The sequence below is a fragment of the Brevibacillus humidisoli genome (assembly GCF_020923435.1).
Classification (GTDB): domain Bacteria; phylum Bacillota; class Bacilli; order Brevibacillales; family Brevibacillaceae; genus Brevibacillus_E; species Brevibacillus_E humidisoli.
This window is the reverse complement of the sequence record NZ_CP087263.1, coordinates 1,897,526-2,012,868: the sequence shown is the minus strand read 5'-3', so window position 1 is coordinate 2,012,868 and position 115,343 is coordinate 1,897,526. Positions and strand designations below refer to the sequence as shown.

Genomic DNA, 115,343 nt, shown 5'->3' with positions numbered 1-115,343 from the left:
CCGCTCGTTTGGCTTGCTTGGCGCCTACTCTTTTGATAATATGTTCTTTGGTGTGAGACCACTTTTGAATACATAGTTGTGATGGAGGCAGGAATGGAAAAGACATTTATCATGGTAAAACCGGACGGGGTTCAACGGAACCTGGTCGGCGAGATTGTATCCCGTTTCGAAGCAAAAGGATTTACCCTCGTGGCGGCAAAACTGATGCAGGTAAGCCGCGAATTGGCCGAGCAGCATTACGCCGAGCACAAAGAACGTCCGTTTTTCGGTGAACTGGTGGACTTTATCACTTCCGGCCCTGTATTTGCTATGGTATGGCAAGGAGAGAACGTGATCAGTACGGCTCGCAACATGATGGGTAAAACCAACCCTGCTGATGCGGCTCCTGGCACGATCCGCGGCGACTTTGCCGTCTCCGTGGGCATGAACGTGATCCACGGATCGGATTCTCCGGAAAGCGCTGAGCGCGAAATGGGATTGTGGTTTTCTAAAGAAGAGATCCTCAGTTACGAGAAAACAACCCAACGCTGGATTTAAAACCGGAGAAAACGGGAAAAGACTCCATGCACGGAGTCTTTTTTCGTAGATTCCGGACAGTCATCCACTGTTTTCGACGAGGAGGATTTTGAGATGGAAGACCGCGATTTTATGCAGTTCGTCACCCAAATCAAGCAAAGAACCGGCATTGACCTCACCCTGTATAAAGAAGCGCAGATGAAACGTCGACTCACTTCACTGCGGACCAAACGAGGGTTTTCCACTTTTACTGCATACTTTGATGCGATCTGCCAGGATCGTGCGCTATTTGATGAATTCCTCGACCGGGTGACAATCAACGTGTCAGAATTTTTTCGCAATCCGGGAAGGTGGGAGGTGTTGGAGCAGAAGATCTTGCTCCGTCTCAGCTACACCTCGCGAAAACTGAAGTGCTGGAGTGCGGCTTGTTCGACGGGAGAGGAACCGTATACCTTGGCGTTGGTTTTAAAACGACGCAACCTGCTTGCGGGCAGTTCCATCCTGGCAACGGATATCGATGAAGGGGCAATCGCAAAGGCAAAGCAAGGGGTGTACACTGAACGTTCTTTGCAGGATTGTCCGCGCGATCTGCTGAGTGAATACTTTGTCAAAGAAGCGGAGACCTATCGACTCTCCCCTGAGATCAAGAAAACAGTCACCTTTCAAAAGCAAAACCTGCTGGCCGATCCGTTTGATACAGGTTATGATTTGATTATCTGCCGCAACGTGATGATCTACTTTACGGAACAGGCCAAACATGAACTGTATCAGAAGTTTAGTCAAGCTCTTCGTCCGGGAGGAGTCCTGTTCGTCGGCAGCACGGAACAAATCTTTCAACCACAACAGTATCAGCTTGAGACGGAAGACACCTTTTTCTATCGAAAAAAAGAAGCATAGGAAGAAAAACGTGTATATACCTCCAAGAATTTTCCAAAAATAAATAAGGAGAATCCAATAGGGAGGTACTACATGGAGAAGCAAAAAGTAATTGAAGCATATCGACGTGGTTTAATTACGCTGCAGGAATGTGGGCAAATTCTCGGGGCGGACAAGTCACAGCTGGACGAACTGGTTACCATTGAGCATGTCCGCCGTTCGGTACCAACCAAACCGTATGTAGTAGCAGATAACCTGTGATCAGTCATGACAGATGCTTCTCTTGGCGAGAAGCTTTTGTTTTGTGGTTTTCTTCCCTCGGTGGGTGTGATATGATAACGCATAAAAGTGGTAAAGGGTAGGAGGAGAAGAGAGAGAATGAGATACTTGACTGCTGGGGAGTCACATGGCCCCCAACTGACAGCGATAATCGAAGGAGTGCCAAGCAACCTGGCGATCTCCGTTGAGCAAATAAACGAGCAGCTGGCACGCCGTCAAAAAGGGTACGGCCGAGGACGGCGCATGCAGATTGAAACGGACAGGGTCTCCATCCTATCCGGCGTGCGTCATGGTTTGACGACAGGAGCGCCGATCACGCTGGTTGTGGAGAACAAAGACTGGACCCATTGGCAAAAGATTATGAGCGTTGAACCAGTCGAAGAGGGAGAAGAGCGGCGTCGTGTATCCCGTCCGCGTCCCGGACACGCTGACTTAAACGGAGCCATCAAATACCACCAGCGCGACATGCGGAATATCTTGGAGCGGTCCAGTGCGCGGGAAACAGCAGTAAGGGTTGCAGTGGGAGGCGTTGCGCGGCAACTGCTTGCTGCCTTTGGGATCAAAGTGGCGGGGCAGGTGCTGCAGATCGGGGAGGTTCAGGCTGAACGCATCGAGCTGCCGATTGACGAGTTGATCGAACAGACAGAGGCTTCGCCTGTACGCTGTCTGGACAAGCAAGCGGAGATGAAAATGATGGCTGCAATCGATAAGGCCAAGGAAGAGGGAGATTCTCTCGGTGGCATTGTCGAAGTGATGGTGGAAGGTGTTCCGGTCGGCCTTGGGAGTCACGTACAGTGGGATCGCAAACTGGATGCTCGTCTCGCTCAGGCTGTTATGAGCATTCAGGCGTTCAAAGGTGTGGAGATCGGGATTGGCTTTGAGGCTGCCGGCCGCCCCGGTTCACAGGTTCACGACGAAATCGCTTGGTCTGAAGAACGTGGTTACCACCGTAAGACAAACCGCGCAGGTGGCTTGGAAGGCGGGATGACAACCGGCATGCCAATCCTCGTGCGTGGTGTGATGAAGCCGATTCCTACCCTGTACAAGCCGCTGCAAAGTGTGGATATCGACACCAAGGAGGCCTTCTCCGCCAGCATCGAACGCTCGGACAGTTGCGCCGTGCCAGCTGCCAGTGTCGTGGCGGAAGCGGTAGTCGCTTGGGAAATCGCCCGTGCCATGTGCGAGAAGTTTCCGAGCGATTCACTAGATGACATGTTGGAGAATGTCAATCAATACCGGGCTTACGCGGAGCGATTCTAATGGAACGAAAAACCTTGCACGTTCAGTTGGCAGAGCGTTCGTATCCGATCCATATCGGCCCCGCACTGTTGGCAGAACTGCCGGCGCTGCTGAGGGCTGCCGGCGCGGTTGACGCGGGGAAGTTGTTCATCCTGACGGATGAGAACGTCGCCCCGTTGTATCTGGAGCGTCTCAAGCGGAATCTGGAGGCGGATGGTTTTGCTGTCGCCGCATGTATCGTAGAGGCGGGAGAGCAGGCGAAGCGGCTTGCCGTCTACGAACAGGTGATGACGGAGGCGATTGAGGCAGGACTTGATAGAAAATCACTGCTGATCGCGCTTGGCGGAGGTGTGATCGGTGATCTTGGAGGGTTTGTCGCCGCCACCTTTATGCGGGGGATCTCGTTTGTACAAGTTCCGACAACGCTATTGGCCCACGACAGTTCCGTCGGGGGCAAGGTGGCCATCAATCATCCGCTGGGCAAGAACCTGATTGGTGCTTTCCACCAGCCCATGCTGGTTGTGTACGATACGGATACACTGCGCAGTTTGCCAAAGCGGGAGGTTGCTGCCGGATTTGCGGAAGTGATCAAACACGGTCTGATCTCTGATGAGCGTTTCGTCGGTTGGTTGGAGCAACATGCTGAGCAGCTCAAGTCGCTTGATCCCGAGTACGTCGGAGAGGCGATCAAGCGTGGCTGCGCAGTGAAAGCGGAAGTGGTCTCAGCAGATGAACGGGAACAGGGGCTGAGAGCCACACTTAATCTAGGACATACGTTTGGCCATGCCTTTGAAGCCTTGCTCGACTATGGAACCTTGAATCACGGCGAGGCGATTGCAATCGGGATGGGGCTGGCTGCGGACGTAGCCGAGCGGATGGGCCTGGCTCCTGAGGGAACAGCGAAGCGAACCAGACAACTGCTGCAGCGCTTTGAATTGCCTGTGGCATGGCCGCAGCAGCTAACGCCGGAAGCCGTGCTTGAGGTGATGCGGCGTGACAAAAAAAGTGTCGGCGGCAAGCTTGTCCTCATCCTGCCGCGGGCGATCGGCCGCGTGGAGATCGTCAAAGAGATCGAGGAAAGCTTGGTACTTCAAGTGATGAACAAGGCACAGGAGGAGCAGACAGGATGATGGTACGCGGGATAAGAGGAGCAATAACGGTAGAGAAAAATGGGGCGGAGGAGATCATCTCGGCGACAGAGGAGTTGCTAGCCGAGATGATCCGGCTCAATCAGGTTTCCGCCGGAGACGTGGCCAGTGTACTGATCACGACAACCGAAGATCTGGATGCTGCTTTTCCAGCTAAAGCAGCGCGCTCGTTTGAGGGGTGGACGTACGTTCCACTGATGTGTGCGCGGGAAATCCCGGTGCCGGGCAGCCTGCCACGCTGTATTCGCGTCATGATGCACGTCAATACGACACGCAGTCAGCGAGAGGTGGAGCATGTTTTCCTGCGGGATGCGGTTCGGTTGAGACCGGACTTGGCCAATAGGTAGTTGACATTTTGGACCGGTTGCTATAAAGTGTTAACCAAGTTGAGGCGCAATGGTTGCGCGAGAGGATAGCATAAGAATCGTTGGAATGTTTGAATGGTTGTGTAAGATTGTCTAGTTGAGATGAGATGAGTGAAGTTGAGGAGAGAAGAGTGGAGCCAGGATGATCGCGTGTGAAACGACCGATCCAGGACTCTTCCTGGATCTTTTTTATTTTCTCTCCGCTGCTTCCTCTTCTACGAAAAGAAGAGGTGATTCCCCGTGTTTCAACCCTCCCTGGAGGACGTACAACGACTTGCTCCGTCGTATACGCTGATTCCTGTCAGGACGACCCTTTTGGCCGACCAGGAGACCCCGATTCGGCTCTATCAGAAATTTCGCAGCGACGATTCCTTTTTGCTGGAGAGTGTGGAAGGAGGCGCTCGTTGGGCCCGCTTTTCGTTTATTGGGCTGCGGCCGTTTCTAAAAATCGAAGCAAAAGATGATCAGATCTCGATTTACGGACGGGATGGCATGCGTGAGCAGTGCCAGGGCAATCCGGTCTGGAAGCTCAGAGAGTACATGGATCGCTACAAAAGTCCAAGTCTGCCTCAGTTCCCGCGGTTGACAGGTGGGGCAGTTGGTTTTTTCGGCTACAACACGCTGCGCTATTTTGAAGAGCTTCCGGCACACCGCGAGGAACATCTGCAGGTGCCCGATCTGCGTTTTTTGTTCGTTGATGAGCTGCTGGTATTTGACCATCTCAAACAGGAAATCCAACTGATTGTCAATCTGCACATCGACAAAGACGACACGCCCGACCTCATTGCCCGCAAATACGATCAGGCGTGTGATCGACTGCAGCAGTTGGCTGCACAGGCAGCAGGTGATCTGCCGGCAAGGGAAACAGGGAAACAGGCGGATGTCGCAGAGCGGCGGACGCGTCAGGAAATGGTGCCGAACATGCCGCGATCCCGGTACGAAGAGATCGTTCGCCGGGCAAAAGAGTACATCGCTGCCGGAGACATCTTTCAGGTGGTGCTGTCGCAGCGTTTCTCAGTCGAAACCACAGTAGATCCGTTCGCCGTATACCGGGTGCTTCGCACGCTTAACCCATCCCCGTACATGTATTATCTCCAGTACGAAAATGAGACCTTGGTCGGGGCATCACCTGAACTGTTGGTTCGGGTAGAGGATGGAAAAGTAGAGATGCGGCCGATCGCGGGAACACGCAAACGAGGCGCTACCGCAGAAGAGGATGTCGCGATGGCAGAAGAGCTGCTCGCGGATCCGAAAGAACGGGCAGAGCATTACATGCTGCTCGACCTAGGCCGCAATGATGTCGGGCGGGTGTCATCTTATGGGTCGGTGAACGTCGATGAACAAATGGTGATCGAACAGTACTCCCATGTGATGCACCTCGTATCTCACGTATCAGGACAGCTTCGAGCAGATCTTCATCCGTTTGACGCCCTGCTGTCCGCGTTTCCTGCTGGTACCGTCTCAGGAGCGCCAAAGCTGCGGGCGATGGAGATCATTGCTGAGCTGGAGCCGGATGCCCGGCATACTTACGCCGGAGCAATCGGCTATCTCAGCTTCACAGGCAATCTAGACAGCTGTATCACGATACGCACGATCTTGTTTAAGGAGAACCAGGCGTATATCCAGGCAGGAGCAGGCATCGTCGCTGATTCTGTCCCTGAACTGGAGTATCGGGAGACGATCAACAAAGCAGCCGCTCTGATGCAAGCTCTGGAGAAGGCGGAGCAGCTGTTTTCCCAAGCGGAGGTGAAAGCATGATCACAGCAGCACTAGAGAAAATCATACGCAAAGAAGATCTGGATCGTGCCACAGCTCGTGAGGCAATGGGGGCGATCATGGATGGAAAAGCAACAGACGCCCAGATTGGGGCCTTTTTGGCAGCGCTGAGGGCAAAAGGAGAGCAAGTGGAGGAAATTATCGGGTTTGCCCAGGCGATGCGGGAAAGAGCGGCTGCTGTGCCGCTTGAGGCTGACGAGTTGGTCGATACCTGTGGTACCGGAGGGGATGGCAGCCATACGTTTAATATCTCCACGGCGGCGGCGATTGTAGCGGCAAGCGGCGGTGTCAAAATCGCCAAGCACGGCAATCGCGCTGTATCTAGCAGAAGCGGCAGCGCCGACGTACTGGAAGCGTTGGAGATCCCAATCTCGCTCACCCCGGAGGAAGCCGCTTCCTGTCTAAAACAGACCAATCTCTGCTTTTTGTTCGCCCCGTTATACCATCAGGCGATGAAGCACGCTGCCGGTCCTCGCCGGGAGCTTGCCATTCGTACCGTATTCAACCTGCTTGGTCCGCTTACGAATCCGGCTGGAGCCAGCCGTCAGTTGATGGGGATCTATGATCGGACGTTGTTGCGGACGGTTGCTGAAGTACTGCGTGAGCTAGGCGTCGAGCGCGCTTTGGTCGTGGCTGGTCAAGACGGACTGGATGAACTAACCGTAACCGGAAAGTCTGATGTGGTTGAACTGCGGGACGGTCAAATTACACAGTTGGAAATCGCACCGGAACAGTTTGGTTTGGGACGTTTCCGCAGTGAGCAGTTGATGGGCGGGGATGCAGCGGAAAACGCCAGGATTATCGAGGGCATCTTTACCGGGAACAGCGGTGCCGCCCGGGACATCGTACTGCTCAATGCCGGGGCGATTCTCTATCTCACTGATCGGGCGGACTCGATTGCGGATGGAGTAACACTGGCTGCAGAATTGGTAGACAGCGGCGAGGTCAGCCGGAAATTACAGCAGATTCGAGAGGTAGCAGGAGGGATCGCGCATGCTTCGTAAGATTGTCGAGACCAAACAGGAGGAAGTCGCCCGACTGAAAGCGGCCACCACCCAGCAGAAACTGCTTAGTCGGCTTGAGTCAGCCCCGGAACCTCGTCCATTTCGCCGTTCCTTGCTGGAGAGTACGAGGCCGGTCAGCGTGATTGCCGAGGTGAAGAAAGCGTCTCCCTCCAAGGGTGTGATCCGAGCCGATTTCGATCCGCTGACGATTGCCAGCAGGTACACCGCGGCTTCTGTCGAAGCGATATCCGTTCTTACTGACGAGACGTACTTCCAGGGGAGTCTTGCCTATCTGGAGCAGATCACCCAGTTGACAGGGGTACCCGTGCTTCGAAAAGACTTTCTGATTGACGAATGGCAGCTTATTCAGTCGCGTGCACACGGAGCCGACTGCATCCTCTTGATTGCCGCGATCCTGGATAGGGAGCAACTGCACCATTTTTCCCAGATGGCGAGACAGTTAGGTATGGATACATTAATTGAGGTGCACAACCGCGAAGAACTTGAGCTCGTTCTGGACACGGTACACCCTGCACTTCTTGGTATCAACAACCGTAATCTGCATACTTTTGAAACCAATCTGTCCACCACAGCGGAATTGATGCCGCTTATCCCGCAAGGAATCCCGGTTGTGAGCGAAAGCGGGGTCTCCCAGCCGGAAGATATCGCTTTTCTGCAGCAGATAGGGGTTCGGGCTGTTTTGGTTGGCGAACATTTTATGAGACAGAAGGATATTACGCAGGCTGTGCAGCGTTTGGTTGGAGAGAGAGCGCCTGACCCGCTCGGATCGTTCCTATGACGTGTGTCAAAATTTGTGGGGTGCGCGATGCGGAGACGCTGCGGCTGCTTTCCGAACAGAACGTTGACTATGTTGGCTTTGTATTTGCCGAAAGCCGTCGACGGGTCTCCCCTCAGCAGGTTGGAGAGATGTTGAGACAAGTTCCGGATCATCCCCCTGCCGTCGGCGTATTTGTCAATCCGACGCGAGAAGAGCTGGACAACGTGTTCGAGCATGCCCTGCTGCAGGTGATACAACTGCACGGTCGAGAGTCGCCTGACGATTGTGTAAGGGTGCGAGATCGATATCATACCGCTGTGTGGAAGGCAATCAGTGTCAAGGACGGGGAGCAGTTGGCGGCAGAAGTGGACCGCTATCGTTCGTGTGTCGATGCGTTCTTGTTTGACACATACGACAAAGTGCTAGCCGGAGGAACGGGTCGTCGGTTTTCCTGGGAGCGGATTCCGGAGTTGGCTGAGTTGGCCGGAAGTGTTCCGTTCTTTGTCGCAGGGGGAATAGACAGCGTCAACGTCGGGAGACTGCTGGACGCCTACGGTCCGCAGGCGATTGACATCTCCAGTGGCGTGGAAACAGATGGCGTGAAAGATCACAATAAGATACAAACATTTCTGGAAAGGGTGAGAGAGCATGACCAAGATGACGGCAGCCAATCAGACGGTGCCTGACGAAAAAGGGAGATTTGGCTCGTTCGGTGGACGATATGTGCCGGAGACACTGATGAATGCGCTAAACGAACTGGAAGAGGCATTTGAGGAAGCACGCAGAGACCCTCAGTTTCTGGCCCAATTGAACCATCTATTTTCGTATTATAGCGGCAGGCCCACACCGCTCTATTATGCGCAGCGGCTGTCCGAGACGTTGGGGGGTGCCCAGATTTACCTGAAGCGAGAGGATCTGAACCATACCGGCGCGCACAAGCTGAACAATGCGTTGGGGCAAGGGTTGTTGGCCAAACGGCTTGGCAAGAAGGCGATCATCGCTGAAACAGGCGCCGGCCAGCACGGTGTTGCGAGCGCAACGGTAGCCGCCAAGCTTGGTCTCTCCTGCAAAGTGTTTATGGGAGAGGAAGACATCAAGCGGCAGGAGCTTAACGTGTTTCGGATGAAACTGTTGGGCGCCGAGGTCATCCCTGCTACTTCAGGTACACGCACATTGAAGGATGCGACCAATGAGGCGATCCGCTACTGGGTGTCCCACGTGGAGGAAGCCTTTTACGTCATCGGTTCGGTTATAGGGCCTCATCCATACCCATACATGGTACGAGAATTCCAAAAAATCATCGGGGAGGAAACCAAGGAACAGGCAATGGACCAAATCGGCCGTATGCCTGACGAAGTGATCGCCTGCGTCGGCGGCGGCAGCAACGCGATGGGGATGTTTTATCCGTTTATCGGAGAAAACGTGAGGCTGCGCGGTGTAGAGGCGGCAGGTCATGGGATCGATACCAAGAAGCACTCCGCTAAATTGACCCTGGGAACCCCGGGCGTGATCCATGGGACGCTAACCTATCTGCTGCAGGATGAATACGGCCAAGTCCAGGAAGCGCACTCCATTTCCGCAGGATTGGACTATCCTGGTGTCGGGCCGGAACACGCCTACCTGAAAGAGATTGGCCGTGTCACGTATACGGCTGTTACAGATGAAGAAGCATTGGCCGCTCTGCAGCTGCTCAGCGAGACGGAAGGTATCATTCCTGCTCTGGAGAGTGCCCACGCGTTGGCCGATGCGATCAAAATTGCCCCGGATATGAGCAGCGATAAGGTGATCGTGGTCTGTCTGTCCGGGCGCGGGGACAAGGATGTTGCGGCAATTCAGAAGTATCTGCAGCCAAAGAAGGGAGAGGAGCAGCGATGATAGGGGTTGAGAATCGTATCGACCGTCTCTTTGCCAAACAACGACAAAAACATTTCATCCCATTCATCACTGTTGGCGATCCGTCCCTGGACGTCTCCTTCCGGTTGGTTCAGGCGTTGGTGGAAGCTGGAGCGTCACTGATTGAACTGGGAGTGCCTTATTCCGATCCACTGGCTGATGGACCGACCATTCAGCGCGCTTCTCTGCGATCGTTGGCGGCGAAGACGAGCATTCGCGACGTGGTCCAGTTTGTCGGACGTTTGCGTCAGGCTGGGATTGAGATCCCGCTTGTGCTGTTCAGCTACTACAATCCCGTCATGCAGTATGGCATTGAACAGTTTTTTGCCGATATGCGGGAGCAGGGCGCTGACGGCATTGTAATTCCCGATTTGCCGGTGGAGGAGAACGAACCTGTTGTTGAGGCGGCAAAGGCCCACGGCCTGCATGTGATCTCGCTGGTTGCTCCAACCTCGGAGCAGCGAATTGCCATGATCGGTCAGCAGGCCAGCGGATTTCTATACTGTGTCTCCTCGCTCGGCGTTACCGGGGCAAGGGTCTCTTTGCGGGAAGACTTGGCTCAGTTTCTGGCCAGCGTTCGGGCCAACACAACCGTTCCGATCGCTGTCGGTTTTGGCATCTCTACTCCGGAGCAGGTAAGGCAGGTAGCAGATCATGCGGACGGAGTCATCGTCGGGAGTGCGATCGTGCAAGAGATCGAGCGGAATCTGTCGCTTCTCACGGACGATAAGCAGCAGGCGGAAGGAATCGCCAACATAAAAACGTTTGTACAAAGCTTGGTCTCTGCGTTAAAATAACAGGAAAAACCTGTTTGGAGTGATTCATACATGATTCCGAAGCAGCGCATCCTCGACGTGCCGATCTACCAGCCCGGCAAGCCAATCGATGAGGTGAAGCGTGAACTGGGACTAACCGAAGTAATCAAGCTGGCTTCCAACGAAAATCCTTTTGGGTGCTCTCCCAAGGTAAAAGAAGCATTGGCAGCCGAATTGAATACATTGGCCGTCTATCCCGACGGAGGCAGCATGCAACTGCGCGAAGAATTGGCAGCCTTTTTGCAAGTCGATCCCAGTCAGCTGATATTCGGGAACGGCTCTGACGAGATCGTGCTGATGATCTCACGGGCCTACCTCAGCGAAGGAACCAATACGGTGATGGCCACACCTACGTTTTCGCAGTATCGTTCCAATGCCAAGATTGAAGGGGCGGAATTGATTGAAGTGCCGCTAAAAGACGGGGTTCACGACCTGGATGCGATGGCGGAAGCGATCAACAGTCAGACACGCGTGGTCTGGGTTTGCAATCCGAACAACCCTTCCGGTACGATTGTGACGGAATCGGAATTGTTGGCATTTCTGGATAAAGTACCGCGCGATGTGCTGGTAGTGATGGACGAGGCATATTACGAGTATGTGGTTGCCGAGGATTATCCGCAGACCATTCCGCTGCTTGACAAATATCCCAATCTTATTATTTTGCGTACTTTTTCCAAAATCTACGGTCTTGCTGCACTGCGGATCGGGTACGGAGTTGCTCATGCGAATATCGTAGGACATCTGAATCACGTGCGCGAACCGTTTAATACAAGTTCATTGGCACAAGCAGCCGCTCGAACAGCGCTGACAGACCAGGAATTCGTCCGCAGCTGTCGCGAGCAAAACCGGATCAACCTGAAGCGGATGACTGACAAGTTTGACGAACTGGGATTGGACTACTTCCCGACGCAGACCAACTTCGTCCTCGTCAACATGAAGGAGGACTCGGATGTCGTATTCCGCAAACTGCTGGCACAGGGCTTGATCGTCCGCTCCGGAAACGCACTTGGTTTTCCAGGCTACCAGCGCATTACGGTGGGTACGGCGGAACAGAACGATAAGCTGTTGACTGCAGTGGAAACAGTCGTACGGGAAGCTCTCAAACAGTAGAGAGATGCCGGCAGAAGCCGGCATCTTTTGCGCATCTGCGGCGCCGTTTTGGACACGCTGGCAAATGGAGTGAAAAGAGAAAGGGAAGTGGAGATGAAAACGACAATTGCTGTGTTGGGGGTCGGGCTGATTGGTGGATCGCTCTCCTTGGCATTAAAGTCCAACTCCGACCATCGCTTGATTGGTTTTGACGTACGGGAGGACTATCTCGACAAAGCGTTGACCAGAGGGATTATCCACGCTGGTACAACCGACCTGCAGACTGCCGTACGGGAAGCGGATTTTATTTTTTTGGCTGCTCCGGTGCAACAACTCTATCCTCTGATTGACCATCTCGCAGAGCTGCAACTCAAAGCGGGTGCGATCGTCAGTGACGTGGGCAGCACGAAGCAGAAAATCGTGCAGTATGGCAAGCGGCTGTCGGAGAAACAGATTACGTTCATTGGCGGACACCCGATGGCTGGTTCTCACAAATCGGGGGTGGAAGCGGCAAACGAACGATTGTTCGAGAACGCGTACTACGTATTGACGCCAACAGATGATGCAGCACAAGCCGACGTGGATCGCTTGAGCAGCGTACTTGCCGCAACCCGGGCAAAAGTGATTGTTCTCGATCCGGTCGAACACGATCGGATCGTTGGTGCCGTGAGTCACTTCCCGCACATTATCGCCGCCGCATTGGTCAACCAGGTGAGCGGTTTCAATGAGACAAACAGCTGGTACCAGCGACTGGCCGCAGGCGGGTTTCGCGACATCACCCGGATCGCATCCAGTAATCCGCAGCTCTGGCGTGATATTCTCCTGAACAACCGGGAGCATCTGCTGGAGATTTCCCGAAACTGGCGGGATGGTCTTGATCAGGTGATGCACTTGGTGGCACAGGAAGATGCGCAAGGGATTGAACAGTTTTTCAGCTCGGCTCGCGATTTTCGTGAGCAGCTCCCTGAGCGGCGCAAGGGAGCGATGGAACCGCTCTACGATCTATACCTGGATATTCCCGACCATCCCGGTGAGATTGGGAGGATCACCACACTGCTCGGTGCCAAACAAATCAGCATCACTAACATTCGCATCATGGAAAATCGCGAGGACATCATGGGTGTGCTCAGGATCACCTTTCGCAGCCAAGAAGAGTTGGAAAAAGGAGAAGAACTGCTGCGCTATTTCGATTACAACGTGTACCGCAGAGACTAGCAAAAGGAGTGGGAGTTGTGTTGCGCGTCACTAAAGCAGACAAAATAGAAGGAACGGTACGTGTTCCGGGAGACAAATCGATTTCCCATCGGGCCGTGATGTTTGGTTCGCTTGCGGAGGGGAAAACGACGATCAGCGGCTTTTTGCCGGGAGCCGATTGTCTGAGTACGATCGACTGTTTTCGCCGGATGGGTATTACTATCGAACAGCAGGGGGATCAGGTCACCGTTTACGGCAAGGGCTGGTACGGTCTCAAAGAGCCAGACCAGCGACTGGATGTAGGCAACTCTGGAACGACCATCCGACTGATGACCGGGATTATGGCTACACAGCCGTTTCACTCGGTGTTGGAAGGTGATGAATCGATTGCCAAGCGACCCATGCGTCGTGTCGTGGGACCGCTTCGCGAAATGGGAGCAAAGATCGACGGGCGTCAGAACGGGGAATATACGCCGCTTGCCATCCGCGGCGGCAAGCTGAACGGCATATCCTACCGTTCGCCGGTTGCCAGTGCACAGGTGAAATCGGCGATCCTGTTGGCTGGACTGCAAGCCGACGGAACGACCAGTGTCGAAGAACCGCACCTATCGCGTGATCACACTGAGCGAATGCTCAAAGCCTTTGGGATTGATGTCCGTCATGAGGGAAGCCGGGTATCTGTCAGCGGTGGACAAACGTTAAAAGGTCGAGATATCTTTGTACCCGGCGACATTTCCTCTGCTGCTTTTCTGATCGCCGCAGTGATGATGGTGCCGGACAGTTCATTGGTAATCGAACAGGTAGGGATCAACCCGACCCGAACGGGGATTATCGATGCGGTTCAGGCGATGGGGGGGCGGCTGGAAATTGTCAACGAACGTCTGATCAATGAAGAGCCGGTCGCAGACCTGCACGTATTTCACTCAGAACTGAGAGGAACCGTGATCGAAGGAGACCTGATTCCGCGTTTGATCGACGAGATTCCGGTTATCGCGGTTATGGCTGCGCAAGCCAACGGACGGACGGTGATCCGTGACGCTCAAGAGCTTAAAGTAAAAGAGACGGATCGCATCGCTACCGTTGCTTCTCAGCTAGCCAAGTTTGGCGCCTCCGTCACGCCGACCGAGGATGGATTGGTGATCGAGGGAGGCAAATCGCTGGTCGGTGCCGAGATCGACAGCATGGGGGATCATCGGATCGGCATGGCCATGGCGATAGCCGGACTTGCAGCGGAGGGCGAGACGACCATCGCCAACGCGGAAGCGATCAACGTATCCTTTCCCGGATTTGCCGAAACGTTGGAGCGGATCACACGCTAAGGGTATTCTTTGCCAAATCCTCGCCCGGCAGGACGGAACTGCCGGGCGGGCCCTTCTGGATGATCGGGAACTGGATGTATCTCGAATAGATTACTTAGTTTTAAAAAAAAAAATCATATAAAATCCGTAAAAATGGTTTGACAAGCGCTTACATTTGAATATAATTAAAACTACAGTATGGTTTCTCTCCACTCCTATCCAAATATATGAAGCACGTATGTGCTGCCGCCGTTTGTATGCGCTTACAATAGCGCAGCGGCGGTCTTTTTTTTGTATAATAAAGCAGACTGATTGCCTTTTCCGACTCGGTTATGTCCCTAGCGAAGATTTTTTGAAGAAAGGATGAAGTAAAGCAATGGAACAACTGCAATCGCTCCTCAAGCGTTTGGATGGCAGAGGCTACAAAGCATATAAGGAAATCCACGGCACATATCGCGGACAGTGGTTTCAACTGCTGATCGATCACGTTCAGGCCGATCCGTTTGCCGCTCCATCTCGGATCCGCTTCACAATGAAAAGAGATCCTGAACGAATTGGCGATGATTGTCTGCAGTCTCCGTGGAGGAGGGTTGCCTCGGAAGATTATCTGGCCAGAGAGGTGGCAGCGGCCATCCGAAAGGCAGCCCCACGTAGAGAAGGGATGGGAAAAAGCGGACTGATCGCAATCGATGCACCCGGTCAGGAAGTCCTGCAACGGACAGCAGTGAAGATTACGGAGCAGACCATTGAGGTCCGCCTGTCGGTCGGACTGCCGGCGGCCGGTCGGACGATTCTCGGTCATGCTGCTGCCCAATTGCTTACTCAATCGGTGCCGTCCATCGTCAAACAAGCGATCTTTGAGATGGATCAAAAACAAATGCTTTACCACCTGCAGTTGGCCGATCAGCAGCAAGCGATCCGCCAATATTTGCGTGAACGGGGGTGGGTCTCCTTCGTGGCAAACGGTTCGATCCTGCCGAGAGAGTCTGGCGTCAGCAACCGCCCGCTGCGCAGCGACCGGGTCATACCGTTTCAGTCGCCGGCCTCACTGGAAGTGGAAGTGCCAATACCTCACCAGCAGGAGCCGCTCCGAGGCATGGCCATTCCGGCAGGCATCACCCTGATTGTAGGTGGGGGATATCATGGCAAGAGCACGCTGCTAAAAGCAATCGAAAGAGGAGTGTACAACCACATTCCGGGCGATGGACGGGAGTATGTATTGACCGATCAGGCGGCCGTACGAATCAGAGCGGAAGACGGACGAAACATTGAGGGAGTGGACATCTCGCCCTTTATCCAAAATCTCCCTTTTGGTCAAAACACAGAACGGTTCTCCACACAGGATGCCAGCGGCAGCACCTCGCAGGCGGCCAACATTATCGAGGCGATGGAGTTGGGATGCAAGCTGCTCTTGATCGATGAAGACACCAGTGCCAACAACTTCATGATGCGTGACGCGAAAATGCAAAGGCTGGTCCAAAAAGAGAAAGAGCCGATTACGCCATTTATAGATAGAGCAAGACAGCTGTATGAACAGCACGGGGTGTCAACGATATTGGTCTTGGGTGGCTCGGGCGACTACTTTGGTATCGCAGATCGAGTGATCATGATGGATGAGTACAAGGCAATCGACGTAACAGGTGAGGCCAAGGCGATCGCTCGCGAAAACGATGACAGGAAGCGGGAGGGCGGTTCCGACTTTGGCCAGCTTACGCCACGTGTGCCGCTTCCTGGCAGTTTTCCGTTGGACCGCCGTGGCCGCGACAGAGTGGATGCCAAGGGGAGAGAGACGATCCTGTTGGGCGATCAACGCATTGATTTATCTGCGGTCGAGCAGTTGGTCGATCAGAGTCAGACGTACGCTATCGCTGAAATGCTGAGGCATATCGCCTCCCGCGCAGATGGCCGCATGACACTCGCCCAACTGATTGGACAGTTGTTTGATCAGATTGAAGCAGACGGTCTCGAATCGATTTCCCGTTATGTGGGCCGTCACCCCGGAGACCTGGCACTGCCGCGCAGGTTTGAAGTGGCCGCAGCTATAAATCGTCTGCGCAGCTTGCACGTAACCTCATAGAGACATACCCATTCAGACGCCCACCGGATGTGCTCCGTCTGGTAGATGTTTTATCAGTTGCAGTCATCTTTTCCCCCTTGGCACATATGCTCGTACTACGAGCATTCAGCATCTCACCGTGCAAGGGGGTACAAGCTGTGGCAGGTCAAACCATCATCATCCGGGGTGGGACACTCGTAACGGCCTATCGAATGGTGCAGGCCGACTTATGGATCGAAGATGGAGTCATTCGCCGAATCGGCAAAGAGACGTTGCAGATTCGCAGAACCGGCAATGGCCGACAATTGAAGATTTTTGACGCAACCGGATACTACGTGCTTCCCGGCCTGATTCTCCTCTCCCGACTGTCGCCATCCGAACTGCAGCGGTCCGTATGGTATAAAGAACAGATCCGACATCTGATCCGTAGAGGTGTTACGGCCGTCCTTCATACCCAGCGATTGGACTCATGGATGGAGCGAGGTCAGATCCGGTACCATCTTACACCTCATTACAATAGTTCCATTGATTACGGTATCCGAATGGGACTGGATGCCTCTATGTTGACCAGGCCGCACCTGCGGATGCTCAAGGACTTGGGATTCCGTCTGTTTGAAGTTACCATACATCGGTATGAAGATCTGATGCGGATCGACTGGCTTCCACTTTATCAGTTGGCAGCACAGGAGCGGTTATCCATTCATTTGCATATTCCTGTAACAGCGCCACTCACTTCTGCAGAGCGATCCGACGCGATCGAACTGTGGACGGCTGATTGCCTGCACGGCCAGATTCGCACGTGGGTCGCCGATAAAGGGCTGCATCTGCAGCCTCGTCATGAGGGAGAGATGTTTTATCGAGTGGTACAAGTGCATGGCAGCCAACTTTCGGCCGCACTAGGTTTCCTGTCCAAGAACTGGTACACCTATTTCCCGGCGTTTTGCCCGATCGACCACTGGACACCACATCTTTCTGTACGGGAGTATGGTTCGGAGCAACTGCTGCAGCTGTTGGTCAGACTTGCCTCGACAAATATTGCAAAAGCGATCGGTTGGTACCCGCGCAAAGGGAGCCTGCTTTCGGGGGCAGACGCCGATCTGTGGTTGTTAAAAAAAGCAGAATGGTTGACAAATTTTGATCTTTCTACTATGCTCAACCTTAGTGAAGTATGCCTACCAGCTTTCGTGATGTCGAAAGGTCGCTGGATTTATCGACATGATACATACTCCGATGTGGTAGGGGCTGGTCGGTATTTGCAGGAGATGCGACCATATCATTACGCGATTTGATACCCCACAACCTGGGGTTTTTCTACACGTGCACGCGCGCTTCTTTCATACGGTTTTGTGTTGTGACTGAACACATTTCATCCTTATGGTTTACGGACAAAAGGCGTCTACAGGAGTAATGCTTCACCTGGCAGCACAGAAGATCACCGTCGGAAAAAATCGAAAAAAATGAAGCCGAGTTAGCGCAACTTTTTATCCTCCTCAACGGTATAACTAGATATAGTAAGCCGTTTGGGGGGATCGGAATCGCTGAGGGGGTATACCTGATGATCACCGACTCCCAACTGATACGCGAAATCAAGGATGGCAACATTGAATGGTACGCTGAATTGATATCCCGTTATGAAAAGAAAATCTTCTCATTTGTCCTGCATATGCTGCGACAAGCCCATTTGGAGCACATGGCAGAGGACATTTGCCAGGAGACTTTCTATAAAGCGTATCGAAGCATCCACTCCTTTCGCGATGTCGAAGCGACATTCTCCACCTGGCTGTATACGATTGCCAGAAATACGGTGTTAAGCGAACTGCGGAAAAGCCGGAATTCGGACGTGTATCTCGAGGACACGGTTCAGGTTCCAGTTGCCTCGTTTGAGCGCATGCCGGAGCAGCAGCTACTCCGTGTGGAGCGTGAAGTGTTGGTGCGCCAAGCAATCAACAACTTGCCTGAGAAACAGCGCTCGGCACTAATCCTGAGAGAATACGAACAGATGGAATACAACGAGATCGCCAGCATTCTCGACCTGACGGTTAGTTCCGTTAAATCCCTGCTGTTTCGGGCCCGCCAGAGCATTAAAATGCAGCTGGAGTCCTACATGATGGATGCTTATCTGGAAGAAGCCGAAGGGATGAACAAACGATGAAATGCGAAGAAGCGCAACAATTGCTAACCGAATATACCGACAACCTGCTGCCCGAGATCACCCGACGCCGTCTCGATCAGCATCTGGAGACTTGTCTGTCGTGTCGGACGGAACATGATCTCTGGAAGGATAGCGGCAAGTGGATACAGGCTGAAAAAGAAAAGTATGCCAATGTTCACTCTCCGAAAAAATCAATTGTCGATGCCGTCATGGAGCGTATCCTTTCAGAAGAGAAATGGGCTATTCCGATCGGGCGAAAAGTGTTTACCGTCACAGCGCGAATGCGCAGGCTCGGGGCACTCGCCGCGATGGTGCTGCTCGCTCTGTGTTCCTTTGCCCTCTACACTCATTCGGGTGAGGAGAAGTTGATGGCTGGAACGATTGTCACCCCGACCAAGACCGAGGTAATCTCTGCATCGATTGAGATTACGACTGATCAAGGGGAGTCTGCTACCGCCACTGTTCCACCTGACAGCAGTCAGGTCGCTTCTGCAGCGGGAGGGATCGGTTATGACCTCAATCAGGAGCAGGCGGGCACAAAGCCGAATTACGGTTTGATTTTCGGTTTTTTCGGTATACTGGTTACCGTATTGGCGATGAGCTGGTTGACGCGTGCCTGACGATGTACATAAAAAGACCGTCCACGGACGGTCTTTTTCCACATGGGAAAACAAGTGTAACGAAACCGGAACAGAGGTGTTAATCATTGCACAAAAAGTGGCTGCAAGTGATCGATGAGGGCGTTGCCAAAATCAAAGAAGATGAGCTCGAACTGGGACTAACAGTCTTGAGAAAGGTGCAGGAACACGGAAAAGCGATTCCGGAAGTGATGCTGTATCTGGCCGATGTCTGGTATCAGTTGGGGCATCTTGAACAAGCCAAAGAAGTATCTCGAATGGTGATGGGCTCGGTGCCAGAGAGGTCGGAGATCAGGATGGAGACAGAGCTTCTGCTCGCTGAGATCGCTCTGGACGAAGAACAATTCGACGAGGCACAGGCGATGTTGTACAGTTTGATGGAAGAGGGATTTGAAGAGGCTCGGATATACCTTTTGCTCGGTGATTTGTACGCGCTGCAAGGTCTTGATGAAGTGGCAGTAAAATACGTGGAACAGGCCCGCAGGCTGGAGCCGGATAACCAACAGCTGCTGGTCGCTTTAAGCGAATTATACTCGCGCTTGGGACGTAACAGCGATGCTGTCGCATACCTCCAGCAGGTAGATCATCCCGATCTCTCCTCCTTGGTGACGAGAGCGAGGACACTGGCTCAGAGTGGTGATTTTGAAGCCGCATACGACCTGTACCGGCAGGCGCTCGAACGGGATCAATCGCCAGAGATCCTGTTTGGCTGCGGCATGATGGCTTTCCACCTGGGCAGGTTGGTGGAGGCAGAAGGACATATTGAGAAACTGCTTGTGCTCGATGAGGAATATGTTACCGCCTATCCCTTGCTTGCGGATATCGCGCTTGCATCCGGTCAGACGGAGAAGGCGATAACGGCACTTAAGCAGTATGTCAGCTTGTCCGGCTTTGACACCGATCAGATACGCCGTTTGGTGGCGCTGCTCCAACAAGCAGGCCGCTATGAAGAGGCCAGAGAGTATCAAAACCTGCACGATCAATGGGATCTGTCGGAAGAAGAGACGGATATATGAAACGTCTTCTCAACAGGAAGCTGCAACCTGCAGCTTCCTATTTGTTTTAGGTTGGCGAATCTTGGTAAGAATGAGAGTAAAGTAAGCGAAAGATTGAGGGATTCGCAAAATGAATCTGGCAGAAATTCTTGTCTATACGGATATTAGACAGTTGCACCAGATTGCCGGACATTACGGGTGTGAGTGCAACCTCAACTCCAAAAATGAATTGATCACGACCCTGCTTGGCAGTTTGCGCTTGCGACAGACGATTCAGGCGGAAGTAGAGCGTTTGACGCCAGAGGAGGTTCACTTCCTACTGCTGTTGTTTCTGGACAAGCGCAGCACGTTTACACTTGAAGATTTGTTGGCCAAGGCTGGATTGGCACTGGGAGGATCAGCGGAAAAGTCAAACGAGCAGCCACGAAAAGTGATCGCCAGTGCACTGCGACGCGGCTGGCTCTTCCCGGTGAAAGGGGCTCAGAGCGGGGAGTTCCAGGCACCGATTGACCTGAGGGAGCCGTATGTGAGAGTCTGGCTGGAATCAAGGCGAGGAGACAACACTGAATCCTTACCTGAGCCGAAAGCCTATCGTGACGAAGGGACGGCTGCTTGCGACGATATCTATTTGTTCCTGCAGTTCCTGGAGAAAGCACCGATCCCGCTCACCACGGATGGCGGCATGTATAAACGCTACCAGCTGCAGTTGCTTCGCCTCTTTCACATCAAGGAAGAGCCAATCAGCAAAGAGAAATGGCGTTTTGGCTACGGCCTCCATTTTGACCAGTACCCCGACCGTTTTTCTCTCTTGTATGATTTCTGCTTCTATCAGGGATGGATCGAGGAACTGACGGGCCAGGTATCGATCACCGGGCGAGGGGGAGAGTGGCTGGTCGGCAGCTATTCCGATGAGACGTACCATGATTTGATCCGCTTTTGGATGCGTCTGTACAAGCGAGCGATTCCCAACCTGCCTATGCTGGTTCAACTGATCCCCTTAATGGCCGGCAGCAGTTGGATCACCCAGTGTGAACTGCGTGAGATCCTGCAGCCTTTTATCAAGCCGTTTTACTACGATGACTCGATCAGCATCTTACATAATCGAATCTTAAAGATGATGGTTCATCTGGGCCTGCTAAAAGTAGCACAGGTGGACAATGAATGGTGTTATGCTGCAACCTACGCTTGTCGATCTTGGATGCGAGAGTTTAATGGTTTTGCAGAAACCACGATTCTGTTAAAGTGAGGGATGAACAAATGGAAAGGCCGAATTACATGCAACAACAAAACGTATTGGCTGGGCTGCTGTCGGAGATTGCGATTGATCGGGAAATGAGGTCGCTTCGCAAAAAAGCACTGTATGAGGAGATTGACCAGGCTCTGGCAATGAAGAACAAGGAGTCCTTTTTACGATTGACGGCCGAGCTGCGCGAAATCATGACATATGAACAGTCAGAGACGGGATGATTGCCAGTCCTCTCCGACCGTGGTAAGCTAGATCCAGACTGATCGTTTGAAAAAGGGGATCTGGCATGCAGTGGACAAGCGAGCAACTGAACAACTGGGAGGAGTTGCGGTCTTACGTTGATACCGCACTGCTCCCTCTTTATTTGTATCGGCAGGAACTGGCCGTGCCCCGGCATGTTGAACGGATGACCGCACTGGCAAATGCAGCCCTTGCTGTGGAGCAGAGATTGAAGGGCAGGGTACTGCAGTTACCGCTCACTTATCAGGGGGAAGGCCGCAACGTGTTTTTTTTGCCAGCTGGTTTTCCCGTCTACGTTATCCTTCGCTTTGCCGGCGATGAGTGGATCTACGAATATGATCGGGATGCATCTGTCGTACACACCTTATCAGTTTGGGAGGAGGATCTGGCCGACCCGCTTCGCTTCCAAGCGGCGGTTGACGTATTGCATGAAGCGATTATCGAATCATGGCGATCGTTGGGATAGGGCGTGGTTTGGCAGATAGAAGCTTTTTCTTTTGGCCATACTACTAGTACCCGACGCCATTTTTGACAAAATCTCAACAATCTCGTTTTTTCCCCCGTTTGCAACGGGGCTCGCCCTGTGGACATTCTTGACATCTAAAAAGGGGTTAGCTATTATTGGTTTGACCTAGTGTAAGGAGACGTATGCAGTACCATTGTTACGTCATTTTACAGGATAAGGAGGGGAAGACAGGTTGAGTGACAAACAGGAAATTTCCAGACGTACATTCCTTAACTACGCCTTGATGGGGACTGGCGGTTTCCTTGCTGCAGGCATGATCACCCCGATGGTACGGTTTGCAATTGACCCGATGCTGAAAGTGGCGGGCGGTGGAGATAAAGTAGCGGTAGGAAGCGTGGACGAGTTTGGAACAGAACCAAAACGTGTGGAATTTAAAGTACATACCAAAGACGGTTGGTATGAGTCTGAATCCACATTGGCCGCGTGGGTGCGCAAACTGGACGACGGCACGATTTTGGCGCTCTCGCCGATCTGTAAGCACCTTGGCTGTACCGTAGACTGGAACACGAGTGCCGACTATCCGAACGAGTACTTCTGTCCTTGCCACATGGGGCGCTACAAAATCGATGGTGAGCACGTACTTGGCACGCCGCCGACCAAATCGCTGGACATGTACGAAACAGAAATTAAAGACGGCAAGCTTTATCTGGGGAAAATCATACCGAATCCACGACCGGGGGTGGAAGAATAGATGATGCACAAGATGTACGATTGGGTCGACGAGCGCCTGAATCTCACCCCGATGTGGCGTGATTTGGCGGACCACGAAGTTCCAGAGCACGTGAACCCGGCACACCACTTTTCCGCGTTCGTCTATTGTTTTGGGGGTTTGACGTTCTTTATTACCGTTATTCAAATCTTATCTGGAATGTTTTTGACTATGTACTATGTTCCAGATATCAATAACGCTTATGAGTCAGTAAAATACTTGCAGAACGAAGTAGCGTTCGGAAACATCGTGCGCGGCATGCACCACTGGGGAGCAAGCTTGGTAATCGTCATGATGTTCCTGCACACGCTGCGGGTGTTCTTCACCGGCTCGTACAAAAAGCCGCGTGAGATGAACTGGGTTGTCGGAATGCTCATCTTCTTCGTGATGTTGGGATTGGGCTTTACCGGCTACCTGTTGCCGTGGGACAATACGGCATACTTCGCAACCAAGGTAGGTTTGGAGATTGCCCAGACCGTGCCAGTCGTTGGTCCTTACTTAAAAACGCTGCTGACCGGTGGCGATATCGTTGGTGCCCAGACTTTGGCGCGATTCTTTGCGATTCACGTCTTCTTCCTGCCTGCAGGTTTGCTCGGTCTGCTGGGTGCCCACTTTATCATGATTCGTCGTCAGGGTATCTCTGGACCACTATGATGTCTTCGATAAGGAGGAATTAGCATGGCAAAACACGATAAAGATGCTACCTTCGTCGGAGACTCTCGGGTACCTGCGAAGCGCATCCCGAATGTTGCTCCGTCTTACTCCGACTTTCCGGGAAAATCGGAACCGTTTTGGCCGAACTTCCTGCTGAAAGAGTGGATGGTAGCAGCCGTAGGTTTGGTCGGGTTCCTCGTCCTGACGGTTTCGCATGAATCTCCGTTGACGGCGAAGGCGAACCCGAACGATACATCGTTCGTACCGCTGCCGGACTGGTACTTCTTGTTTCTGTATCAACTCTTGAAGTATCCGTGGGCTGCTGGTGACTGGGTTGTTTTGGGTACAGTCATCATTCCGGGAATCGCGTTCGGTGCACTGTTTCTGGCACCATGGTTGGATGCTGGGAAGGAACGGCGCCCGATCCGCAGGCCAGTCGCCTCCGGACTTATGCTTCTTTCTCTAGTGTCACTCTTTTACCTGACATGGGCTGCGATGGATGAGCATAATCGAAACCATCCAAGCCAAGCTGGAGGAGGCTCACACGGTGCTGCACCCGCACCTGCTCCTGCCGAGGAGGCTGATCCGGGCTTCACAGCCGAAGATATCTGGACAGCTCAGCAAAGCTGTATTGGCTGTCACGGAGGCAATATGGAGGGCGGCATGGGGCCCAATCTGCAAAAGATCGGTGAGAAGTACTCGGCCGAAGAACTTGCGGAGATTATCAAGAACGGGAAGCCGCCAGGTATGCCAGGTGGCTTGATTACGGACGAACAAACGATTAAGGAACTGACCGAATACATGGCAAGTCTGAAGTAGGCAAACCATAGGGGAAAGCTGGCTGACAACTCGGTCAGCTTTTCCTTTTCAGGCTCCCTTTCTATTGTATGAATGAAGGATTGGGAAAGGAACGAGGCGCACCAACGATGGAAAAAGTGAAGGTTGTACAGAAACAGGAGACGATGAGATGAGATGGATATGGGAGTGGTTTCGCGACTCGCTAGGCAAGTCGTGGTTCCTCTGGACGCTGTTTATCGTCAATCTGCTGGGAACCATCTACGGATTTTACTGGTATCATCATCAACTGGCCGATACCCATCCGGCTTTCTTTCGAATATTCGTACCAGATAGTCCTACGGGCAGCGGGCTGTTTACCCTTGTGCTGTTTACGTATATTATCGGCAGGCAGATCCCGATACTGGAAGCACTGGCTGCGATTACGAACTTCAAATATGGCGTATGGGCGGTCGCCGTGATTGTTGCTGGTTGGACACTGGGGAACGAAGTGGGAGGGACTGACATCATGTTGATGCTGTCCCATGCCGGAATGGCGGTCGAGTCACTGCTTTATTCCCGCTTTTACAAGCTGAGTTGGCTGCCGGTAGGGGTTGCCGCCTTGTGGACGCTGAACAACGATTTTCTCGACTATGTCATGGATATCCATCCCTGGTTGCCTGATGAACTGGTTCCCTATACCGGGGTTGTCGGTTTATGCACAGTACTGCTCAGCTTAATCTCCATCTCTCTCATCTGGTATCTAAACATGAAGACAAATCGATTCAAGGTCTAATCTTGTCCTCCTCTCCATAGGCTGTACTATGGGAGAGGAGGTTATCCGAGTTGAACAAGAACGTGGCGCTGCTGCTCTTTCTGCTGCTGATTGGATTAATGCTGGCTTGGCCTATCACTTACTTCGCCGGACAACTGGAGAAGGAACCAGAGCAGCATCATTTACACCAATTGGACCAGTTGGCAGAAGACTTTTTTCAGGCAACCAAGCAGGGAGACATCGAACGCTCTCGCCAACACATCGCAAAAATTGCCGAACTCTTTCCCAATCTTACCCTTCCCGTAACCATCCGGATCGAAAGTTTAAATGCGGTGACCCAATCGATTCTTGCAGCCAAGCAGACGTTTGTTTCTCCACGCGTCAGTGAAGAGAGGCTGCTGTGGCACGCGACGCAGGTGAGAATTGCGATTGATGCACTGCATCATGAACATCAGCCGATCTGGAAAAACTATTATCCCTCCTTCACCAATCAGTTGCAAAACCTGATGCAGGCAGTTGTGGAGCGGGATCTGACAGAATTCCGTGCGCAGTTTGACGAGCAATACTATCTGTATCTGGCGATTCGTCCTGCGATGAGCATCCAGGTAGATGAGCAGGAGATGTCGGCTATCGACGCTGCCTATGAGCTGATCATTCGAGAGATGAGAAACGAGTCGCCGGATTGGCAGGTGATTCGCGACTCCTTGCGAGAATTGTCAGTGGTGATGCAATCGGTTTTCGTTGGTGAAGAAAGAAGTGCAGCGGGTGGGCCTTGGATGCCAGGATCACCGCTGACGATCATAATGACCATTGCGATCGTCGTCATGCTGCCACTTACTTATGTAGGCTGGAGAAAGTACTTGGCAGAGGTGAAGGGATAAGTTCACGTCTACGGAACTACTCAACAGAAAGCCAGACTAAATGATCATATAGTTGTTGCGTTGTATAAAAAAATAAAGATACCCTCCTGGTGCACTTCAGTGACAAGAGGGTATCTTTATTTTTTAAGAATCGATGCAGATTTTCTCTGATGGCTCACAGGTACGACCTCGCAAGGCGTTGGTTACTCCTCTCGCAACGGTTGTCTGTTTTCATCAAATGTGAATCCTTCGCCCAACACTTCATGGACATCGTTTACCACGACAAAGGCGTGCGGGTCAATCTCTTGTATCACATGTTTCATCCGGACAACTTCATTGCGGCTGACCACACAATAGACGACGTCTTTGGTGCCTCCCGTAAAGGCCCCTCTGCCGGACAGCATCGTGACCCCACGCCCCAAATCAAGGATTTGTTTGGTGATTTCCGATGTTTTGTCGGAGATGATAGTGAGGGCTTTGCCGGCGTACGCACCCTCCTGGAAAAAGTCAATCACTCTGGCTGCAATAAATACCGCTACCAGTGTGTACATGGCGCTTTCCAAACTGAGATAGATCAGTGAGGCGCCGATCACAAGCATATCACCGAAAAACAGGGTGCGTCCCATGCTGATGCCGGCACTCTTTTGCAGCAGGCGGGCGATGATATCGACGCCGCCAGTCGTACCCCCAAAGCGAAAAATGATCCCCAGTCCTGCTCCGACCGTTACACCTGCATAGAGGGCAGCGAGCAGGGTATCGTCAAGCGCAGAGGGGGTCACCAGCACATCGAACAGTGAAAGAAAGGCGGACAGTGAGATCGTACCGATGATGGTGTAGAGAAATGCGGTTCGCCCCAGCACTTTCCATCCGATGAAGAAAAGAGGGATATTTAAGGCAAAGTAAACAATCCCTTGATCTACCTGGGGCAGGAGAAGCTTGATAATAATGCTGATGCCGGTGATTCCGCCTTCTGCTAGGTTGTTCGGGATGTTAAAGGCATTGATGCCAAATCCCATGATCGCTGTGCCGACGATGATCGCCACAATGCTTTTTAGCCGCATGTTCATCGTTGTTCGCTCCTTACCTGTCACAACATTCGTGCACCACCCGGTTCGGGAGATGACAACCGCTCAAATCATACCAGTGCCATTATATAGGACGTTTTTGCGCTTGTCCAATCTGTGATACACTTTTGTTGGAATCATGATTTGGCAAAATAGGCCTACTGATGTACGATGGAGAAGAAAAAATGACGCAGCTGGGGGGATATCGCTTCGTGAGTGAAAGAAAGACGTTGCAAGAGATCCAGCAGGAAGTGGATCAATACATAGGACAGTTTAAGGAAGGATATTTCTCGCCATTGGCCATGATGGCCAGGATGACAGAGGAAGTGGGCGAACTGGCCCGCGAGATCAATCACTACTATGGAGAGAAGCCTAAAAAAAGCGACGAGGAAGCGAAGACAGTCGAAGAGGAACTGGGTGACGTGTTTTTTATCGTACTCTGCTTTGCCAACTCGCTGGGTATCGATCTGCAGGAGGCGTTTGATCGGATTATGCATAAGTTCCACACTCGTGACAAAAATCGCTGGACCCGGATAGAGGAGTAGGTGAACAAATGACAGCACAACAAAAGATCAAAGTAGCCGTTGCCGGAGCAAAGGGAAGAATGGGACAAGAAGTGGTCAAGATGCTGCTAGCGGACGATTCGCTCTCCTTTGTCGCAGGGATCGACTCAAAACTGAACGGCGTCGATGTAGGAGAAGTGATAGGTGGTAAGCCTTTGGGTGTTCCGTTTCTCAATTCGTTGCCGGAGGCATTGGAGACGTATCGTCCAGATGTTTTGGTCGACTTCACGACCCCCCACACGGTGTACCGTCACATGGAGACGGCCATCGAGTACGGGGTGCGGCCGGTTGTGGGCACGACCGGTTTTACCTCCGAGCAGATGGCTGATTTGGGGCAGCGCTGCCGGGAACGGAAGGTAGGGGCGATCATCGCGCCCAACTTCGCGATTGGCGCGATCCTTTGTATGAAGTTTGCTGCCACTGCCGCAAAGTACATGCCGCATGTGGAGATTATTGAGCTGCACCACGATCAGAAATTAGATGCTCCCAGCGGTACGGCGATCAAAACGGCAGAGATGATCGCTGCATCACGCAAGCAGTTTGCACAGGGACATCCGCAGGAGGCAGAGAGTATCGAGGGTGCCCGCGGTGCCGGCTTCGATGGCTTCCGGATTCACAGCGTACGGCTTCCGGGATTGGTCGCTCATCAGGAAGTACTGTTCGGCGCGACCGGGCAAACCCTGTCGATCCGTCACGATTCGATCAACCGAGAGTCGTTCATGCCTGGCGTCAACATGGCGATCAAAGCCGTGATGAATCTGGACTCTCTTGTGTACGGACTAGAGAACTTGTTGGACTGACTTGAACCAGAGAGGGGAGAGACGAATGAGAATTGCGCTAATCGCACATGATCGCAAAAAAGAAGAAATGGTCCAACTAGCCACTGCATACGAAGCAATTCTCCAGCAGCATAAGCTGTACGCTACTGGAACTACGGGTACCAGAATCATGGAAAGCACGTCGCTTGAGATAACCCGTTTTCTGTCTGGTCCGCTGGGTGGGGATCAGCAGATTGGTGCGATGGTCGCCCGCAATGAGATGGATTTGATCATCTTTCTGCGCGACCCGCTTACCTCGCAGCCGCATGAGCCGGATATTATTGCCCTGCTGCGGCTGTGTGACGTTCACCGGATTCCCTTTGCGACCAATATGGGGACAGCGGAAATCTTGTTGAAGGCTTTGGAGAGAGGGGAATTGGCGTGGAGAGACATAGTCCACGAGGAACAGAATTGAGTTCCCTCGATATCCTCGCGTTCGGTGCTCACCCCGACGATGTGGAGATCGGTGCAGCCGGTGTGTTGCTGCGTGCCAGGAAAGAGGGGAAGCAGGTGGGAATTGCCGACCTGACTTATGCTGAACTGTCGTCTAATGGCACCGTGGAACGTCGGCAGGAAGAGGCGGCAGCAGCTTCCCGTCTGTTGGGGCTTGCCCTGCGGACCAACTTTGGTTTGCCCGATCGCGGTTTGGAGTCATCTCGCCAGCTGGCCCACGACCTGATCGTGGATCTGATCCGGCAAACGAGACCAAAAGTCGTACTCGCTCCTTATTGGCAGGACCGCCATCCCGATCACGAGTCCGTTTCGCGCCTGGTGCGGGAGGCGGTCTTCTCCGCTGGTGTGCACAAATACAGGGGTCAGCAGGAATTGCCGGCCTATCGTCCGGAGCATGTATACTATTACTTTATCAATACGACGACAGCTCCCAGCTTTATCGTCGATATCAGCGACATATACATAGAAAAAACAGAAGTGCTTCGCTGTTACAAAAGTCAGTTTGAACGCGAAGACGGCAGTGTCAGCACCCCGCTGAACAACGGTTACCTGGAACAGGTGGAAGCACGTGAACGGCTGTTTGGACAGCAGGCGGGGGTTTCCTATGCTGAAGGATTTGTCAGTATGGTTCCACTAGCCCTGCGTTCACTGATATGAGGACGCAAAATGGGAGAAGAAAGGAAGAACGATTCCGATGAAGATCGGCATCACCTGTTATCCATCGTTGGGAGGATCGGGAGTCGTGGCTACGGAGTTGGGTAAGCTGTTGGCCGAACGAGGGCATCACGTTCACTTCATCACCTCCAGTATGCCGTTTCGCCTGGGTAGTTTTCATCCCAATCTGTTTTATCATGAAGTAGAAGTAAATCACTATGACGTATTCAAGTACCCTCCCTATGATCTGACGCTTGCAAATCGGATGGCTCAGGTGGCTCGCGACGAAGAACTGGATATATTGCATGTTCATTATGCTGTCCCGCACGCCCTCTGCGCTTATTTGGCCAAGCAGATGGTCGGCAACTCTCTGCAGGTTGTGACCACACTGCATGGAACCGATATTACGGTTCTCGGTTACGATTCCAGTCTAAGCGAGATGATCCGCTTTGGAATCGAGCAGAGCGACATGGTGACCGCCGTCTCCCATGATCTGATCCAGGAGACAAAGAAACTGCTGCAAGTGGAGAAACCGATCGAGCTAGTCTACAATTTTGTTGATAAGCGGCGTTACTATCGCCGTGAGGTAGAAGAGATGAGAAAACGATTTACTCCCAACGGCGAGAAGATGCTGATGCATATCTCCAACTTCCGTCCGGTCAAACGGGTACACGATGTGGTCGATGTGTTTGCAGGGGTTCGCGAACAAATCCCGGCCAAGCTGCTGCTGATCGGGGAAGGGCCGGAGCTGGCCAACATCCGGCGGACGGTGTGCGATCGTCAGCTTCAGGAGGACGTGTTCTTTCTCGGCAAGCAAGACGATGTGGCAGAAGTGATTTCGATGGCTGACGTGATGCTGCTCCCCTCCGAGAAAGAAAGCTTTGGACTTGTCGCTCTGGAAGCGATGGCCTGTGGTGTACCGGTGATTGCCACGCGAACCGGCGGTTTGCCGGAAGTGGTGGCTGATGCCGAATGCGGCTTCTTGGCCAAGGTAGGCGATGTGCCGCACATGGTACGGCGAACACTAGATCTGCTGACCGACCATGACCTATATCAGCGTTTTTCCCGAGCGGCAGTCGAACGGTCCAATCATACATTCTGCCATGAAACGATCGCCAGTCAGTACGAGAGTCTGTACCGTCGGCTGCTAGATCACCGTCAGACACGGTAGAGAGGACGGCTGTATATCCGTCTGCAACACATCTTTTGAGATGGGAGTAACCAAGCATAAGGGGGCGAGTGTCTGGTGCTCAAACAGCAGGCCATACCAGTCCTGGAACGCCTTGAACAAAATGGCTTTGAAGCCTACTTTGTCGGTGGCTGTGTACGAGACTGGCTATTGGGAAGGTCGGTTCACGACATCGACATCTGCACCAATGCCCTTCCAGATGACGTGATGAGATTGTTTCCCGAACACGTACCAACCGGGCTGAAGCATGGAACTGTCTCCGTGAAGCAGGGACCCTATCTGTTTGAGGTAACCACTTACCGTTTGGAGGCAGAATACGAGGCGTACCGCCGTCCTTTGCAGGTACAGTTTGTATCTGATCTCGCCACAGATTTGTCGAGACGCGATTTTACAATCAACGCGATGGCAATGGATCGCCATGACCGTCTGGTTGATCCGTACGCCGGGCATAATGACTTAAACGAACGCCTCATCCGAGCCGTTGGAGATGCCGTGTCCCGGTTTCAGGAAGATGCCCTGCGGCCGCTTAGAGGTGCCCGATTTGCTGCACAGTTGGGTTTTGCCATTGAATCGGCTACCTTGCGTGCGATGGAACAGACGGCACCGCTGCTGAGCCACATCGCAGCAGAGAGAATCCGTGAGGAACTGACCAAACTTCTCGACAGCGACCATCCGCAGATCGGCTGTGAAATCCTTGTCTCGACTGGCCTGCTGCAGTCGTACCCGCTATTGGCAGAAGTGTTTCAACGATCCAGGCAAGAGATCTGGCGGGCAGCGCGTCTCGGTTCCTATCTGCACAAATGGAGCTTCCTCTGTTTTGCCGCTGACTTTCAACTGGAGCAGGTCTGTGAGCTTACATCGATTTTGCGTATGTCCAAACGGGAGCAAAATGGGATAAGCCGCTATGCTGAGCTGCTTTTTTCCCTGTCTCCGCAATGGGATCGGCCTAAGCCGATCAATTGGGGACCGCTGCTGTTGAGCGATGGGTGGGAGGTCTGTATCGGATTAGATATGCTGCTGCAGGCGATCTGGTGGAACAACCGTGATCGGAGCGTCTCGCAGTCGTTGATTGACACACATGCCGCTCTCCCGGTTACCTCACTGAAAGAGCTGGCCGTGTCAGGGAAAGATTTGCAGCAGGCCTTTGCACGCAAGCCTGGTGACTGGATCGGCCGAATTCTGAGCTATCTACTAGAGCAGACGGCCTTGCACGGACTACCTAATAGGCGCGAGGAGCTGCTGCAGGCTGCGAAGAAGGAGTTAGAAAAACATGAACATTAAACTGCAGATACTAAAAGCGTTCCGGGAGCATCCAGAGGAGTTCATCTCAGGTGAGCGGCTAAGTGAGCTTTGCAACTGTTCCCGAACGGCCGTTTGGAAACACATTGAAGAGTTGAGGCAGGAAGGCTACCAGTTTGAAGCGGTGCGGCGATCGGGCTATCGATTGTTGTCGGCACCGGATCGGATCGCTCCGGAGGAAATCACAGTCGGGCTTGAAACCGATGTGATCGGGCAGACGGTCTACACATACGATACGGTCGTCTCCACACAGCTATTGGCCCACGAGGCGGCGGGGCAAGGGGCAGGGGAAGGAACGCTTGTGATTGCCGAGCAGCAGACAGGCGGCAAAGGAAGACTAGGGCGCCCCTGGCACTCGCCCAAACATGCAGGTATCTGGATGAGTCTGATCGTAAAGCCCGACATATCCCTGCCGCGTGCTCCACAGATCACGCTGCTGACCGCAGTGGCGATGGCCAGAACAATCAAGATGGAGGCAGGCCTGGAAGCAGATATCAAGTGGCCCAATGACATTTTGATCCATGGCAAAAAGGTGTGCGGGATCCTGACCGAATTAAATGCGGAATCGGATCGGATCAACTATCTAATCATCGGAATCGGTGTAAATGTGAATACGCTGGTGGAAGAATACCCACCGGAGTTGAGGACGATTGCCACCTCTCTGAGGATAGAGGCCGGCCGCAAAGTGAGACGAGCCTCCTTGATTCAAACCTTTTGCACCGAGTTTGAACAGCTGTATCGGGAGTACCTCCGGCTGGGGTTTGAGCCGATTCGGGCGAGATGGGAAGCTTACTCTGTAACCCTTGGGAAGCAGCTGACCGTGCGCACGCTCAATGAGACGATCGAAGGCAGGGCCGTTGGGCTTGATGCGGATGGCATTTTGATTGTGGAAGATGCGAAGGGTGTCCAGCATAAAGTGTATTCTGCCGACATTGAACAGGGTGCAAACCAGTAGGCGCTCTGGTATACTGGTGATGGATGAGGCTGTATCCATGTGAACAGCACTCACAAGTTATGTTTTTCTTTTGCGTTAACCAACTAAAATCTGCTCTGAGCCTGTAAGGACCGAGACAGAAGGAATTCCGTATTTGTCGGGTCATTCCGATAGGGGACCGACATCTTTCGTATGGATCGAAACAGACCTTCTCGTAGCGGGAAGGTCTTTTCTATATGCAGGATGGGCGGTTTATCTCGCATTGCGGGTGGGAGAGCACGGAAGAGGGGACGGAGATGACAAAAAAACCAGTGACGACGGCCGACTTGCGCAAGCAAAAGCAGGAAGGGCAGCCAATTGCCATGATTACCGCGTACGATTACCCATCGGCGAAGCTTGCTGACGAGGCGGGTGTTGATGTTATTTTGGTAGGTGATTCGCTTGGGATGGTCGTGCTCGGCTATGAATCAACGATACCTGTGACGATGGAGGACATGCTTCATCATACCAAAGCCGTCACCCGTGCCGCGAAACATGCCTTGGTGGTAGCTGATCTGCCGTTTCTCAGCTATCACGGTTCAGTTGAAGAAGGTGTGAAGAACGCAGGCCGTCTGCTGCAGGAAGGTCTGGCCAAGGCAGTTAAGATGGAAGGCGGCGCAGAGATCACTCCCGTCGTGAAACGATGTGTACAGGCAGGTATCCCGGTGATGGGCCATATCGGTCTGACTCCCCAATCTGTCTATCAACTGGGCGGCTACAAAGTACAGGGAAAAGACGTGGAGGCGGCAGGTCGCTTGCTCAGAGATGCGCAAGAGCTGGAGGAAGCGGGCGCCTTCGCCCTGGTGCTGGAGTGCGTTCCGACAGAAGTAGCAGCCAAAATCAGGGAGAGTGTCGCGATACCTGTTATTGGCATCGGGGCCGGAGCTGGTTGTGACGGACAGGTGCTGGTTTTTCACGACATCCTGTCCTACGCTTCACAGATCAAGCCGAAGTTCGTCAAACGCTATGCTGATGTCGGTTCCCAGATCCAAGAAGCCGTATCTACCTACGTCTATGAGGTGAAAACCGGACAATTCCCGTCTGATGAACATGGATTTACGGCCTCCGAGGAGACGGTCAGCTATCTGTACGGAAAAGGAGTTACATCATGAATCAAGTGGAGACCATAGTAGATCTGCGTTCGTTTGTCAGGCAAGCTCGTCGTGCGGGCAAGCGCATCGGATTTGTGCCGACGATGGGATATTTGCACGACGGTCATCTCAAGCTGGTGGAAGCCGCTCGGCAGCAGTGTGATTTCGTCGTGATGAGTATCTTTGTCAATCCGCTGCAATTTGGACCGAATGAAGATTTCAACCGTTATCCACGCGATATCGAGCGGGATCGGAAACACGCCGAAGCAGTTGGAGTTGATCTGCTTTTTACGCCATCTGTCGAGGAAATGTACCCGCATGAGGTTTTGACAACTGTATCGGTTGCCCACGTGTCGCAGCCACTCTGCGGTCGTACCCGTCCCGGTCACTTTGACGGGGTGGCTACCGTGGTGAGCAAACTGTTTCAAATCGTACAGCCGGATGCCGCTTTCTTCGGTCAAAAAGATGCGCAGCAGTTAGCGGTGATTCAACAGTTGGTGAAGGATTTATCGATTCCAGTGGATATTGTGCCATGCCCGACGGTTCGGGAACCAGACGGATTGGCGATGAGTTCACGCAATGTTTACTTAACGGAGGAAGAACGGTCACAAGCAACTGTACTCTATCGCAGTTTGCAGCAGGCAGAACAACTGCTCGCAGCAGGAGAGCGGCAGGCAGCGGTGATTCAGGATCAGCTGACACGGACGATTGCCGCCGAATCGTTGGCGCAGATTGAGTACGTCGAGGTGATGCACTATCCGCACCTGAAGGAGGCCACAGAGTTAGTTGTGGGGGATCAGATCCTGATTGCACTTGCCGTCCGTTTTGGCCGTACCAGATTGATTGACAACCTGATTACAACGGTGAAATAAGGAGAAAGGGAGGAGGCAGACGATGTTTCGGACGATGATGAAGGCGAAGATTCACCGGGCAGAAGTGACGGAAGCCAACTTGAACTACGTAGGCAGCATTACCATTGACCGCGAGATTCTCGATGCTGTTGATATCCTGCCCAATGAAAAGGTGCAGATCGTCAATAACAACAATGGGGCCCGTTTCGAGACATATGTGATCGAGGGAGAGCCAGGGAGTGGGATGATTTGCTTAAACGGGGCTGCAGCACGGTTGGTTCAGCCGGGAGATACGGTGATCATTATCTCGTATGCGATGATGACAGAGGACGAAGCTCGGCAACACAAGCCGCGGATCGCAATCATGGGAGAAAAAAATAAGATTACGCAAATGTTGGGCGAAGAGATTCACGCCACCATGGCGTAACCCCCTCGTAGAGAGCCAGTGAAGCCACCGTAACGTCGAGCGGTATGGCGGCAACACCGGCTCTCTATTTTTTTGACCAGAGGAGACGGAAAGTTCCCATCTCTCACCACAAGAAATCGTCAGCCTGTTGTCGTAACGGACAACAGTACCTTCTGTATAGAGCCACTCTGCTTGTGAGACAATGAGAGTACTCACTGTTCACAAGGGGTGGCTTTTTTATGCAGATCGACGAGTGGTTCAAGCAGCTCCATGAGCAGCTCGCAACAATTGAACAAAACTGGCCAGATGCTGAGGATCAGGAGAAGCGAAGAATGGCGGAGCAGCTGTTAAGGCTGCGGCAGTTGAGTGACCACATCGTCGACGCTTGGCTTGCTCTGGAAGAGAGACTATCCTCTGTTATCAAAGAGGTTAAAGCACGAGAGCAGCATGGAGAGAGTACGGAACCACAAGCAGGATTATCCTTGGTAAAGGAAGCGCTGTCTGCGCACCCGCAGGAAGAGAAGACGGTGACCACCGGAAAAGGTACGGATCAGGTTTCACCGGCAGCCGAAGAGCTTCAACAGGTTCTCTCGGATGAGCCAGAGGATGATTATCCTTCTTATGCCCTTCTGTTTCGCAAGGGAGAAGGGTTTTACCACCTACGCTTGTTTCATGATGCCAAGCATCATTTTGCACAACTGCTGAAACAGTCGCCTGACTGGGAAAATGGGCGGCTGTATTATGGATATAGTTTGCTGTTTTGTCAGGAGCGGGAAGAGGCGATGAGAGAGTTTCGCCTGTTAAGCAGGACGGCCAGTTCCCCCAAAGTAAAGGCGATCAGTGACAACGCGATTGGCTGCATGATTGCGGAGGAGAAGCACTGGCTGGAGGCAGGCCAGGCTTTCAAAGCGGCTTTGGAGACGATGCCGGACCATCCCGAAGCTACATTTAACCTGGCCCTTTGCTACCTGCATGGAGGAGAGGCACAGGAGTCCCTTGAAACCATTGAAAGCTATCTAGAAAAGGACGAAGACGACTGGGAAGCCCAGGTGCTCTGGCTCCGTGCCTATAAACTCTTGATCGAGACAGATCCTGCAAGCAGACGAATTCCGCCATCAGGACTAAAGATTCCCTCCCGCCAATTGGATGTCAAAGCCCTTCAGGAAATGGCGAACATGTGTGAAAAGACGGGACAAATCAGGCGTGCCCAGTTATGCTATCGCTACCTGCTGGAGCATCTGCCACGCGAAGGCTGGGTCTGGCACGGATTGGCCTGGAACAGTTGGCTGCTGGCTGGAGCAAAAGTGGCGATCCCGATGGTGAAAAAGGCGATCGCTCTCGCCCCAGACAATCTTGATTTTGTGTTCAGCTACGGTTGGATGGAGCTCTTTGAAGGGGAACTGAGCTGTGCGCAGAAGGTATTTGAATCCAACTTGCGGCATGATCATCAACACACCCTCTCCCTGTCCGGATTAATCACGGTCTTTACCAAGCAGGAGGAGTGGTCTGAGGCGAGGCAGTTGGCCCATCATCTGCTGCAATCAGACAGCAGCTATGAGCGTGCGCTGGGCCACTATCACTTGGGCCGGATCGGGATCGCTTGTGAAGAATGGGGGCAGGCAGAAAAGCACTTCCAGATAATTAACAGGACGACAAACGACTTTTGGGAGGTTCCGCTCTTCCTCAAGCTGTGTGCCGATAGGCTGGGACACCGTGAGTGGAGTTCGCAAAGATCACTCTTGCCTCATTAGGCAGCAGGAATTTGTCGTCTCTTGCCGAAAGTTGAGGGGAGTGATTTCTCTGATCTTCTGGTCTACGCGTCATATGTGTTGGGGTGAAGTTCAAGTTGAAGCGGTTTATTGTAATAGATTTTGAGACGACAGGAAACCAACCCAGACAGGGTGACAAGATCATCCAGATAGGGGCGGTAGCGATCGACGACGGGATCATTACCGATCATTTTTCCACTTTTGTTCATCCCGGTGGACCGATTCCACCGATGATAACCTCTTTAACAGGCATTACCGATGAGATGGTGGCAGATGCTCCGACGTTGGAGGAGGTACTGCCGCAGTTGTTGCGTTTGCTCGATAAGCGCACCTTTGTCGCGCATAATGCGTCCTTCGACTTATCGTTTTTGCAAGAGGCCCTGCTCAGTCAGGGCTATTATACGTTTGATGGATACGTGCTGGACACGGTAGAATTGGCACGCTTTCTGTTTCCAACCCAAGGCAGTTATCGACTGGTAGAGTTAGCCGATGATTTTGATATTCAGCATGATCATCCCCATCAGGCAGACAGCGATGCGTTAGCGACCGCACAGCTGTTTCTGCGAATGCTTCAGTTCCTGCACGAACTGCCGCTGGTTACGATCCAACGGCTGCAGATTCTGGTCACCTCCTTCCGCTCCGATCTCGGCGCACTGCTGCGGTCGATCGAAATGGAAAAACTGTCCGAGAATCCACTTGAACAGGAACCAAACGAACCTGCCTCTCCTGAAGCGGATGGATGGGATATCTACCGTCAGTTTGCCCTGCGCTCACGGTCAAAGCTGGAACGGCAGCCGCAGGCAATTGAGCGGTCAACCTTTGAATTGGACGTCTTCTTGGAACGATTGCTCGCTGAGGATGGTCTGATCGCCCAGATACAGCCTGGTTATGAACGACGCCAAGCACAGGAGGCGATGATCCGGGGAATCTACGAAGCGATGAACGACGGGGAGCACCTGCTTGTCGAAGCGGGTACAGGAACAGGAAAAACAATGGGCTATCTCATACCCGCCATCCTCTGGTCCAAGTGGCACGATCAGCAGGTAGTGATCAGCACTCACACAATCCATCTGCAAGACCAATTGTTCCAAAAGGACCTGCCTGTGCTGCAACAGGCACTGCCATTTTCTTTTACCGCCTCCCTGTTAAAGGGGCGCGGCAATTATCTTTGTCTGCGAAAAATGGAGCAGCAGCTTGCCGAGACGACAGAGGCAGATACGCATGAACTACAGTTGACCAAGGCACAGTTGGTAAGTTGGCTGACCCAGACCGAGACGGGCGATGTGGAAGAACTAAGTCTTTCTCCTGTGGGCAGTATGCTTTGGCAACAGGTAAAGAGCGATGTCCATTCTTGTCTGCATCGCCATTGTCCCTGGTTTAGCCGCTGCTATTATTTCCGGGCCAGGGAACTAGCAAAGGAAGCAGATCTGCTGATTGTCAACCATGCCCTTTTGATCAACGATTTGGAGGCGGAAAACCGCATTCTTCCTACCTATGATGTGGCGATCCTGGATGAGGCTCATCAACTGGAAGAGGTGGCCAGTCAGCATCTGGGGGCACAATACACTACAGCACGCCTATATCAACTATTGGATCGGCTGTCAACAAAAGAGGAGCATGATCTGCTTAATCGATTGGTAGAGGAAGTCGCTCAGTCGACACCGATGCTGGCAACTGAGCTACATAATCATCTCCATTCGTTGGGCCAGCTTTCAGCCAGCAGCCGAGACAGTCTGCAGCAGTGGTCGGGTCGGCTGTACAACTGGGCAGCCCGCCGCAGCGGTGAACAAACGGAAGCAGGCCGGGCCACTGTTCGCTATCGTCAGGATACATTTGTCGGCAAGGGAGAACGTCTGCTTAGCGATACACGTCAACTGGTGCAAGCACTTGTCACGCAGGGACAGGAGCTGGAGCGCTTGCTGACATTAGTGAAAGAGCGTGCAGAGTCAACCCCGTTTGCGCTGAAGAGCTTGCTGACCGATGCGGAAGGTCTGGTGGACGATCTGCGGACTGCTGCTGATACGCTATACTTTTTGCTTTTGGATGGACCGCCAGAGTATGTTTTCTGGATGGAAATCGAAACGCGCTCCCCGCGCAAACATGTCTCTCTGTTTGCCGCGCCGCTAGACGTCTCATCCGTACTAGCTCGCAAACTGTTTGCCGAGAAGCGCAGCATTACACTTACATCCGCTACGTTGACGGTAAAAAACAGCTTTCGCTACTACATCGAACGGCATGGATTGGAGGAGAGCGGGCGCTACCGTACGTTGACGCTTCCCTCGCCTTTTGCCTACGAGCAGCAGGGACTGATCCTCTTGCCGGATGACTTCCCGGCACTGGGCAAAGATTCCGAGGAGACTTATCTCGACGCCGTGATCCAGGGCTGTGTCGATGTGGTGCGCGCTGCCAAAGGACGTACGCTGATCCTCTTTACCTCCTACACCATGCTGCGCTGCGTGTACGATGCGATGAAAGAGGCGCTGGACGGGGAAGGCTATGATTTGCTGGGGCATGGCATCGACAGCAACAACCGCAGCAAGCTGGTTCGCAAGTTTCAGCGTCAGCAAAAATCGGTGCTGCTTGGCACCAGCAGCTTCTGGGAAGGTGTCGACATCCCGGGCGATGTCTTAAGCTGTGTGATCATCGTCCGTCTGCCCTTTCAACCGCCCAATCAACCACTGCTGGAGGGGCGCTCTGAAAAGGCGAAAGAAGAGAAGAAAAATCCGTTTCTCTCCTTGTCGCTGCCTCATGCTGTGATCCGCTTTAAACAAGGCTTGGGGCGCCTAATCCGACATCACACGGACAGAGGGGTGATCGTCGTGTTTGACTCCCGAATTGTTGAGTCGCGTTATGGAAAAGCATTTCTCGCCTCGCTCCCCCCGTATCGTGTCGAAAGCGGGGCCTGGGTCAAACTGCGTGACCGCATTGCTTCGTTTCTGGAGGGTATGCAAGCCGATGAACTTTCATAAAATGAAGCAATAGTCTAGTCAGGATTTAGGTGATACAATAAAATGCGAAAGCGTAGCGTAAAGAATCGTCTGCTGCTCGTCGCATCTCTGTTGTTTTTGATCGTCGGTTGTACGATTGACAGCCATTTATTACAGGCGGTAAAGGTCGATGATCCGATCGTAAGTGAGGATGAGCGGGACTTCGAGGGGATGATAACCTCTTATTTTAACCTGTCTAGCGGTGAAAGTACGCTGGTCCGCTTTCCTAACGGCAAGAAGCTGTTGATCGATACCGGCGGTGTCGATGATGTGAAAAACCTGTTAAAACTTCTGCAAGAACGTCACGTCACCAAGTTGGATTACGTGCTGATCAGCAATGATCTGCCGGCCTACAGCGGAGGGTATCCTTTTTTGGCCAAAAACCTGCAGATCGATACCGTGCTTCTGCCGAAGTTGATTGCTCATGCGATCCACCGGGTGATTCCGATTGATGAGGAGAAAAAAGTGCAACTGCTGTCAGAGGGAGACGTGCTGTCGTTTGATACAAACATCTCCCTGACGGTCTTTCACCCTAGCGAGCACCTTTTTCTCTCTCCACAGGATAATTCATTGGTCGTACAATTGCGGCAGGGTGAACTGCACTTTCTCTATCCGAGCGGGATCGGTGTGAAGGCGGAGGACCGTATGTTGAAGCGTCATGGAACAGAGCTGCGCTCACAGGTGTTGAAAGTTGCCGATCAAGGAAGCAACCAAGCTTCTTCACAGCCGTTTTTGACCAAGATAGACCCACAGGTTGCGGTGATTCAAACAGGCAAATCACGTGACGAGATGACCAGTGGTCAGGCGGAAATCGTGGAGCGGTTGGACGAATCATGGGCTGAGACGTATATCACAGGACAGGACGGAACGATTACGATTCTATCCAATGGGAAGGATTATAAAGTCCTGAAGGAAAAGAAAAAGCAGGACTGAGGAGGGATGCGTATTTGAAAGCCCCCAAAATATCGGAGGCAGTCGTCCGGCGCCTGCCGGTCTATCTCCGATATCTGACCCACTTGCAGCAGATGCAGGTCAAAACCGTTTCATCCCAACAGATGGGCAAGACACTTGACGTCAATCCGGCGCAAATCCGCAAAGACCTGTCCTCATTTGGCGACTTCGGCAAAAAGGGGATAGGTTATGACGTCGATTATCTGATTGAAAAGATCCGACAAATCCTCAAACTGGACCAGGAGATTCATGTAGCGCTGGTTGGAGCGGGCCACCTTGGCCATGCGATCAGCAACTACAATGCGTATTTACGCGACAACATGAGGATCGTCGCCATTTTTGACAACGATCCAGCCAAAAAAGGAAAAAGGATTGCCGGGCTGAGGATACAACCGTTGGGAGAACTGAAAGAGACAGTGAAACGATTGCAGATCCGGCTGGCGATTATTACGGTACCTGCGGCAGCGGCTCAGGTGGTAGCCGACCAGTTGATCGAGGCCGGGATTGAGGGTATTCTCAACTTCGCTCCGGTAACCATCCGGACCGACGCCAATGTGAGAATCCACCACGCTGACGTCACATCCAGCCTGCAAAGTCTGGCATACTACTTGAACCAAGGAATCCCAATCGATAGGAGTAGAAGCGATGGAAACGATTATCACCAACGCGACAGTTTTAACGGTAAATGAACAGAACGAAGTGATTCACGGCGGAGCGGTAGCCTTTGCCGGCGATCGGATTACCTACGTAGGTACCACGCCGGAAGATCTGTCTGGATATGGACAGGTGATCGACGGCAAGGGTAAATACATACTTCCCGGTTTGATCAATACACACGGCCATGCAGCGATGTCTCTTTTGCGCGGATATGCCGATGATCTGCCGCTCAAGGAATGGCTGGAAGACAAAATGTGGCCGATGGAGGCGCAGTTTACGGCGGAACACGTCAAGTGGGGAACCTACCTTACCTTGCTTGAAATGATCCGTACCGGAACCACAACGTTTGTCGATATGTACGATCACATGGGTGAGGTAGCGAAAGCAGCGGAATCTGCCGGTATGCGGGCCAGTCTGTGCCGCGGTGTGATCGGTCTTGGCTCGCCAGAAGAACAGCGACAAAAACTGGAGGAGGCGACCGCTTTTGCCCGGGAGTGGCATAACCAGGCCGATGGTCGCATTACCACGATGATGGCACCGCATGCACCATACACCTGCCCTCCAGATTACATCGCCAAAATTATTGAGCGCTCAGCAGAACTTGATCTTCCGATACATATTCATATGTCGGAGACGGTTTGGGAAGTGGAGCAAAACGTCAAAGACTACGGTGTACGTCCTGTTCAACACCTGGAAAACATTGGGCTGTTTGCAAGGCCTACGCTGGTCGCGCACGCTGTCCATTTGACGGATGAAGAACTAGATATTTTGGCACGCTATCAAGTGAAGGTATCTCATAATGTGGTGAGCAATCTCAAACTGGCAAGCGGCGTGGCCCGTGTGCCGGACATGCTGAAACGAGGGATCAGTGTTTCGCTGGGAACGGACAGTTCCGCGAGCAACAACAATGTTAATCTGTTTGAAGAATTGCGGCTGGCTGCGATTTTGCACAAAGGTGTCACGTATGACCCACTTGTCGTCCCCGCAGAAGAAGCGCTGCGGATGGCAACCCGATACGGTGCCGATTGTGTGTTCCAAGCAGAACAGTTAGGTTCGCTGGAAGTGGGGAAACAAGCTGACCTGATCGTCATTGATGCCCATCAGGCTCATTTCCAACCCGCGCACAATTATCCCGTCTCCCATGTAGTGTACGCGGCGAACGGGCGGGATGTGACCGATACGGTCGTCGCTGGACGGTTTCTGATGCGGAATCGCGAGTTGCAGACGATTGATGAAGAGAAAGTGATCTATGAAGCCAACCGGGTGTTTGCCCAACTGAAACAGTAATCGCCAACCGAGATGAAAGGAAAGATCTCCTGTCGGCACAACAGGAGAGATGTGAAGCAGGGGTGCAGGTAGGGTTAATGTGATGGTACATTCATGATGGGTATGCACGCCACACTTCCGTCAAAGACGTATGTCTGTACGACAAACAGACGGGCGGGGGCAGCGCTCTCAGCGGTGATGACAGATCTGCCCAAGATGCACGGTATTCCTGTTGCCACAGCGCGTAGACGTCAGGAGATGTCGTCCTGTCGGGCAGTTTCACGCGCTCACCTCCTCGGGGTGTATCTGTAGTATGACCGGCACGTTTGCCGCTATGTTCGGTAACTTTTCCGTACGGTTCTAAAACCTTCCCCGGCTGCATATGTTTTAGCCATAAAGGACGGGGAGGGTCATCAATGATTATCCGACCGCGCCAACTCTGGTGGCTGCTGCCGATATTCCTGGCCCTGTTTCTGCTCGGGGCGTTGATCGCCAAGCTAACAGACAAGCCTGCCGTACAAAATCAAGAACAGCAAAGCGGACCGGTTGCACAGGTTGACCCCGCCGAACAAATGCGCAAGCAGCGGCAGGAGATTGCCGAACTGATCGAACGATCCCAGACCAATACGGAGATCCCGTTTCAGGTTGAAGTAAAGGATCGACAGTTCAGTGGGACCTATCAGGGCAAGTCATTTGAGCTTAGCGGCGATGTGGGCGGACAGAAGGTGATGATGGCGAGGACAGGCGATTCGTTTAAACTGACGGTGAACGGAGAACAGAAAGAGCCGCTGATGCTTCCCTATGCGCTTTACACACCATATGATCATCTGATGCTGATCAAAGGTGAACTGCAGTCAATCGTACCGATCCGCCTGACTGGGGAAGGTGCCGACCTAGCCGGATATCAGTTTTCCCTGCCGCCAGAGGATGTGAAATCGATGCTGTCGCTATGGCTTGGCTCGCAATTTCCGACTCAAGACGTGATGGATGAGGCGCTCAAAAGCGTCTCTCTAACGTACCTGATGTGGTACGACCAAAGTTCCATGCGACTGCGCAGAATGCTCGTCACAATCCAGATTGCTTCACCCCAAGGCGAAAAAAAGGACCAACTACTGTTTCGCATGTAAATGAAGTAAGCAGAATCAATCATCAATGAAGAATAGGGGAACGGCATGTGGTTGTTCGAATTGTAGGCTTATTGATAGGGATCGCTTTTATTGGTGCTTCTGCCGTCTATCACCTGGCTTCGTCAGTTGTCGCACAGCAGAACAACTTTGACGAGCAGGCGCGCCAGTGGGCCTTTGAACGTACGACGATTACGCAGATCGATGAGATCAGTGAATACCGCGGCAAGAGCTCCTACGCCGTAGTCATCGGTAAAAATAAAGTCGGAACGCCGGTCATTGCGTGGATGACCAAAGATGATGTGGTCTTTGATGTGCTGCACGGAACTGTACCGAAAAAAAATGTGCAGGAAGCCGTGATGAAAAGTCATCCGAACGCTGTTATCAAGCATATTGTACCCGGAATCGACGGCGAAAAGCGCTTCTGGGAAGTCCTCTACATCGACGAGGAGAAGCGCTACAATTATGTGTATTACGACTTCCACACAGGGGAACTGCTGAGAGCATACCGACTGAACAAAATCGACTCCCCTTGACCAAGGTCGTCTAGCCGCATGGAACTCCTGCGTGCTAGTGACTAGGGGGGTATCATTGGCTGCTACCTCGAACCAAATGTGAAGCGACTGTCCTCTCCCGGACGGTCGTTTTTTTTAGGAGGTTGACGAATCCGAGATGAACGCGTGGATCTGTTTAGGACGTGACAAACGTTTGGAGATCGTGAACCAGTTCGGGTAAACCAGCGTTGAATAGATGCCCGTAGCCATCCATTCCGCGAGCGGTTACACGTGGGAGTCTTTTTGCGTACAGTAAGAAATACGCAAACGGCACCACTTCATCATCCTGACTGTGGTACAGAAAGATGTGCGGGATGCTTGCAAGTTTGGCCGAGAAGTTCTCTTGCAGCGTGAATTCGTCTACTAGCCACTCATCTCCAGTCCCCCAATATGGCACTGCGATCAGAAACAATCCCGCTATCGTTTTTGGGTGTGCTTCCTCAGAGAGGTACTTCAACAAAACGGAGCCGCCCAAGGAATGCCCAATCAATACGATGTCCCCATGCAAAGAATTCAGTTCCTGTTCCAGTTTTTCTTTCCACGCTGTATAAGCCGGTTTTTCTGGATCAGGCATCATGGGATATCGCATCTGGCAGGCAGATCCTAACGCATCTTGCAGATGTGCTGCCAAGTTCGTACTTCCTTGACCGGGCTCCTGAGCACCCGCACAATGGAGTAACAATACATGTTTGTCCATCTACTTCCTCCCGCTTTTTTGGGGTTATCACCATTATTTTCTTTGAAAGATTCCGGTTTGGTTTTCCCTTCTATCCATTGTAACATTCTGGTGTTGACTCATTTCTTATCGATTGCTCACTTAGCTGAATCCCTGCTTTCGCAACTGGCATCCAACATCTGCATGATCGAATTGATAGATATCTATGCTATACTGTAAGTCGACAAAAAGTGATAGAAATAACCGCGCAAGTAACAAGTTTAGATAGATAGGGGGAGCTAAGGTGAAAGTGCGCGCAGTGCCGATATTGCTCTCGATGCTAGCCACGATCACACTCCTGTTTGGCGGATGGTTTCTGTATCAGAAGATGCAGGTGGAAGAACCGCTGCGTAGTGAGATTGCAGAGATGAAGTCGGCCAAGCTGGTCGGGATGCAGGTTAGCCAAGAGCAGCTAAACGTACAACTGGAAGTGACCGATCCAGAAAGCTTTCCAGTGGAATACCGCGAATTGACGACTGAGATCAAACGGCTTGCTCCAGGTAAAGCATGGACGGTAGAGATGACCAACCAAGATCCGGAGCTGACAGCGATTTGGGCAACCGGTATTTTTGATCTGACCGAAGCGATTGAACTGCACCAATACAGCAAGATACCTAGCCTTTTAAACGACTGGAAGCAGACCCACCAATTGGACGAGGCAAAAGCGAGAATGGACGAGCAGCATGTGTTTATCTATTTAAAACGGGGGAACGCCGACTTCTACAAAGTCGTACCTCGGCTTGTAGAAGAGAGAGAGGTGACTGCCCGTGGTTAAGGAGATACTTTACGGTGCCGTGCCTGTTTTGATTCTGTTTTTGGTATTTCTGAAGGTGAATGTAGGTCCCTTCCTTGTCTTTGCTGCAGTACTCGCCGGTATCTATTTCCTGATGTCACGCCAATCGGGTGTCAGTATGGGCGGCCGGAGCAAACGGAGCAAGCATGTCGTTCCCAAGACAAACATCCAGTTTGCAGACATTGGCGGCCAAGAGCGGGCCAAACGGGAATTGAAAGAGGCGCTTGATTTCCTGATCAAGAAAGAAAAGATCAGTCATTATGGAATTCGCCCGATAAAAGGCGTACTGCTGACCGGGCCGCCGGGAACGGGTAAGACGCTGATGGCCAAAGCGGCAGCCAACTACACCAATTCCGCGTTTGTAGCCGCTTCCGGTTCGCAATTCGTAGAGATGTATGTGGGTGTCGGGGCACAACGCGTCCGCGATTTGTTCCGGGATGTGAAACAGATGGCAGAGAAAAACGGTCAGGACAGCGGAATCATCTTTATCGACGAGATTGAGGTGATCGGTGGGAAGCGGGACGGCCAGCAGCAGCGAGAGTACGATCAAACACTCAACCAACTGCTGACCGAGATGGACGGAATCGGAGCCAGTGACACACCGCGAATCCTGCTGATTGCGGCAACGAACCGCAAAGACATGCTTGATCCCGCCTTGTTGCGCCCGGGGCGCTTTGATCGTCATATCGTGGTCGATCTGCCGGACAAAAAAGCCCGTGAGCAGATCCTGCGTATCCATACGGCGGGCAAACCGTTGGCTGATGATGTAGGTCTGGAAAAAATCGCGCAAGAGACATTTGGCTTCTCCGGTGCACAGATGGAAAGCGTGGTCAATGAAGCGGCCATTTACGCCATGCGCGATCATTCGGAAACGATCGAGATCCGTCACTTTGCTCTGGCTGTAGACAAGGTGATGATGGGTGAACAGACGGACCGGGAAGCGACTGTTGAAGAGAAGCGTCGAGTTGCCATACATGAGTTGGGGCACGCGATCATCAGCGAACAGGTGCGGCCCGGGTCGGTTTCTCAAGTTACGCTTACCCCACGTGGACAGGCACTTGGCTATGTACGGCAAAATCCGATGGAAGATCGCTATCTCTACACCAAGGAAGCGTTGGAGCAGCAGATCATGGTTTGCTTGGGCGGGGCCGTAGCCGAAGAGATTTACTATGGTGGACGCAGTACCGGCTCCAAAAACGATTTTGAGCAGGCATTGACGATGGCCCAGGAAATCGTACAGAGCGGAATGTCCCGGCTTGGCATTGTGCACCTCTCGTACATTGCCAAGTCCCAGGTACACGATGAGGTAAACCGGATTTTGGAAGAGTTGCTGGAACAGACACGCCGGGTGCTGCGGCAGTTCGATCCCGTGTTTGTCAACAGCCTGCAGATTTTGCTGGAAAAAGAGGTTCTCGGCGGCGATCTGTTCCGCAGCATGCTCCGTGAGCAGCAGCCGACAGGTGAACTGATAGGATCATAGACGGCTCAAACACATCAACTGTAAATCATACAAGATACAAGAAGGAAGCGGCATTCACGGCCTGCTCACTGCAGAGAGGCCAGGATGCGGACTTCCTTTTTTCTATCTACATCTAAAAAGAGAAAAAACTGGATTCAGCCTGTTCCTCTGCCATGTCCTTCTTCTGTACACATACCTAATTGTTCAGGAATAGTGCCCGCCAATGGGTCAAATGAATATGTTATGAAATGACATAGTACGAAGATTATATAGAAGGAAGGCGAGAGGAATGGCCAAGCAAAACGGAAGCTCTGCCACGAAACGGAAAAAGGCAGTGCGCAAGCCGATCGACCTGGATTGGCTGGAAGACACCGAAGAAAGTTCCGGTTTTGAGTCCTCACAGATGGCCTCATCCCGGCCTGCAGCTTCTCATCAGAAGAGCTACAGCAAAGTGGTAAAAGATCGAAAAGCAGACCAACAAGTGGCTTTTATTTATACGGATGACATCACGGATCAAGCTATCACGACCGAGAAGATCGCCAATCGTGCTATCGATTCCTCCAAACTAAAAACCGCCAGCGTAGATACGGAGGCACTGAAGGACTATGCGGTGAACAGCAACAAGTTGGCCAATCACAGTGTAACTTCCAGCAAACTGGCAGCGATGTCCGTTGAAGAACAGCACATCGCCAACTACGCGATCACCGGAAACAAGATTCAGGATCGGACGATCTCAGGCGAGAAACTGATGAATAACAGTGTGACCTCAGAAAAGCTGGCGGACAAAACGATTGATGCGATGAAAATTGCTGAGGGATCGATTGGCACGAAGCACCTGCATCCACAGTGCATCACAACGGACCTGCTGCAGGAGCAGTCGGTTACCGGGGATAAGATCAAGACCGGCAGTATCCAAACGCATCATCTTGCCAACGGTGTCATCAACAATGCCAAGCTAGCACATGAAGTGGTGACCACCGACAAATTGCGGGATGAAGCGGTCACCGCAAGCAAGCTTGCCCCCGGAGCGATCGGACCCGATCATCTGCGGGGACAGCTTATCCAATCGTCTCATCTATCAGAAAGCATCATTCAACGCGAGCATATCGCAGCAAGGTCAATCTCTGCCGAGCACTTGGTGGAGGATCTGATCGAAGCCCGTCATCTGAAAAACGGGATCGTCACCAGTGACATCCTGGCTAGACAGAGTGTGACCAGCGAACATCTCGCTGATCAGACAGTGACGGCGTCCAAACTGGCACGAGAAGTGATCTCGGATCTCCATTTGCAGCCCTTCTCCATCCAAACCCGCCATTTGCACGATTACCTGATCACTCACAAAAAAATCGGTGATCAACAGGTGATTGGCAGCAAAATCGCCAACAATGCGATCACGTCGGAAAAAATCGCCGAGCAAAGCATCTATTCCGCTCATCTCGCCGACGAGTCGATCATGTCTCGTCATTTGCAGGATGAAGCGGTAACAGCAGAGAAAATCTCCAGGGGAACCGTTACGGGAGCCCACATCAAAGATCGCACGATTGACCGCAATCACCTTGCAGATAGCGCTGTTCATACCTATCAGATCGCGGAGCACGCGGTGACAACCTCCAAGCTGGCATCTGAATCTGTCTCTACAGACAAACTAACTGACTTCTGCGTCACCAGCGGAAAGTTGGCTGATTATGCCGTCACTGCTCAGAAGCTGGCACTGGAGTCGGTGAAGAGCCAGCACCTCACGCATGGATCGGTAACCAAGGAAAAACTGGCGGACAAATCTGTGCACTCACAACATATCGCGTCGGAATCGATTAGTACAGTTCATCTGCAAAACCAGGCGATCTCCAGCAGCAAACTGCAGGATCAGTCGATAGGTCCAGAAAAACTGTCATTTGCTCCGATCCAGACGGTGAAAGGCAAGGAACAGTCTTTCCAACAGTTTGGCATCGTCACCTTTCACCTGCCGGAAAGCGATATGTCCACCGACGTGACGGTTCAATTAGATGAACCGTTTGCCGATGCGGAATACGGCATTGTCGCGATGACCAACGTCTTCCAATGTTTTGTCACGGTCAAGTGGAAGACAAAAGACAGAGCAATGCTTACCGTTGTACGTCACCGAGAGAGCACGCAACAGGATGGAATGCTATACTGGATCGCCTTCGGCCGCCAAAAAGGAGGGCAGCAGCAAGAACATGTCGATCCACCGGAACCAAACACAACTGAAGAGGAACAATGGGAACACTGAGACAATGCCCCCCGCCGCGGATGGGAGGGGGGCATTTGTTATGGCTTCTCCAGATCAGAGGGCATCCCTATACAACCTGCAAAAGGTATGGTAGGCTATGCGTATAATGAACCGAAAGAAAAGTCTACATAACAAAAATTATGTTACCTGTTAGAGGAGGTTCACGTTTTTCATGAAACTAGCCAAACGAGTCACTGTTCTTTCCCCTTCACCAACCTTGGCCATCACAGCGAAGGCAAATGAACTGAAGCGTCAAGGAGTTGACATCGTAGGTTTGGGGGCAGGTGAACCTGACTTCAACACGCCTGAGCATATTATGGAAGCGGCGGAGAAGGCAATGCGCGAGGGCAAGACCAAGTATACCGCAGCAGCCGGTATTCCCGAATTGATTCAAGCCATCCGCGACAAGTTTGAACAGGACAATGGCCTCACCTATAGTGCTAAGCAGATCATTGTTACCAATGGCGGCAAGCACGCTTTGTACAATCTGTTTATGTCCCTGCTCGATCCGGGAGATGAAGTGATTATTCCGATCCCGTACTGGGTCAGCTATCCGGAAATGGTAAAGGTGGCTGACGGCGTTCCCGTATTTGTTGAAGGGGCAGAGTCTAACGGATTTAAGATAACGGCCGATCAGGTAAAAGCAGCCATCACCCCCCGTACAAGGGCGATCGTGATCAACTCGCCAAGCAACCCGACCGGCAGCATCTATTCGCGGCAGGAGCTGGAAGCGATTGTCGACGTCTGCCTGTCAAACAATGTGTTGATGGTCTCTGACGAGATTTACGAAAAGCTGATTTATGACGGGTATCAACATGTCAGTGTTGCTACTTTCAGTAAGGAAGCATACGAAAACACGGTCATCATCAACGGAATGTCCAAGCCTTACTCGATGACTGGCTGGCGGATGGGTTATGCCGCCGGCAATGAACAATTGATTCGGGCGATGGTTGACCTCTCCAGCCATAGCACGTCCAACCCGACTTCTTTTGCCCAGTATGGTGCGCTCGCTGCGCTGACCGGCACACAAGAACCGCTGGAGAAGATGAAGCGGGAATTCGTAAAACGCCGCGACCGTGTTGTTGAACTGTTGAACCAGATCGAAGGCATTACCTGCTTAAAGCCGGAAGGGGCCTTTTACGTATTCCCCAACGTCTCCAAGGCGGTGGAGAAGATGGGTTACGCTGATGTGGATCAGTGGAGTGAAGCCTTGTTGGAGCAAGAAAAGGTAGCTGTCGTACCGGGTAGTGGTTTTGGAGCCAGGGAAAACATTCGCATTTCTTATGCAGCATCGATGGAACAGTTGGAAAAAGGGATCGCTCGCATTAAGCGTTTTGTTGAGGGCGCGTAGAGATTAGTCCCACTCCCTGCTTGTGGTCAGATCCCTCCGAGTGGACAGTAATGAGTAGGCTTTACTGTACCTTGGGGGGATTTTTTGCGGGGAGGAGCAATGCGTTGTATTCCGTTTGAATCGACTGATGGGCGGTAGTATAATGGTATAGGCAATTTTGCAACAGAGATGGAGGCACAAATCAGATGTTGACGACGATCGCCCAAGTAGGGCAGCATGTTGGACAAGAAGTGACGATTGGCTGTTGGCTATTCAACAAGCGCAGCAGCGGCAAAATCCAGTTTCTGCAGCTGCGTGATGGCAGCGGCTTTATCCAGGGAGTCGTGGTAAAAGCGGAAGTAAGCGAGGAAATCTGGGATCTGGCAAGTCAGCTCACTCAGGAGAGTTCTGCTTATATAAAAGGGATTGTACGGGCCGATGAGCGTGCGCCAAGCGGCTATGAGCTAACCGTGACCGGGGTGGAAGTGATCCAAATCGCTCAAGATTACCCGATCTCGCTCAAAGAACACGGGGTGGATTTTTTGATGGATCATCGTCACCTCTGGCTGCGCTCACCGCGTCAGCGTGCGGTGATGGCGATTCGTTCGGAAATCATCCGGGCCATGTACCAGTTCTTTCATGAGAACGGCTTTTACAAGGTGGATGCACCCATTCTGACCCCAACTTCGGCAGAGGGGACCACTAACTTGTTCCACACCAAGTATTTTGATGAAGACGCCTATCTCTCTCAGAGCGGCCAACTGTACATGGAAGCAGCCGCGATGGCATTGGGACGGGTTTTTTCGTTCGGTCCCACGTTTCGGGCGGAAAAATCGAAAACGCGCCGCCACCTGATCGAGTTCTGGATGATAGAGCCGGAGATGGCCTTTGTCGACCATGAGGAGAACCTGCGGATTCAAGAACAGTTTGTCAGCTACGTGGTTCAGTCCGTATTGAAAAACTGTCAGCGCGAATTGAAGACGCTGCAGCGGGATACCAGCAAGCTGGAAAACGTAACGGCTCCTTTCCCGCGCATCAGCTATGACGAAGCGATCCAAATGCTCCAGGAGATGGGACATGAGATTAAATGGGGAGAAGATTTTGGAGCGCCAGATGAGACGGCGATCGCTGAACGATTTGACAAACCGGTCTTTATCACTCACTACCCTACGGAGATCAAGGCTTTTTACATGAAGCCAGACCCTAATCGTCCGGAAGTCGTGCTGTGCGCCGACTTGATCGCACCGGAAGGGTACGGTGAGATCATCGGCGGCAGTCAGCGGATAGACGACCCGGAACTGCTCCAACAGCGTTTTGCCAAACACGATCTCTCAGAGGAAGCATACCAGTGGTACCTGGACCTGCGCAAGTATGGTACGGTACCTCATTCCGGATTTGGCCTTGGGCTGGAGAGAACTGTCGCCTGGATCTGCGGCTTGGACCACGTGCGGGAGACCATACCGTTCCCTCGTCTGCTCTATAGGCTCTATCCGTAACACACCCTGCTTCAGACAGCTCGCCGTGTGTGGGCTGTCTTTTTTAACGGATAACAAAGGTAGCCTCTTGCAGGAGAGATGAGTTGGTAGTTAGATAAGCCATTGTATGGATAAGAGAACAAGATTTAGCGGGTAAAGCAAATGTTACGAGGCGAAAGAGAAAAACAGGTGAGCGAAAGCCTTGTCAGTGCCCACGAACCTGTTTTTCTCTTTCGCCCACCACTATGCTCGTCCATACCGTCAGGCTGACCTCACTTTTCCCCTGACGGTTTTTCTCCCGACCATAGGCTTTTCCAGTAACAGTTGCTATAATGGAAAAGAGGTGAACAGACGTCATGAATCGACAGATTTTTCATGCGCTGCAAGAAGGAGCAACATCTGTCTCCAACCTGCTGCTCAAAACCTACAAGCGCCTTTCGCTGACGGATGAAGAGATGATGCTGATCATCCACCTCTTGTCCTTCCAACAGGTGGGTAACCGGTTTCCAACCATCCAACAGTTGGAGAACCGCCTGTCTATGCCAAGTATGCGCTTGATCCAGCTTCTGCAAAAACTGATCAAAGAAGGCTGGCTTACGATCGATGAAGAAGTGGACAAGCAAACCGGCCTTCGGTATGAAAACTACAATCTGGAACCGCTCTACCAAAAGCTGGCTCAATGTCTGAAAGACGAAGAGTTGGCCGTGATGGAGACGGTTGCCTCCTCTCGGGAAACGGCCGTTGGGACCGCCGAGAGCACTGGACTTTACAATCAGTTTGAACAGGCCTTTGGCCGCCCTCTTTCACCGTTTGAGATCGAAACCCTGCACATCTGGGTAGAACAGGACAAGTACTCGGAAGAGCTGATTGTTGCCGCTTTGCGCGAGGCAGCAGCCGTCGGCAAACTGTACATACGCTACATCGATCGCATACTGTTGGAGTGGCAACGACAAAAGATCAGCAGCGCCGAGGAAGCGCGCAACTACAGCCTCCGCTTTCGGCGCCATTCGACACCTCGCGATCAGCGACAGCCGTTATGACCCTCCTGAGGTCTTGACGGCTTTTTCTTTTTCCATACGCGTACCATTACTCCCAGTCGTAACATAGCATATAGCGAAACGACTGTCAGGGAGGTTAGATGGATGGAAAAGCAAAAACACGGTGATACCCGTTACTGGATAACACCCGGAGTTTTTCGGGGAACATTTCAAGTACAGCATGCGGTGGGACAGACTGCCTATGTAAAAAAAATGCAGGAAGGCGAAGAGACGCAAGAAGAGAAGATTCGCAGCCTGGAAGAACAGCTGCAGCATGTGACAGTGGAACTGGAACGTTACAAACAAGAATGGGAACAGTTCCAGGAAGCCATCGAGAAAGAACGGGAGCATCTGTATAAGGTGGTACTCTCTCTGAAGCAGGAGTGGGAGTCGGGACGGGAGGGATAGATCCGACCAGACAGATGATCGGGTTAGACGACGAATACTGACAAGACGAAACGGCAAGGTCAGGGCAACGTCCGCTATTTCGAGATAGGTACCAGAGGATGGAATAAGCGGACGTTGTTTTGGTTCATGCTGGTACAGCCGCAGGGGCAGGACGGACAAACTGAGCCGTGACACCGGCAGTCCCTTGCTTCTGCCTGCATAGGGTAGGAAGGTAAGAGATGATACGGAGATTGACGGAAGGAAGATTTTGGGTTACGTTTAGTGATGAAAACATATGCAGTGGTTGCGTAAGAATGGAACCGCTTTTACTTAATCGGTAAAAAGGAGTGTGTGCATCATTGAAGAAAAGCAAAACACTGCCGAGGCGCTCTGAGATCCCAGCTGAATACAAGTGGAAACTGGAGGATATTTATCCTAGTGATGCCGAATGGGAGAAAGATGTAGCCAAGGTAAAAGAGCTGATCGAAGAAATAAAGGCAAAGCAGGGGAGTTTGGCGCAGTCCGGAAAACAACTGCTGGATGCCTTGACGCTGCAGGATGAAATATCCAAGGTATTCGAGCAGATATACGTCTATGCCCGGATGCGCCGTGATGAAGACAACACCAACGCCACCTACCAAGCGTTGACTGATCGGGCCGCCAGTCTCGGCACACAAGTGTCCAGCGCAACCTCTTACATACAGCCGGAGATCCTGGCCATACCGGACGAACAGCTTCGTCAGCTGCAGGAAAGCGAGCCGGGACTAGATCATTATCGTTTCCTGCTGGAGGAGATTACCCGCCAAAAACCGCACACTTTATCGGCACAGGAAGAAGCGATCCTGGCTGAAGTGAGCGAGGTTTCAAGTGCTCCATCGACGATTTTCGGGATGCTGAACAACGCAGATATCCGGTTCCCGATGATCACAGACGAGCAGGGCGAAGAGGTGGAGTTGACCAAAGGACGCTACATTCAGTTTCTGGAGTCAAAAGACCGCCGTGTTCGCAAAGAAGCGTTTGAGGCTCTGTACAAAACGTACGGCAAACACAAAAACACAATCGCAGCAACCCTTACGTCATCCGTGAAACGGGACGTCTTTTACGCACGAGTGAGAAAGTATCCGTCAGCCCTGCGGGCGGCGTTGTTTGGCGACAATATCGACCCGTCCGTCTATGACAACCTGATCGCTACCATTCGGGAGCATCTGCCTCTGATGCACCGCTATATCAGATTGCGGAAAAAGATGCTGCAGCTCGATGAACTGCATATGTATGACCTATACGTCCCGATTGTAAAAGAGGTAGAGATGACAATCCCTTATGAGGAGGCTGTGGCAACCATAACGGAAGCACTACGTCCGCTCGGCGATGAGTACGGTCAGGTGCTGAAGAAGGGATTCACTTCCGGCTGGATAGACGTCTATGAGAACCAGGGCAAGACCAGCGGAGCCTACTCTTGGGGAGCGTATACCACACATCCCTATGTGTTGATGAACTATCAAGAGAACCTGAACAACATGTTTACGCTGGCGCACGAGATGGGCCATGCCCTGCACAGTTACTTTTCCGATACGACCCAGCCGTATACGTACGCCCAGTATCGAATCTTTGTGGCTGAGGTAGCATCTACGGTAAACGAGTCTCTGCTGATGCACCATCTGTTGGAGACGACGACCGACAAACAGCAGCGGATGTATTTGCTCAATTACTATCTGGAGCGGTTCCGCGGCACGGTGTTCCGTCAGACGATGTTCGCGGAGTTCGAAAAGCTGATTCACGAGCAAGTGGAAGCAGGCGAAGCGCTGACAGCCGAATCGCTCAGCTCGGCCTACCGTGATCTAAATGTAGCCTATCACGGCTCAGATGTACTGGTGGACAGCGAGGTCGATCTGGAATGGGCGCGCATCCCTCATTTCTACAACAATTTTTATGTCTATAAGTATGCGACTGGCTTTTCTGCAGCCACTTCGCTCTATAAACAGATTGTGGAAGAAGGCGCGCCGGCTGTAGAGCGATACCTCGGTTTTCTCAAGAGCGGTGGTTCCGACTATCCGATCAATCTGTTAAAGCGGGCCGGCGTCGATATGACTTCGACGGAGCCGATTCGCGAGGCTCTGGCCGTCTTCGATGATTTGCTTTCCGAAATGGAAACATTGGCTGACGAAAAAGCATAGACAAGCGGTAAAAAGCCCTGATTTTGCAAGCGAAAATCAGGGCTTTTCCATTTGAGCGACAACTCCCTGACCTGTTCTCACACCCCACTTTTTCCCGGGAATTGGGACAAACTACTGGATGAAACAGGCTATAGGGAGGAGGCGGCTAGGAGAATGCTGGAAAAGGCGAAACCAAATCCGTTGGTCATCACTACATTGACATGCCTACTGCTGATCAGCCTGCTTGCCGTGTATCAAGCGACGCGTGAACAGGCCGGGTGGATCTACCTATTGAAACAGTCGGCATGGGCCTTGCTGGGTGGGGGGATGCTGCTGGTGATCCGCCAGATGGAATACCGGCTATTGGTTCAACATGCCGACTGGATTTACCGCTTTGGCGTGCTCGCTCTCGCCAGTCTGTTCTTGTTTGGCAAAGAAATAAACGGTGCACGAAGTTGGATTGATCTGGGCATTCTCAGTATCCAACCGTCGGAGATCGCTCGCATCACCACGCTGCTGATGCTGGCCAAGCTCTACGAACAATTGCAAGGAACGATTGAAAACGTGAAGCAGTTGGGTAGGGTCCTCATGATCTTGATAATTCCGCTATTGCTGATCCTGATCCAGCCCGATCTGGGGATGGCGCTGATCTATCTGACGATGTTCGGCTGTTTTTTGCTGTTGGCCAAGCTTCCAGCCGGTTTCCATCTGGTAACGGGAGTGACGGTGCTGTTGTTGTTTGGCGGGTTGTATCTGCTTCATGCATCCTCGCCATCGCTGTTTTTTGAGATTATCCGCCCCCATCAACTGGAGCGGCTTACTTCTTTTCTCCACCCGGAAGCTGACCCGTTGGGAAGTGGCTATCAGTATCTTCAGGCGCGCAAGGTAGTAGGCAGCGGAGAGCTCTTCGGCATTGGGCTCCTGCAGATAGATCCGGGCACAGGTCCTCATTTGCCTGAACGACACACTGACTTTATCTTTGCTGTCATAGCTCAGCAATGGGGGTTTGTCGGCAGCAGTTTTCTTCTGTTGCTCTATTTTTTGCTCTTTTATCGTTTCGTGCAGTGGGCGATCCGTACCCCGGACCCATTTGCTGCTTTTTTTATCAGCGGCATGGTGACGATGTGGTCTGTCCAGATTTTTGTCAATATCGGCATGAATATCGGGTTGTCGCCGATTACTGGCATTACCCTGCCTTTTATCAGTTACGGCGGCAGTTCGCTGCTCTCCAATCTGATTGGAGTCGGTTTGATCCTCAGCATGAAGGAACCATCCCCCCTCTGGTGGCTGGAGTGACCCTAGATAAATATCCGTCTTTGGTTGGAGTGTATTTCATCCTGCTGGCTGTTATCCCGTCCTCTTCCGCGTGGCACACTGGAAAACGAAACCATACGAAGAGCTGGGGGAATAGGCGTGAACAGAATGACGAAACTGGTTTTGACCGTAACACTGCTGACCATGACCGGTTGTTCTGCCGATGGTGCTGTCGGCAGTGAGCCAGCAGAAGAAAAAGCGAAAATCGTCGCAGGTTTGACAGTGACCAAACAAACCGAGGCGCCACCGATCATCAAGACTGGCATCGTGGAACCTGTCCGCGATCTGTATCTCTCCTTTGGAACAGGCGGGAAAGTGGTGGAGCTCCATGTGGAAAAGGGCAGCGAAGTAAACCAAGGGGACCTGTTGGCGGCGATTGACAGTTCAGCGTATCAGCAGGCGGCAGCGGCAGCCCAGGCGGCGATCCAGGAGGCCTCTGCCCGCCGCCATAAGACCCTGCAGGGAGCCGATGCAGAGGCAATTGCACAGCAACGACTCAGCTTGGAAGGGGCCAAGCAGCGCCTCGAGCAGGCCGACAAGGCATTTCAGCAGGCGGAGACCTTATATGAGGCAGGTGCGATTTCGGAGAGCGAACGGGATGCCGCTCGACACAGCCTGACACAAGCGGAACTTACCTGGCGAAACGAACAGCTGGCACTTGACCAATTGCTCCAAGGAGCAGAACAGGATGAGATCGTGTCCGCGGACGCTTCCCTGGCACAAGCGGCCAGCCAGGCGGCGCAAGCCCGGCAATCACTGCAGGATACCAGGTTGATCGCTCCGTTTGCCGGCACCGTAGTAGACGTTGCCAAGCAAATAGGCGAGATGTCTTCTCCAGGGCAAAACGTGCTTCATCTCGTTGACTTGCGGGAGATGAAGGTGACTCTGGACATCCCCAGCACAGATATCCGTCATTACAAGAGCGGCGCAGACGTCACGGTTACCAACGATAGTGGACTTTCCAGCACAGGAACCATCTCGTTTGTCTCTCCCGTCGCTGACGAAGCTACTGGGAAGTACCGCGTCGAAGTGAAGATTCCCAACAATGACAAAGCGTGGCGGGGCGGTATGATGGCGAACATTTCCGTACCGCGACAGCTGCAGAGCGGTTTGATCATCCCGCTGCAAACAGTTGGGATTAATCAGTCTCAGCATTATGTCCTGCTGGTAGAAAACGGCGTGACCGTGAAGCGGACAGTTGAGGTAGGCCAGGTCATCGGTGAGCAGATTGAGGTATTGTCCGGCCTGCGCCCCGGCGAGACGATCGTGCTCAATGGCATTGGTTCCTTGGTCGAGGGCGAAAAAGTGGCTGTAAAAGGAGAATAGGCATGGAAAAGTGGATTCATTTTTTTCTGCGTCGCAAACTGCTGGTCTATTTGGTTACCGTACTCATTCTCTTTGCCGGGTTTGCTTCGCTGGCCACCTTTAAGGTGGCATTGATGCCCAAAACCAATCTGCCCTGGATCGAGGTAGCCGCATCGGGAGGGTCGCTTCCCCCTGAAGAGATGGAGGAAAAAGTAACAGATCCGATCGAGCAGGAACTGAAGGGGATCTCCGGGATCAAAGAGTATACATCCAATACACGTACCGGTTCATCACGGATCACCGTGGTCGCGGAAAGCGGCAAAGCGTCACAAGTAAAACAAGACGTGCAAAATGCGGTGAATCGACTGCGCAACGTCTTCCCGTCTGAAGTGGATGAAGTAGAAGTGATTCAGGCGAGCTTTGGCGAGGAGTTTTTGATGGGATTGGCTCTCTCCGGCAGCGATTTGCAGACGATGTACAACCTGGCGGAAACATCGATCAAGGAGAAGATTGAAGCGGTACCGGGCGTACAGAAAGTAGAAGTATACGATTCAAACGTAACTAACAAGGTGCGCATCACGTTTCAACCGGATCGACTGCTTGCCTACCGCTTGACACCGCAGGATGCCATGGAGCAGCTGCGAGCGGCCAACTGGCGACAGGCTGTCGGCAAGTTGGAAAACGATGGGTTTAACACCGTGATCGAGTTGGATCAGACGTTTGCCTCCATCCAGCAGATCGGAGAGGTGACGATCCGTTCTGCCGAGGGAGCGGTGCCACTGCGTCAATTGGCTCTAATCGAAGACTTGCGTGGCTACAGTGATGAAGCGCTGTTTACCTACAATGGAGATCACTTCGTTACGATGAATGTTTTCCGCACGGACGAGAGTGACGTGATTCAGACACAGGCGCAAGTACAGGCCGTGATCGATCAGATCAATAAAGAGGCGGCGGGGAATTATCAGATCACTTCGTTTGTGGAGGCGGCCTCATTTGTCAAGCACGCGATCAGCAACCTGAGTCGTGACGTGCTGATCGGTGGTGCATTGGCGGTCATCATCCTGTTTTTCTTCCTCAAAAACTGGCGAGTGACATTGGTAATCGCAACCACTATCCCGCTTTCCGTATTGATGACCTTTATCGCGATGAAGATGGGCGGGTACAATATCGATCTGGTCACATTGATTTCGCTCAGTTTATCTGTAGGCTTAATGGTCGATGCCGCGATTGTCGTGCTGGAGAGTATCTATCAGCAGCGGGAGAGGGGGGAGCCGCTGTTCCAAGCGATCCAAAAAGGGACGGCAGAGGTGTTTACGCCTGTTTTGGCTTCCCAACTGACGATTGTCGTCGTCTTTTTGCCACTCGTGTTTGTCAGTTTGGGTGGAGAAGAGTTACAGCAGGTTTTTGTGACGATTGCGTTTACTGTAACCGTGGCGATCATTTCTTCTACCATCGCGGCCTTTTTGTTCGTTCCTGTCTATTCTGACAGTTTTCTCAAGAATGACAAAAACGTAAATCTGGAGGGTGATGCCAAGGACCGCCCTTCCCTGATCGAGCGGTGGGCTACAGGTGTATTGGAACTTTCCTTGCGTCATCGCTGGAAAACGATTCTACTGGCGGCCCTGCTGCTTGGCAGCGTCTTTTTGCTCGCTCCCTATCTGAAGATGGGCCAAATCTCCAACATCAACGAGAATTATATCCGGGCTGAGCTGATCCTGCCCAAAGGGAGCAGCCTGGATGAGGCGCAAAAGGTGGCGTTGGCCGCTGATAAAACCTTGCAAGAGCTGCACGACGTCCAGGATATCTATCTGGAAGCTTACGAAGAGCGAGCGGTTCTGAACATTTTGATCCTGGGAAAAACGAAACGGGAACTGGACAAAGATGCGATTACGCTGGAGATTAACAGCCGTCTGAAAGCGCTCAATGACCTGGAACGGGTGGAATTGGGATGGGGCGGCGGCCAATCCGAGACGCCGATCGCACTGGATGTGACCGGCAAGGATCTGAACGTCATGAAACAGCTGACAGACCAGGTGGAGCAGATGTTGCTAACGATTCCGGGAGCGCAAAATCCGCGAAGTCAGTTTAGCAGCGGGGAAGAAAAAATCATCCTGGAACCGAAACAGGAGATCATGGAGCGTCTGCAGATTGACAAGCAATCCCTGTTGAGCCAACTTCGCGGTTTCCTGGGTGAACAAACCGTTGCAACGATGACGGTAAATGGTGTCGAAGTTGATGTGACGGCGCGTTATCCGGACGATTGGATGCAGCACCCTGAGCAATTCCGCCAGATCATGATTCAAGCACCGAATGGCCGTCAGGTTCCACTGTTGGATATCGTCGACTGGAAGTACAGCAAATCACCGACCGTATTGTACCATCAAGACGGGACACGGGTGATTCGCGTGACAGCAGAATTGGCCGGAAGCGACCTGGGGACGGTAAACCGGGCGATCCAAGAGAAGCTGCGAGAGATCCCCGTACCAGCCGGATACAGCATCAATATTGCCGGTGATTTGAAACAGCAAAGCGAGAACCTGCTGAACGGACTGCTTGTTTTCATTGGCAGCATCGCCTTGATCTATCTGATCATGGTCGCGCAGTTTGGCCGATTGTCCCACCCGTTTATCATCATGTTGACCATCCCGATGGCAGTGGTTGGGGTTGTCGTTGGACTTGTTTTGACGGGGCGTGAACTGACTGAGATGGCGATGGTCGGCGTAATCATGCTGATCGGGATTGTCGTCTCCAATGCGATTCTGCTCATTGACCGGATGAATCTGCTCCGTGAGCGTGGTTACGAATTGAAACCGGCGATTTTGGAGGCGGCCCGCAATCGTGTCCGTCCGATCCTGATGACCAAGCTGACAGCGATATTGGGCCTTTTGCCGCTGGCACTTGCTTATGCGGAAGGTTCAGATTTTGAAGCACCGTTGGCAACGGTGATCATCTTCGGATTGATTTTTCACACGGTAGTCACACTGGTGCTCGTGCCGGTACTGTATTCACTGTTTGAGGGGTTTTTTGCCTGGCGAAAAAAGCTGTACGAAAAAATGGCGGCCAAACGTCAAAATTGGAGCAGCAGGAAGGCAGAACAACCTGAACTTTAAACGGCCGTTTAAAAAATAGAGATGGTTTTTGACAGGTGGCGGGAACACATAATCTCGTCACCCTTTCTGTTTCCTAACGACTCCGCTAACGAGCAGGCAATCCAAGCTTTGATCGCTATCTCCTTCCCCCTGCTCCTTCGCAACTTTTTTTCAAGATAGCAACCAATCTTTCGTCCATTCGTATTAGAATGGTAACGTGTATGTCGGTGGAGAGGAGGGGAACGGATGCTGCTACAATACAAACAGCTAGATCGCCGACAAGTGGAGGAGTCACCGGTCATTCGCACGGCAGAAGTATCCCTTGAGGAACTGCTTGTCCGCAAACTGGTAGACGCAAGTATGTTTGAGGGCGTACTCTATGAACATACCTCAAACGCCTGGGAAGAGACGGAAGTGGTTTATCTGGAGCCGTCGGAAAAACATCGCAGCTTGCTGCCGCAGCAAACGGTTCGTGCGTATGGCTACACCATCGAGTACTACGATGTCTCCAGCGGCACCTCTCGTTTGGTGACGACGCAGAGCTTTCAGGGGTTTGCCCAGCTGGTGACACGACTGCTTGATCACTATACGGTACTGGTTGGACGAGATTATCGGCTGAATTACACGATTCTCGATGAGGACAGAGGCGTTGTCCTAATTTTTGTCGAACCGGAGTGATGGAATTACGTGAAGAAAGGAGTGAACAACATGGAATGGAAGGAATGGGTCAACCAAACTTTTGCAAAACAGTGTAACCAACTTTCCGCAGAAACAACGGCATCGGAGCAAAAGCTGCAATCCAGCATAAGCAAGGTTCCCTTTCACCGGAAGGCATTGGCTGTCACTGGTGTGATTTCTTTGACGGCTGCACTGGCTGGCTGCGCCGAGGATGAACCAGAGTTGACGACTTACGATGAATGCCAATGGGAGGTGGAAACAAACGGACTGGAGTACGATTGCGATGATGAGGACAGTAGTTTTTACGTAAAAAAAGGCTACAAGAACAAATCGCAGAAGGTATCGGCTTCATCTAGTTTCTATAAATCGCAAGTGAGCAGAAGTGTCTCCTCCAAAGGGGGCATTGGCAGTGGCGGATCACGTAGTTTCGGGGGTTAAACTGGTCCCGATCGGTCTTTCCCACGACGAGGTGTTTGGACCCACACGCGACTGGTGCAGTTGGGATCGCATGTATGGAAAGGAGTATCTCGTCCCGGCATTCACGTTGCTCTCACGCCAGCGTGTGCAGCAGATCGCCGAAGTCACGGAAGAGGCATATCGATTAATACGAAAAGCGGTCCGATTTACTCAGCAAGAAGTACCGGATGAGTATCTGGTGCATCAGTTGGGAATATCTCCAGCCTTGTGTGAGATTGTGCGGGAACATGTGCCGTACGATGGGATCACCCGCTTCGATCTGAGTATCTCAGAGAACGGCGTACAGATCCTCGAATACAATGCCGATACCCCGACCGGAGTCGTTGAAACGGCCTATGTGTCGGAAGCGGTTATCCGTCGCTTTTCAACCTATGCTAACCCTTCGTCCGCGATGAACGAAGCGATTCGCAAAGCGATCCAAGCTCTGTGTGCGTACTACCGTCAGAGAGGTTTTACCGGTCCGTTGGTCTATAGTGCCGCCGGAGAGCACGTGGAAGATCGCGGTACGGTCGAATACACGCGAGCACAGGCCGGCAACCTAGGCAGCTTTGTTCCTCTCGAACAGCTGCGGGTCGAGGCAGACGGGTTGTACGCACTGGACGAGAAGATCTCCATCTGGTATCGCTTGTACCCGTGGGAGCACCTGCCGTACGATCAGGATGAGACAGGGTTTGCGACAGGTGAATATCTGATTCATTTGATTGCCGAACAAAAAGTAGCAGCCATTTCCCCTCCGCAAGCACTGATTCCGCAATCAAAAGGGATGCAGGCACTGATCTGGGAGTTGGCCCAATTGCGCCACCCGCTATTTGACGATACCGAACGTCAGTTTATCCGCCAACATTTTCTACCTAGCGCATTTGAGCCAGATTCTTTTCTGCGTTCCGGGATCGCTTATGTGTCTAAACCGTTTTTTGGCCGGGAAGGGGGCGCAGTTACCCTCTATTCGGCAGTAGGAGAAGTAGAGGAGCGGGACAGGGAGCAAGCGTACTGGGATCAACCTATGCTGTATCAACAGCGGGTAGAATTGCCGGATGTGGTGCTGTCGACCGAAGAAGGCGATTTTGCCGGTCATTTGCTGCTGGGCTCTTTTTGTATCGGCGGCCGCTTCGCCGGTTTGCTTCCGCGTGTAGGTGGCAAAATCACCGGCAACCTGGCCTATTTCACCCCTGCCGCGATGGAGCGATAACGTATTTCTATTTTTGTTTGAGATGATGAAGAGGAGGAGTTTTGCATGGCAGCGTTTTTGCTGTATTCGTTTGTAGGCTTTATTCTGTTGGTTGTCAGCATCTTTCTGATCCCGCTTGTTACTCCGCACAATGAATGGCGATTGATTAAACAGAAAAACCGGGCTTCCGTGATCGTTTTTGGCGGTCAGATATACGCCATCTCCAACAACTTGTATTCAGCGATTGCCAACAGTGTCAGCATCCCCGACTTTCTATTGTTTGGAGCCGTCGCTGTTCTCTGGCAGATCGTCTTGTTTCTGCTGGTAGAGTGGATTGCCGCCAAAGTTTTTTACAAGCAGCGGTTCTCCCGGTTGATTGAAGCAGGTGAGATTGAGCCGGCGCTGCTGTTTGCTGTATTTGCGATTGCCGTCTCCAATGTCATCAGCCCTAGCTTGATTTGGTAAAAGATTCACGTAAAATAGAAGGAAACAGACGGTCAGCCGTTGGGAACGAGGTGTGTGATGAGTAAGGAAAGTTCGTTTGATATTGTATCCAAGGTGGATTTGGCGGAAGTGACCAACGCCATTCACACTGCTACCAAGGAAATCGAGAACCGCTTTGATTTCAAAGGCAGCAAAAGTTCGATCAGTCTGGAAAAAGAAGAAATCGTACTTCTCTCTGACGATGAGTACAAACTGGCACAGCTGAAAGACGTCTTGCTTGGCAAACTGATTAAACGAGACGTCTCCATTAAAAATCTGGAGTACGGCAAAATCGAGCCCGCAGCAGGCGGTACCGTACGCCAAAGGGTGAAGCTGGTTCAGGGGATTGACAAGGAAAATGCCAAGAAGATCAATGCCCTGATCAAGGAGACTGGCTTAAAGGTAAAGTCTCAGATCCAAGATGATCAGCTCCGTGTAACCGGCAAAAACAAGGATGATCTGCAACAGGTGATTACGGCCATCAAACAGGCCGATTTGCCGATCGATGTACAGTTTATCAACTACCGATAACCAGTCCTAACAAGTGCTTCTATCTTTCGCTCTTCCTGCGTAAGCATGTACAAATAGGTATGTAAGGGAGAGTCGAAAGATGAGAGTGATTGTGATCAGCATACGCAATGTAGTGATTGGCGCTGCCGTTTTCCTGTTGGTATTGATCGCCGGGCTCGTGCTGCTGTTCAGCAATTCGCTGGACAGCTCCCAATCCGATCTGCAGGGCCTAGGCAGTGAGGCCGTCCCCGCATCTGCCAACAACGAGTTGTACGGTTCCCCCAAACCGGAGCTGAGCCTCGATGTCACGTTGGAAGGCGACGAGGCATACGTAAAGATGCTGACGGAAAACTTCCGGTTTGTGAGGGAAGACAGTACGGAAAGTGCTGATCCGGTGCATGGAGAGGGGCATGCTCACCTATACTTGGACGGCAGGTTTTGGCAGATGCTCTACGAACCGGAATTCAAAATCAAACAGCTTCCAAAAGGAGAGCATGAGATCCGCGTAGAACTGAATTACAGCAACCACCTCCCGTATAAGGTTGAGGCGATCAAGATCATCAACGTAGAGTAACATGCGACACCATACAGCGTTCCGAACAGGGACGCTTTTTGTTTCCTATAAAAAGCAGGAAAATGAAAACGCTTTAGCGAACCCATTTCCCAAGAATAATCTGAATCATATGAATGATGAAACAAGAGGTGAGCGCAAGCGTGACGATCCGTACGATTACGATTGGTGACCTGCTCGACGAGACAGCCGCCCGGATCCCGGAGCGGGAAGCTGTCGTGTACAAGGAATGTGACCTGCGTTACAGTTATGCCCAGTTTCAACAGATCTGCAATCAGGTGGCAAAAGGACTGATCTCTCTAGGGATTGAGAAAGGAGAGAACATGGCTATCTGGGCGACCAACGTTCCAGAGTGGGTGACTGCCCAGTTTGCTTCAGCCAAGATGGGTGCTGTGCTAGTCACTGTCAATACTAGCTATCGAGTCCATGAGCTGGAGTACCTGCTGCGTCAGTCCGAATCGACCACCTTGATGTTGATTGACTCCTATCGGGGTGCCGACTACCTGGAGATGATTCGGGAGATCTGTCCCGAATTGGCGCACTGTGAGCCTGGGCAGTTGAAATCAGCACGCTTGCCCAATCTGCGCAACGTCATCTACATCGGCAGCGAGCGTCAGCCAGGGATGTTTCTGTGGTCAGATCTGCTCAGACGGGCCGAAATGGTGAGTGATGAGGAACTGCTCATCCGTCAGCGCTCGCTGCAGCCAGATGATGTGATCAACATGCAATATACCTCGGGGACAACCGGGTTTCCGAAAGGTGTCATGCTCTCGCATGTCAATATCGTCAACAACGCGATCAAGGTGGCCGAGTGTATGCGTCTGGAAGAGACAGATCGCGTCTGTATTCCTGTGCCGTTTTTCCACTGCTTTGGTTGTGTGATGGGGACACTGGCTTGTGTCGCTACCGGCGCCACGATGGTACCGTTGATTACGTTTGATCCCCAGAGAGTCCTGCAGGTTGTGGAAGAGGAGCGCTGTTCGGCTTTGTATGGCGTACCGACGATGTTTATCGCGGAACTGAATCATCCGAGCTTCCCCAATCGCGATCTTACTTCGCTGCGAACCGGGATTATGGCCGGCTCTCCTTGCCCAATTGAAGTAATGAAAAAAGTGGTGGAGCAGATGGGAATTCGAGACATCACGATTGCTTACGGACAGACGGAATCCTCCCCGGTTATCACTCAGACCAGACCGGAGGACAGCATTGAGCGACGCGTATCCACTGTTGGCCGCGCGCATGACGGCGTCGAAGTGAAGATTGTCGATCCAGCGACAGGTGAAGAAGTGGAGCCAGGCGTGCAGGGTGAGCTGTGCACCCGCGGCTATCTGGTGATGAAAGGCTACTACAACATGCCTGAACAGACGATGAAGGCCATTGACTCGGATGGATGGTTGCATACAGGGGACTTGGCCACGATGGATGAGGAAGGGTACTTTCGTATCACCGGCCGATTAAAGGACATGATTATCCGAGGAGGAGAAAACATCTACCCAAGAGAGATTGAAGAATTTCTCTACTCCCATCCCAAGATTCTGGACGTCCAAGTGGTTGGGGTGCCGGATGAAAAGTATGGAGAGCAAGTGCTGGCCTGCATTAAGGTAAAAGAAGGGGAAGTGCTGACCGAGGAAGAAGTCAAGCAGTATTGTGAGGGGAAGATTGCTCGTTTCAAGATACCGCACTATATCCAGTTTGTCAGCGACTATCCGATGACGGCATCAGGCAAGATTCAGAAGTACAAACTGCGCGAACAGGCGATTTCCTTTTTGGGATTGCAACCAGCAGCCAACGGCGAGACCGCTTAAATGACGAGGCTGAACCCCAGTCACAAATCGTCCACGTTAAGCTCACAATTTTTTCATCAATATCACGCATTAAGTTTACATTTTCCTGGTAATCTGATGATGTGAAGGATGATAGAAAGTGAAGGTGAGCATACATGGGTTTGTTGTATGAGACTGTCATGAAGATAAAGAACAAGAAGCCAAATGAGACGATTGTGCGGAAACTGTCCCCCTCGTTATCCGAGATGACTTTGCAGCGAATTACCCGTACTGTCGGCAGTCGTACGGCGCCGCTTAACCTACCTGGCTGGTTGGTCAAATAGCGAGGACGGGCGGCCTTCCCAACTCCTGTCGACCATAAAAAGGCAGCCATGCTTCTTCACGAAGCTGGCTGCCCCTTTATTTTTTCGTTGCATTATCTGCGGTTGGCTTCATACGCTGCGATTTTGTCCTCGTATTGCAGGGTAATCCCGATATCGTCGAGTCCATTGAGCAGGCAGTAGCGGCGGTACTCGTCCACCTCGAACGGGTAGGAGAGACCGTGATCATCCAATACAACTTGCTCCTTGAGATCAATCGTCAGTTGATAGTTCTCCTGTTGTTCGGCTCGTTTGAACAGTTCGTCTACCTGTTCTTCCGACAGCTTGATCGGCAGAATGCCGTTTTTAAAGCAGTTGTTGTAGAAGATGTCGGCAAATGACGGTGCGATAATCGTACGGAAACCGTAATCGAGCAGGGCCCACGGCGCGTGTTCGCGTGAAGAGCCGCAGCCAAAGTTGTTGCGGGCAAGCAATATGGAAGCTCCCTGGTAACGAGGGAGATTGAGCAAAAAGGAGTCAATCGGCTCTCCCTCGGGGGTAAATCGCCACTCATAAAACAAAAACTGGCCAAATCCGGTACGCTCGATGCGCTTCAAAAACTGTTTGGGGATAATCGCATCCGTATCGACGTTAACCCGATCGAGCGGAGCTGCAATCCCTTTATGGGTAACAAACGGTTCCATTCACATATTCCTCCTCTACGTGGTCCCTCTCCGTTTCTGTATTAACTAGACCGATGCTGTTTCGCGGAGCCATTCGCGGACATCGACAAAATGTCCGGCGATCGCCGCAGCTGCAGCCATCTCTGGGCTAACCAGATGGGTTCGCCCGCCGCGTCCCTGACGTCCTTCAAAGTTGCGGTTGGAGGTGGAGGCACAGCGCTCACCCGGGCTCAGGATGTCTGGATTCATCGCCAGACACATCGAGCAGCCCGACTCGCGCCATTCAAATCCTGCTTCCACAAAGATCTTGTCCAGACCTTCCCGCTCAGCCAGTTCTTTGACCGCCTGCGAACCCGGCACCACCATGGCGTGCACGTCAGCGGACACCTTGCGTCCTTTTGCTACCGCAGCGGCTTTGCGCAAGTCCTCAATCCGGCCGTTAGTACAGGAACCGATAAAGACGCGGTCGATCTTGATCTCACTAATCGGTGTTCCTGGAGCAAGTCCCATGTATGCGAGGGCGTCTGCAGCAGCCTTGCGCTGTGTAGCCGAAGCAAACGACGCAGGATCCGGTACGACACTCGTAATGTCTGTTCCCATACCAGGGCTGGTACCCCAGGTTACTTGCGGGGCGATTTCGGCGGCATTGATCTCGACACGGTGGTCATAAGTGGCACCAGGATCGGTTACCAACTGCTTCCATTTTCCGACAGCGGCTGCAAAATCTTCCCCTTGTGGGGCGTAGCGGCGCCCTTTTAGATAGGCAAATGTGGTCTCATCGGGTGCGATCAGTCCGGCTCGCGCCCCTGCTTCAATCGACATGTTGCAGACCGTCATCCGTTCTTCCATGGTCAATTGCTTGATCGCTTCGCCAGTGTATTCGATCACGTAGCCGGTGGCAAAATCGGTACCGAACTTGGCGATGATTGCCAAGATTAAATCTTTTGCAGTCACTCCAGGCGGAAGTTGTCCATTTACATGTACTTCCAGTGTTTTCGGTTTGGACTGTTGCAGACACTGGGTGGCGAGGACGTGTTCCACTTCGCTGGTGCCAATCCCAAAAGCCAGAGCGCCAAATGCGCCATGCGTCGAGGTATGGCTGTCGCCGCAAACAATCGTCTTCCCGGGATGAGTGAGTCCCAGTTCCGGTCCGATCACGTGTACGATCCCCTGATCCGGGCTGGACAGGTCAGCCAGCGGGATGCCGAATTCCGCACAATTCTTGGTCAGTGTCTCCATCTGTTGGCGGGAGATGGGGTCAGTGATGTTGTAGCGGTCTTTGGTCGGCACGTTGTGGTCCATCGTGGCAAACGTCAAGTCAGGACGGCGCACCTTTCGTCGAGCTAACCGCAGCCCTTCAAATGCTTGTGGTGACGTCACCTCGTGGACTAGGTGCAGGTCGATGTACAACAGGCTTGGTTTGCCTGTCTCTTCGTGGATGACGTGTTGATCCCAGATCTTTTCAAACAAGGTACGTGGTTTCACGGATATCCCCCTTTTCCAAAAAGGAAGCAGTACGTTGCTTCTCCTATGTAATCGTTGTATCATACAGAATAGAAATAGGTCAAAGATATAATAATTATACGTGTGATAGGAAATCGTTATAGGAAGGGAGAGAGAGATGGAACTGCGGCAAATCCGTTATGTTCTGGCAGTCGCACAGGAAAGAAGTTTTTCCAGGGCTGCGGCCCGGCTGCATCTGGCTCAGCCGTCGCTCAGCCAGCAAATCGCCAAGCTGGAAAAAACTCTGGGTACTCGTTTGTTTCATCGTCTGCCGCAGCAGGTGGATTTGACGGACGCCGGGGAACGGTTTGTTCAGGTGGCGCAGAAGCTGCTGGACCAGGCAGAAGGGCTGGTACGGGAGATGAGGGAGTACGCCTCTGGCCAAGCAGGTAGACTCTTGGTAGGCAGTCTGCCGATTACCGGAGCGTACGTGCTGCCACAGGTGATTCCTTCTTTTACCAGACAGTTTCCCAATGTGGAACTGCAGTTGATCGAAGAGACCTCCAGCCACTTGGAAGAATTGTTGGTCAACGGAAAACTGGACGTCAGTCTGTTGACGATGCCGATCAGTGAGCCGACGATACGATATGAGTCGGCCATTCAGGAAGAGATATACTTGGCGCTGCCGCCGTCGCATCCTTTTGCCGAGCAGGCAGAAGTTGATTTGGCTGAATTGTCCACTCAGCCGTTTATCCTATTAAAGGAAGGGCAGGGCTTTCGCCAGATCTCCCTCTCGCTTTGTGAGCAGGCTGGCTTTCAACCGCGGATCGTCTTTGAGAGCAGCAACATTCAAACCGTTCAGTCATTGGTGGCTGCAGGGATGGGCGTTTCGTTCGCACCGGAGATGATTACGCGCTCCGCCTGGGGAACGACGGCACCTGCCTACGTCCGTCTGCGGACCAGGCCGGAGAGGACACTCGTAGTGGCGTACCGCAAAGATCGCAGGCTCTCTCAACCCGCCCGTGCCTTTATCGACATCCTGCTGGGTAGAGGAGAACACCCTGTCGAAAGTGTCGAGTGAGGGGGACAAAAAAAGCGTCAGCGTGATACACTATACAAAACGTGAGAAGAGGAGGGATCTGCATGAAAGAGATTGCCAACCAAGCGGAGTTTGAGCGGGCGATTCAATCCAACAAACCTGTAGTGGTCAAGTTTTATACTACGTGGTGTCCTGACTGCCATAGAATCGATCCATTCATGCCAGAAGTGGAAGCGGCCTATCAAGAGAAACTGGACATGGTGGCGGTCAACCGCGATCATTTGCCTGAGCTGGCCGAGCAGTTGGACGTGCTGGGCATCCCCAGTTTCATCGCGTTTCAGCAGGGAAAAGAATTGATCCGCTTCGTCAGCAAGCTGGGCAAAAGCAGAGAAGAGATTGAGCATTTTCTCGATCGCACGGTCCAGATCAGTGAGGCTTTAAGCGAGGCTTAACCAACCTTTAACAAACCCTTTACGGGCGGTTCGTAACAACTTAATCAATCCCTTGTACACTTGAGTCATGACAAGTAGATAGCGCGTGACAAGGGTAGAGAGGAATCAGAAACCTATGGAAAACGTAGCAGCGGTGGATTGCACCCGGTTACGTGTTCATAGGTTTTCTTTTTTTGCCGCAGCGCCTCTAAAAAGGAGAGGATGACAGATGGCCACAACGAGACAACTCTTCTATGATCGATTGCATACATGCCCCCTGATTGCCACGGTGAAATCGCCGAAAACGATCGAGAAAGCACTATCAGCAGATGTAGGAGGCGTCTTTTTGCTTACCGGCAACATCAGCGTGGTAAAGCGGTATGTCGATTTGTTCAAGGCGCACGATAAGTTTGTACTGCTCCATGTCGATCTGATCGGGGGACTGAGCCACGACAGGGAGGGATTGGAATTTATTGCCCAAACCGTCAAGCCGACCGGGATTATCTCGACCAAGAGCAGTGTGATCAAGCAGGCGAAAAAACTGAATATGTTGACGGTTCAGCGGATCTTTTGCATAGATAGTGACGCGCTGGACACAGGGGTGGAAGCACTGCGGGATTCCATGCCGGATGCGGCGGAACTGATGCCGGCGAGAATTCCAGAGTTGATCGCACGTATTCGCAGGAATGTCAGCATTCCGATTATTACCGGCGGATTGATCGAGCAGGAAGAGCATCTGCTGGAACCGCTCCGCTGCGGAGCACTGGCAGTATCCACGGGAAACCCGGAACTATGGAGAACGGATGCGATCAGTCGCTGGAGCGCCAATCAAGAGAGGAGGAGCGTGCATGGCTTCCGTTAGACTAAAAGACGTAACCAAATCGTATGATCGTCAGGTGGTCATGGAACATCTATCCATCGAAATAACTGAGGGATCGTTTACTGTACTGCTTGGTCCCTCAGGCTGCGGCAAGTCAACGACGCTGCGGATCATTGCCGGGCTGGAGCAGGTCACATCGGGAGAAGTGTGGATCGGAGAGGAGAATGTGACGGCAAAACCGCCGGGCGATCGCGATCTAGCCATGGTGTTTCAAAACTACGCGCTCTATCCGACGATGAGTGTACGAGAGAACATCGAGTTTGGACTGCGCAACCGGAAAGTCCCGAAGAACGAGCGAAAACAACTGGTGGAGGAGATCGCCCAGGTGGTCGGCCTGGAAGATTATCTGTCCAGAAAACCAGGGACGCTCTCTGGCGGCCAGCGTCAGCGGGTCGCCTTGGCTAGAGCGATGGTGAAGAAGCCAAGTGTATTTCTGATGGACGAACCTCTCTCCAATCTGGATGCCAAACTGCGCCAACAGATGCGGCAGGAGTTGATACAACTGCACAAGCAGTTGGGTACCACGTTCATCTACGTTACCCATGATCAAGCAGAGGCAATGTCAATGGGGGATCAGATTGTGCTGATGAACGAAGGTCAGATCCAGCAGGCAGCGGAACCTCTCACGGTCTATGACACACCCAGCAATCTGTTTGTCGCACAGTTTATCGGTACACCGCCAATGAACCTGTTAAGGGCTGTTGTCGATCCGTCCGGGACGACAATGGGAGTTGGCCGACAGGCGATCCTGCTGACGCTCTCTCAACCACATGGGCAATCGCTCCGCGACTGGCGAGGACAAAGCGTCTATCTGGGGATACGACCGGAGAAAGTAAAGCTCAGCCGTGCTGATCTGGATATCACGGCTCCGCAGACAGCTGCTTACGAGACCAACGGCGTGATTGTCTCTCGGGAGGCGCTCGGTGCGGAAACCATTTATACGGTTGATACACCACTGGGAACCTTGACTGCACGCGATTACCACGATGAACTGTTTCAGCTTGACCAGCGGGTACTGGTTTCCCTGCCGCACATCCATTGTCACTATTTTGACCCCAAAGGGAATCGCATACCGCGCGAAGCCTATTACAGCACTGGCAAGCTCTCCAGCGAGCAGCGGCAATTGCAGATCGGAGGGCAGTAAGGATGCGTACGGCCTTCGGACTGCGCCCTTATCTCTATCTAACGCCATCATTGATAGTATTCGCCCTGTTTTTCTTGTACCCGATCTTGTACCTGGTCTACCTGAGCTTCACCTCGTGGAACCTGATCAATCCGGTCAAAGAATACGTCGGATTGGACAACTACCGGGAACTGCTTGCCGATCCCGAGTTTGTACAGGTGTTGGGAAATACCTTGTTTTACACAGTTGTCACGGTGTCGATTTCCCTGCTGCTCGGTCTGTTGATGGCGCTCTGGCTGAATCGCCGGGGATGGTTTTACAGTCTGATCCAGGGGGCCGTGTTTAGTCCGTACATCATCTCGTTGGTCTCTGTATCCCTGCTCTGGTTGTGGATGATGGACCCGCAGTATGGACTGCTCAATGCGTTGCTGCACATGGTCGGACTGCCGCCGTCACAATGGCTCGCTGACACATCTTCTGCGATCTGGGGGTTGATCTTGGTCAGCGTGTGGAAGATCGTCGGGTACAATACCCTGATTTGTGTTGCAGGTTTGCAAAGCATTCCCAAGGAGCTATACGAAGCCGCGGCATTGGACAAAACCCCTGCCTGGCGTCGATTTGTGGCTATTACGCTGCCAATGCTGTCTCCCACCTTGTTTTTTCTGTTGGTGGTAAACACGATCGCCTCTTTTCAGGTGTTTGACACCGTCAAGATCATGACTCAGGGAGGGCCGGTCAACAGCACCAACATGCTGGTCTTCTTTATCTATGAATACGGGTTTGACTTCTTCAAGATTGGCTACGCGGCGGCCGCCGGCGTGGTACTGCTGATCTTGGTCGGAGTACTGACCGCCGTTCATTTCATGCTGCTGGCCAAACGGGTTCACTACCGGTAGTCCAGGCGGTCTACAGTCAGCGTTGACAGAAGGAGGCGATCTGCTTGTTACACCGATTGTACGCATGGAGCAAGCATTTGGAAAGAGTAGTATTGCTGCTGGTAGCACTCGTCTTTATTTTTCCGTTTGTCTGGATGATGCTTACTTCGCTGAAAGCATTTGACGAGGTGATGATATTCCCTCCAAAGTGGATTCCTGATGTGCCGATCTGGCAGAACTTCGTCCAGGCATGGGAATCAGGCCCCTTTTTTACTTACTTTTTTAACAGTTTGTTTGTCGCTGTGTCGATACTCGTGCTGCAGTTGGCGACCGGAATCCCAGCAGCATATGCGTTTGCCCGCTACCGTTTTCGCGGCTCGAGACTGTTGTTTGGCATTACGCTGATCGCCTTGATGATCCCACCTCAGCTGACATTCTTGCCAGTCTTTATCCAGATGAGCGAGTGGGACGTGATCAACAGCTATTTGCCGCTGATTCTCCCGTATGCGGCCAGTGCCTTCGGTATCTTTCTCCTGCGTCAATCGTTTCTCCAAGTTCCCGAGGAACTGATTGAAGCAGCGAGACTGGATAAAGCAAGCGAGTGGCAGATCATCTGGCGAATCATGGTGCCGATGGCCAAGCCTGTATTGGTTACCTTTAGCTTGTTCAGCTTTATTTATCACTGGAATGACTATTTCTGGCCGTTGGTAATGACCAATCAGGATCAGTTTCGCACGCTGCCTGTCGGAATCGCCATGTTGAAAGAGAACGAGGGGGGTGTTGCCTGGAACGTTGTCATGGCTGGTAACGTGATACTGGTCATTCCGATTCTCATCATCTTTTTTGTCGCACAGCGTCACATCATTCGTGCCTTTATTTACTCTGGAGTGAAATAATCGTGTGGAGGGATTCCATGTATAAGAGACAATCCTGGATCGCCGTTGTACTGGCAGCCGTTACCGTGATCGCCGGCTGCGGCAGTCAGCAGACACAGACTACGGCTAACAGCGGTTCGCAGACAACGACTGCTTCTACGGATAGCAAGGGACCGATTGAGGTGGATTTCTGGTATTCACTCGGCGGGAAAAACGGAGAAGTGATTGAAACGCTGGTGAAACAGTTTAACAGCGAGCAGAACGAAGTGAAGATCAAGGCAGCTTATCAAGGGGACTATTACGAAAATCATGCAAAAGTGATGTCAGCGATCGCTGCTGGCAACCAACCCGATCTGACGATGGTAGAGATCGGTTCTATCGCCGCCTTTGCCGAAAACGGCGCACTAGAGCCGCTGGAATCCTATGTGAACGGCAGCGATGGCGTTGAGTTGAACGATTACATTCCCGGATTGATGGGCAACTCGTATTGGAAAGATACGTTGTATGCTATCCCTTTTAATCGTTCTACGCCACTACTCTACATCAATCGGGATATGCTAAAACAGGCCGATCTGCCGATTGAGGGACCGAAAACCTGGGATGAACTTCGTACGTTTTCCAAGGCGTCGAGCGGTGGAGAGGGAGAGAAGCAGACGTGGGGCTTCTCCACACCGATCGACATCTGGTTCTATGAGGCGCTGGTGTTCGAGAATGGCGGCAACATCCTCAGCGAAGATGGAAAAACCGTGATGTTTAACCAGCCTAAGGGGATCGAGCCGATCCGTTTCTGGAAAGAGATGATTGACGAGGGCATCATGAAGATGCCGCCGGGTGAGAAGTACAACGCCTGGGATGTGGCCAAGAGTGACTTTATCAACCAGAAAGTAGCGATGATCTTTACCTCGACAGGCGACTTGAACGGTCTGCTCGAACAGGCCAAGTTCGATGTTGGTACTGCCTTTTTGCCGGCAAAAGAAAGCTACGGAGTGCCGACTGGCGGAGCCAACCTGGTGGTTTTGGCCAAGTCCAGTGCAGAAGAAAAAGCGGCTGCCTGGAAATTTATCAAGTGGCTCACCAGTCCGGAGAATACGGCAACTTTTAGTAAAAACACCGGATATATGCCGGTTCGGCAGTCTGCGCTGAGCAGCGAAGAGATGAAAAAGCTGTACGCCGAAAAACCACAGTTCCAAGTAGCCGTCAACCAGTTGGAATATGCGAAACCACGTCCGAAGGCACCAGGGTACAAGGAACTGCAGGAGATTATCATGACAGAGATTCAACGTGCCATTCTAGGTCAGGCGTCACCGGAGGAAGCACTGGAAACAGCTGCCGAAAAAGCGCAAAAACTGCTAAAATAAGAGGACAGCAAGGAAAAGGCTGAAACCGATCGGTACAGCCTTTTCCCCTTGTATCATCGAAAGTGGACAGTTGGTCTCGGGCACGCGATAGGGATGGACTGGATATGAAAAACGTCGGCCACGCCGTTGGAATCAGGCGACAAGCCGCGTTTTCTAATGGTGAGGAGGCGAAGGGATGAGAAATCAATGCATGGCCCACCGCGGATGGTCAGGTGCCGCACCGGAAAATACACTGGCTGCCATCGGCATGGCCTTAGACCATCCGGGTGTAGACGCAATCGAGATCGATGTGCAGCTGACAAGAGATGGCGTTCCGGTGGTGATCCACGACTTTACACTGGAGAGGACGACAACCGGCTCCGGTCTGGTAATGCAGCACACGTATGAAGAACTGCGCCAGCTGGATGCAGGAAGTTGGTTCGATCCCAAATACGCTGCGCAACGGATTCCCTCTTTGGAGGAGGTGCTGGTCGTCTCCCGCGGCAAGAAACGCCTTAATATCGAATTGAAACAAGCTGCTAACCGCTACCGTGGATTGGAGGAAAAGGTGGTCTCGTTGATCCGCCGGCGCGGCATGCAGGAACAAGTGGTGGTCACCTCATTTGACCACCTGAGTGTGCAGAAAGTGAAGCAGCTGGCTCCTGAGTTGACAGTTGGCCCGATTATCCACGGGCTGCCGGTGCTGCTCCGTAATCAGGTGGCTGAGCTGGGAGCAGGCATCGTATCGCTTGCCTACCCGTATCTGTCGGCTGAGCTGGCGGAAGAGGTGGTGTCCTGGGGAGTGGAATTGATCGCCTGGACGATCGATCACCCGGATCATATGCGGATGGTAGCGCAATGGCACGAAGCGATCCAGATTTGCACAAACTACCCTGACCGCTGGTTTCAAGTTGCTGGTATCGAAGACTCCGCATGATTCATGGAGCCGTCTGGTAGTGTGGCGCCGATCGCTTCGGGTTACACGAACCTCCCATTGTCAGACGGTTTCATCTTCCTTTGATCTCCGCTGCCATTTACTAGAACCTCATCAATGTAACCCACGACCTTAGCCCGGTGTTTTGGGGCTAAGGTTGTGCTTGTCTAGACCCCGGATGCTTCTCCCATACGACCCCCATCGCCCATCCCATTCTATGAAATCTACATTTGGGCAGTATCTTCCCGTATAGATCATAGTATTGTTGCTCGGACAGGTACTTGTCTGACGCCAAGTGGTCTAGCCATGATTTTGACGTCTGGTGCTTGCAGATCCGTACCGCGTTTTTGATCCCAAATCGGAAGCAGTTTGGGATAAACTCTTGTATCGCTCCATATGAAGGCGGAGTCTCCACCTCAGATACATTATCCAGAATAACGATTTTGCCACCCTCATTTAGCATTTCCTTTATTTGAAAGAGTACGTCTTGCAGATCTTGCAGATGATGGAATGTGGTTCTGCTTACGATGAAATCAAATGAATAGGGGAACGCTAGCTGTTCTGCGTCCATGTTCACATAACGGGTATTTGATCGCTTCGTTTTGTTTTGGCAATGTGAAGCATTTCATTTGAAACATCGTTCCCGATCACCTCATCGAAGTAAGGTGCTAACGCATCAACCAGAATCCCCGAACCGCACCCGATGTCTAACGCTCTTCCTCTCTTGGATGGCAGATTGGAAAGAAAAAAGGTGTTGTCATTCAAGAGACTGGCTACAAAATCGTATTCCTCTGCCACTCTATCAAACTGAACTTCGGTTGTATGCAAGACCTCATCGCCCGTCAAACTTTCTATTGAATCATGCTCTCCAGAAAATGATACCATCCACCAACAAGATTTGCAGGTATACCGAGTCTCACAAATAGCCATGATATAAGTGGAAGTAATGTAAAAGGACGTGAGCGAATGGAAAGTGGTGAAAAGAGCTTCGATTCTTTGATTATCGGCATTGACGTGGGTTCGACGACTGTCAAAGCCACCGTTGTCAATCCAGCAAACAATGAAATCCTTTGGTCCGACTATCAGCGTCACCACACCAAGCAGGCCGAGAAGGTGCTGGAGTTTTTGATTACTATCGGCAATCAGTTCGCCAGTGTTCCGCAAAACCGGATCCGCGTGTTTGTGACCGGTTCCGGAGCTGGACCGATAGCCGAGCATATTGGAGCAAAATTTGTACAAGAGGTAAATGCGGTCACGATGGCGGTTGAGCGGCTGCATCCGGATGTGGGGAGCGTCATTGAACTAGGTGGGCAGGACGCCAAGATCATCATCTTCAAGACTAATCAAGAAACCGGCGACAAACAGGCACTCACTTCCATGAACGATAAGTGTGCGTCCGGTACAGGAGCCACGATTGACAAATGCATGATCAAGGTGGGCATGCCGATCGAAGAGGTAGGACGGCTCCATTTTGACGATTCGAAACTGCACCATGTAGCGGCGAAATGCGGCGTGTTTGCGGAGACGGACATCGTCAACCTGGTCAAAAGCGGCATTCCTTCAGCCGAGATCATGTGTTCGCTCGCAGATGCGATCGTCATGCAAAACCTGTCGGTTCTCACTAGGGGCAACACGCTCCGGCATCGCGTCCTTCTGCTGGGTGGCCCCAATACATACCTACCTTTTCTCCAGGAATGCTGGCGCAAGCGAATTCCTGAATCATGGGAGGAACGGGGATACGCATATCCCAAAGACATACCGCTGGAAGAACTGATCTTCGTGCCGGAAAACTCCCAGTACTATGCGGCTTACGGAGCGGTGATGTACGGGATGCACGAACCAGCCGATGTAGGGATCTACACCGGTCTGGAGGGTTTGAAAAATTTTATTGCTCACGGTCGAAAGGCAAAGTTGGGTGAGAAGGCCGGTCCTCCTCTGGTTGACAATGTGGCCGAACTGGACAAATTCCGACAGACCTACAGCATCCCGAAATTTACACCTGCAGAGTTTAAACCGGGCCAAAAAGTGAAAGCAGTGATTGGTCTCGATGGTGGTTCCACCTCTTCCAAGGCTGTGCTGGTGGATGAAAGCGGTACCATTCTGCTGAAAGAATACCAACTGTCCAAAGGAAACCCCCTCGAAGACACTAGGGAAATGCTGAAGCGAATCCGCGACAAGGTGACAGGAGCGGGAGCGGAATTGGAGATCATCGGCTTCGGGGCTACCGGATATGCCGCTGATGTTTTGGAGAAGACCCTGCAGGCGGATGTGAACATTGTAGAAACCGTCGCCCATATGATGAGTGCCGTCCACCAGTTTGGCGACGTCGATGTGATCTGTGATATCGGCGGTCAGGACATTAAGGTACTCTTCCTAAAAAATAGAGACATCCGCAACTTCCGGCTGTCCAACCAATGTTCGGCCGGGAACGGCATGCTCCTGCAGGCGATGGCCGACCAGTTTGGCATTCCGATTCAAGAATATGCATACACAGCGTTCAAAGCAGATCTCTCTCCCAAGTTTTCCTACGGGTGTGCAGTCTTTCTCGATGCAGATCGGGTCAACTTCCAAAAAGAGGGCTATAGCAAAGAAGAGCTGCTGGCCGGACTTGCTATGGTTCTGCCGAAAAATGTATGGCAGTACGTGGTACAAATCCCGCGGATGGCTGAGCTAGGACGCAAGTTTGTTCTGCAGGGCGGGACGCAGTACAATCTCGCGGCCGTCAAGGCGCAGGTCGACTATATCAAGGAGCGTGTTCCTGATGCAGAGGTCTACGTCCATCCTCATCCGGGTGAGGCTGGAGCGATCGGCGCTGCAATGGAGACACTGCGAGTAGTCAAACGCAGAGGGTACTCCACGTTTTTAGGGTTGGATGCGGCGATCTACTTAAACTACGTCACCCGCAACGATGAATCGACCCGCTGCAACTTTTGTCCCAACCACTGCAGCCGGACGTTTATCGACTCCAAGACGCCCGATGGTCAGGTGGCACGCTACATCTCCGGTTTTAGCTGTGAAAAAGGAACCGTTGAAGACAAGGAAGCGGTTGTTGAACTGACCAAGAAGCGGCAGGCGCTGAAAAAACACTATCCCAACCTGGTCGAATACGAGGCTCAGCGGATGTACCAACATTTCTACGATCCGGAGCCAATGCCTGAGGGAGATGCGCCTGTCGAGGATTTCAAAGTGAAACGCGCTTTGTTCGGGTTGGGCGGGATGCGAAAAACGGCCTACCGTCGCAGTTTTCAGCGCTCCTCCAAGGAAGCGGCAGAACGGCGAAGTCAGCTGCGGATCGGTATTCCGCGCGTGCTCAACATCTGGTCAACAGCACCCTTCTGGCGTACCTACTTTGAGACACTCGGCATCGACAAACGCAACATCGTGTTCAGCGACTTCACCAGTGAAGAGATGTGGCAGGAAGGGGGCAAGTACGGATCGATCGATCCTTGTTATCCGTCCAAAGTGGCACAGGCCCACATCCATAACTTGCTCTTCAAGCACCACGAGCGAAAGGCGCTTAACTACATCTTCTTTCCCTGTATCACCCATATCCCAACACACCTGCAAAACGTGGTGGATTCGGCCAGCTGTCCGATCGTAGCCGGAGCACCCAACGTGATCAAGGCCGCTTTTACGAAAGAGGTAAACTTTTTTGAGACGAGAGGAGTAACCTACCTCGATCCGGCGGTCACCTTCACGGAACTGCACATGATGAAGCAACAGTTGTATCAAGCATTCCAAGACGAGTTGGAAATCACAGAAGATGAGAGTGATTTCGCGGTGGAGCAGGCCTGGCAAGCGATGAACCTGTTTGACGCGGAGATGCAGGAGCGAGGAAAAGTGATTCTGGAACAGGTAGAGGAAGAAAATCGCATCGCGATCCTGATGATTGGACGACCCTATCATTCCGATCCCGGACTGAACCACGGAGTGCTAGAGGAGTTCCAGGTATTGGGCTACCCGATTCTCTCGATGCGTTCCATCCCCAAGGACGAAGCCTGGCTACGCCGCTTCTTCCGCGACGATCTGGAGAACGGACGTGTGGAATACGCTTTGGATGTGACTGATGTTTGGCCGGAGAACTTCAGTTCCAACAGTGTGCAAAAGGTGTGGGCGGCCAAGTTTGCAGCCCGTCACCCCAATGTGGCGGTATTGGACTTGTCCAGCTTCAAGTGTGGACACGATGCTCCTACGTATGGGCTGATCGACTCGATCATCTCCACAGCGGGGACACCGTACTCCGCCCTACATGATATAGATGCAAACAAGCCGAGCGGGTCGATCAAGATCCGGGTTAAAACCTATGCCCATAGCTTGGGGCTGCACGAAGAACGCTTGGAGGATCTGGCCCGTAAAAAAGCGGAGCTGCAGCGGCTTATCGAGGAAAAGAGAATGGAACTGTTTGGGCGATCGACAGCGGAAACACGGGCCGATGAGACGAACCAACCGCAAGCGGAAATGGAAAAAAATCGAGCATCTTCTCAGTAAAAAGGAGTGAAGTACGAGATGTCAACGATCAAAGAAGCGGCCGACGGGCAAAGAATCGAACAGTCTCCGAAGGAGGCTGAACTGGCTCGGTTCCAGGCTGAACAAGAGCTGGCTTTGGGATTGCAGCAGGAAAAAAGAGCGCAGTGGTTTGATCCGGTTCCGCGCCAGTTTTTTGCCAAGGATAAGGAGACGACCACGATCTTGTTTGGCGGATTGACGATGGCGCACGATTACCTGGTGGAAGGGGCACTAGCCGGACTTGGCTACAAGGTACGCCACCTCGATTGTCCGGACAACGATTCGCTGCGATTTGGCAAAGAATTTGGCAACCGTGGTCAGTGCAACCCGACCTATTTCACCGTGGGCAACCTGATCAAATACCTGCATCACTTGCGGGATGTTGAAGGGAAATCGAAAGAGGAAATCGTCGGCAACTACCTGTTCATCACCAGCGGTTCCTGTGGTCCCTGCCGCTTTGGCACTTATGTGACCGAATACCGTAAAGCATTGCGCGATGCAGGTTTTGACGGGTTCCGCGTGCTGTTGTTCCAGCAGCAGAGCGGATTAAAACAGGCCACTGGAGACGAATCTGCGTTAAAGTTGGACACCTCGTTCTTCCTCAGCTTTTTAAAAGCGGTACTGCTGGGGGATATTCTCAACGCCGCTGCTTACCGTATTCGCCCTTACGAAGTGGTAGCGGGATCCACCGATGCCGTGATGGAGCGCTGTAAAAAGATGCTGTACGAAACACTAAAACAGGGCAAGTCACTGCTCCCTACTTTGCTCACATGTCGTAAGGAATTAAGCACGATCCAGGTTGATCGGACGCTGGTCAAGCCAAAAGTGAGCATTCTCGGCGAGTTTTGGGCGATGACCACAGAGGGGGACGGAAACTATCAACTGCAGCGTTTTCTGGAAAAGGAAGGGGCCGAAGTAGAAGTACAGTCCCTTACAGCGTGGATCTTGTACCTGATCTGGGAAGGGCGCTACGACACCAAGAAACGAATGAAGCTGCGTGGAGAGGACGGCGGGCGCTACGGATTGGAAGGGAAAAACCCGGTCACCCGTCTGCGGATGCTGTGGCTGGCTGACCGCGTACTGCGCATTATGTTCCAGACCTACGCAAAGGCGATTGGCCTAAAGGACTACCATCTGCCTGATATGGACGAGATCGCAGGCGTAGCCCATGATCACTACAACAACCATCTGCGTGGCGGCGAGGGACATATGGAAGTAGGCAAGCTGATCCTCAATGTGGTCAAGCGGAAAGTAAATATGACGATTTCCGTCAAGCCTTTCGGCTGCATGCCGTCTTCTGGCGTCTCTGATGGGGTGCAGTCCCTGATTACCGAAAAATACCCGGATGCCATCTTCCTGCCGATTGAAACAACGGGTGACGGGGCGATCAATGTATACAGCAGGGTGCAGATGACCTTGTTTAAGGCTAAACAGGCTGCACAGAAGGAGTTTGAGGAGGCGATGGCAGCGAAAAGGCTAACGTTGGAACAGCTGAAGCAGTACAGGCACAGAGCCGAAGTTTCTCATCCCCTTCGCACAAGCCGGCATGTAGCGGCCTGTACAGCAGCAAATGCCATATACGGCATCAGACGAATGTTCTCTCCGCTGTCCTTCTCGCGTGACAAGCAAAGCATGCAGGAGGTATAGGGAGATTGAAAGCTTGACAAGAAGCATCTGCAGTATGATGCATGATGGAAGATAGCTGGATGATTACAGAAGACCGTTCAAATGAACGGTCTTCGTGATGTTTACACGTGAAACCTAGCTGTCTGGACGAGCCTACTCGTTTTCCTCACAAAAAGGTTTTCTCCGTGTTGCTGCATGTGTAGGATCAGCTTATCAATTCAGATAGTTGTACCCAGGTAGGGTAAGGAATTCGACGAACTCGTCAGCAAATGAGAGGGTGGTGAACAAGGAGGTGGCGACTTCGTATTTTCCTTGTTGATAACGGGCTTTTCCCACCGTATCCTTGATCTTGGCCAGTTCTTCGTCCAACAGTTGTCGGACCAGTTCTTCTGTCACCTTTCGGCCATCGTCAAGTAAGCCTTTTGGATGGCGTATCCACTGCCAGACCTGGGCGCGGGAGATCTCCGCCGTCGCGGCGTCCTCCATCAGATGAAAGATCGGGACGGCGCCGGAGCCGTTCAGCCAGGCCTCGATGTACTGGACACCGACACTGATGTTGTTGCGCAGACCCGCTTCGGTTATCGTGCCTTCCGGGACAGCGAGCAGCTCAGCGGCGGTCACGTTGACGTCATCGCGCTTCCGTTCTACTTGATTGGGCGTCGGCATAAGCTGATCAAACACGTCTCGTGCTACCGGGACGAGAGCAGGGTGGGCCACCCATGTCCCGTCGTGCCCGTCACGCGCTTCCCGTTCTTTGTCCGCTCTCACTTTGTCCAGTGCCTCTTGATTGGCTGCCGGATTGTTTTTCACCGGGATTTGCGCTGCCATCCCGCCAATGGCAAGAGCATTTCGTTTGTGGCAAGTCTTGATCGTATGCAGCGTGTACGCTCGCATAAAGGGAACCGTCATCGTAACCTGCGAACGATCGGGGAGAATTACGTCAGGTTGATTGCGCAATTTTTTGATATAGCTGAAGATGTAGTCCCACCGGCCGCAGTTCATTCCGGCGATATGCTCGCGCAGTTCGTAGAGGATCTCGTCGATTTCAAATGTGGCGAGAATGGTCTCGATCAGGACCGTTGCTTTAATCGTCCCCTGGGGGATACCCAGCTCGTTTTGCGCCATCACGAAGATGTCGTTCCAGAGGCGTGCTTCCAGATGGCTTTCCATTTTGGGCAGATAAAAATAGGGCCCAGATCCTTTTTTAATCAGTTCATTCGTGTTGTGGAAAAAGTAGAGAGCAAAGTCAAATATGCTGGCGGAGACCGGTTTCCCGTCGATCAGCACGTGTTTCTCTTCCAGGTGCCATCCGCGTGGACGCACGATCAAGGTAGCGATCTGATCGTGGAGGGCATACTCCTTTCCCTCCGGGCTGACGTAGCGGATCGTTCGATTCACGGCGTCCCGCACATTGATCTGCCCCTGAATGGTGTTTTCCCAGGTAGGGGAGTTGGCATCCTCAAAATCGGCCATGAATACCTTTGCACCAGAGTTGAGCGCATTGATAACCATCTTGCGGTCGCCGGCAGGGCCGGTGATCTCCACTCGCCGATCTTGCAGATCGTCGGGAATGGGTGCTACAGTCCAGTCGCCGTTGCGGATGTCTGCCGTTTCAGGGAGAAAATCGGGTAAGACACCGGCGTCGATTTGTTGCTGACGGGCTGCCCGGTTGGCCAAGAGCTCGTCACGTCGCTCTGCAAAAGAGCGGGAAAGCTTGGTGACAAATGTGAGCGCTTCTGGTGTGAGGATTTCGCGAAAAGAGGGGCTCAGCGAACTAGCGACGGTCACCCCAGAAGGAAAGGACAACTGATCAGTACTCATTCTCTCAACCTCCTTGTTTTTTTGTTGCGTAATAAACAACGTTGTTTCTTATATTGAGTATCATACCACGCCTTTTTTCAGGCGTAAAGAAGAAACAGGCAACCAATCAGCATATTTTTTTAATTCGGAATTGTCGAAAAATGACGCAAATAAAAAATTGAGTTGCAAGCGTTATGATGTTTTAATCGAATTGGTATCAAGTTATGGATATGGCCATATATTTTTTTAGTAGTATTAAGGAACGATGTTTCGTATTAAGCAACAATTAGCATAACGGAGGAGGTTGGTCGGATGAGTGTCGGAATTCTGGCTGTATTGTCACTCCTGCCTATCGCTGCTGTAGCTCTGTTTCTCATTATTTTGCGCTGGCCGGCGAGCAAGGCAATGCCGATTTCGTATCTGGTGGCGGTGGGACTGGCCCTGTTCGTCTGGGGTGTGCCAGGGGCAAAAGTGGCGGCTGCTACGATTAACGGCCTGGTTGTGGCTGCCACACTGTTATTTATCATTTTTGGCTCGATTCTGCTGCTCAATACGCTGCAGGAAAGCGGCGGCCTAAGCGCCATACGGCAGGGGTTCACGAGGATTACACCTGATCGGCGGATTCAGGTGATCATCATTGCCTGGCTGTTCGGATCTTTTATTGAAGGCGCTTCCGGTTTTGGGACCCCAGCCGCCGTAGCGGTGCCACTGCTGGTAGGATTGGGCTTTCCCGCGATGGCTGCGGTGATGGCCGGGATGATCATTCAAAGTACCCCCGTTTCATTTGGTGCTGTCGGCACGCCGATCCTGGTCGGTATCGGCAACGGGCTTGGTACGGATGATACCGTTCAATCGTATGCTGCCAGCATTGGATTTCAGGACTGGACTGCCTTTCTCTCCATGATCGGCACCAAAGTGGCCCTGCTGCATGCGATCACCGGCACGTTGGTGCCATTGTTGGTGGTCTCTTTCATGACGCGGTTTTACGGCAAAAACAAGTCATTCGGTGAGGGACTGCGTGTCTGGAAGTTTGCTCTGTTTGCTGCTTTGGCGATGACCGTTCCCTACCTGATCGTCGCCAATCTGCTTGGACCGGAGTTTCCTTCCATGATCGGCGGGCTGATCGGGCTTGCGATCGTGGTCAGGGTGGCCAAAAGGGGACTCTTCCTGCCGAAACAAGAGGAATATTGGGACTTTGATGAGAAGCACAAGTGGAATCCGGAGTGGAGTGGCCGGATTGAAATCCGGGATGCTGCCGGTGCTTCAAAAGAGATGAGTACCTTCAAGGCATGGACCCCTTATGTACTGGTCGGCCTTTTCTTGGTCATCACTCGTTTGACAGCGCTGCCATTTGGCAGTTGGATGAAAGCCTGGACTGTACAGTTCCCCAACATATTCGGCACGGACATCACTGCCAGCTTTCAACCGCTGTATCTGCCGGGAACCATCTTTATTCTTGTATCTGTGATTACCTATTTCCTCCACAACATGGACGGGTCGTCGTATAAACGAGCCTGGTCCAACTCCGCCAAGACGGCATGGGGGGCCTCGACAGCTCTTCTTTTTACAGTGCCGATGGTCCAGGTGTTTATCAACACAGGCGGTGGGTCTGCCAGCTATGACCAGATGCCGATTGCACTTGCTGAGGGAGTCGCTGCATTGACCGGTTCGGCCTGGCCGATCTTTGCCCCATTCATCGGCGGGCTTGGGGCGTTCGTAGCCGGTTCCAACACGATCAGCAACATGATGTTCTCGCTGTTCCAGTTCGGAGTGGGGGAACGGATCGCCGTCGATCCTACCTGGATCGTCGCCTTGCAGGCGGTTGGCGGTGCTGCCGGGAACATGATCTGTGTCCACAATGTAGTCGCTGCTTCTGCAGTGGTTGGTTTGTTAGGAAAAGAAGGAATTGTCATACGTCAGACCCTGGTTCCGTTTGCCTACTATGCCCTGCTCTCCGGTTCGCTTGGTTATTCTATCGTCTGGGCAGCAGAGAAAGGACTGTTTCACATCGGTTCGCTATTGGTTCTGTTGATCGTCTGTGCGGTTGTCTACCTCATCTACAAACACAACCGTCGTCCATGGGTCCCAGTCGATAAGCGGATTGGATCGTAAAGCAGGCCAGAGTATGACTTAAATCAAATCAACTCCGTCAAATCTGCTTCGCACCTTAGATCTGCAAAGCCAACCAAACTTCGCGACACTGTTCTGCCATACCGAACATAATAGAGCGTATGGCTATGAAAAGAAAGGGGTGCATCCTCATGCTGATAACCGAACTAGCCGATTTGATACCGGATCTACCCGTTACTCGTCACCCTCAGCCCGCTGACACTCTTGGCAACACTGCTGCCTATACCGTATGTCCGCAGACGGAACAAGAGATTGCGACTGTCCTCTCCTACGCGAACAAGCATTCATTGACGGTTATACCCCAGGGAGGGGGTAGCAAAAGGGGCTTTGGTGGTCTAGTAGAACAAGCTGATTTGATTCTCTCGCTCTCTAGGATGACGGGGATTACGGAGCACTCGGTTGGCGATATGACAGTCACAGTCCGAGCGGGTACCACGATGGATCAACTCAACGAGTATCTTTCCCAGTACGGTCAAATGGTACCCTTGGACCCCTTCTGGCCTCAGTATGCGACGATCGGTGGGGTGATAGCAGCTAACGACAGTGGTCCCAAACGCTGTCGGTACGGTTCGGCGCGTGACTGGGTGATCGGATTGCGTCTGGTCTACCCTGACGGACGGATGATTCGAGCAGGGGGAAAAGTGGTGAAAAACGTAGCGGGATATGACATGAACAAGCTGTTCATCGGTTCGATGGGGACGCTGGGCGTGATCAGTGAGCTGACACTGAAGCTGCGTCCCCTCCCGCAGCAGGAGAGCTTGATGGTGATCGGCTTTCCCCCGGATCAACCGGAACACGCGAGGTCCTTTGTCCTTTCCCTGCTCGACTCTCCGCTAGAGCCGACTTCATTGGAGTGGCTAAGTCCGGCTGTGATGATGCGACTGTCAAACCGTGTCGGGCCCGGCCTGGCAGTCGCCTTTGAAGATGTGGCATCATCTGTCGCGTATCAGGAAAAGTGGGTAATCGATCATCTGCCACAGGCAGCCGATTGCGAACGCCTCACTGGGGAAGAGGCGAGGAGTTGGTGGAGGTGTTTGGCCCAACTGCCGCCGATCGCTCAAGATCATCAATCTCACGATCCTGAGAAAACCCGGATCAGTCTAAAGATCGGCAGCAAGAACATGGATGTACTAACGATCGTTGATCAATGTCAGCGGCTGGCGGAAGCCATTGGTTTGGATGTGGAAGCCCACGGTGGACTGGCGCACGGGATTACCAGAGTGCATGCAATAGGAGAAAAGCAACAGCTCTCCTCCTACGTCGCACAGACACGCTCTGTCGTGGAACAACGCGGAGGCTATGCCATCTTGCAGCACGCGCCTTTGGAGATGCGTCAGCAACTGCTGGTCTGGGGAGCTGAGCCTGCCTATTTTCCCGTTTTAAAACGATTGAAAGAAGCGATTGACCCAAAAGGCACGCTTAATGCCAAGCGGTTTGTGGGAGGGATGTAAGTTGAACCTGCCAAAAGAATCAGATTGTATATCGGGCAGCCATTATCTATGGGAGGATCCGCCGGACGAAGAAAAGTATTCACAATGCGTCCACTGCGGTTTGTGTCTGGAATCATGCCCGACGTATCAGGAAATGGGGCAGGAACAGCAATCGCCTCGCGGACGCGTGCACCTGATAAAGGCTGCAGCAGAAGGAAAGATACAGCTAAACGAAGCGTTCTCCAACCCGATCTTCACCTGTTTGGATTGCAGGGCATGTGAAACGGCGTGTCCGGCCGGCGTACAGGTTGGTTTATTGATCGAAGAAGCGAGAGGACAGATCAGGCAGGCGATCCCCTTAAAAGGGTGGCGCAAGTGGATCAGCAGCCTGTTTTTTCGCAAGGTGTTTCCCTATCCATCGAGGTTGCAGTTGTTAGGAAAGTTGCTGCGATTTTATCAAAAGAGCGGCTTGCGCACACTGCTGCATCGAATCGGGCTGCTTCGCGTCGTGCCATCCCATCTGCGGGCGATGGAAGCGATTCTGCCAGAGGCAAAGCCATCGGTGCTGTCCACATACCCCACGACAATAAAGTCGTCACTTGGGGAAACAAAACGACGCGTCGCGCTGTTCACGGGCTGTGTGATGGACGTGATCTTTTCCGACGTTCACGAAGCGACGATTCGCGTGCTTGCCCGCAACGGCAGCGAGGTTGTCATCCCGCGAGAACAACGATGCTGCGGTGCGCTGCACATCCACGCCGGCGACAGGCAGACAGGAAAACGGCTGGCCCGGGAAAATATTGATGCCTTTCTCACAGCCGGTGTCGACACGATCATTGTTAATTCGGCTGGTTGTGGCTGTGCGTTAAAAGAATATCCGGAACTGCTGCACAGCGATCCGGTTTACCGGCAAAAGGCAGAACGCTTTTCTGCAAAAGTGGAGGACATCTCCAAGTTTTTGCACCAGGTTGGTTATGAAAAACCAGAGGCGCACCTTGATACCCAGGTTGCCTACCATGACGCTTGTCATCTCGCGCACGGGCAGGGAATTCGCGAGGAGCCACGACAATTGCTGCAGCAGATACCGGGAGTAAAGCTGTTGGAGCTGCCCGATGCTGACCGCTGCTGCGGCAGCGCCGGGATTTATAACCTGACCAACCCGGAGATGGCGGAGGCACTGCTCGATCGTAAAATGGACGATATTCCGAGGGAAGCAGAGTGGATCACCATGGGCAATCCCGGCTGCATGCTGCAAGTAGCGAAAGGAGTCAAAAAGCATGGCCACAAGGGCAGAGTCGTTCATACTATACAGTTGCTCGATTGGGCGTATGCGCAGGAAACAGACCGCTCGCTCGAACGGGATCAAGTGGCGGGACAACGGAGGTGAGTGACACGATATGGATGCGTTGATTCGCGATCTGGTGAGGTTGGTCGGTACAGATTCCGTCCTGTACCGACCGGAAGATTTGATCGCCTATGAATGTGATGGTTATACAATTCAGCGTGGGATGCCTCGGGCAGTTGTTTTGCCATCGTCCACGGAAGAAGTATCAAACGTAGTCCGGTACCTGTCGCAGAACAACATTCCGTTTATCCCGCGGGGCGCGGGGACGGGATTGAGCGGCGGGGCGATTCCACTCGGCGGAGAAGTGATCATCAGTCTGGTCAGGATGAAGCGACTGCTGCACGTTGATTGGGAAAATCGGCTGGCTGTGGTGCAGCCTGGTTTTGTCAATCTGAAGCTGACCCATGCGATCGCTCACAGAGGATACTACTACGCACCTGATCCATCCAGCCAGTACTGCTGTACGATTGGCGGCAATGTGGCGGAAAACGCTGGTGGCGCGCACTGTCTCAAGTATGGTGTAACGACCAATCACATCCTCGGACTGGAAGTGGTACTGACGGATGGCGAGATCGTGGAACTGGGCGGTATGCCTGACGCACCAGGCTATGATTTGCTGGGACTGTTGACCGGATCGGAGGGTACGATGGCGATCGTGACGAAAATTACGGTGCGGATTTTGAAAAATCCGCAGGCAAAACAGACCGTTCTCGCTTACTTCGACCGGGTAGAAGACGCAAGCTATGCGGTGTCGGATATCATCGCAGCCGGGATTGTGCCGGCAGCACTGGAAATGATGGATCAAACCGCCATTGAGGGTGTGGAAGCGGCGACCTACCCGGTTGGTCATCCAAAAGATCTTGCTGCACTCCTATTGGCGGAAGTAGATGGGATTGCAGCGGGGATCGACGAACAGATTGAGCAGATCGTCGCTGTATGCCGGAAACGGAATGTCAGAGAGGTTAAAGTAGCAGCAGACGATCAGGAGCGGTCACGATGGTGGGCCAATCGCAAAACGGCGTTTGGTGCGATGGGAGCGATCTCCCCTGATTACCTGGTGCAGGACGGGGTGATTCCGCGCTCCCGCCTGCCAGAGGTGCTCCAGCGAATCCGCGAGATCAGCGAACAATCGGGACTGCGGATCGCCAATGTGTTTCACGCCGGAGATGGCAATCTGCATCCGCTGATCCTCTTTGATGCCCGTAACCCCGGAGAGACGGAACTGGCAACCAGAGTAGGTTCAGAAGTACTGAAAGTATGTACCGATGTAGGTGGTTCGATCACGGGTGAGCATGGCGTCGGCCTAGAAAAAAAGGAAGAGATGCGGTTCATCCTGACGGAGGAGGAAATCGAGGCGCAGATCCAGATTCGCAATGTGTTTAACCCGCAGGATTTGCTAAACCCGGGGAAACTGTTCCCTTCTCCCAGCCGATGTGTGGAAATCAAGCAGTCCGCTCTCCATTCCTCCTGAGAACGCCGGAATGGTTGATCCCCATTGAAAACGACTGCTGTCAAAAAATATGGTATAATGGGCTGGTTAGTCCAAGCTGGAGTAGTGGAGTGGTTCCCTGGATGGAAAAGGAAAGCATGGTAAAGTCGGTGGATCGAGCCTTGCAGGTCGTTCACCTCGTCAGCACCAAAAAAGAGGGGTTTGGAGTGACCGAACTTGCACGGCAAATCGATCTGAATAAAAGTTCTGTTTATCGTATCCTGTCAACCTTGGCGACGCATGGCTATGTGGAGCAGGATCAGGAAACGGGTCGCTACAAGCTGGGATACAAAGTACTGGAATTGAGCGCAAAACTGCTCGATTCCATCGACTTGCGGGCGGAAGCACGACCGTATCTAAAAGAACTGGAATCCCTGACAAATGAGGTGATTCACCTCGTCGTCTATGATCAGGGGGAAGTGGTCTACATCGAAAAACTGGAAGGCAATGAAATGCTCCGCATGCATTCACAGGTAGGCAAGCGCGCTCCAATGCACTGCACCAGTGTTGGCAAAGTGATTTTGGCCCATCTGCCGCCGGCCGAGATGGAACGAATTGTGGAGAAAAAGGGGCTTCCCCGGCATACAGAGCGGACCATTACGCAGTATGATACCTTTCAACATCATCTACAGGAGATCAAACAAAAGGGGTACGCCTTGGACCTGGAAGAAAACGAGCAAGGGATCACCTGTATTGCAGCTCCTATTTTTGGATATAACGGGAAAGTAACAGCGGCAATCAGCATCTCCGGTCCCACGATCCGGATGACCGACCAACGCCTGAGCGAACTAAAGGAGAAGATCATGGAGGTCGGTAGGAAAATTTCCGAACGACTGGGATATCGGGGCTGATGGGTCCCGCGAAACCGAGACGATTTTTCAATCGTGTCGGTTTTTTCTCTATACACCGCGCTGCTCGCAACCGGGTCCAGCTGCCGTCTTGGCGGATAGACCTTGGGCCACGCGGTTCACTCTCATTTTTGCCATTGCGGATGCGGAGGAATCTTTGATGATCATCATGGATAGACAGGAGGAGTGGCTGACAGGCACACTCCCGGGACAAGTCCCTGCCGTTACAGTGGGCCAACTGCTGCGTGAGCACTGGAAGCTTCCCAAAAAAACGGTTCACCTGCTGTTTCAGGGAAAAGGTGTCCGTATCAATGGCGAAGTGGTCAACCAACTGCAAAAGATCCAACCGGGAGATGCCGTCAGCCTATGGGCTTGTCAACCGGAACCGCTCGGTCTGGAACCGCGGCGGGGCGATCTGGCTATCCTCTATGAAGACGAACACCTGCTGATCGTAAACAAGCGGGCCGGGTGTCTGCTCCATCCGACACCATCGAACCTGGATGTGACGCTGGATCACCTAGTCGCCGGCTACTTCGCTGAAAAAGGAATCGAGGCAAAAGTTCGTCACGTGCACCGTCTTGACCGTGAGACTTCTGGCGCAGTTCTGTACGCCAAGCACGCATTGGCTGCCGCGCTGCTCGATGAACGGCTGCGCAGGAGGGAGATCAGCCGCCGATATGTGGCGTTTGTCCATGGTCAGCCTAAGCAGGAGAGCGGCACGATCAAGGCGCCGATCGGGCGCGACCGGCACCACGCTGTACGCCGGATTGTTACGAGCGGTGGGGAGCAGGCCATCACCCATTATCGCATTTTGGACCGGTATAGAGGAGGAGCACAGGTCGAGTGCATCCTGGATACCGGAAAAACCCATCAGATTCGCGTCCACTTCCGTCATCTCGGTCATCCTCTGATGGGAGACGTGCTGTATGGAGGGAAAACCGGACTGATTGACCGAGTAGCTCTGCACGCCGCATCGCTTCAACTGAATCACCCCTTCGGCGAACATCGCGTCATCGTAGAGGCGAACTGGCCGGACGATCTGCTCCAACTGCACGACAGACTGGGTTCCGGCTAACATCAGGTCCTGTGCGCTTATCAGGGGAGGACGCGCCTGCTCAGCTTTGGGTGCACGCCTGTCTGGAGTGGATGAATAGAATGCCAAGGAGTAGACCGAGACATAAAGGGGTGTTGGCATGTATAAGCCCACTATCGGCATCTTGACTTGGCGGGAAGGGACTACGTTTAAGGAGCCAGAGTACTTCCGACAACTGTTACGTGCCGGACGGAGGTTGGGAGCTGCCGTCTTTTTGTTTTCCCCTGGTGATGTGAACGTAAAAAGCAAGAAAGTAAAAGGGATTTTCTTGTCGTCAGAGGACAAATGGGCCAGCAGATGGTTTCGCTGGCCTGACGTAGTAATTGACCGTTACTGGTATACGCAAAAGCCGATTTTTAAAGAGTACGTCGCTTTTCGCAAACAACCGCACTTTCTGTATGCCAACAGTCGCTTTGCCAACAAGTGGCGAGCACATGAAGTATTGTACAACGACGAAAACATGCGGAAGTGGCTTCCGGAGACGTATCTCTATACCAGTCAACAACGTAAGCTGTTGGAGATGCTGCGACGTCATCAGGTGATTTATCTCAAGCCAATCAACGGGACTGGTGGGCGCGGCATTCTGCGAATCGACCAGCAAAACGGGTACTATCGGATGCTGGGCAGGGATAAAAATCGGAACAAGAAAGCTGCTGTCGCCCGTGATGCATCCTCCTTGACACTTCGTGTAAAGCGTTGGATTGGGCGCGACAAGTACCTGCTGCAGCAAGGATTGGATCTGGGCCTGCTGCGCGACCGCTCTGTCGACATTCGCCTCCTGATCCAAAAGGATGGCAGCGGCGAATGGAAGGTCACGGGAATGGGGGTTCGCGTCGGTCCGGAAAACAGCGCGACAGCTAATCTGCATGGTGGTGGAAAAGCAGTCGAAGCCAAACCATTTCTAGCATCCCATTTTGGTGAAGAAAAGGCGGATGAGATTATCCGAGAATGTCATCAACTGGCGCATCAGACGGCAAGCACAGTCGAGGGACATTTTGGACGTATGATGGAACTGGGGCTGGATATTGGAATCGACGTCATCGGTCGTGTCTGGCTGATTGAAATCAATCCCAAGCCAGGGCGGGATATCTTCCGGGAGATGGGGCAACCCGACTTGTACAAGTTAGCCGTGCAAAGACCGCTGCAGTTCGCCCTTTTTCTCACATCTCAACAGACTCCTGACGGACAGTGGGTCTGGTCTGGGGCTGAACTGCAGACGAAGCAGCGGCCTGCTAAACAAATGGCCAAATTTCGACAATATTAGCCTCTTGTTTGTCGCTCTACTACTAATGATATAGTAGTATAGACAGAATAGTAGGCCGACATCTGGGACGAAGGGATTTCAGGTAAGGAGCCAAATGGAATGCGTAAAGATGTGACCGAACTAATCGAGCGACACACAGACGTTCTCAGTTGGTTTTTTGATCATGCGGCAGACATGGTATTTTTGATGGAAGTAGCGGGGTTTCGCCAGTTCCGTTACGTGTTCATCAACCGGGAGGCGATGAAAGTCGCCAGGATTTCGGAAAGTGCCTATGGAAAACGAATTGACGAAGTGTACGCTGATGATCCCAAAAAGGCGGAACTGCTGATTAGCAAGTATCAAGAAGCAGTGGAAGTGGGGAAGCCGGTATCGTTTGTGTCGATCGACGAGATCTGTGGTGAGTCGGTTCTTACCCCGATCATCAATTCCGATGGCGTATGTACTCACGTGTTATCCCTTACCAGAGACGTCACCGAGCGCAAACGCTTGGAGGAGAAACTGCAGTTTATGGCCTATCACGATACGCTCACGGGATTACCCAATCGACGGTTGTTCGAGGAGCGTTTGTCTCAGGTTATGACACAGACCGTCAAGACCGGACTGCCATTGGCTATTCTTTATCTTGATTGCGATTTATTTAAAGAGATAAACGATTCGATGGGGCATGAGATTGGCGACCAGTTTCTGCAGGAGTTTGCCAACCGGTTGCAATGCTGCGTGCGATCTTCCGATACTATCGCGCGAATGGGCGGCGACGAGTTTATGATCCTGCTTCCCGCGGTTGCGAATCAAGGCGAAGCGATCGTGCTCACGCAGCGCATCTTGGACTCCGTCCGTCGGCCGTGGAAGATCCGACAGCATACGTTTACCGCATCGGTAAGCATCGGAGTCGCTCTTTACCCGGAGCATGGCAGTACCGGTGAGTTGTTGATGAGACACGCAGATATCGCCCTTTACCAGGCCAAGTCGCAAGGGAGGAACCAGTACACACTGTTCTGCCCCAGTACGATCCATGCTGGGGGGAGAACCGGAGGTCATCTGCTCCTCAATGGATCTGAATAGAAGGACACAAACCTATCCCGGCTCGGATAGGTTTTTCTTCGTCCATACTGAGCTTCTTCTCACCCAGAGGAAATGCAGGAACACTCCTTTTGGTTCAGAGTGGGTCTCCGTGCAACTGGACGTTTTGATGGAAGAGGGATACAATGTAGAGAAATATCCCTTCGCGATCATTATACAGCGCATCCTGATGGGCTGATAAGAATTCGCTGGATGGAAACAATGCTACTAAGGAAGGATGGAAAGAGAGGCCCTACACATGAAAAAACCGGAAGAGACACGAGTAGTGGTCGGGATGTCCGGAGGGGTGGACTCATCGGTCACTGCCCTGCTGTTGAAACAAAAGGGGTATGATGTGATCGGTGTGTTTATGAAAAACTGGGACGACACGGATGAATTTGGCCATTGTACGGCTGAGGACGACTTTCAGGACGTCAGACGGGTTTGTGACCAGATCGGCATCCCCTACTACACCGTAAACTTTGAAAAAGAGTACATGGAGAAAGTGTTTGCGTACTTTCTCGATGAATATAAAAAGGGGCGTACCCCCAATCCTGACGTGATGTGCAACCGGGAGATCAAGTTTGGTGAGTTTCTTGACAAGGCCCTCCAACTGGGAGCAGATTATATCGCGACCGGTCATTACGCCAGGGTTGAATATCTGGACGGGGAGTACAAGCTGTTGCGCGGTGTTGATTCCAACAAGGATCAGACGTACTTCTTAAACGCGCTGGGTCAGTCCCAACTGGCCAAGACGATGTTTCCTATCGGTCATCTGCCGAAACAGCAGGTTCGCCAACTGGCAACAGAAGCCGGTCTAGCTACCGCCAAAAAGAAGGACAGTACCGGTATTTGTTTTATTGGAGAGCGCAATTTCCGTGAGTTTCTGCGCAGCTACCTGCCGGCTACACCAGGTGAGATCCAGACGGTCGAAGGGGAAACGCTCGGTCGTCATGAAGGGTTGATGTACTATACACTGGGACAGCGGCAGGGACTGGGGATTGGCGGCGGCGGCAACGGACAGCCGTGGTTCGTGGTAGATAAAGATCTGAACAACAATATATTGGTTGTGGCACAGGGTGGTGATCATCCCCGTCTTTATTCAAACGGCTTGTTGGCCTCCGACGTCAACTGGATCAGCGACCGCGAGCCAAAAGCAGAGTTCCGCTGCACAGCTAAGTTCCGCTATCGTCAGCCTGATCAACAAGTGACGGTGCAGATGCTGGGGCAAGGGCAGGTCCGTGTGTTGTTCGACGAGCGGCAAAAGGCGGTTACGCCTGGTCAAGCCGTAGTCTTTTACAATGGGGAAGAGTGTCTGGGCGGTGCGACCATCGACCAAGTGATCAGAGAAGGGGACTGAACCGCTCAGTCCCTTCTTTTTCTTCTCCTAGCCTGCCCCTAAGCTTCGTTTTCACCCAATCGTCGGATTGCTCCGATTGTTGAAAAAGAGCGCGAAAGACATATGATTTTTGGCCAAGCATGAAGGAGGCAGTACATATGAAGATTACCGACATTGCAGTAAGGAGGCAAGCAGTGCCCCTGAAAAAGCCATTTAAGACGGCATTGCGTACCGTGGAAGTGGCTGAGTCGATCATCGTCAAAGTAAGCTGTGACAATGGTCTTGCCGGATGGGGTGAAGCACCTGCCACAGTGGTCATCACAGGCGACAGCCTGGGTAGTATCGAATCAGCCATCAGCCATACGATCAAGCCGCAGTTGATTGGCAAAAATCTGTTGAATTATGAAGAAGTGTTCCATTTGCTGCATCAGTCAATCGTAGGGAACAGCAGTGCCAAGGCCGCTGTCGACATGGCCATTTACGATCTGCTGGCCCAGCACGCCGGACTCCCTTTGTACCAGCTGCTGGGTGGGTATCGCAGCGAGATCGAAACAGACTATACGGTCAGCGTCAATTCGCCCCAGGAGATGGGAGAGGACGCGGTTGGCTATGTACGGGAAGGGTTCCGCATATTGAAAATAAAAGTCGGTAAAGATGATATCAATCGTGATATTGATCGGATTCAAGAGATACGCAATCGCGTAGGCTACGATGTCAAGATCAGACTGGATGCCAATCAGGGATGGCAGGCAAAAGAGGCCATTCGCTCGATTCGCAAGATGGAAGACATGGGATTGGAGATTGAACTGGTGGAACAGCCGGTAAAGGCCCATGACATCACAGGATTAAAGATGGTGACCGATGCGGTCTACACTCCGATCATGGCTGACGAAAGCGTTTTTTCTCCGGCACAGGCCTTGGAAGTGGTGAGCAGGAGGGCAGCCGACCTGATCAACATCAAACTGATGAAAGCCGGAGGGATCTATAAAGCACAGGTAATCAACAGTATTGCCGAAGAAAACGGGATTTTCTGCATGGTGGGCAGCATGATCGAATCTCGGCTGGGTATTACGGCAGCCGCCCATTTTGCAGCCAGCAAGAAGAACATCAACCGTTTTGACTTTGACGCACCGTTGTTGCTGAAAAACGATCCGGTTCAGGGAGGAGTCAGCTACGAGGGCAGATTGATCAAACTGCCTGAAGTCCCAGGCTTGGGTATCAAACAGGTGCTTGAATCGGTTGAGGCTTAAACAGATAACGGCGTTTTTTTATCAGGTTCGAGGATCGGACTCAAGAAAAGAGGGGATAAGGATGAACGAAGAGGAGCGTCAGAGACGACATGCGAGGCTGATCTTTATCGTGTTTAGCTTGTTTGTCGTCGCCTCGCTTGTTTCGATTGCCATATTTATGTATGTTCAGATGACTTTGCCTGACGAGGTACCAGTAGCGTTTGCCGATCGTCTGATCGGTACAAACTTGCTATAGAAGTGTTGGGCAGGAGAGATTAGATCAGGGAAAAGGAGGGAAGGAAGCATGCAGGAGTTTGCGCCACGTGTAGGCGAGTATGTCATCGCCTCCTACAAGTCGGGGGAATACATGGCTCAGATCATAGAATTGTATCCGGAGAAAGCGACTGTAAAGGTGTTGGCCGTTCGAAAACACCCGCTGCAAGGAGACTTGCATCATCCGTACCAGGCGGAGGTGATGTTGTTTCACCAGCGAAAAGCATTGGCCTATCAAGAAAAAGTGATAGTGCCGCTTAGGATGCTTCAGCCGTATGACGGGACAGTTCCCGACTATCGGGAATCACTCCGGCTAGCCTTGCAGACAGAAAAAGAAGAACTGAGCAAGCGGCCGGGAGCCTGGGCAGACCGCGCTTTGGAAGAGCTTCGTAAACTGGAGGCAGAGTACTTTCCCCAATCATAGCCGATAGCCAGACGGCCATACCGTCTGGCTCTCTTTCTGCGGCGGGCAACCCCAGCGCTGATTTGTGCAGGTGCCAAAACCGGAAGAACATTCAGCTATAACATGCTCCAAAAGAATGAAACATGCTCGTTGTTCTACACGTCTATGTGAACGAGCAGTCAAACCTGTTGGCATGGGTATGAGTTGTTCAGGTTATTTTTCCCCGGCTGTTTTCAACTGATAGAATGATATAATAGAGAAGATCAACTAGTAGCAGGAGGCTTCAATCCATGAACAGACAAACAACTGCCCATCTGCAGGCAGAGATCTCGGATACGAGTGGGACAAGACTGGAACCAAAACAGCGCAAACGGAAGCAAAATAAGAATATCGTTTTGGTCATCTCGGTCGTGCTCTGGCTCTGCCTCGCTGTCGGCGGCTATCTGCTGGCCGACTGGTATATTGATCAGACACGGGCTTATATTGACCAGCGGTTGACGCAAGCGGAAGCGACGAATACCGAACAAGTAGAGACGATGCAGGAAGAAGTTGAAAAAGTACGGGATGACATGTCGGAATTGAAAGATGAGTTGAATTATATAAAAGAAGATTTGGAATTGACGGGAGAGACCCTCAACGGGACCGACGAGACGAAGCAGGCTTTGGAAAAGCGGATCGAAGAGTTGACGAAGCAGTTGGACGAGTTGAAAAGCTCACTCAAGAAACTGGAGGATGCAGCTCGTGCCTGGTAAGGCTCATGGCTTCCTCGCTTTTCTGCTTGCTCCCGTTGTCGGTTTCTATCTCGCCTTCGCTCTCGCAAATCCGGTCCAGACTTTACAAGCGGAACGACTGCAGCTGCCGCTGGATGAGACAAAAACACGTTTGACGGAGGTCAGCAGTGCCGTAGATGAGACCAAGGACATAACTGCTGATGCGATCGACGCGATTCAGGATTTGAAAGAAGCAGCCGAAGAAGAGAAGGAGTATTATGAGACGCATCACAAAAAGATAGAGCAATTGGTCGCAGCCAGCCATTCTCAGGTGGCCAAATCAGAAGATGTTCTGGATCAGATCTTGTCCAGTATGTTGGGGGATCCGATCGGCCAGACGTTCGGTGAGAATGCCACGGTGAAAGTGTACTCGCTGACAGAGGCAGGGTACCGAGGCTACATGGCCAAAGTAAGACTGCACAACCCAAACGCATTAAAAGTGGTTCTGGCCAACGATAAAGTGGTCAGCAACGGAGAAACAACCAGCCACGCCGCCAAACGAAAAGGTGCCGTGCTTGCGGTCAATGCAGGTGGTTTCTATCAAACGGATGGCAAGTTGGCGGTACTGGGTACCACAGTGGTTGACGGAAAAATTGCTGCCTTCTCCACCAACACCAACCTTTCCTTTGTCGGATTTAACAAGAATGGGAGATTGGTCGGCGGGAAAGTGACGTCGAGAGAACAATTGGAGCAGATGGATGTTCTGCAGGGGGCCAGCTTCCTTCCTACATTGCTGCAAGACGGTAAACGAATGCCGATCCCGCGTGACTGGGCTAACACACGACAGCCCCGGACGATGATTGGTCACTTTACCAACGGCGATCTGTTGTTTATCGTGATCGACGGAAGGCGAAAAGGGTGGAGCAACGGCGTCACCTTGGAAGAGGCTCAGTCCAAGCTGCTGGAGTTCAAAGTGCGCGATGCTTACAACCTGGATGGCGGTGGTTCAAGTGCATTCTACTACAAAGGGAAAATTCTCAATCGCCCGTCGGATGGTCGTGAACGTCCTGTGACCAGCAATATCGTAGTTTTGCCTTGACGCTCCTATCACTGGATCGACGGATACGAAGGATCTGTCCCGGTCCTTGCTGATGGGGATTTGACCCGGAGCATAAGCTTCGGGTCTTTTTTATGTAACAAAACCCTGGGTGGCTGCATCCAACACATACAAGCGGATACAACTCCAGGGAGGAATGATAACAGTGAATCAGCAGGCAGAAAGCTCCAACCAGACTCGTATGAAGAGGATGGCAGCCAACATCATCATCGCGGTCGCCGTACTTATCTTCTCACGCCAGCTTTGGCCCGATTTTGCCCACTTCCAGTCAAGGGAAGCATGGAGCATGATCCTGGGGTACATTGCTTTTATCGGCATCGGGATTACGCTGTTGATCGGTCCGCTGAAACAATGGCTGCCCACAAGGTGGACTGCCTCTTTGCTCTATCTGCGGCGGGATATCGGTATCTGGACCGGTGCAGCGGTTTTTCTGCACGTTGGATTGGTGCTGGTTTCGTTTGAGAATGGTGCGCGATTTCTATTTTACCTAGATGATCAACAGCCGGCTACGGGCTGGATCCATCTCTTCCTCGATCAGAACCGAGGTGGATGGTCAATCAAAATCAGCATGATGGGGATCGCCAACTATCTTGGTCTGATCGCCTTCTGCTGTTTGCTGGCGATGTGGCTCACCTCGTCCGATCGGGCAGTACGGCTGCTTGGGGGAACTGCTTGGAGACGGCTGCACGTGAGCAATCCCATCATCTTTTTGTTGGTTGCGCTTCATGGACTCATTTATGTGGAAGGGATCAAAGCAGAACCGCTGGAAGCAGGTGATCTGCTGCCGCTGCTGTTTGTTGTCGTCCTTGTCAGAACCATCACTTTCATTTGGACGGTAGTTCGCAGCAAGTATTCAAGTGTCAAGCTGAAGCGGTGACCGTCTAGATGTAACAGCCTGCCTGGTTTAGCCGTCTCAGTAAGTGAGAATCTGAACCAGCGAGGAGAGATTAGATGTTGATTTCCCTGCTCAAGTGTGGAGCGTTAGTGTCGGTCTTAGTCAGTCAAGTAAACCAAGTCCCTGTTGTGGCTGAACCGCAGGTAATAACAGAACCAACGATGCAGTCAATAGCCGTGCAAAGAGGATCGTCGGCAACTCTTCCTGCTAAACTTGCTTTAGTCAGTGATGAGCGTTTATGGATGATGGATGCCCGTGATGCGTCAGCGCAGCCTGTGCCGGTGACACCGCAGGGTGTTGATGAGATGATCGGGTGGTCTTTGGATGGGCAGTGGTTTGCCTTCCTGTTTGAACCGCAGAGTGGTCCAGAACACCGCAAATATTTGCATCTCGTCAACTCGGATGGTTCACAGCTTGTCGAGGTTGATCCACAGTCCGTCAACAGCAGGCCAGCTTGGTCACCGGTGGATAACCGCATCATCTATCAATCTGCAGCAGATGGTGAGCACACTGAGGAGTCAGCAAAGATGGTGACCGTAGCCGATGACGGCAGTCTCCAGTATGAAGTTCTGCTTCCTGCCGGGGATAAAGTGGTGGAGATGGCGTGGGCGCCGGATGGCAAGCAAATCGCCATCTCGCAGCCGCGGACAGAAGAGAAGCCATTGCAGATTGGCCTGCTGTCACTGGATGGCAAACTGCGTGACCTGTACACCGACGCATCTCCGGTTAACATGGATGACATCTACGTACGACAGGCGGCGGGTCTGACCTGGTCCCCAAACGGCGAATACATGGCGTTTTTTGCCCTGCCTAATTCAGCATCGATTACCGCCGATGGCGTTGAAATCCGCTTGCTGCACCTGGCGACGGGAGAAACGACGTCGCTCGGGGATGGGCTGGCCTATCCAGAGTGGTTTGCCTGGTCCGCTGACAGCAGTCAACTGGCTTTTATCGGAGGGGGAGGCAGGGAAGCGACGATCAACAAGCATTTGCGGCTGTTTGATACACACAAGGGTGAGCTGATAAACCTCAGCCAGGCTGGTTTTGTGGATACGGCTCCCATCCCGCTGGGTGATGACGGGGGGTTCTTGTTTGTGCGCGGTCAAGAACGACATTGGGGAGATCTGGCTGAACCCGATGGACTTTACGTTCCTGGACAGCGAATATGGCAACAGTCGATGGACGGTGCGCAGACCGTCCTCACTGAAGGGACTGCAGACACGGCCGATTACGGACCACTGCTCTCACCGGATGGAAAGCAGCTTCTCTACTTACGGCTTGCTGCGCCCCACAAAGGATCGATTTATCTAAAACAACTCGCTGAAGGAACAGAGCGAGAATTGATTCGAGGGATCAGCGGCAGCCCCGGTTACTACAGCAATTACCTGCCACAGTGGGTTGTTCCTTATTGGACGGAATAAACCTCTGACAAGAGTTTGCGAGCAAAAAAATAAACGGGGAACGCTGTGAGATGAGAGACTGCCGCGAGCGGTGGTGATGATCCAGATTCGCGCATCAGAAAAACCCCGCCATCCTGATTGGGAGATCAGGGGCGGGGTTCGTCTTTTGATTGTTCCTGTACAATGTGAGTTGGTTGATCGACCGCAGTGTGTGCTTCGACACCGGTAGAAGTAGCCTTCAACCCGATAATCCCACCGATAATCATCAGCAAAAACGTAATGCGCAGCCAATCTTTTGGTTCACCCATAAAGATCATGCCGATAATGATGGTTCCCGCTGCTCCGATGCCGGTCCAGACAGCGTAACCTGTACCGATCGGCAGCCACTTTAACGATTGGGACAGAAAGTAGAAACTGATGATCATCCCGCCTGCTGTGATCAAGCTGGGGATCGGGCGGGTGAACCCTTGTGTGTACTTCAGACCAACAGCCCAAACAACCTCAAATAATCCCGCGATAATCAAATAAATCCATGCCTTCACTGGTCTGCACTCCTCGTTATCATCTCTGAGCTTGAAGCCCATTCCAAAAAATCGACCAGACTGCAGCGATTCGTCGCTCGTATTCATCCGGACTGTAGTAATGGCACTCGATGGAGAGGCCGTCGAGCATGCAGTAGTATGCCGCCAACAAGTCACTCGGTTCCTGTGCGGCAATGACGCCCGTGTCAATAGCTTCTTCAAAGATCGAGATGAGGATTCCTGTTAATCTTGATTCGTAGTTGGCAAACCACATCTGCAGTGTCTCGCGCAAAAATTCTGGCGGAAAAAACATCGCTCGTTGCCAAAACATCCCCTGTTCGGTAGTGGCGAAGATTTTGCAGTAATGAATGAGAATAGCGTGTAACTTCTCTTTCACCGTCTTCGTTTCGATTTGTTCCGCAAGGCGAATCGTTTGTTCCACATCTAGCTTGAGCAGGTCATCAAAGACGGACAAAAACAGGTCTTCCTTACTTTTAAAATGGGCGTAAATAGAGGGTGTTTTAATCCCTGCCTCTTTTGCGATATCAGACAAGGAAGCGCCATCGTATCCATGTTGGGCAAACTGTTTCAGTGCGGCTGCCTTGATTCGTTCAACGGTCATACAACCCCTCCCTAACTAACGTTAGTTAGGATCGTATCGCTTCTTTTCCGACAAGTCAAGCGGTTTCGCTGAAAAGAAGAGAGGGGCTGGCCGATCAGGAGAGGCCGAAAAATCGTCTATCATAGCAGCGATACTTCCTCGATTTGCATTTTACTGGTATGATCGTCTTATACCTTGTGATGGAGGGTTCTACATAATGAGACGGATTTGCGTATTTGCCGGATCGAATGCCGGGAAGATCGAGGAGTACACACAGCTCTCTCGGGAGTTAGGCAAGGTGATTGCCGAGAACGGTCTTGAATTGGTTTATGGCGGTTCACAGGTTGGACTAATGGGGGAAGTGGCCAATGAAGTGCTGAGACATGGCGGCAAAGTGATTGGTGTCATGCCCACTTCCCTGTTCAAAGGAGAAATGGTTCACTCCGGCTTGACCCAATTGATCGAAGTTAAGGATATGCACGAACGCAAAGCTACCATGGGCCAGCTTTCAGATGCTTATGTAGCGCTGCCGGGAGGTTTTGGCACGTTTGAAGAGCTGTTCGAGGTGGTTAGTTGGGCGCAATTGGGTATCCATCGAAAGCCGATTGGTTTGTTTAACATCGCTGGTTACTATACGCCGCTGTTGGAGATGGTCAGCCACGCGGTGAAGGCGGGATTTGTCCGGGAAGTCCACAAACAACTGTTTGTATCGGCAGAACAAGCCCTGATCCTGATTCAAAAGCTGAAGGATTATCAGCCTCCGGAGCTGGGAAACAAGTGGGAGCAGCTTTCACGGAGCGGGGAGAGTTCCTGATTTGCGGGGCACTCTCTTTTTTTGGGGATCGGTTGAAGCATCATCCTAAACAGAATGGAAAAGCGTGAAAGTCAGCGGTAAAATATTGCGAATTCATGTAACACCATGTAAACTAGAAAGGAAAATATGAGCAAGCGCTTTCCTTTCCGGTGGCAGGAAGCAACTATGGATGGTACTTGTAGTTGAATACGATTGCGAAAGACTGGTGAAGCATGAAGACAACGATTTACGATGTTGCGGAAAAAGCAGGAGTGTCCATCTCCACTGTTTCTAGAGTAATCAACAACACAGGACGAATCAGTGAGAAGACAAGAAAAAAGGTGCTGGATGTCATGGCCAAACTGCAGTATCAGCCAAGTGTGGTCGCCTCTGCCCTTACAGGTAAGGGGACTCGTACGGTTGGACTGATCATTCCCGATGTCGCAAACCCGTTTTTTGCCGAGATTGCGAGAAGAGTAGAAGACCACGGCAGAAGACGAGGTTTTAACCTGATCATGTGCAACACGGATAATAATCCGGATACGGAAGAGATATACCTGTCTTTGATCAAACAAAAGAGTGTTGATGGTCTCATCATTGGGACTACTACTAAAAAACATACCGGTTTGCACAGCTTGATCAAAGACGGTTTTCCTGTTGCCCTGATCGCGCAGGATATCCCCGAATTGACGATTGATGTTGTGACGGTAGACGATTTTTTGGGTGGATATATGGCAACTTCTCATCTCGTCTCTTTAGGGCACAGCAGGATTGGCATGATGGTGGGAGCGCTTACTCGTACGAGTGAAAGATTTCGCCATCAGGCGTATCGGCAAGTACTGGATGAAAATGGGATACAGTATGATGAAGCGCTGGTGATCAAAACAGGCTACTCGATCAAGGACAGCAAACAGGCAGCCCTTGCGTTGCTGAAGTCTCCAAAAAGACCAACAGCCATATTTGCTTACTTTGACTCCCTCGCTATTGGCGTGTACCAGGCGGCCAAAGAGTTGGACCTTGCCATACCGGATGATTTGTCTGTCGTAGGTTTTGATAACACGATACTGGCTACGATCGTTGACCCGCCATTAACGACCATTGCCCAACCGATCGATGAGATGGCGCGTCAGGTGATGGATCTGTTGGTCCGGGAAATTGAAGGGGAGAAAAAAACAAAGCAGCGGGTTATATTCCCTCCTGAATTGATTGTTCGCAGTTCTACGAAGGCCTTGTAGAAGGATGCAGGGCAAAACGCCTCACTAAAGAGTGAATGACAAGCGATCATGAGCTGACCTGGTTAAGGTGGCGCATGATCGTCTTTTTTTTTGAAATGATTTCCTGGATTGACCAAAAAAGAGATAAGGCAACTAGATTGAACAAAAGCAAAATAAAAATTTTCAAAAAAGTATTGCAAACGGAGTGACGAATGAATAAAATTGTAAGCAATTAGAGAAAGCGCTTGCGCAAAAAAAGCTCATTCCCTCCTGAGATAGCAAGCGGATGACACAACATCTGGTTGGTTTACCCTTATTACTCCCGTACAAAATGCTGTATATCAGATTCAGGACACTACTGTTTGTCGGGGGATTGTGTGCAAACGCTTTCTTTCGTAACGATCTCTTATCTGTTGGTATGAAGATGGTCGTATCATGGATCAAGACTATGACTGGGAAGATTGGACGCATCGCAAGCAGAACTGGCAATCGAAAAGAAGGGAGACAGGAAACATGTCAAAGGTGAAGCTAGGTATTTTGGGAGCAGGTTGGATTGCAAACGTTCACACTTCCATCCTGAAGCAGGATGAAAGAGTGGAGATTATCGGTGTCGCCGATATTGTGGTAGAGAGAGCGGCTGCCTTGGCGAATGCAGCCGGGAATGCGAAAGCAGTAAGCACGTTGGAAGATTTGTTTGATTTGGGGGTGCAGGCGGTCTACGTAACAACTCCCAATACCATGCATGTGAAACCTGTCCTGAAATGCCTCCAGAATGGCATTCACGTCTTTTCTGAAAAACCGATGTCTACATCGCTTTCAGAAGCGGAGCAAATCAAAAACGCTGCAGCAACGTCAAAAGCGGTTTACAACCTGGGAATGAATCGGCGGTTCGCATCTGTTTACAAACGGGTAAAGGGATTGATCACGTCGGGCGAGGTAAAGCCCTATTTAGCCAATTTAAAAATGAACCGGGGAGAATTGCTGAATCCGGCCTGGACGTCTGATCCCAAGGTTACCGGCGGCTTTCTGTATGAGACCCCCTTTCATTTGATGGACCTGAGTCGTTATTTGTTCGGTGAAGTTCTCACCGTGCGATGCGAGGGCAGGCGGAATATCTCAGACTCAGAGCTGGATACCTTTGCCATCATGCTCACCTTTGAATCGGGGACGATTGCTAATTTTGTAACCTTTGCACATGCTGGTTGGAGTTTTCCTTTTGAAAGTATAGAAGTCTACGGCAAATATTCTACTGTTACGACACAAGAATTGGAGAAGGTGATGTACGCACCCGGGTTAAAACAAGCTGCCCATATTAGCGACTTTTTCCAACTATCCATAGAGGAAAAGTGGGGGTATATAGAAGAGGATCGTCTGTTCATCGATGCTATTGTCAATGGAACGAACCCCCCTGTGACCGCTGAAGATGGTTTTCAGTCCATTCGTTTGCTCGAAACGATTTATGAAAGCGCTAAAACAGGTAAAACAATTGATTTATTCCAAAAAACACATATGTAAACAATGTGTAAGTGGCGAGACAAATAGAAGGATGGGTGAGTGGAGAGATGGCGATGAAGAAACAGGTACGGATCGGCATGGTAGGCTACAAGTTCATGGGAAAAGCGCACAGCCATGCTTTTCGAGATATCCCGTTTTTCTTTGATACCAGTGTGCACCCGGTTATGCAAGCAGTGGCCGGACGCGACGAGCAGGGAGTGAAAGAGGCAGCGGAAAAAATGGGATGGGCCTCTTATGAAACGGACTGGCGCCGGTTGATCGAACGTGAAGATATCGATCTCATAGACATTGTCACCCCAAACAACACCCACGCTGAGATCGCGATCGCGGCAGCAAAGGCTGGCAAGCACGTCATTTGTGAAAAGCCGCTGGCATTGACTGTGGAGCAGTCCCAACTGATGTTGGACGCTGTCAACAAGACTGGAGTCGTCCATATGATTTGTCACAATTACCGCTTTGCTCCCGCTGTGCAATTCGCCAAAAAACTGATTGAGCAGGGCTGTTTGGGAAGGATCTTTCATATTCGCGCCACTTTTCTGCAGGATTGGCTGATGTCACCCGATTTTCCGCTCACATGGCGGCTGCGTAAAGAAGTGTCAGGTTCTGGAACACTCGGCGACCTGGGTGCCCATATCATCGATCTGGCCCGGTTTCTGGTCGGAGAATTCAGCGAAGTGACTGGAATGAAGGAAACGTTTGTCAAAAAACGGCCGTTAGGCGAGATGGATATTCGTCTAAAGGGGCGTGTGGAAGGGGACAAATGGGGAGAAGTAAACGTGGATGACGCTTCCGCTTTTCTGGCTCGATTTGAAAACGGGGCGTTGGGAATCTTCGAGGCTACCCGCTTCAGCAGGGGGAATCGTGCCGGGAACCGTTTTGAGATCAATGGTGAAAAAGGCTCGATTCGCTGGGATATGGAAAACATGAACAACCTGCAAGTCTATTTGGAAGAGGATGAACCAGGGTTGCAGGGATTCCGCACGATCAACTGTACAGAAGTGGAACACCCGTACGCCGGAGCGTACTGGCCTGCAGGCCATATCATCGGCTATGAGCATACGTTTATCAATCTGCTGGCAGAGATGATGAATGGCATCGCCGACGGGTTCAGCCCCGCCCCCAATTTTGCCGATGGCGTTCGCAATCAAGAGGTGCTTGAGGCTGTTGAACGGTCCGCAGAAAGCGGGAAATGGGTACAACTGTCTACGATCACGCAACCCAGCTAGACGTTATTTTGTTTGCTGCTGCATAACAGCGCTTTACATAAAGGAATGAGTGAGGGGGAGTGTTCATGGCGATTCGCTGTGCGGTTCTGGGTTTGGGCCGTTTGGGTTATCATCATGCCAAAAACCTGGCCACCCATCAAGTCGGCGGGGCAGAATTAGTCGCGCTCGTCGATCCGATGGCAGGGCGGGCCGAACAAGTGGCACGAGAGTTTGGCATCAGGAAATGGACAGAGAATCCGGATGAGGTGTTTGAAGATTCCGATATTGATGCGGTCGTCATTGTGACGCCTACCAGTACCCATGCAGAGATGATCAAAAGAGCAGCGTTACTAGGGAAATCGATCTTTGTAGAAAAGCCGCTTACGCAAAAGTTGGACGAGGCAGATGAGATCATCCGAACCATCAGGGAACAGGATGTGATTTGCCAGGTCGGGTTTATGAGGAGATTTGATCCGGCTTACGCGGAGGCAAAGAGAAGAATCGACGCAGGGGACATCGGCAAACCGATCTATTTCAAAGGCATCACCCGGGATGATGGTTCACCGCCTGCCGAGTTTATCAAGAACAGTGGTCGCATGTTCCTGGATGTCTCGATTCACGATTACGACATTGCGCGGTACCTGATGGGAGCCGAAATCAGTTCCGTCTCGGCCCACGGTAGCGTGTTGCTGCATCCCTTCATGGAAGAGTTTCACGATGTGGATCAGGCGATCACGTATGTACAGTTTGATTCCGGTGCGGCGGGGGATATGGAAGCGAGTCGAAACTCTCCCTATGGCCATGACATTCGCACGGAGATCATTGGCACGGAAGGGTCCCTGTTCATCGGAACCCTGCGCAACCAGGATGTGACGCTGCTTACCGCCAGGGGAAGCACCTACGAGATTATTCCCGATTTTCAAACCAGATTTCGAGATGCCTACCGGCTGGAACTGGATCACTTCATCCAGTGTGTAGCAAATAGAGAGACCCCCATTGTGACTGAGATAGATGGCAAAATCAACCTTGAGATCGCGATTGCTGCCACAGCATCTTTTGACAAGGGGGAAACAGTCCACATGGAGGTGGGACACGCAACATCCAGAACCTAATCCGGGTAACAGGCAGAAACCAAAACAAATGAGATGAGGGGGATGACCTATGAAAAGGAAAAAGAACTTGCTTTCCATCATGATGGTTTTCATGATCGCGGTATTGACAGCAGGTTGTGGCAGCCAGCCAAGTGCGGCGCCGTCAGCGGAAGGAAGCCAGCAAGGGCAAGGCAGTGCAGCAAACAGCGACAAGATTGTCATTGGGGCAGCTCTACCGGACTTTGACGACAAGTGGTTGAGCTACTTGCAGGATGGGATGAAGCAGTACGAAGCAACCCAGGAAAATGTAGAAGTGATCTACGTCGATGCGATGAATGACGCCAGCAAACAGCTGTCACAAATCGAGAACTTCATCCAGCAGCAAGTGGACGCCATCGTGATGGTGCCGGTCGACACAACCTCTGCTCCCAATATGGTGGAGAAAGCAAACGCTGCCAACGTTCCCATAGTCGTCGTGAACAGACAGTATGAAGGTGTTGAGAAGGCAACTGCCTATGTGGGATCGGAGTCCATCAAGGCAGGGCTGATGCAGATGGAGGAAGTGGCCAAACTCCTGGACGGAAAGGGAAACATTGTGATCATGAACGGTCAGATGGGACATGAGGCGCAGATCAAGAGAACGGAAGGAAACAAACAAATCATCGACAAGTACCCGGAGATGCAGGTTGTTCTGGAGGGGACTGGTGAATGGGATCGGGCAAAAGGCATGGCCTTAATGGAGAACTGGCTGCAAACCGGCAAACAGATCGATGCGGTTGTATCCAATAACGATGAGATGGCAATCGGAGCGATTATGGCCTTGGAGGCAGCAGGAAAACTGGAACATGTGATTGTCGCAGGCATCGATGCAACCCCAGATGCGCTCGAATACGTAAAATCCGGACAATTAAAAGTTACCGTGTTCCAAAATGCCACAGGACAAGGAAAGGGTGGTCTGGAAACGGCCATTAAAGCAGCGAAAGGGGAACAGGTAGAACAGTTCAACTGGATACCGTATGAACTGGTAACAAAAGAGAATGTGGAAGAGTACATCAAGAAATGGCAATAAGGCTTTAAAGCCTGAGGCGTAAGAGTTATGCAAAAAGGGAAAGGACACTCCGCCGCAATGGTGTCCTTTCCCAAAAGCCATCCTGTCGAAAAGGAGGGAATGACCATGAGTAGAGATTACATCTTGGAAATGAAACATATCAGCAAGCAATTTCCTGGAGTAAAAGCCTTGGATGACGTTCATCTCCGAGTAGAGCGGGGAACGGTTCATGCCTTGATGGGTGAGAATGGCGCCGGGAAATCAACGTTGATGAAGATTTTGATCGGGATCTATACGCCCGATCAGGGGTCGGTCATCTTCGATGGGGAAGAGTTGAAGCTATCCACGATTAAACAGGCACTTGATAAAGGGATCTCGATGATTCATCAGGAGCTAAGTCCGGTTCCATACATGACGGTAGCCGAGAATATTTTTCTGGGAAGAGAACCGAGCTGGGGCATGACAGGCTGGGTAAAGGCGAAGGAACTGGAAGCCAATACGAGAGAATTATTTGAACGCCTGGAGATCGATATTGATCCGAAAGCCAGGATGGCCGATCTGAGCATAGCCAATACCCAAATGGTAGAGATAGCCAAGGCGATCTCTTATAATTCAAAACTAATTATAATGGATGAACCGACGTCGGCCATTACCGAAAAAGAAGTGAATCACCTTTTTACCATCATCCGTTCCCTGAAAAAACAAGGGGTATCCATCATCTATATTACACACAAGATGGATGAGTTATCGCAAATTACAGACGAGTTTACCGTTCTGCGAGATGGCAGGTACGTCGGGACAAGATCGAGCCGCAACTTTACAAAAGAACAATTGATTCAAATGATGGTGGAGCGGGAACTCAACCAGGTATTCCACAAAAAAGCAGTTGAAATCAAAGATGTGGCTTTGTCGGTGAAGGGGCTCACCAAAAGAGGGAAGTTTTCCAACGTCAGCTTTGAGGTCAGAAAAGGGGAAATCGTCGGTGTTGCCGGCTTGATGGGTTCAGGACGTACGGAAGTGATGGAGAGCGTATTTGGAATCACGCCACCCGATTCGGGTGAGATCTACATCAAAGGCGAAAAAAAGATCATCCGCTCCCCTCGCGATGCGATCAAACATGGAATCGGGCTGCTCACAGAAGATCGAAAAGTAACGGGTTTGTTTCTGCCCCTGTCGGTGCAAGACAACATGATTACCGTCAATATAGACCAATATGCAAAGGGCGGCTTCCTCAATCAGAAGCGAATCGACGCGGATTGTAAAAAACAGATGGATCAGCTGTCGATCAAGTCCCCGAGCCTGAACCAAGCGGTCAGACTTTTAAGCGGCGGCAATCAGCAGAAGGCGCTGATCGCCAGATGGTTGCTCCACGACCCGGACATCTTGATCCTGGACGAACCGACGAGAGGGATTGACGTCGGGGCAAAGTCGGAAATCTACAATCTGATCTTTGAAATGGCCAAAAAGGGGAAGGCAATCGTGGTGATCTCCTCCGAGTTGCCTGAAATTTTAGGAATAAGCGACAGAATCCTGGTCATGCATGATGGCAGAAAGACGGGGGAATTGAGCAGAGATGAGGCGACACAGGAAAAAGTGATGGCGTTGGCCACCGCATAGCTGCTCGTGCCAGTTTAATCAGTCAGGAGGAAGTAAAGATGAACGGTGATGTTACACTTGCAAAGGACCATGAAAAGTCCGAAGCATCCAAAAAAAGCGATTGGAAAGGGATCGTATCGCATATTCTCAGTCGCTACGGAATGCTGTTCATCCTGATCGCCTTAATCATTTTGATGGCTATTCTCTCACCTACCTTTTTTACAACCGGCAATTTGCTCAATATCGTGAGGCAAATGTCCGTCATCGGCATTGTGGCGATCGGGGTCACGATGGTCATTATCACGACGGGAATCGATCTATCCTCGGGTTCCGTCATTGCGCTTGTCTCAGTGATCGTAGCCAGTTTTGCGCAGCCAGACAGTTCTGTTTTGCTCGCTGTTGCAATCGGTCTGGGTGTAGGGCTGCTTACGGGCGCGATTAATGGAACGATTATTGCCAAAGGGAAAATTGCTCCTTTTGTCGTTACCCTGGGCATGATGACAGCTGCCAGAGGTGCCGCTTTGCTGTTCAGCGGCGGTAGGCCGATCGGGAACTTGTCGGAGCCGTTCCAGTTCATCGGTCAAGGTGCGATCCTCGGTCTACCGGTACCGATTATCATCTTTGCCTTGGTCGGTTTTGTTTCGTATCTCCAGCTGAACAAAACCAAGTTTGGCAAATACGTTTATGCGATCGGTGGCAATGAACAAGCTGCCATTATTGCTGGAGTCAATGTGGAAAAGTACAAGATCCTGATTTACGGTTACGCCGGTTTGTTATCCTCGATTGCTGGTATCATCCTGACTTCGCGGATTGCTTCAGGCCAGCCTACCGCAGGTGTGATGTATGAATTGGACGCGATTGCTGCCGCGGTCATTGGCGGTACCAGCCTTACCGGAGGGATTGGAACCGTTGGCGGTACGATTATAGGGGCGCTCATCATCGGGGTCATGAACAACGGGCTTGATCTGTTAAACGTATCCTCGTACTGGCAGCAAATCTTAAAAGGGGCGATCATTGTCACGGCGGTGCTGATCGATGCCCGGAAAAACAGAAAATCCTAGGGGAGACGGCAGGAGAGTTGAGATGAAAATTGCTTTCAACCAGGCGACGACGATGAAGCAGTCGACGCTGGAAAAGGATCTGACGCTGTGTGAGACGTACGGCTACGATTACATTGAGATCAGGCTGGATAAGCTCAGGGACTACTTGACCAGATATACCGTGCAAGATCTGAAAAACTTCTTTGACCAGAACCGGATCAAGCCTTATGCCTTTAATGCCCTGGAGTTCATCACGTTCAGAGACGATGAGGGGTACCGGCAAATCAAGGAGGATTTCCAGTTTTTGTTGGAGATCGGTGACATCATCCACTGTAAAACGATCGTCGTCGTCCCCACCTTTGACATCGGTGATCGAACCAAAACAGAGATTAGAGAAGAAACGGTTCGCGTGCTGCATGAGTTGGCAGCAGAAGCTGAACCTTATCGTATGAGACTGGCGTTGGAATTTTGCGGCTATCCCACCTGTTCAGTCAATACATTTGCGCAGGCCTATGAGATTGTTCGCGAAGCAAACCGGGAGAATGTTGGAATGGTGCTCGACTGCTTCCACTTTCATGCGATGAATTCGCGTCTGCAAGATTTGCAGAGCGCGGACCCCGGCAAAATCTTTGTCTTCCACATCGACGACTGTGAAGATCTGCCTGCGGGCGCATTGCGGGATCATCACAGGGTATGGCCTGGCACCGGAGCGATCGATCTGGACGGCATCCTGGCCGCCCTCAAGAAGATCGGCTACCGGGAAATGGCGTCGATCGAGCTATTCCGACCGGAGTACTGGGCATGGGATGTGGAGAAAACGATTCGAGTGGGCAAAGAAACGACGGAGAGAGTGATCCGCAGCCATTTTTCAAGGCAAACAAGATGAAGGAGGCAAGCAGGACTGTTCGGCAGTCCATGTGAAGCGTATCCCCTTACGGAAAGGTGGAACAGGTTCGGAATGAATCTGATCAGGTTAACCACGGCGCAAGCGTTGGTGAGGTTTTTACATCAGCAGTATGTAGAGTTTGACGGGAAAGAAGAGAGGTTTGTCAAAGGCGTTTTCACCATCTTCGGCCACGGTAATGTATTAGGATTGGGCCAGGCATTGGAAGAGAACCCGGGAGATCTCCAGGTGTACCAGGGGAGAAATGAGCAAGGCATGGCACAAGCAGCGGTTGCATTTGCCAAGCAAAAACATCGCAAACAAATCATGGCCTGCACCTCTTCTGTCGGTCCGGGAGCAGCCAATATGGTGACGGCGGCAGCAACCGCGTCAGCCAACAATATTCCTGTCCTGCTGCTGC

107 protein-coding genes and 1 pseudogene (1 of these 108 cut by a window edge) are annotated in these 115,343 nt (G+C 52.0%); 100 read left to right on the top strand and 8 right to left on the bottom strand.

Features of this window, described 5'->3' with window-relative positions:
* Positions 1-93 precede the first annotated feature (93 nt).
* The 28 genes from ndk to LOK74_RS09780 all read left to right on the top strand — a co-directional run bounded on the left by ndk (position 94) and on the right by LOK74_RS09780 (position 25,916).
* A complete protein-coding gene (ndk, locus tag LOK74_RS09915; protein ID WP_230046475.1) occupies positions 94-537 on the top strand; it encodes a nucleoside-diphosphate kinase in 444 nt (147 codons plus the stop codon).
* A 93-nt stretch (positions 538-630) separates the two neighbouring features.
* Positions 631-1,413 (top strand): CheR family methyltransferase, encoded by a 783-nt coding sequence (locus tag LOK74_RS09910; RefSeq protein WP_230046474.1) that lies wholly within the window; start codon positions 631-633, stop codon positions 1,411-1,413.
* A gap of 72 nt (positions 1,414-1,485) precedes the next feature.
* Positions 1,486-1,653 (top strand): hypothetical protein, encoded by a 168-nt coding sequence (locus LOK74_RS09905; protein WP_230046473.1) that lies wholly within the window; start codon positions 1,486-1,488, stop codon positions 1,651-1,653.
* 117 nt (positions 1,654-1,770) lie between these two features.
* The gene (gene aroC / locus LOK74_RS09900; protein WP_230046472.1) at positions 1,771-2,931 is read left to right on the top strand and encodes a chorismate synthase; all 1,161 of its coding nucleotides are present in this window, start codon (positions 1,771-1,773) and stop codon (positions 2,929-2,931) included.
* Positions 2,931-4,040 carry a 3-dehydroquinate synthase gene (gene aroB / locus LOK74_RS09895; protein ID WP_230046471.1) on the top strand — a complete coding sequence of 370 codons (1,110 nt, stop codon included), beginning with the start codon at positions 2,931-2,933 and terminating at the stop codon, positions 4,038-4,040. Before aroC ends, aroB begins: the two co-directional genes overlap by 1 nt.
* Positions 4,037-4,405 carry a chorismate mutase gene (gene aroH, locus LOK74_RS09890; protein WP_230046470.1) on the top strand — a complete coding sequence of 123 codons (369 nt, stop codon included), beginning with the start codon at positions 4,037-4,039 and terminating at the stop codon, positions 4,403-4,405. The genes aroB and aroH overlap by 4 nt, the downstream gene beginning before the upstream one ends.
* Before the next feature lie 258 nt (positions 4,406-4,663).
* Positions 4,664-6,181: an anthranilate synthase component I gene (trpE, locus tag LOK74_RS09885; RefSeq protein ID WP_230046469.1), complete on the top strand. Its 1,518-nt coding sequence runs from the start codon at positions 4,664-4,666 to the stop codon at positions 6,179-6,181.
* The gene (gene trpD, locus LOK74_RS09880; protein ID WP_230046468.1) at positions 6,178-7,203 is read left to right on the top strand and encodes an anthranilate phosphoribosyltransferase; all 1,026 of its coding nucleotides are present in this window, start codon (positions 6,178-6,180) and stop codon (positions 7,201-7,203) included. The genes trpE and trpD overlap by 4 nt, the downstream gene beginning before the upstream one ends.
* Positions 7,193-8,002 carry an indole-3-glycerol phosphate synthase TrpC gene (gene trpC / locus LOK74_RS09875; RefSeq protein ID WP_230046467.1) on the top strand — a complete coding sequence of 270 codons (810 nt, stop codon included), beginning with the start codon at positions 7,193-7,195 and terminating at the stop codon, positions 8,000-8,002. The genes trpD and trpC overlap by 11 nt, the downstream gene beginning before the upstream one ends.
* Complete coding sequence (locus tag LOK74_RS09870; protein WP_230046466.1) at positions 7,999-8,667, top strand: phosphoribosylanthranilate isomerase; 669 nt, start codon at positions 7,999-8,001, stop codon at positions 8,665-8,667. The genes trpC and LOK74_RS09870 overlap by 4 nt, the downstream gene beginning before the upstream one ends.
* Complete coding sequence (trpB, locus tag LOK74_RS09865) at positions 8,630-9,856, top strand: tryptophan synthase subunit beta (RefSeq protein WP_230046465.1); 1,227 nt, start codon at positions 8,630-8,632, stop codon at positions 9,854-9,856. The genes LOK74_RS09870 and trpB overlap by 38 nt, the downstream gene beginning before the upstream one ends.
* The gene (trpA, locus tag LOK74_RS09860; RefSeq protein ID WP_230046464.1) at positions 9,853-10,671 is read left to right on the top strand and encodes a tryptophan synthase subunit alpha; all 819 of its coding nucleotides are present in this window, start codon (positions 9,853-9,855) and stop codon (positions 10,669-10,671) included. The genes trpB and trpA overlap by 4 nt, the downstream gene beginning before the upstream one ends.
* 30 nt (positions 10,672-10,701) lie before the next feature.
* Positions 10,702-11,799, top strand: coding sequence for a histidinol-phosphate transaminase (gene hisC, locus LOK74_RS09855; RefSeq protein WP_230046463.1), 1,098 nt, complete (start codon positions 10,702-10,704; stop codon positions 11,797-11,799).
* 93 nt (positions 11,800-11,892) lie between these two features.
* The gene (locus LOK74_RS09850; protein ID WP_230046462.1) at positions 11,893-12,993 is read left to right on the top strand and encodes a prephenate dehydrogenase; all 1,101 of its coding nucleotides are present in this window, start codon (positions 11,893-11,895) and stop codon (positions 12,991-12,993) included.
* A gap of 17 nt (positions 12,994-13,010) precedes the next feature.
* Positions 13,011-14,291 carry a 3-phosphoshikimate 1-carboxyvinyltransferase gene (aroA, locus tag LOK74_RS09845; protein ID WP_230046461.1) on the top strand — a complete coding sequence of 427 codons (1,281 nt, stop codon included), beginning with the start codon at positions 13,011-13,013 and terminating at the stop codon, positions 14,289-14,291.
* Between the two features lie 355 nt (positions 14,292-14,646).
* Positions 14,647-16,347, top strand: coding sequence for an ABC-ATPase domain-containing protein (locus tag LOK74_RS09840; RefSeq protein WP_230046460.1), 1,701 nt, complete (start codon positions 14,647-14,649; stop codon positions 16,345-16,347).
* Positions 16,348-16,484: 137 nt separating this feature from the next.
* Positions 16,485-17,615 (top strand): amidohydrolase family protein, encoded by a 1,131-nt coding sequence (locus LOK74_RS09835; protein WP_230046459.1) that lies wholly within the window; start codon positions 16,485-16,487, stop codon positions 17,613-17,615.
* A 269-nt stretch (positions 17,616-17,884) separates the two neighbouring features.
* Positions 17,885-18,478, top strand: coding sequence for an RNA polymerase sigma factor (locus tag LOK74_RS09830; RefSeq protein ID WP_230046960.1), 594 nt, complete (start codon positions 17,885-17,887; stop codon positions 18,476-18,478).
* Positions 18,475-19,098 carry a zf-HC2 domain-containing protein gene (locus tag LOK74_RS09825; RefSeq protein WP_230046458.1) on the top strand — a complete coding sequence of 208 codons (624 nt, stop codon included), beginning with the start codon at positions 18,475-18,477 and terminating at the stop codon, positions 19,096-19,098. The genes LOK74_RS09830 and LOK74_RS09825 overlap by 4 nt, the downstream gene beginning before the upstream one ends.
* A gap of 86 nt (positions 19,099-19,184) precedes the next feature.
* On the top strand, positions 19,185-20,132 hold the full coding sequence (locus tag LOK74_RS09820) for a tetratricopeptide repeat protein (RefSeq protein ID WP_230046457.1): 948 nt from the start codon (positions 19,185-19,187) through the stop codon (positions 20,130-20,132).
* A 109-nt stretch (positions 20,133-20,241) separates the two neighbouring features.
* Positions 20,242-21,357 carry a hypothetical protein gene (locus tag LOK74_RS09815; RefSeq protein ID WP_230046456.1) on the top strand — a complete coding sequence of 372 codons (1,116 nt, stop codon included), beginning with the start codon at positions 20,242-20,244 and terminating at the stop codon, positions 21,355-21,357.
* Between the two features lie 11 nt (positions 21,358-21,368).
* Positions 21,369-21,578, top strand: a complete 210-nt coding sequence (locus tag LOK74_RS09810) for an IDEAL domain-containing protein (protein WP_230046455.1) — start codon at positions 21,369-21,371, stop codon at positions 21,576-21,578.
* Between the two features lie 65 nt (positions 21,579-21,643).
* Positions 21,644-22,063: a DUF2487 family protein gene (locus tag LOK74_RS09805; RefSeq protein ID WP_230046454.1), complete on the top strand. Its 420-nt coding sequence runs from the start codon at positions 21,644-21,646 to the stop codon at positions 22,061-22,063.
* Between the two features lie 232 nt (positions 22,064-22,295).
* The gene (locus LOK74_RS09800) at positions 22,296-22,814 is read left to right on the top strand and encodes a QcrA and Rieske domain-containing protein (RefSeq protein ID WP_230046453.1); all 519 of its coding nucleotides are present in this window, start codon (positions 22,296-22,298) and stop codon (positions 22,812-22,814) included.
* Positions 22,815-23,486 carry a menaquinol-cytochrome c reductase cytochrome b subunit gene (gene qcrB, locus LOK74_RS09795; protein ID WP_230046452.1) on the top strand — a complete coding sequence of 224 codons (672 nt, stop codon included), beginning with the start codon at positions 22,815-22,817 and terminating at the stop codon, positions 23,484-23,486.
* Positions 23,487-23,510: 24 nt separating this feature from the next.
* On the top strand, positions 23,511-24,305 hold the full coding sequence (locus LOK74_RS09790) for a menaquinol-cytochrome c reductase cytochrome b/c subunit (RefSeq protein ID WP_230046451.1): 795 nt from the start codon (positions 23,511-23,513) through the stop codon (positions 24,303-24,305).
* A 148-nt stretch (positions 24,306-24,453) separates the two neighbouring features.
* Positions 24,454-25,056, top strand: coding sequence for a DUF1405 domain-containing protein (locus tag LOK74_RS09785; RefSeq protein WP_230046450.1), 603 nt, complete (start codon positions 24,454-24,456; stop codon positions 25,054-25,056).
* 50 nt (positions 25,057-25,106) lie between these two features.
* Positions 25,107-25,916 (top strand): sporulation protein YpjB, encoded by an 810-nt coding sequence (locus tag LOK74_RS09780; RefSeq protein WP_230046449.1) that lies wholly within the window; start codon positions 25,107-25,109, stop codon positions 25,914-25,916.
* Positions 25,917-26,098: 182 nt separating this feature from the next.
* On the opposite strand, the gene LOK74_RS09775 is transcribed toward LOK74_RS09780, so the two are convergent.
* Positions 26,099-26,962, bottom strand: coding sequence for a YitT family protein (locus LOK74_RS09775; RefSeq protein WP_230046448.1), 864 nt, complete (start codon positions 26,960-26,962; stop codon positions 26,099-26,101).
* 182 nt (positions 26,963-27,144) lie between these two features.
* Here LOK74_RS09775 and LOK74_RS09770 point away from each other — a divergent pair, with 182 nt between their 5' ends.
* From LOK74_RS09770 to LOK74_RS09690, 17 genes are all read left to right on the top strand, one after another.
* The gene (locus LOK74_RS09770) at positions 27,145-27,504 is read left to right on the top strand and encodes a nucleotide pyrophosphohydrolase (protein ID WP_420908753.1); all 360 of its coding nucleotides are present in this window, start codon (positions 27,145-27,147) and stop codon (positions 27,502-27,504) included.
* A gap of 8 nt (positions 27,505-27,512) precedes the next feature.
* Positions 27,513-28,322 carry a 4-hydroxy-tetrahydrodipicolinate reductase gene (dapB, locus tag LOK74_RS09765; protein ID WP_230046446.1) on the top strand — a complete coding sequence of 270 codons (810 nt, stop codon included), beginning with the start codon at positions 27,513-27,515 and terminating at the stop codon, positions 28,320-28,322.
* A gap of 25 nt (positions 28,323-28,347) precedes the next feature.
* Entirely contained in the window at positions 28,348-28,755 is a 408-nt protein-coding gene (locus LOK74_RS09760) for a methylglyoxal synthase (protein WP_230046445.1), read from the top strand.
* The gene (gene bshB1, locus LOK74_RS09755; RefSeq protein WP_230046959.1) at positions 28,752-29,450 is read left to right on the top strand and encodes a bacillithiol biosynthesis deacetylase BshB1; all 699 of its coding nucleotides are present in this window, start codon (positions 28,752-28,754) and stop codon (positions 29,448-29,450) included. Before LOK74_RS09760 ends, bshB1 begins: the two co-directional genes overlap by 4 nt.
* A 37-nt stretch (positions 29,451-29,487) precedes the next feature.
* The gene (gene bshA / locus LOK74_RS09750; protein ID WP_230046444.1) at positions 29,488-30,618 is read left to right on the top strand and encodes an N-acetyl-alpha-D-glucosaminyl L-malate synthase BshA; all 1,131 of its coding nucleotides are present in this window, start codon (positions 29,488-29,490) and stop codon (positions 30,616-30,618) included.
* Positions 30,619-30,693: 75 nt separating this feature from the next.
* Complete coding sequence (locus LOK74_RS09745) at positions 30,694-31,917, top strand: CCA tRNA nucleotidyltransferase (RefSeq protein WP_230046443.1); 1,224 nt, start codon at positions 30,694-30,696, stop codon at positions 31,915-31,917.
* A complete protein-coding gene (locus LOK74_RS09740; RefSeq protein WP_230046442.1) occupies positions 31,907-32,890 on the top strand; it encodes a biotin--[acetyl-CoA-carboxylase] ligase in 984 nt (327 codons plus the stop codon). Before LOK74_RS09745 ends, LOK74_RS09740 begins: the two co-directional genes overlap by 11 nt.
* 275 nt (positions 32,891-33,165) lie before the next feature.
* Complete coding sequence (gene panB / locus LOK74_RS09735) at positions 33,166-34,020, top strand: 3-methyl-2-oxobutanoate hydroxymethyltransferase (RefSeq protein ID WP_230046441.1); 855 nt, start codon at positions 33,166-33,168, stop codon at positions 34,018-34,020.
* On the top strand, positions 34,017-34,871 hold the full coding sequence (gene panC / locus LOK74_RS09730) for a pantoate--beta-alanine ligase (protein ID WP_230046440.1): 855 nt from the start codon (positions 34,017-34,019) through the stop codon (positions 34,869-34,871). The genes panB and panC overlap by 4 nt, the downstream gene beginning before the upstream one ends.
* A gap of 22 nt (positions 34,872-34,893) precedes the next feature.
* Positions 34,894-35,277, top strand: a complete 384-nt coding sequence (gene panD / locus LOK74_RS09725; protein WP_230046439.1) for an aspartate 1-decarboxylase — start codon at positions 34,894-34,896, stop codon at positions 35,275-35,277.
* 218 nt (positions 35,278-35,495) lie between these two features.
* Positions 35,496-37,007, top strand: a complete 1,512-nt coding sequence (locus tag LOK74_RS09720) for a tetratricopeptide repeat protein (protein ID WP_230046438.1) — start codon at positions 35,496-35,498, stop codon at positions 37,005-37,007.
* Between the two features lie 95 nt (positions 37,008-37,102).
* Positions 37,103-39,994, top strand: a complete 2,892-nt coding sequence (gene dinG / locus LOK74_RS09715) for an ATP-dependent DNA helicase DinG (protein ID WP_230046437.1) — start codon at positions 37,103-37,105, stop codon at positions 39,992-39,994.
* 42 nt (positions 39,995-40,036) lie between these two features.
* Positions 40,037-40,945: a ComEC/Rec2 family competence protein gene (locus LOK74_RS09710; protein WP_230046436.1), complete on the top strand. Its 909-nt coding sequence runs from the start codon at positions 40,037-40,039 to the stop codon at positions 40,943-40,945.
* Between the two features lie 14 nt (positions 40,946-40,959).
* Positions 40,960-41,652 (top strand): redox-sensing transcriptional repressor Rex, encoded by a 693-nt coding sequence (locus tag LOK74_RS09705; protein WP_230046435.1) that lies wholly within the window; start codon positions 40,960-40,962, stop codon positions 41,650-41,652.
* On the top strand, positions 41,609-42,907 hold the full coding sequence (locus LOK74_RS09700) for an amidohydrolase (RefSeq protein ID WP_230046434.1): 1,299 nt from the start codon (positions 41,609-41,611) through the stop codon (positions 42,905-42,907). Before LOK74_RS09705 ends, LOK74_RS09700 begins: the two co-directional genes overlap by 44 nt.
* A 395-nt stretch (positions 42,908-43,302) precedes the next feature.
* Entirely contained in the window at positions 43,303-44,013 is a 711-nt protein-coding gene (locus LOK74_RS09695) for a hypothetical protein (RefSeq protein WP_230046433.1), read from the top strand.
* A 47-nt stretch (positions 44,014-44,060) separates the two neighbouring features.
* Positions 44,061-44,546: a cell wall elongation regulator TseB-like domain-containing protein gene (locus tag LOK74_RS09690; RefSeq protein WP_230046432.1), complete on the top strand. Its 486-nt coding sequence runs from the start codon at positions 44,061-44,063 to the stop codon at positions 44,544-44,546.
* 154 nt (positions 44,547-44,700) lie between these two features.
* On the opposite strand, the gene LOK74_RS09685 is transcribed toward LOK74_RS09690, so the two are convergent.
* Complete coding sequence (locus tag LOK74_RS09685) at positions 44,701-45,195, bottom strand: alpha/beta hydrolase (protein WP_230046431.1); 495 nt, start codon at positions 45,193-45,195, stop codon at positions 44,701-44,703.
* A 328-nt stretch (positions 45,196-45,523) separates the two neighbouring features.
* Here LOK74_RS09685 and LOK74_RS09680 point away from each other — a divergent pair, with 328 nt between their 5' ends.
* The 19 genes from LOK74_RS09680 (at position 45,524) to LOK74_RS09590 (ending at position 67,863) form a co-directional block, all read left to right on the top strand.
* Positions 45,524-46,054, top strand: a complete 531-nt coding sequence (locus LOK74_RS09680) for a hypothetical protein (protein ID WP_230046430.1) — start codon at positions 45,524-45,526, stop codon at positions 46,052-46,054.
* Entirely contained in the window at positions 46,047-47,552 is a 1,506-nt protein-coding gene (locus LOK74_RS09675) for an AAA family ATPase (protein ID WP_230046429.1), read from the top strand. The genes LOK74_RS09680 and LOK74_RS09675 overlap by 8 nt, the downstream gene beginning before the upstream one ends.
* Positions 47,553-47,820: 268 nt before the next feature.
* Positions 47,821-49,779 (top strand): WIAG-tail domain, encoded by a 1,959-nt coding sequence (locus tag LOK74_RS09670; RefSeq protein ID WP_230046428.1) that lies wholly within the window; start codon positions 47,821-47,823, stop codon positions 49,777-49,779.
* Positions 49,780-49,951: 172 nt separating this feature from the next.
* A complete protein-coding gene (locus LOK74_RS09665) occupies positions 49,952-51,130 on the top strand; it encodes a pyridoxal phosphate-dependent aminotransferase (RefSeq protein WP_230046427.1) in 1,179 nt (392 codons plus the stop codon).
* A gap of 185 nt (positions 51,131-51,315) precedes the next feature.
* Positions 51,316-52,605 carry an asparagine--tRNA ligase gene (asnS, locus tag LOK74_RS09660; protein ID WP_230046426.1) on the top strand — a complete coding sequence of 430 codons (1,290 nt, stop codon included), beginning with the start codon at positions 51,316-51,318 and terminating at the stop codon, positions 52,603-52,605.
* Positions 52,606-52,940: 335 nt separating this feature from the next.
* A complete protein-coding gene (locus LOK74_RS09655) occupies positions 52,941-53,624 on the top strand; it encodes a DnaD domain protein (RefSeq protein WP_230046425.1) in 684 nt (227 codons plus the stop codon).
* A gap of 102 nt (positions 53,625-53,726) precedes the next feature.
* Positions 53,727-54,029: a hypothetical protein gene (locus tag LOK74_RS09650; protein ID WP_230046424.1), complete on the top strand. Its 303-nt coding sequence runs from the start codon at positions 53,727-53,729 to the stop codon at positions 54,027-54,029.
* 338 nt (positions 54,030-54,367) lie between these two features.
* Positions 54,368-56,182: an oligoendopeptidase F gene (gene pepF, locus LOK74_RS09645; RefSeq protein WP_230046423.1), complete on the top strand. Its 1,815-nt coding sequence runs from the start codon at positions 54,368-54,370 to the stop codon at positions 56,180-56,182.
* Positions 56,183-56,335: 153 nt separating this feature from the next.
* Positions 56,336-57,457, top strand: a complete 1,122-nt coding sequence (locus LOK74_RS09640) for an FtsW/RodA/SpoVE family cell cycle protein (RefSeq protein ID WP_230046422.1) — start codon at positions 56,336-56,338, stop codon at positions 57,455-57,457.
* A 126-nt stretch (positions 57,458-57,583) separates the two neighbouring features.
* Entirely contained in the window at positions 57,584-58,801 is a 1,218-nt protein-coding gene (locus tag LOK74_RS09635) for an efflux RND transporter periplasmic adaptor subunit (RefSeq protein WP_230046958.1), read from the top strand.
* Positions 58,802-58,803: 2 nt separating this feature from the next.
* On the top strand, positions 58,804-61,890 hold the full coding sequence (locus LOK74_RS09630) for an efflux RND transporter permease subunit (RefSeq protein ID WP_230046421.1): 3,087 nt from the start codon (positions 58,804-58,806) through the stop codon (positions 61,888-61,890).
* A 225-nt stretch (positions 61,891-62,115) separates the two neighbouring features.
* On the top strand, positions 62,116-62,547 hold the full coding sequence (locus LOK74_RS09625; RefSeq protein ID WP_230046420.1) for a hypothetical protein: 432 nt from the start codon (positions 62,116-62,118) through the stop codon (positions 62,545-62,547).
* A gap of 30 nt (positions 62,548-62,577) precedes the next feature.
* Positions 62,578-62,985, top strand: coding sequence for a hypothetical protein (locus LOK74_RS09620; RefSeq protein WP_230046419.1), 408 nt, complete (start codon positions 62,578-62,580; stop codon positions 62,983-62,985).
* The gene (locus LOK74_RS09615; RefSeq protein WP_230046418.1) at positions 62,957-64,213 is read left to right on the top strand and encodes a glutathionylspermidine synthase family protein; all 1,257 of its coding nucleotides are present in this window, start codon (positions 62,957-62,959) and stop codon (positions 64,211-64,213) included. Before LOK74_RS09620 ends, LOK74_RS09615 begins: the two co-directional genes overlap by 29 nt.
* A gap of 45 nt (positions 64,214-64,258) precedes the next feature.
* On the top strand, positions 64,259-64,657 hold the full coding sequence (locus tag LOK74_RS09610) for a DUF350 domain-containing protein (RefSeq protein WP_230046417.1): 399 nt from the start codon (positions 64,259-64,261) through the stop codon (positions 64,655-64,657).
* Between the two features lie 57 nt (positions 64,658-64,714).
* The gene (locus LOK74_RS09605; RefSeq protein ID WP_230046416.1) at positions 64,715-65,206 is read left to right on the top strand and encodes a YajQ family cyclic di-GMP-binding protein; all 492 of its coding nucleotides are present in this window, start codon (positions 64,715-64,717) and stop codon (positions 65,204-65,206) included.
* Between the two features lie 79 nt (positions 65,207-65,285).
* Positions 65,286-65,759 (top strand): hypothetical protein, encoded by a 474-nt coding sequence (locus tag LOK74_RS09600; RefSeq protein ID WP_230046415.1) that lies wholly within the window; start codon positions 65,286-65,288, stop codon positions 65,757-65,759.
* A gap of 146 nt (positions 65,760-65,905) precedes the next feature.
* Positions 65,906-67,561 carry an AMP-binding protein gene (locus LOK74_RS09595; RefSeq protein ID WP_230046957.1) on the top strand — a complete coding sequence of 552 codons (1,656 nt, stop codon included), beginning with the start codon at positions 65,906-65,908 and terminating at the stop codon, positions 67,559-67,561.
* A 134-nt stretch (positions 67,562-67,695) separates the two neighbouring features.
* Positions 67,696-67,863: a hypothetical protein gene (locus tag LOK74_RS09590; RefSeq protein ID WP_230046414.1), complete on the top strand. Its 168-nt coding sequence runs from the start codon at positions 67,696-67,698 to the stop codon at positions 67,861-67,863.
* Positions 67,864-67,955: 92 nt separating this feature from the next.
* Here LOK74_RS09590 and leuD read toward each other — a convergent pair whose 3' ends face one another.
* The gene (gene leuD / locus LOK74_RS09585) at positions 67,956-68,543 is read right to left on the bottom strand and encodes a 3-isopropylmalate dehydratase small subunit (protein WP_230046413.1); all 588 of its coding nucleotides are present in this window, start codon (positions 68,541-68,543) and stop codon (positions 67,956-67,958) included.
* A 45-nt stretch (positions 68,544-68,588) separates the two neighbouring features.
* Positions 68,589-70,007 carry a 3-isopropylmalate dehydratase large subunit gene (leuC, locus tag LOK74_RS09580; protein WP_230046412.1) on the bottom strand — a complete coding sequence of 473 codons (1,419 nt, stop codon included), beginning with the start codon at positions 70,005-70,007 and terminating at the stop codon, positions 68,589-68,591.
* A 136-nt stretch (positions 70,008-70,143) separates the two neighbouring features.
* Here leuC and LOK74_RS09575 point away from each other — a divergent pair, with 136 nt between their 5' ends.
* From LOK74_RS09575 to LOK74_RS09540, 8 genes are all read left to right on the top strand, one after another.
* Positions 70,144-71,046: a LysR family transcriptional regulator gene (locus tag LOK74_RS09575; RefSeq protein WP_230046411.1), complete on the top strand. Its 903-nt coding sequence runs from the start codon at positions 70,144-70,146 to the stop codon at positions 71,044-71,046.
* Between the two features lie 62 nt (positions 71,047-71,108).
* On the top strand, positions 71,109-71,456 hold the full coding sequence (locus LOK74_RS09570; protein WP_230046410.1) for a thioredoxin family protein: 348 nt from the start codon (positions 71,109-71,111) through the stop codon (positions 71,454-71,456).
* A gap of 208 nt (positions 71,457-71,664) precedes the next feature.
* Complete coding sequence (locus LOK74_RS09565; RefSeq protein ID WP_230046409.1) at positions 71,665-72,297, top strand: glycerol-3-phosphate responsive antiterminator; 633 nt, start codon at positions 71,665-71,667, stop codon at positions 72,295-72,297.
* Positions 72,284-73,459: an ABC transporter ATP-binding protein gene (locus LOK74_RS09560; protein ID WP_230046408.1), complete on the top strand. Its 1,176-nt coding sequence runs from the start codon at positions 72,284-72,286 to the stop codon at positions 73,457-73,459. Before LOK74_RS09565 ends, LOK74_RS09560 begins: the two co-directional genes overlap by 14 nt.
* 2 nt (positions 73,460-73,461) lie before the next feature.
* Positions 73,462-74,334, top strand: a complete 873-nt coding sequence (locus LOK74_RS09555) for a carbohydrate ABC transporter permease (RefSeq protein ID WP_230046407.1) — start codon at positions 73,462-73,464, stop codon at positions 74,332-74,334.
* Between the two features lie 44 nt (positions 74,335-74,378).
* Positions 74,379-75,209 (top strand): carbohydrate ABC transporter permease, encoded by an 831-nt coding sequence (locus tag LOK74_RS09550; RefSeq protein ID WP_230046406.1) that lies wholly within the window; start codon positions 74,379-74,381, stop codon positions 75,207-75,209.
* A 17-nt stretch (positions 75,210-75,226) separates the two neighbouring features.
* Positions 75,227-76,546, top strand: a complete 1,320-nt coding sequence (locus LOK74_RS09545) for an ABC transporter substrate-binding protein (protein ID WP_230046405.1) — start codon at positions 75,227-75,229, stop codon at positions 76,544-76,546.
* Between the two features lie 175 nt (positions 76,547-76,721).
* Positions 76,722-77,462, top strand: coding sequence for a glycerophosphodiester phosphodiesterase (locus LOK74_RS09540; RefSeq protein WP_230046404.1), 741 nt, complete (start codon positions 76,722-76,724; stop codon positions 77,460-77,462).
* A gap of 148 nt (positions 77,463-77,610) precedes the next feature.
* Here the strand turns inward: LOK74_RS09540 and LOK74_RS24230 are convergent.
* Positions 77,611-78,344, bottom strand: a pseudogene (locus LOK74_RS24230) (class I SAM-dependent methyltransferase).
* A gap of 81 nt (positions 78,345-78,425) precedes the next feature.
* Here LOK74_RS24230 and LOK74_RS09530 point away from each other — a divergent pair.
* Together LOK74_RS09530 and LOK74_RS09525 are read left to right on the top strand one after the other, a co-directional pair.
* A complete protein-coding gene (locus LOK74_RS09530; RefSeq protein WP_230046403.1) occupies positions 78,426-81,947 on the top strand; it encodes a BadF/BadG/BcrA/BcrD ATPase family protein in 3,522 nt (1,173 codons plus the stop codon).
* 18 nt (positions 81,948-81,965) lie between these two features.
* Entirely contained in the window at positions 81,966-83,612 is a 1,647-nt protein-coding gene (locus LOK74_RS09525; protein WP_230046402.1) for a 2-hydroxyglutaryl-CoA dehydratase, read from the top strand.
* A gap of 192 nt (positions 83,613-83,804) precedes the next feature.
* Here LOK74_RS09525 and aceB read toward each other — a convergent pair whose 3' ends face one another.
* Positions 83,805-85,412, bottom strand: a complete 1,608-nt coding sequence (gene aceB, locus LOK74_RS09520; protein WP_230046401.1) for a malate synthase A — start codon at positions 85,410-85,412, stop codon at positions 83,805-83,807.
* Positions 85,413-85,703: 291 nt separating this feature from the next.
* Here aceB and LOK74_RS09515 point away from each other — a divergent pair, with 291 nt between their 5' ends.
* The 16 genes from LOK74_RS09515 (at position 85,704) to LOK74_RS09440 (ending at position 103,436) form a co-directional block, all read left to right on the top strand.
* Positions 85,704-87,503, top strand: a complete 1,800-nt coding sequence (locus tag LOK74_RS09515) for an L-lactate permease (RefSeq protein WP_230046400.1) — start codon at positions 85,704-85,706, stop codon at positions 87,501-87,503.
* Between the two features lie 149 nt (positions 87,504-87,652).
* Positions 87,653-88,972: an FAD-binding oxidoreductase gene (locus tag LOK74_RS09510; RefSeq protein ID WP_230046399.1), complete on the top strand. Its 1,320-nt coding sequence runs from the start codon at positions 87,653-87,655 to the stop codon at positions 88,970-88,972.
* Positions 88,944-90,338 (top strand): (Fe-S)-binding protein, encoded by a 1,395-nt coding sequence (locus LOK74_RS09505; RefSeq protein WP_230046398.1) that lies wholly within the window; start codon positions 88,944-88,946, stop codon positions 90,336-90,338. The genes LOK74_RS09510 and LOK74_RS09505 overlap by 29 nt, the downstream gene beginning before the upstream one ends.
* Positions 90,339-90,348: 10 nt before the next feature.
* A complete protein-coding gene (locus LOK74_RS09500; protein WP_230046397.1) occupies positions 90,349-91,767 on the top strand; it encodes an FAD-linked oxidase C-terminal domain-containing protein in 1,419 nt (472 codons plus the stop codon).
* 101 nt (positions 91,768-91,868) lie between these two features.
* Positions 91,869-92,636, top strand: a complete 768-nt coding sequence (locus tag LOK74_RS09495; RefSeq protein WP_230046396.1) for an IclR family transcriptional regulator — start codon at positions 91,869-91,871, stop codon at positions 92,634-92,636.
* Between the two features lie 157 nt (positions 92,637-92,793).
* Complete coding sequence (locus LOK74_RS09490) at positions 92,794-93,708, top strand: RluA family pseudouridine synthase (protein WP_230046395.1); 915 nt, start codon at positions 92,794-92,796, stop codon at positions 93,706-93,708.
* Between the two features lie 118 nt (positions 93,709-93,826).
* Positions 93,827-94,990, top strand: a complete 1,164-nt coding sequence (locus LOK74_RS09485) for a YheC/YheD family endospore coat-associated protein (RefSeq protein WP_230046394.1) — start codon at positions 93,827-93,829, stop codon at positions 94,988-94,990.
* Between the two features lie 99 nt (positions 94,991-95,089).
* The gene (locus LOK74_RS09480; RefSeq protein ID WP_230046393.1) at positions 95,090-96,052 is read left to right on the top strand and encodes a sensor domain-containing diguanylate cyclase; all 963 of its coding nucleotides are present in this window, start codon (positions 95,090-95,092) and stop codon (positions 96,050-96,052) included.
* A gap of 256 nt (positions 96,053-96,308) precedes the next feature.
* Positions 96,309-97,409 (top strand): tRNA 2-thiouridine(34) synthase MnmA, encoded by a 1,101-nt coding sequence (gene mnmA, locus LOK74_RS09475; protein ID WP_230046392.1) that lies wholly within the window; start codon positions 96,309-96,311, stop codon positions 97,407-97,409.
* Between the two features lie 137 nt (positions 97,410-97,546).
* Positions 97,547-98,638, top strand: coding sequence for a mandelate racemase/muconate lactonizing enzyme family protein (locus tag LOK74_RS09470; protein WP_230046391.1), 1,092 nt, complete (start codon positions 97,547-97,549; stop codon positions 98,636-98,638).
* Positions 98,639-98,699: 61 nt separating this feature from the next.
* Positions 98,700-98,873, top strand: coding sequence for a hypothetical protein (locus tag LOK74_RS09465; RefSeq protein ID WP_230046390.1), 174 nt, complete (start codon positions 98,700-98,702; stop codon positions 98,871-98,873).
* Between the two features lie 48 nt (positions 98,874-98,921).
* A complete protein-coding gene (kapB, locus tag LOK74_RS09460; RefSeq protein ID WP_230046389.1) occupies positions 98,922-99,314 on the top strand; it encodes a kinase-associated lipoprotein KapB in 393 nt (130 codons plus the stop codon).
* A 269-nt stretch (positions 99,315-99,583) separates the two neighbouring features.
* Positions 99,584-100,045: a hypothetical protein gene (locus LOK74_RS09455; protein WP_230046388.1), complete on the top strand. Its 462-nt coding sequence runs from the start codon at positions 99,584-99,586 to the stop codon at positions 100,043-100,045.
* Positions 100,035-101,102 carry a phosphodiester glycosidase family protein gene (locus LOK74_RS09450; RefSeq protein WP_420908752.1) on the top strand — a complete coding sequence of 356 codons (1,068 nt, stop codon included), beginning with the start codon at positions 100,035-100,037 and terminating at the stop codon, positions 101,100-101,102. The genes LOK74_RS09455 and LOK74_RS09450 overlap by 11 nt, the downstream gene beginning before the upstream one ends.
* A gap of 163 nt (positions 101,103-101,265) precedes the next feature.
* Positions 101,266-101,997: a ferric reductase-like transmembrane domain-containing protein gene (locus LOK74_RS09445; RefSeq protein ID WP_230046386.1), complete on the top strand. Its 732-nt coding sequence runs from the start codon at positions 101,266-101,268 to the stop codon at positions 101,995-101,997.
* A gap of 74 nt (positions 101,998-102,071) precedes the next feature.
* Complete coding sequence (locus LOK74_RS09440) at positions 102,072-103,436, top strand: TolB family protein (RefSeq protein ID WP_230046385.1); 1,365 nt, start codon at positions 102,072-102,074, stop codon at positions 103,434-103,436.
* A gap of 125 nt (positions 103,437-103,561) precedes the next feature.
* Here the strand turns inward: LOK74_RS09440 and LOK74_RS09435 are convergent, their stop codons facing one another.
* Together LOK74_RS09435 and LOK74_RS09430 are read right to left on the bottom strand one after the other, a co-directional pair.
* Complete coding sequence (locus LOK74_RS09435) at positions 103,562-103,999, bottom strand: DMT family transporter (RefSeq protein ID WP_230046384.1); 438 nt, start codon at positions 103,997-103,999, stop codon at positions 103,562-103,564.
* Positions 103,977-104,558 (bottom strand): TetR/AcrR family transcriptional regulator, encoded by a 582-nt coding sequence (locus tag LOK74_RS09430; protein WP_230046383.1) that lies wholly within the window; start codon positions 104,556-104,558, stop codon positions 103,977-103,979. The genes LOK74_RS09435 and LOK74_RS09430 overlap by 23 nt, the downstream gene beginning before the upstream one ends.
* Positions 104,559-104,754: 196 nt before the next feature.
* Here LOK74_RS09430 and LOK74_RS09425 point away from each other — a divergent pair, with 196 nt between their 5' ends.
* The 10 genes from LOK74_RS09425 to iolD all read left to right on the top strand — a co-directional run.
* Positions 104,755-105,351 (top strand): LOG family protein, encoded by a 597-nt coding sequence (locus LOK74_RS09425; RefSeq protein WP_230046382.1) that lies wholly within the window; start codon positions 104,755-104,757, stop codon positions 105,349-105,351.
* Positions 105,352-105,563: 212 nt separating this feature from the next.
* Complete coding sequence (locus tag LOK74_RS09420; RefSeq protein WP_230046381.1) at positions 105,564-106,565, top strand: LacI family DNA-binding transcriptional regulator; 1,002 nt, start codon at positions 105,564-105,566, stop codon at positions 106,563-106,565.
* A gap of 414 nt (positions 106,566-106,979) precedes the next feature.
* Positions 106,980-108,059 (top strand): Gfo/Idh/MocA family protein, encoded by a 1,080-nt coding sequence (locus LOK74_RS09415; RefSeq protein WP_230046380.1) that lies wholly within the window; start codon positions 106,980-106,982, stop codon positions 108,057-108,059.
* 47 nt (positions 108,060-108,106) lie between these two features.
* The gene (locus LOK74_RS09410) at positions 108,107-109,285 is read left to right on the top strand and encodes a Gfo/Idh/MocA family protein (RefSeq protein WP_230046379.1); all 1,179 of its coding nucleotides are present in this window, start codon (positions 108,107-108,109) and stop codon (positions 109,283-109,285) included.
* A gap of 65 nt (positions 109,286-109,350) precedes the next feature.
* The gene (locus LOK74_RS09405) at positions 109,351-110,376 is read left to right on the top strand and encodes a Gfo/Idh/MocA family oxidoreductase (protein WP_420908751.1); all 1,026 of its coding nucleotides are present in this window, start codon (positions 109,351-109,353) and stop codon (positions 110,374-110,376) included.
* 49 nt (positions 110,377-110,425) lie between these two features.
* A complete protein-coding gene (locus LOK74_RS09400) occupies positions 110,426-111,424 on the top strand; it encodes a sugar ABC transporter substrate-binding protein (protein WP_230046377.1) in 999 nt (332 codons plus the stop codon).
* Between the two features lie 105 nt (positions 111,425-111,529).
* Entirely contained in the window at positions 111,530-113,020 is a 1,491-nt protein-coding gene (locus LOK74_RS09395; protein ID WP_230046376.1) for a sugar ABC transporter ATP-binding protein, read from the top strand.
* 38 nt (positions 113,021-113,058) lie between these two features.
* Positions 113,059-114,060 (top strand): ABC transporter permease, encoded by a 1,002-nt coding sequence (locus LOK74_RS09390; protein ID WP_230046375.1) that lies wholly within the window; start codon positions 113,059-113,061, stop codon positions 114,058-114,060.
* A 22-nt stretch (positions 114,061-114,082) separates the two neighbouring features.
* Positions 114,083-114,925 carry a sugar phosphate isomerase/epimerase family protein gene (locus LOK74_RS09385; protein ID WP_230046374.1) on the top strand — a complete coding sequence of 281 codons (843 nt, stop codon included), beginning with the start codon at positions 114,083-114,085 and terminating at the stop codon, positions 114,923-114,925.
* A gap of 72 nt (positions 114,926-114,997) precedes the next feature.
* Positions 114,998-115,343: the 5' portion of a 3D-(3,5/4)-trihydroxycyclohexane-1,2-dione acylhydrolase (decyclizing) gene (gene iolD, locus LOK74_RS09380; RefSeq protein WP_230046373.1), read on the top strand. It continues 1,589 nt past the right edge of the window; only the first 346 of its 1,935 coding nucleotides appear in the window; its start codon is at positions 114,998-115,000; the stop codon falls past the right edge of the window.

Excerpts from the sequence above, each read along its gene's own strand:
- LOK74_RS09490 (WP_230046395.1), top strand. The coding sequence starts at position 92,794 with ATGATCATCATGGATAGACAGGAGGAGTGGCTGACAGGCACACTCCCG.
- LOK74_RS09540 (WP_230046404.1), top strand. The coding sequence starts at position 76,722 with ATGAGAAATCAATGCATGGCCCACCGCGGATGGTCAGGTGCCGCACCG.
- LOK74_RS09740 (WP_230046442.1), top strand. The coding sequence starts at position 31,907 with ATGAACATTAAACTGCAGATACTAAAAGCGTTCCGGGAGCATCCAGAG.
- LOK74_RS09850 (WP_230046462.1), top strand. The coding sequence starts at position 11,893 with ATGAAAACGACAATTGCTGTGTTGGGGGTCGGGCTGATTGGTGGATCG.
- LOK74_RS09640 (WP_230046422.1), top strand. The coding sequence starts at position 56,336 with ATGCTGGAAAAGGCGAAACCAAATCCGTTGGTCATCACTACATTGACA.
- LOK74_RS09910 (WP_230046474.1), top strand. The coding sequence starts at position 631 with ATGGAAGACCGCGATTTTATGCAGTTCGTCACCCAAATCAAGCAAAGA.
- LOK74_RS09785 (WP_230046450.1), top strand. The coding sequence starts at position 24,454 with ATGAGATGGATATGGGAGTGGTTTCGCGACTCGCTAGGCAAGTCGTGG.
- LOK74_RS09495 (WP_230046396.1), top strand. The coding sequence starts at position 91,869 with ATGGAAAAGGAAAGCATGGTAAAGTCGGTGGATCGAGCCTTGCAGGTC.
- LOK74_RS09625 (WP_230046420.1), top strand. The coding sequence starts at position 62,116 with ATGCTGCTACAATACAAACAGCTAGATCGCCGACAAGTGGAGGAGTCA.
- LOK74_RS09425 (WP_230046382.1), top strand. The coding sequence starts at position 104,755 with ATGAGACGGATTTGCGTATTTGCCGGATCGAATGCCGGGAAGATCGAG.
- LOK74_RS09590 (WP_230046414.1), top strand. The coding sequence starts at position 67,696 with ATGGGTTTGTTGTATGAGACTGTCATGAAGATAAAGAACAAGAAGCCA.
- LOK74_RS09470 (WP_230046391.1), top strand. The coding sequence starts at position 97,547 with ATGAAGATTACCGACATTGCAGTAAGGAGGCAAGCAGTGCCCCTGAAA.
- panB (WP_230046441.1), top strand. The coding sequence starts at position 33,166 with ATGACAAAAAAACCAGTGACGACGGCCGACTTGCGCAAGCAAAAGCAG.
- LOK74_RS09395 (WP_230046376.1), top strand. The coding sequence starts at position 111,530 with ATGAGTAGAGATTACATCTTGGAAATGAAACATATCAGCAAGCAATTT.
- LOK74_RS09655 (WP_230046425.1), top strand. The coding sequence starts at position 52,941 with ATGAATCGACAGATTTTTCATGCGCTGCAAGAAGGAGCAACATCTGTC.
- LOK74_RS09560 (WP_230046408.1), top strand. The coding sequence starts at position 72,284 with ATGGCTTCCGTTAGACTAAAAGACGTAACCAAATCGTATGATCGTCAG.
- LOK74_RS09600 (WP_230046415.1), top strand. The coding sequence starts at position 65,286 with ATGAGAGTGATTGTGATCAGCATACGCAATGTAGTGATTGGCGCTGCC.
- LOK74_RS09525 (WP_230046402.1), top strand. The coding sequence starts at position 81,966 with ATGTCAACGATCAAAGAAGCGGCCGACGGGCAAAGAATCGAACAGTCT.
- LOK74_RS09480 (WP_230046393.1), top strand. The coding sequence starts at position 95,090 with ATGCGTAAAGATGTGACCGAACTAATCGAGCGACACACAGACGTTCTC.
- LOK74_RS09805 (WP_230046454.1), top strand. The coding sequence starts at position 21,644 with ATGCAGTGGACAAGCGAGCAACTGAACAACTGGGAGGAGTTGCGGTCT.
- LOK74_RS09670 (WP_230046428.1), top strand. The coding sequence starts at position 47,821 with ATGGCCAAGCAAAACGGAAGCTCTGCCACGAAACGGAAAAAGGCAGTG.
- LOK74_RS09400 (WP_230046377.1), top strand. The coding sequence starts at position 110,426 with ATGAAAAGGAAAAAGAACTTGCTTTCCATCATGATGGTTTTCATGATC.
- leuD (WP_230046413.1), bottom strand. The coding sequence starts at position 68,543 with ATGGAACCGTTTGTTACCCATAAAGGGATTGCAGCTCCGCTCGATCGG.
- hisC (WP_230046463.1), top strand. The coding sequence starts at position 10,702 with ATGATTCCGAAGCAGCGCATCCTCGACGTGCCGATCTACCAGCCCGGC.
- LOK74_RS09565 (WP_230046409.1), top strand. The coding sequence starts at position 71,665 with ATGGCCACAACGAGACAACTCTTCTATGATCGATTGCATACATGCCCC.
- aceB (WP_230046401.1), bottom strand. The coding sequence starts at position 85,412 with ATGAGTACTGATCAGTTGTCCTTTCCTTCTGGGGTGACCGTCGCTAGT.
- LOK74_RS09455 (WP_230046388.1), top strand. The coding sequence starts at position 99,584 with ATGAACAGACAAACAACTGCCCATCTGCAGGCAGAGATCTCGGATACG.
- LOK74_RS09635 (WP_230046958.1), top strand. The coding sequence starts at position 57,584 with ATGACGAAACTGGTTTTGACCGTAACACTGCTGACCATGACCGGTTGT.
- LOK74_RS09505 (WP_230046398.1), top strand. The coding sequence starts at position 88,944 with ATGCCAAGCGGTTTGTGGGAGGGATGTAAGTTGAACCTGCCAAAAGAA.
- LOK74_RS09435 (WP_230046384.1), bottom strand. The coding sequence starts at position 103,999 with ATGGGCTTCAAGCTCAGAGATGATAACGAGGAGTGCAGACCAGTGAAG.
- ndk (WP_230046475.1), top strand. The coding sequence starts at position 94 with ATGGAAAAGACATTTATCATGGTAAAACCGGACGGGGTTCAACGGAAC.
- trpD (WP_230046468.1), top strand. The coding sequence starts at position 6,178 with ATGATCACAGCAGCACTAGAGAAAATCATACGCAAAGAAGATCTGGAT.
- trpB (WP_230046465.1), top strand. The coding sequence starts at position 8,630 with ATGACCAAGATGACGGCAGCCAATCAGACGGTGCCTGACGAAAAAGGG.
- LOK74_RS09700 (WP_230046434.1), top strand. The coding sequence starts at position 41,609 with ATGGAAACGATTATCACCAACGCGACAGTTTTAACGGTAAATGAACAG.
- trpA (WP_230046464.1), top strand. The coding sequence starts at position 9,853 with ATGATAGGGGTTGAGAATCGTATCGACCGTCTCTTTGCCAAACAACGA.
- LOK74_RS09555 (WP_230046407.1), top strand. The coding sequence starts at position 73,462 with ATGCGTACGGCCTTCGGACTGCGCCCTTATCTCTATCTAACGCCATCA.
- LOK74_RS09810 (WP_230046455.1), top strand. The coding sequence starts at position 21,369 with ATGGAAAGGCCGAATTACATGCAACAACAAAACGTATTGGCTGGGCTG.
- LOK74_RS09440 (WP_230046385.1), top strand. The coding sequence starts at position 102,072 with ATGTTGATTTCCCTGCTCAAGTGTGGAGCGTTAGTGTCGGTCTTAGTC.
- LOK74_RS09605 (WP_230046416.1), top strand. The coding sequence starts at position 64,715 with ATGAGTAAGGAAAGTTCGTTTGATATTGTATCCAAGGTGGATTTGGCG.
- LOK74_RS09790 (WP_230046451.1), top strand. The coding sequence starts at position 23,511 with ATGGCAAAACACGATAAAGATGCTACCTTCGTCGGAGACTCTCGGGTA.
- LOK74_RS09825 (WP_230046458.1), top strand. The coding sequence starts at position 18,475 with ATGAAATGCGAAGAAGCGCAACAATTGCTAACCGAATATACCGACAAC.
- mnmA (WP_230046392.1), top strand. The coding sequence starts at position 96,309 with ATGAAAAAACCGGAAGAGACACGAGTAGTGGTCGGGATGTCCGGAGGG.
- LOK74_RS09575 (WP_230046411.1), top strand. The coding sequence starts at position 70,144 with ATGGAACTGCGGCAAATCCGTTATGTTCTGGCAGTCGCACAGGAAAGA.
- LOK74_RS09410 (WP_230046379.1), top strand. The coding sequence starts at position 108,107 with ATGGCGATGAAGAAACAGGTACGGATCGGCATGGTAGGCTACAAGTTC.
- LOK74_RS09665 (WP_230046427.1), top strand. The coding sequence starts at position 49,952 with ATGAAACTAGCCAAACGAGTCACTGTTCTTTCCCCTTCACCAACCTTG.
- trpC (WP_230046467.1), top strand. The coding sequence starts at position 7,193 with ATGCTTCGTAAGATTGTCGAGACCAAACAGGAGGAAGTCGCCCGACTG.
- LOK74_RS09430 (WP_230046383.1), bottom strand. The coding sequence starts at position 104,558 with ATGACCGTTGAACGAATCAAGGCAGCCGCACTGAAACAGTTTGCCCAA.
- asnS (WP_230046426.1), top strand. The coding sequence starts at position 51,316 with ATGTTGACGACGATCGCCCAAGTAGGGCAGCATGTTGGACAAGAAGTG.
- LOK74_RS09385 (WP_230046374.1), top strand. The coding sequence starts at position 114,083 with ATGAAAATTGCTTTCAACCAGGCGACGACGATGAAGCAGTCGACGCTG.
- aroC (WP_230046472.1), top strand. The coding sequence starts at position 1,771 with ATGAGATACTTGACTGCTGGGGAGTCACATGGCCCCCAACTGACAGCG.
- LOK74_RS09630 (WP_230046421.1), top strand. The coding sequence starts at position 58,804 with ATGGAAAAGTGGATTCATTTTTTTCTGCGTCGCAAACTGCTGGTCTAT.
- panC (WP_230046440.1), top strand. The coding sequence starts at position 34,017 with ATGAATCAAGTGGAGACCATAGTAGATCTGCGTTCGTTTGTCAGGCAA.
- LOK74_RS09570 (WP_230046410.1), top strand. The coding sequence starts at position 71,109 with ATGAAAGAGATTGCCAACCAAGCGGAGTTTGAGCGGGCGATTCAATCC.
- LOK74_RS09775 (WP_230046448.1), bottom strand. The coding sequence starts at position 26,962 with ATGAACATGCGGCTAAAAAGCATTGTGGCGATCATCGTCGGCACAGCG.
- LOK74_RS09620 (WP_230046419.1), top strand. The coding sequence starts at position 62,578 with ATGGAATGGAAGGAATGGGTCAACCAAACTTTTGCAAAACAGTGTAAC.
- LOK74_RS09650 (WP_230046424.1), top strand. The coding sequence starts at position 53,727 with ATGGAAAAGCAAAAACACGGTGATACCCGTTACTGGATAACACCCGGA.
- qcrB (WP_230046452.1), top strand. The coding sequence starts at position 22,815 with ATGATGCACAAGATGTACGATTGGGTCGACGAGCGCCTGAATCTCACC.
- LOK74_RS09695 (WP_230046433.1), top strand. The coding sequence starts at position 43,303 with ATGATTATCCGACCGCGCCAACTCTGGTGGCTGCTGCCGATATTCCTG.
- LOK74_RS09390 (WP_230046375.1), top strand. The coding sequence starts at position 113,059 with ATGAACGGTGATGTTACACTTGCAAAGGACCATGAAAAGTCCGAAGCA.
- LOK74_RS09485 (WP_230046394.1), top strand. The coding sequence starts at position 93,827 with ATGTATAAGCCCACTATCGGCATCTTGACTTGGCGGGAAGGGACTACG.
- LOK74_RS09610 (WP_230046417.1), top strand. The coding sequence starts at position 64,259 with ATGGCAGCGTTTTTGCTGTATTCGTTTGTAGGCTTTATTCTGTTGGTT.
- aroH (WP_230046470.1), top strand. The coding sequence starts at position 4,037 with ATGATGGTACGCGGGATAAGAGGAGCAATAACGGTAGAGAAAAATGGG.
- kapB (WP_230046389.1), top strand. The coding sequence starts at position 98,922 with ATGCAGGAGTTTGCGCCACGTGTAGGCGAGTATGTCATCGCCTCCTAC.
- aroB (WP_230046471.1), top strand. The coding sequence starts at position 2,931 with ATGGAACGAAAAACCTTGCACGTTCAGTTGGCAGAGCGTTCGTATCCG.
- LOK74_RS09545 (WP_230046405.1), top strand. The coding sequence starts at position 75,227 with ATGTATAAGAGACAATCCTGGATCGCCGTTGTACTGGCAGCCGTTACC.
- bshA (WP_230046444.1), top strand. The coding sequence starts at position 29,488 with ATGAAGATCGGCATCACCTGTTATCCATCGTTGGGAGGATCGGGAGTC.
- dapB (WP_230046446.1), top strand. The coding sequence starts at position 27,513 with ATGACAGCACAACAAAAGATCAAAGTAGCCGTTGCCGGAGCAAAGGGA.
- LOK74_RS09720 (WP_230046438.1), top strand. The coding sequence starts at position 35,496 with ATGCAGATCGACGAGTGGTTCAAGCAGCTCCATGAGCAGCTCGCAACA.
- LOK74_RS09905 (WP_230046473.1), top strand. The coding sequence starts at position 1,486 with ATGGAGAAGCAAAAAGTAATTGAAGCATATCGACGTGGTTTAATTACG.
- LOK74_RS09500 (WP_230046397.1), top strand. The coding sequence starts at position 90,349 with ATGGATGCGTTGATTCGCGATCTGGTGAGGTTGGTCGGTACAGATTCC.
- LOK74_RS09510 (WP_230046399.1), top strand. The coding sequence starts at position 87,653 with ATGCTGATAACCGAACTAGCCGATTTGATACCGGATCTACCCGTTACT.
- panD (WP_230046439.1), top strand. The coding sequence starts at position 34,894 with ATGTTTCGGACGATGATGAAGGCGAAGATTCACCGGGCAGAAGTGACG.
- LOK74_RS09465 (WP_230046390.1), top strand. The coding sequence starts at position 98,700 with ATGAACGAAGAGGAGCGTCAGAGACGACATGCGAGGCTGATCTTTATC.
- LOK74_RS09710 (WP_230046436.1), top strand. The coding sequence starts at position 40,037 with ATGCGAAAGCGTAGCGTAAAGAATCGTCTGCTGCTCGTCGCATCTCTG.
- LOK74_RS09770 (WP_420908753.1), top strand. The coding sequence starts at position 27,145 with ATGACGCAGCTGGGGGGATATCGCTTCGTGAGTGAAAGAAAGACGTTG.
- LOK74_RS09815 (WP_230046456.1), top strand. The coding sequence starts at position 20,242 with ATGAATCTGGCAGAAATTCTTGTCTATACGGATATTAGACAGTTGCAC.
- LOK74_RS09415 (WP_230046380.1), top strand. The coding sequence starts at position 106,980 with ATGGATCAAGACTATGACTGGGAAGATTGGACGCATCGCAAGCAGAAC.
- LOK74_RS09405 (WP_420908751.1), top strand. The coding sequence starts at position 109,351 with ATGGCGATTCGCTGTGCGGTTCTGGGTTTGGGCCGTTTGGGTTATCAT.
- LOK74_RS09420 (WP_230046381.1), top strand. The coding sequence starts at position 105,564 with ATGAAGACAACGATTTACGATGTTGCGGAAAAAGCAGGAGTGTCCATC.
- LOK74_RS09530 (WP_230046403.1), top strand. The coding sequence starts at position 78,426 with ATGGAAAGTGGTGAAAAGAGCTTCGATTCTTTGATTATCGGCATTGAC.
- LOK74_RS09515 (WP_230046400.1), top strand. The coding sequence starts at position 85,704 with ATGAGTGTCGGAATTCTGGCTGTATTGTCACTCCTGCCTATCGCTGCT.
- LOK74_RS09840 (WP_230046460.1), top strand. The coding sequence starts at position 14,647 with ATGGAACAACTGCAATCGCTCCTCAAGCGTTTGGATGGCAGAGGCTAC.
- LOK74_RS09760 (WP_230046445.1), top strand. The coding sequence starts at position 28,348 with ATGAGAATTGCGCTAATCGCACATGATCGCAAAAAAGAAGAAATGGTC.
- LOK74_RS09870 (WP_230046466.1), top strand. The coding sequence starts at position 7,999 with ATGACGTGTGTCAAAATTTGTGGGGTGCGCGATGCGGAGACGCTGCGG.